Consider the following 115,343-nt stretch of genomic DNA (forward strand, 5'->3'; position numbering starts at 1 on the left):
GGTGTCATGATGGCAAATTATTTAATCCCAGTATATATTTCAGATATACTCAAAGCTAGTGCCTCTGTATACGCAATTGAAGGTATGATGTACGGTGTCGGAGCGGTTCTTGCAGGAATAAGTATTCCAGTCATGATGAAATATGTCAAAATAGAAATTTCAATCGTTATGACGATGGTTATTTATGTAATTTCAATTACCGCAATGATTATTGAGCCTTCCATTATGTTATTATATGGACTAGCGATTTTCCATGCGATTGGAAATGCTGGAACACGAGTGGCGAGAAATGTATTGATGATGGAAGAAATCCCAAACGAAGTAATGGGACGTGTGGACAGCTTATTTCGATTAATTGGCACAGGAATTCGAATTGTATTATTAATGTTGTTTACGGCAGGCGTATCTAAAGCAGGGGTAATGATCCCGTTTTACGTACTGAGCTGTATATTGATCCTATCATTAGGGATTGCTTTTTATTATGTAATTTCAAAACGTAAAACGGAAGCGAATGTGTCTAATAAATCAATTGTTTAAAAAATACTTCTGCCTCCTTTTCTTTTTCTATATAATAAAAAGAAAGGGAGTGTTAACTTATTTATGAACAAATGGATATTGCTTATAATCTTATTACTACCTCCGCTATACATCATTTATATGACGTTTCGAATGAATAAAGTTGCTCGTGAAACATTGAGTAATCACTCTCCATACGTTCTTATATTAGGTGCAAAGTTATTTGGAGATAGACCGTCTTTATCTCTTCAAAATCGTTTGGATATAGCGTTGGAATATTTACATGCTCACCCTGAGGTGAAAGTAATTGTTTCAGGTGGTCAAGGGGAAGATGAAGATATACCGGAAGCTCACAGTATGAGAAACTATTTAATGGTACATGGTATAGATGAGAATCGTATTTTAATTGAAGACCGCTCTACAAATACGTATGAAAATTTAAAGTTTAGTATGGATTTATATGATGTAAAGCATGCGGTAGTTGTAAGTAATACGTATCATTTATATCGAACGAAAATAATTGCAAAGCGTTTAGGGATAAAGATGGAAGCTTTGGCTGCTGAAACACCGAGACGCTCTAAGAAAAAAGCGTATGTGCGTGAATATGCTGCAATTATGAAAACAATATTGTTCGACCGTTAGAGCTCAAATGAGAGCTCTTTTTTTGTATAATAAAGCGTATCATTTGAAATGAATGTTATATTCCATCAAAATAAAGGAAACAACATGAAAGGAGTTGTGTCTGTGATTCAATTTAATCATGTGTCAAAAGCGTATGAAGATGGCACAAAAGCAGTGGATTCACTACATTTAGAAATTAAAAAAGGAGAATTTTTTGTTCTCATTGGTCCGAGTGGTTGCGGGAAAACAACGACAATGAAGATGATTAACCGTTTAATTGAAACGACGGAAGGATCAATTTTAATCGATGGAAAAGATATTCAACAATATAACATAAACGAACTACGTTGGAATATAGGGTACGTGTTGCAGCAGATTGCGCTGTTTCCACATATGACAATTGCTGAAAATATTGCAGTTGTCCCTGAAATGAGAAAATGGACCAAAAAGGAAATAAAAGCACGTGTCGATGACTTGCTACAGATGGTTGGGCTCGATCCAGATGTATATCGTGATCGTATGCCAGATGAATTGTCGGGAGGGCAGAAACAACGTGTTGGTGTCGTACGGGCATTAGCCGCAAACCCGAAAATTGTACTTATGGACGAACCATTTAGTGCGTTAGATCCGTTAAGTAGGGAGCAGCTCCAGAAGGATATCGTACAACTGCAAAAAAAGATTCAAAAAACAATCGTGTTCGTAACGCACGATATGCAAGAGGCTTTATCACTTGGTGATCGTATTTGTGTAATGAAAGAAGGAAAAGTTGTTCAATTAGATACACCAGAAGGAATTATACATAACCCGAAAAATGAGTTTGTAGAGGAGTTCATTGGAAATCGTGGACGACCTTGGTATGAGGGGAAGAGTATAGAAGAGGTATTGCCACTAGACGAGGGTATACGAGTTGAAGGGAATGCTTTATCTTTACATTCGTCATTACAAGAAGCACTAGTCCGCTTACAAACTGAAGAGTCAGTGCCGGTTGAAGAGCATGGTCAATATGTTGGAGCGTTAACAAGTCGTCATATTGTCAATTACATTGTTGAACAAATGAAGGAAAGAGGCTAAACAGTGACTGATTTTATTCAAACGTTCCAAGAACGAAAAGTAGAATTGCTAAGTGCATTAAGTGAGCATTTACAAATATCGCTTATTTCACTATTTTTTGCAGTAATTATTGCAGTGCCGCTCGGCATTATATTAACGAGAAAAGAACGAATGGCTGAATTTATTATAGGGACTTCTGCTGTTATGCAGACAGTGCCCTCACTTGCTTTACTTGGACTATTAATTCCGTTAGTAGGAATTGGAAAACTGCCAGCTATAATCGCATTAGTTGTGTATGCACTATTACCTATTTTACGAAATACATATACAGGAATACGGGAATTAGATGAATCACTTATAGAAGCGGCGAGAGCTATGGGGATGAATAGCTGGAAAAGATTATGGAAGGTAGAGCTTCCGCTCGCATTGCCAATTATTATGGCTGGTATTCGTACAGCGATGGTATTAATTGTTGGAACGGCTACATTAGCTGCTTTAATAGGCGCTGGTGGGCTCGGTAAGCTCATATTATTAGGCATAGATCGAAATGACCATGCGCTTATCATTTTAGGGGCCGTACCAGCTGCGTTACTCGCTTTATTCTTTGATATAGTACTTCGCGTACTTGAGAGCCCGAAACGCTCTTCTAAGCGCGTTATATTGACGATATGTATAGTTGTAGTAATGATAGCTGCTCCATTTCTTTGGAATACCGAAAAGAAAGACATAGTTATTGCTGGTAAACTTGGATCTGAACCAGAAATATTAATTCAAATGTACAAGCAACTTATTGAACAGGATACAGATTTACAAGTGGAATTAAAGCCAGGCCTTGGAAAAACAGCATTTGTATTCGAAGCGTTAAAATCAGGTGAAGTAGATATATACCCAGAATTTTCAGGTACAGCTTTATCTACTTTCGTGAAAGAAGAACCGAAAAGTACAAATCGTGATGAAGTATATGAACAAGCTCGTATTGGAATGGAAAAGAAATATAATATGGTTATGTTAAAGCCAATGGAGTATAACAATACATACGCACTAGCCATGCCGAAAAAAATAGCAGATCAAAATAACATAAATACAATTTCTGATTTAGGAAAAATTGCACAGGAAGCTAAAGTAGGATTTACATTAGAATTTGCTGATCGTGAAGATGGTTATAAAGGAATGCAAAAATTATATAACTATAAGTTTTCAAATGTTAAAACGATGGAACCGAAACTGCGCTATAGTGCAATACAATCGGGAGATGTTAACGTAATCGATGCATATTCAACAGATAGTGAATTGGAGCAATATGGGCTTAAAGTGCTAAAAGATGATAAAGGACTATTCCCGCCTTATCAAGGAGCACCATTATTAAGAAAAGAGACGTTACAGAAATATCCTGAACTCGAAAAAGTATTAAATAAATTATCTGGAAAGATTACAGATGAAGAAATGAGAAAAATGAATTATGAAGTAAATGTGAATGGGAAAAGTAGCGAAGAAGTCGCAAAACAATTTTTACAAAAAGAGAAGTTACTTCGTTAATTTTACAATAAATATACAATTTTATATGTATGAAATGACCGTTCATTACAAAATGAACGGTTTTTTTGTGCATACTTATACATTTTTTCAAAAAAGTATTCCATTTTTCTTCATTTTCTTTTAGAATAAGTAATGTTTTCCTGAAAAAATATAAGAGAAACGTCTATTAGAGAAAAAGGTGACTTTAATAGTTGAACGAACATAACACCTAGAATGACAGATGGGGTGGTACAAATAGAAAAGAAGTTAGGATTTTTTCCGTTAATCGCATTAGTAGTTGGAACGATGGTTGGTGGCGGTGTTTTTAGTTTACCGCATGATTTAGCAGTAGGAGCAAATAGTGGTGCAACGATAATTGGTTGGTGTATTACAGCAATGGGAATGATTCCACTTGCGCTCGTATATCAAACGTTAGCAAGACAAAAACCGGAGCTTGAGGGCGGAATCTATAGTTATGCACGAGCTGGATTCGGTGAATATATTGGTTTTAACAGTGCTTGGGGATACTGGCTAGCAGGGATTTTAGGAAATGTTGCAACAATTATGTTACTGTTTAGTACATTAGGTTACTTCTTCCCAATTTTTAAAGGCGGAAATAATGTTGCGTCAATCGTAGGTGCATCACTTTTATTATGGACATTGCATTTTCTAATTTTATTTGGAATTCGTGAAGCTTCCATTATGAATGTTATCGCAACGATTGGGAAATTAGTTCCGATCTTATTATTTATTGTCGTGATGGTAACAGCGTTTCGCTGGGATACATTTACACATGACTTTTGGGGCGAAGGAACTATCTCAGTTTCCTCTGTACTAGGTCAAGTGAAAAATACAATGCTTGTAACCCTTTGGGTGTTCATTGGGGTTGAAGGAGCAGTTGTATTATCAGGAAGAGCTAAAAATAGTAGAGACGTTGGAAAAGCGACAGTACTTGGACTTATTTTAGTAATGTCTATTTATATTTTAATTTCTGTTCTGTCAATGGGAGCCATGACAAGAAAAGAACTTTCAGTATTAGAGACTCCTTCAATGGGACATGTATTAGAACATGTTGTTGGGCCATGGGGTGCAATGGCAATTAATATTGGATTAGTTGCGTCACTTGTAGGTACATTAATTGGCTGGTTTTTACTTGTTTCTGAAATTTCTCACGTAGCAGGAAAAGACGGCGTGTTTCCGAAAGTCTTTACGAAAACAAATAAGAAACAAACGCCGCATATGGCATTGTGGATTTCAAATATCGTTGCCCAAACTATATTTATAATCGTTCTGTTTTCACAATCGACATATCAAATTATGTATTTTATTGCGTCAACATCTATATTACTGCCGTACTTATTATCAGCGCTATTTCAATTGAAATTAGTCATCACGAAAGAGCTGAAAGTTGCGAGAGTAAAAAATGGATTGTTAGCATTAATTGCTTCCCTATACTCTGTATGGTTAATTTATGCAGCTGGTTTAAAGAATTTATTGCTTGTTTCAATCGTATATGGTATTGGGATTCTCGTGTATATGTTTGCAAGAAAAGAAAAAGGGAATCGTTGTTTTGTAGGCAAAGAGCGATATGTGATGTGGGCAATTGTTATTGCAGCTATTACATCACTTTATATGTTACTGACAGGAACTATAAAAATGTAAAAGTCCTTTTAATTTAAAGGGCTTTTTTCCTTGTCTAGAGAATATTTAATACATAAGATATTCAGGAGGGATGAAAATGGAAGAAAAAGAACAGTTGTCTAGAATTATGGATTTAGCTAGTGATTTAAGGAAAGTATTAGTACAAGAATCTTTTTTTAATCATCATCCTGAACTTCGAGGCGTGATTGAAAATTTAGCGAGTTCTGTAGAGAATTTGGCGAGTTTGCAGCAAAATAAAGATGAAAATGCCGAAGATCGATTACGGTACGTACTTGCTAAAATGAAAATCGCTCATAATGCCATTTTGCAAGAAAAAAAAGCATTTCCTTCTCATTAATATACGTTTTAATTTTGAACCTGACGGATGACGTCAGGTTTTTTATTTCTAGTTTTAGATTGTAGTTCATACAATAAGGATAGTATGAAAAAAAGAAGGTGACTACGTTGAAATTACATAAAGCTCTTCATCCAAGTTTTATAAAGCGAATGTATTATATGAGGTTTATTGGTAAGTTTGCAAAAGCTGAGGGAGAGAAGAATGGAGAAAATTTCTTTGTACAATGTCTTTCTTCAATACCTTTAACTTTACAAGAGTTATTTCCGACTGGAAAATATTTGTTTGAAGGATTATGCAGTAATAAAAAGAATGAAAAAATCTTTACTGATTTAAAGAAGCATAAATTAGAAAAGCAACTGGTTATGTTTCGTCTTTATTATGATCGTGGAAATTTATTTCTGGAATTAATGTGCACAGAAGAGCCTCGGGAAATAGCATCTTCATATAAAGTGATTCCTTCACCAAAGGTCTCAAATTATAAAAAGAGAGCGTCTTTGGAACGGAAGTTAAGCAACGGTTATTTATCATTTCTTATGCCTAAATTACCAAAAGACTTTGAGCCTCCAGAATTATTGTGGCATGAAGGAAGGCTATATGGAAATTTATCGTTAAAATCATCAATAAGTTCAATTTCATATTTTGAGCAAAGAAAAGAATGCAAATATATTGAAATAAACGATTGGATGAAACATGTAGAAATAGCAGTAGATGATCATTTATATTTTGTAAGTGAAAATGTGTATGACCAACTAAATAAACGAATTGCTGAAGAAGGTAAGTTAGTTGAAGTAGAAGATATTAAAATGCAAAAGGATGACTGGGAATGGGATGAGCGTGAATCCTCTTTTTTGCAGTATGTACAAAGTATGGTTCGTAATAAAGGGTTATATTTGGATGATACAGATATATATAATTTTCACATTAGTATTAAAACCAATATGTTAACAATTGTTGGTGGTATACCAGGTGTTGGGAAATCACGCTTTGTGCAAGCTTATGCAGAATCACTTGGTTTACGTTATGGGGAAGAATTAATTTGGATTCCGATTTCACCATCGTATCAAGAACCACATGATATTCTCGGTTACCTTCATCCGAATGGTAATTTTATTGAAAGTGAAACGAAGTTAGTTCGGACATTGTTAAAGGCTAAAGAAAATCCAAATCAATTGTATATAATTGTGTTCGATGAAATGAACATGTCACATATTGAGCATTGGTTTACTCCGTTTCTATCCGTTCTTCAACTTGAAAAGAAAAATCGTATTTTGAGTTTGTATGAGAAAGTACAAGAAATAGAAAATCAAATTCCACCTTCAGTGGAAATTGGTGAGAATATTATTTTCGTAGGCACTGTAAATTTTGATGAAACGACGAAAGAGCTTTCCGATCGATTATTAGATCGAACAAATTTGATTACATTACAAAAAATTCCGTTTTGCGAGATGAGTATAGAACATGAGAAAGTTGTTCAGCAACCTCCGCTGAAAGTAACAACGGGAGAATTTCGACTCAATTGGTTTAGGAATAAAGAGATGATCGAAGTGTATACTGAAGAGGAATTAGAGTTATTGGATAAGTTACATGATGTATTATCATCACACGATATATCAAAAGGAATTTCTTTCCGATGTGCAAGCGCAATCGCTACGTATTTGCAAAATATACCGTTCCAAAATAATCAGTCTTATATGATTAGCAGGGAAGAAGGTTTTGATTTGCAAATAAAGCAGCGTGTATTAACGAAATTAAGGGGGACAGAAATGACAGTGGGCCCTCTACTTTCTGAAGAAGCAAAAAGGGGAGCGACATTGATACCACTTTTACAGTCTCCGCTTGCAAATCGTGTATCTACATTTGAACATTCTTTAGCTTATATAAGACAAAAGCGTAGAGAACTGGAGCTGTATGGCTATGCAAAATGAGGAGCGTTATGAAACAGCAATCGTCGATACGAAAGAAACGCTCCCGTTTGTATTGAAGCTAATTATTGGTACTGAGGGGAAAGGCGATTTTATCCTTTTAAACCGGCTTTGTACGTCTACTACAGCATTAGTTCAATGTATTTATAAAGTACAGGAATTAAAACCACTGAAATTACATTTCCATTATCAAAATCCAATGGATATTACATTCATATGGAATAAAGTATATGAGGGACAAAAGAATATAAAAGAGTCACAATATGAATTAAATGAAAAAAAACAAAGAGTATTAGTGTATGAACATGGAAAAACTGAATTTTTTTATCCGTGGCGCTGTGGCTTATACCATTTTGAAGTGCGTATAGAAGATAAAACTTATTATGGTGCGTTTCAAGTGGTTCCTAAAAACTTTTTTGATGACCAATTTGAAATGATTCAAGATTATGTGAAGTCAATTTTAAACGAGTTAATTTTAGATAGAGGTTATTACAAGAAAACTTTCTCAGCACTTAGCGATATTGAAGATTCTTCTTATTTGGTATTGTTAAGAAAGTTGCCACAAAAAATGAAAAGAATAAAACAAATTTTTAAAAAAGTAGAATCGAATGCGGAATTTGTACACGAATATGAATGGGAAACGAAAGCGCGGAAGACAACGAGAAAAACTGCCATTATGACAGAAAGAAAGCTTTATGCGAAATATTACAACCGTAAATTTAAGGAGCAAAAAAATAGTATTGAAAATGCATTTCTTAAATTTAAAACGATGCAATTCTATTATTATTTACTTGAAGCAGAAATTTTTGTACGTAAAACTATTGAAATACTAGAAGGAGAAAAGAAGAAAAAGTCAGATGAATTTCAAGCTGTTAAAACAATTATGAAAACGATTGAACGAAATGGATCCGTGACGGATAGGGAAAAACAAAAATATAGAAATCTACATTTACTGAAAGAAGCAGATTTACGGAAAAGTTCTGTGAAAATACAAGAATATAAAATATTAGCTCATATCGTATATGAAAGTGTGCAATACTTTCGAAATTTATTGTATTCTCCATTTTGGAGGGAAGTTTCTGAAACAGCTACCATTAATTCGAACACTTTATCTATACCGCATCAACAATTAATCCACCATTTAGAATTGTTACCGCAACATACGGAGCAACCTCCATCTTTATTATTCGTATATAAACCAACGTTTTTAGTGTATGAGTATTACTCTTTTTTTATCGTTATTTCTATATTAGAACAAATCGGATTTGAAGATAAGAATCCTATCCGTGAACAAATACAAGAACATTTTTATTTAGACGGATTACAAGATGGAACGACAGTGATTTTACATCGAGATGATATAAAAGTGCACGTCGCGTTTAATGATTTAATTGAAACACACCCTCTTATTGCACTAAGCAAAGGAAGTAATTTTTATAACGGAGAGGACACAAAGAAGCCGGATATTCGTTTAGATTGTTATGTAAAGGAAGAAGAGAAGTATGTATATAAATCTTCTATTATTATCGAAGTGAAATATAGTCCTATGTACAATATTTTTCAGCCTGTAGGTAATACGAAAGCAACGGAGCAAATGTATAAATACTGGTCTATTAAGTATGTAGAAGAACAGAATGGCAAAAGAATTTTTAAGCGAAGAGCGATTTATGAAGTGATTTGTGTATATCCAGGTAGCCATATGCATAGTAAAAAAATTGAATCTGGATGTGGAGTGTTTTTACAACTATATCCATATAAAACGAAACAAGGAGAAGAGAAGTTGGCTGGGAAGCATGGGATGATTCAAATTTTTGAGAAATGGTTAAAAAGTAATAAAATGTAAAAGAAATCCTTTTTAATGAAGGATTTCTTTAGGTTAAGAAGAATTATATGCAGTACGGAAAGACACATTATACGGTTCGAACTTGATAGTGATTATCATTTTTTTATTAGAGTAATTGAATCTTTTTATGTTTGTAATAGTGTGGGGAATTAAGGGTTTTTACATGTGTATGAATGACTAATAAGTAGGAATTTAATTCATTTTGCAGAATATAATAAGACATAAATATTTTTAGTTGCATACGAAGATTTGTTCTTATATGATAGTAAGTGAAAGCGTTATCAAAAACAGAGCGGCGATGGGAAAGGCGGTTAAATATGTTCCAGCGTGTTCAAACAAAGGAAGAGCATTTTTGGTTCGAGCAACTGTGGGGAGATTTTTGTGAAGAAAGAAACTTAATGTTTGTAGAACGTAATTTAAATCCATCACGATTTTTATTAATAGAAGATGAACATCATATTGGTACAGTAGAATGTATTAAGTTTACAGTACCTGAACAATCAAATTCTGAGTTTTTCTATCCGTTTTCTAAAAATGATTTAGTGAAAGATTTGAAAAATGTGTATGAAATAGGAAAGTTAAGTATTGCGAAAACGTCTCGGGGGAGAGGACATTTCAAAAGGCTGGCAGCTATTTTATTTATGCATGCGTTAGAGACGAAAGCGGAATGGTATATTGCAGCAGTTACAAAAAGAATGTATATGTATTTACTTACACTCGGTTTTCCAATCGAACCGGTAGATAGTCCATTCCAGTTTCATGATACTTTACAAGGTGTACCAGTGCGAATTCATGCTCGAAAAGGGGCTACACATCTGTATTCTTTGAAAGAATTCCGTGATATTATTCAAGGGAATGCTCATGCGCAGGCACTTATTGCAGAATACAGTAAAAATATTATGTTAACAAAATGAAAATATATGAATATGTATAGCATGAAGAAGAGTTACTTATTACGGGCATCTGTTTTCATACAAAAAGTAGACCCTTATTCTCAGAATAAGGGTCTAAAATATTATAGTCCAAATATACTAAAAATCATTTTACGACGCTTCGGTTTCTTTTCTCTTTCATATGTTGGTTTTGCATCAGGAGTAATGTATATTGGTTCTTCTTTTTTTAGGGCGGCTTCTAGTTTTTGAATTCGTTCTAACATTTCCTCTATTTCGCGGCGATGTTGTAAAAGTTGGTATGTAACGACATCATTTGCTTTATCTTGCATTTGTTCTTCCATTCGATCTAGTCTTCTCGTAATTGTGGTAAATTGAGCTGTTAATTGCTCAAAATCATTCGATGATGTGTTTTGAACAATTGTGTTTACTTGAGTTTTTAATTTTTCTACATCATTTGAAGATGGTTTTTGAGTAGTTTGAGAGTTTTGAGGCTGGTCCATTTGAGAGCGATGGTATTCTAACATTAGATCTAAATCACCTTGTGTGAAAATAAAATGACCATATTTATTTTTTTTAATCGTAAGATTTAATTGTTGTGCAATCCGGACAACAGCCTTTGGGCTAACACCTAATTTCTTTGCGATAAATGGTGTTTTATATTCCAAAATAATCCCTCCTATATATATCCTGTTGAATGATTTCTAGTTATGTAGCAAGTTCCCTTCAGGTGTGACAAAAGAAGTGTGGAATCGGCAAAGAAAGTGTTTTTTCACGAAGTTCAGCTGTTTAGCACATACTATTTATATAAATCATTCTTAGTTATCGGAAAATTGGGTTTATTATAGTTTGACGATAATAAGCTAATTAGATTATCATAATTATAAATATCTTTTTTATGTATGCATATAATATATAAAAAGGTGGTTACTAATGTAGAATTTTATTAGAGTATAAGAATGCTTACTTCACTTGAATAAATTTAAGTAGGAGGTGGCTTCCTTGCTTACACTGTAAGTAAGGAAAAGTATTTGGACATATATAGTATAAGTATAGTGATTGTTTTAATTGCCTTAACGGCATTTTTCGTTGCAGCAGAATTTGCAATTGTTAAAGTGAGGAGTTCACGAATTGACTATTTAATTGCAAAAGGAAATAATCGTGCAATATCTGTCAAAACAATCATTACAAACTTAGACGAATATCTATCAGCTTGTCAATTAGGAATAACTGTTACAGCTCTTGGGATTGGGTGGTCTGGTAAACCTGCGCTAAAGCACATGTTTGATGTGTTGTTTGCAAATTGGAACGTCCCTACTCAACTCGCAGACATTTTAGCTATAATTTTAGTATTTTTGTTTATCACATTTTTCCATGTGGTAGTAGGAGAGTTAGCTCCAAAAACATTTGCGATTCAAAAAGCAGAACAAGTGAGTTTCTTTGTTGCTAAGCCACTCATTTTGTTTTATCGTATTGCTTTCCCATTCATTTGGATTTTAAATGGATCAGCTCGGTTAATTACAAAGTTTCTTGGGTTGAAACCACCAAAAGGGCATGATGAAGTGCATTCAGAAGAAGAATTGCGGTTGTTAGTTTCAGAAAGTTATAAAAATGGTGAGATTAATCAATCTGAATATAAGTATGTGAATAAAATATTTGAATTTGATGATCGTATTGCGAAAGAAATAATGGTACCACGAACAGAGATGAATATTTTAAATAAAGAAATGCCTGCTGAAGAGGCTTTACAAAAAATGTCTCATGAAAAATATACGAGGTATCCGGTTGTTGATGGTGATAAGGACCATGTAATAGGCTTTGTGAATTTTAAAGATATATTTACAGATTTTGTGAAGCACCGAGTTGTTAGTGAAAAGACAGTGGAGCAATATATTAGGCCAATTATTTTAGTTATTGAATCTATCCCAATTCATGATCTATTTTTAAAAATGCAAAGAGAAAGAACGCATATCGCTATATTAATTGATGAATATGGTGGTACATCAGGTCTTGTAACCGTTGAAGATATTTTAGAAGAAATTGTAGGGGATATTCAAGATGAGTTCGATACTGATGAACAACCGGAAATCCAACAAGTTAGTGAGACGAAAACGATTTTAGAGGGAAAAGTACTTGTTAGTGAAGTGAACGCATTATTAGGTTTGACTATTGACGACGATGATGTTGATACGATTGGCGGTTGGATCCTAACAAAAAATATTGAGATTTCCGAGGGTGATACCATTGAGATTGAAAATTATAAATTTTGCGTGAAAAAATTAGATGGACACTATATTAAGAGATTAGAAGTAACGAAACCTTCAGAATCGATTGTTATTGTAGGAGATGAAAAAAAGATTTCGCTCCAAGAACAAATTAGTTCGTAAACTCTGCTTTGTAGCAGAGTTTTTTTGAGCAAAATGTTTTTTTGATGTATTAGGGCTATGATACAATTACACAAGTCAGACCTTTCACCAGGTGAAATAAATGAAATGTATTATTGTATACATATATTCGGAAGGAGAACCACTATGAAAAAACATTTATATATAAATGGGGTATGGAAATCAGTAGAGACGTATAAACCATTGTATGCACCATATTCTGAAGAAACATTAGCGGAGATTGCGCAAGGTACAGAAGATGACGTTAAGGAAGCAATAGTTTCGGCCAAAAATACAATGAAAGAAATGAAAAAATTATCCGCATACGACCGTGCAACTATTTTAGAAAAGGTTGCACAAAAAATGGATGAGAGAAGAGAAGAGTTTGCAGAGATTATCGCAAAAGAAGCTGCAAAACCAATTCGTGCTGCACGTGGAGAAGTAGATCGCACTGTTCAAACATATAAGTTTGCAGCTGAAGAAGCGAAGCGAATATATGGTGAGACGTTACCATTAGATGCTGCACCAGGAGCAGGTGGCCGTATAGCGTATACAATTCGACAACCAATCGGGGTTATTGGTGCTATTACACCATTTAATTTTCCACTTAATTTAGTAGCACATAAGGTAGGCCCAGCAATTGCGGCTGGAAATACTATTGTGCTAAAGCCTGCCGACCAAACGCCACTTTCTTCGTATGCATTGGTAGAATTATTTGAAGAAGCTGGTTTACCAAAGGGAGCTTTCAATATAATTTCTGGACCTGGATCTGTTGTAGGTGAGGCATTAGTAAAAGATGAGAACGTTGCTAGTATTACTTTTACAGGAAGTCCGAAAGTAGGTATTGGAATTAAGGAAAAAGCCGGGTTGAAACGAGTGACGTTAGAATTAGGATCGAATGCTGCAGTAATTATTGATGAAGATGTTGAATTGACAGACGAAATAATTGAACGTGTAAAATGGGGCGCGTTTGTGAATAATGGACAAGTTTGTATTTCAGTACAACGTGTTTTTGTGCATGAACGCAAAATGGAAGAGTTTATTACAAAATTAACGAAAGCAATGGAAAACGTTGTAGTAGGAGACCCGCTTCATGAAGAAACAGATGTATCAGCACTTATTTCAAAAAAAGATGTAGAACGTATAAATTCATGGGTGGAAGAGGCAGTTAAGGAAGGAGCTAATGTTGTATACGGTGGTAACAAACGTGATGCAAGGATTTTTGAACCAACTGTATTAGCAAATGTTCCAGATTATGTATCTGTTCAGTGCCAAGAAGTATTTGGTCCACTTATGACTGTAAATACATTTAAAGAATTTGATGAGGCTTTAGAACAAGTAAATAATTCACGTTATGGATTACAAGCAGGTGTATTTACAAACAATCTATGTAAGGCAATGCGTGCAATTGATGAATTAGAAGTCGGTGGTGTCATGATTAATGATATTCCAACGTTCAGAGTAGATCATATGCCTTATGGCGGTGTGAAAGAGAGTGGCACAGGCCGTGAAGGGATTAAATATGCAATAGAAGAAATGACAGAAATGAAATTAGTGTGTATTAAAAAATAAAGTAGATCGAGCTTAAACACCGCAATAAAAAACGAGCAGGAAATGTTTACGATTCCATACTCGTTTTTTATTGTTTGTTTTACGTTTCTCGGAACGATTTCATTTAATCAAGTGTACCTTTTACTTCATTTCTTGTTTGAAAATATCATCTTCGACATAAATATGTTCTTTATCTACAGCAGTGCTATGAGAGAGTACTAAACCGATTGGTGTTTCAGTACCTTTATTTTGAACAATTGTAAAAGGAATATTTTTTTCAGTTGCTAATTTAATGTATTTTGATAAATGTGGGTAAGCAATGCTTCCATTTAGGAATAGTTGTAATGATTGAGAAGAACGTATGTTACCCGTTACTTCTGTATACACATTACTTTGCATTACTTGACCGATTGTTAAAGCGATTTCTACACGCTCACGTAATGTAGTTAAGTACATATTACGTTCTTCTGGTTTGTTTTGCTTTTGGCCATATATGCCTTCTTGGAGATAGTCTTCCACATTTTTATTTACCATATTTTTCACACCTTTCACTTCTTATTGTACGCAAGAATTAAAAAGGATGCAAAAAAAAAGTAGTTTTGAACAGGAAAATAATTTAAAAAATGAGAAGGGGAAAGGGATATAGGAATACAACTTATTTAAATAAGTAAGGAAAAATAAATTTTATCAACAGAAATTAACAAAATGTGACAAAAATCTATTAACGAAATGTATTTTTTGTGTTAATATTCAAAATATAAAGGGTATTCGTCGTATGGAAATGGAGGGAATGGAGGTTTTTCCAATCGATAAGGATATTAAAGAAGTATTTTGTTCGCACTTGAAAAACAACAGGCACCAATTCGTAGAGAACTGGAAAAACAAAATGATAATTTCCGAAAAAGATCCATTTAAACAAGAGGTAGTTCAAAATGGAGCGAATTTATTAGAGTTAATTATCGAACTTATTATGGAAGATAAAGACATTAATTATCTTCAGCCATTATGTGAGAAAATTGCCATTGAGCGTGCAGGGGCAGATGCGAATATTGGAGATTTTGTTTACAATGCAAATGTGGGAAGAAATGAACTTTTTGAAGCAATGTGCGAATTGGATGTAAGTGCTCGTGAACTGAAACCGATTATGGCCAAAATACATACTTGTTTTGACAAATTAATTTATTATACCGTTTTAAAATACTCAGAAATTATATCGAGAAATTTAGAAGAAAAACAGCAATATATAAATGAAACACATAAAGAAAGGCTTACGATTCTAGGGCAAATGTCGGCTAGTTTTGTGCATGAATTTCGTAATCCGCTAACTTCGATTATGGGATTTGTAAAGTTATTGAAGACAGATCACCCTAATCTATCGTATTTAGATATTATTTCACATGAATTAGATCAATTAAATTTTAGGATTTCGCAATTTTTACTTGTATCGAAAAAAGAAATGTGGAATGAATCTGAACGTTTTTTGGTAAATGACTTATTTCAAGATATTATACAATTCTTATATCCAAGTTTAGTTAATGCAAATGTTTTGATTGAAAAGAATTTGCCGTATCCTATTCCACTCGTTGGTTACCGGAGTGAAGTGAAGCAAGTAGTTTTAAATATTTTAATGAATTCGATTGATGCTCTTGAATCGGTGAAAGAAGAGCGAAAAATTATCATTGATGTATTTGAAGAGGATCAGGCTGTTCGCATTGTTATAAAAAATAATGGACCTATGATTCCAGCAGACAATGTAGAGACTATTTTTGAGCCATTTGTAACTACTAAAAAGCTAGGTACTGGTATTGGACTATTTGTATGTAAACAAATTGTAGAAAAACATAAAGGATCCATATTGTGTCGTTCGGATAACGATTGGACAGAATTTCAAATTACGTTTCAAAAGTAAACAGTCTACACCATGCGAATGGTGTAGACTGTTTTAATTTGTAAGTATAACGGTCTCTAATTTTGGATCCTCAGTTGAATAACCAACTATTGAAATTGTGTAAATTGTATTTGGTTCAACGTTGAATTTTGGAATGGTTAATAGTACTTTTTTTGTATCAGCAAGTGAAACTTCAATATCTGCTGTACCAGGGCTAACTTGTAAAAAATCTGTTATTTGCTTAAAGAGTACATTTTCAAATAAATGATCCCCATCTTTTAAATTTACATTTACAACTGGAGTGTCTGGTGAAAAATGTGCAAACCGTATTTTTGCTTGACCAGATGGTAAATGAGTATTATCAAGAAGGGGTTGTAATTGGAGATGATTATCGCTATTGACCGCTGCAAGGGTATAAGTGTGATTCCCCATTATTGGTACTAATGCTGAAAATATTGGAGTTTCGTTTCCGACAGGGACAATATCAATACGGTATTTACCTTGCACTAATGATAAATAAGGACTGAATTGTTTAAAAGAAATATTTTTAATAACCTTTTGTCCGTTTATTATAATATCAACTGCTGGTGTATGGGGAGCTGTGTGGAAGATTCTCATATGTGACGGTAAAGTCGCTTCTTGTGAATCTCTCTTTTCATATGCTTGTACAAGTTTTGTAATTGCATCATAGTATTTCATATAGAGTTCTACATATCTTTTAGGATTGCTATATTGATAGTAACGAGCGAGCTGTTCGTAACGTGCAGCTTCTTGGCCGTATTTTTCAATTTCGGATTGAGTCATGAACATTCCTCCTTTATCATCATTACAAATATATGCGAAGCTAGAAAGAGGTTATGCAAAAAACTTGCCTTTCTAGAAGGAAAAGTTTAAATGGGGATTTTTTTATTTATAGGCAAACACACATACAAATCGATAATTGTCCTACATAAATTATAAAGGAAAGGTAGTTTGACTTTGATGGAAGGAGTGGAACCATTGGGATGGGGATATTCCCATAGTTATTGGGAATGAAGTTATGGAGGATTTGGTGCTATAGGCTGTGGGACGAATTATGGATTTGTATTATGAGTATTTCTATTAATTTTAGTGATGCGTTGGATAAGGTAATACCGATAAAAGAGCGTCGTGCCGAACTGATTAATGTGGTTAATCGGTTCTTTTTTTATTGTTCTAAACAGGTGGTACTATTTGTTAAGAAATAGTTATGATAAATGAGGCGAAGTAAAATGTCGAATTTTGTTTGAAAATATGCAATATAAAGTAGGATAATAGGAAGGAGAATAACGGGAGTTTCGTCGAAGTTTACACAATGTCAGCAATTGAGGAAAGTTGATATTATATTAAAAAAATATTCAATTTGCTGTTATCTTAAATCAGGAAGGGGTATTTAAGCGTACAGGTAAGGTTGGTCTTCATTTTTAGTTCTGAATTTTCTGTTTTTAAAATAATATTTAGCAGTCATTTGTATATTTTATAATAGTTTTTTGATAAATTCACTGCTTTTGCAGAGGATTCTTTTTTATGAAAGAAACGTCAATTTTCTTCATATACATATACAAATTGGAGAAATGGGGGAGCGCTATGCGCGATTACTTAATTAAACCACTTGTTGGTCAGCCGTATCCGATGATTTCACATGGAAAAGGTGTGTATTTGTATGATCAAAACGGAAATAAATATTTTGATGGTTCGTCTGGAGCGATTACGGCAGGTATTGGACATGGCGTAGCAGAGATAGCAGAAGTTATAAAAAAACAGGCAGAGGAGATCGCTTTCGTTTATAGATCACAGTTTACGAGTGAACCAGCTGAAAAATTAGCGAAGAAGTTAAGTGATTTATGTGTAGGAGATTTGAACTGGAGCTTTTTTGTGAATAGTGGTACGGAAGCAAATGAAACAGCTATGAAAATCGCAATTCAGCATTTTCAGGAGCGTGGCATTCAAGGGAAACATAAAATTTTGTCACGGTGGATGAGCTATCACGGGATTACAATGGGAGCTTTATCTATGTCTGGGCATCCACTGCGCAGACAACGTTTCGTTTCTATTTTGGAAGATTATCCGACTATTCCAGCTCCATACTGTTTTAGATGTCCTGTACAAAAGGTATATCCAACATGTCAACTTTCTTGTGCGACTGAACTAGAAAGAGCGATTGATCGAATTGGTGCAGAACATATTGCAGCTTTTATTGCTGAACCGATTATCGGAGCTGCTGGAGGAGCGGTTGTCCCACCGAAAGAATACTATAAAGTAATTAAAGATATTTGTAGTCATTACGATATATTATTTATTGCGGATGAAGTAATGACTGGACTTGGTCGTACTGGTGCATGGTTTGCGATGGAGCACTGGGGTGTAGAACCGGATATTATGACCCTTGGTAAGGGGCTAGGAGCAGGTTATACACCAATGGCAGCAACAGTTGTAAGTGACCGTGTTATGGAGCCAATTTTACGTGGATCACGTTCTGTAATGAGCGGGCATACGCTTAGTGCAAATCCATTGTCTGCAGCAACGGCTTTAGCTGTTATTGAATATATGGAGAAACATAATTTACCTGAAAAAACAGCAGAAAAGGGAGAGTATTTATTAAAAGGTTTGCAGAAAGTTCAGCAACAATCGACAATCATTGCCGATGTGCGTGGAAAAGGATTGCTAATTGGAATAGAATTGCAACCGTTTACAAAAGCGTCGGAGCTTATTTCAGTTGCTGCTAAAAATGGACTGCTCTTATACCAAGCTGTTTCAGGGCAAGCAGGAAAAGAGGATAGTGCACTGCTTGTTGCACCACCAATGACAACTACATATTCCGAGTTAGATGAATTACTTTCAATTTTTGTAAAGAGCGTGGAAGAGATGATGCAAAAAGGAGGGCATAGTATCGCATGACAACTATTACAAATACATTCGGTAAATTAAAAGAAATAGAGGAAGTAATTTCTTTGTTCCATGATGATATGACATTAATGTTTGGGGGATTTGGAGGAATCGGATCCCCTCCATCTTTAATTCAAGCTGTTTTAGATAAAGGCATTACAAATTTAAATTTAATAGGAAATGATACTGGATTTCCTGATGTAGGAATCGGTCGTCTTGTTACGAATGAAAGGGTTAAATCTTTAGTTACTTCTCATATTGGGTCAAATCCAAATGCGGGAAGACAATTAAATGAAGGAAGATTGCAAATTGAATTCTCTCCGCAAGGAACACTCGCAGAGCGTATTCGCGCTGGTGGTGTAGGGCTTGGTGGTATTTTAGTTGACGTTGGTGTTGATACGATTGTAGAAGAAGGAAAGCGTACAGTTGAAATGAATGGAAAGACATATTTAGTTGAAACAGCTTTAACGGCTGAAGTCGCAATTGTATATGCGAAAAAAGCGGATCCGTTTGGCAATCTTGTATTTGATAAAAGTGCTCGTAATATGAATCCACACGTAGCTATGGCTGGTGACATAACGATTGTAGAAGCAGAAGAAATTGTTCCACTTGGAAGTTTAGATCCAGAAGAAATTGTCGTCCCAGGTGTATTTGTAAATTATATTGTGCCATCGGAAGGAGTGAATTGGAAATGGGTATGGGCGTAGAAGTAAGAGATAAGATTGCAAGACGTGCAGCGAAAGAAATTCAGAATGGTATGCTTGTAAATTTAGGTATTGGAATTCCATCGCTTGTACCGAATCATTTGCCAGAAGATATGAATGTTATGTTTCATGCGGAAAACGGTATTGTTGGTATGGGACCAACGCCAAGTAAAGGGAATGAAGATGAGAATTTATGTAACGCAGCTGGTTTACCAACATCTCTTATTACAGGAGCAAGTTATTTTGATAGTTGCATGGCGTTTGGCATGATTCGAAAAGGATTACTTGATGTTACGATACTTGGTTCGTTACAAGTAAGTGAAAATGGTGATTTAGCGAACTGGATTGTACCAGGAAAACGCGTTCCAGGTATTGGAGGAGCGATGGATTTAGCGCAAAAAGCGAAGCGGGTCGTTGTTGTGATGAATCATGTTGATAAATACGGAAATGCAAAGATTGTTTCGGAATGTACATTGCCATTAACTTCGAAAAAATGTGTAGATTTAATTATTACAGACATGGCTGTCATGGAAGTGACCCAAAGAGGACTTGTCTTACAAGAATTAATGAGTCCATATACTGTAGAAGATGTAAAACGACATACGACAGCTGATTTTCATATAAGCTCAAATTTACTAGTAATTGAGTGAGGGGAGTTGTAATATATGGAGCAATTAAAAAAACAAGTTTGTGATTATATTGAGGGTCATGAAGAAGAGAGTGTAAAATTTTTAACACGATTAATTCAAGAAAAGAGCGTATCTGGTGATGAAAGTGGTGCGCAGGCAATTGTTATTGAAAAGTTGCGTGAGTTAGGTCTAGATCTTGATATTTGGGAGCCTGCTTTTAATGAAATGAAAGATCACCCTTATTTCGTATCACCTCGTACAAGTTTTACAGATAGCCCGAATATTGTAGCGACTTTAAAAGGAAGTGGCGAAGGGAAATCTATGATTTTAAACGGGCATATTGATGTCGTGCCAGAAGGGGATGTAAATCAGTGGGACCATCATCCATATAGTGGAGAGAAAATAGGAAACCGCATATATGGACGTGGAACAACAGATATGAAAGGCGGCAATGTCTCACTTATGCTTGCGATGGAAGCGATTATTGAATCTGGTATTGAACTAAAAGGTGATATACATTTTCAAAGTGTAATAGAAGAAGAGAGCGGTGGGGCAGGAACATTAGCCACTATTTTACGAGGATATAAGGCAGATGGTGTTATTATTCCTGAGCCGACGAATATGAAGTTTTTTCCGAAACAACAAGGATCAATGTGGTTTCGTCTACATATAAAAGGAAAAGCAGCACACGGTGGTACACGTTATGAAGGAGTAAGTGCAATTGAAAAAAGTATGTTTGTTGTAGAGCATTTGAGAAAATTAGAAGAGAAGAGAAATGGTCGAATTACAGATCCGTTATTTAAGGGGATTCCGATTCCAATTCCAATTAACGTTGGGAAAATTGAAGGGGGAAGCTGGCCAAGTTCTGTTCCCGATTCATTAATTTTAGAAGGAAGATGTGGTATTGCGCCGAATGAGACTATAGAGGCAGCAAAAGAAGAGTTTGAGGGCTGGATTGGTGAATTAAAAGATGTGGATAGTTGGTTTGTAAAAAATCCTGTAGAAGTAGAATGGTTTGGGGCTAGATGGGTTCCTGGTGAACTAGAAGAAAATCATCCACTTATTACAACGCTTCAACATAACTTTGTTGAAATCGAAGGGAACGAGCCGATTATAGAAGCTTCGCCATGGGGAACAGATGGAGGTTTGTTCACACAAATAGCTAACGTACCCACGATAGTATTTGGTCCAGGAGAGACGAAAGTAGCACACTATCCAAACGAATATATAGAAGTTGATAAAATGATTGCTGCCGCAAAAATAATTGCATGTACATTACTAGATTGGTGTGAGGTGAAAAAATGAAATACTATGAATCTTTTAGTGAACAGACAAAGCATTATACAGTAGAAGGGGTTTTAGATTATTTTAATAAACGTATTAGAGTTGATCACTATACAGGAAATGTTGAAAGCATCATACAAACAATCGATGAATTAGCACAGAAACATTCTTTCACTAAATGTATTATTAAAGGAAAGGGAGAGCATGTTTCAACATGGCTCTCTTTCGGTTTCTTACTGGAAGCAACGATACCTCATTATTTTCAAGGGCACGATGCGCACTTCTTCGTGAAATATCATAATGATGAAAGACGAAATAGTATTCATTGGACTGAGGAAGATACTATTTTAAGTGGTGTAAAAGAAAAAGAAGTGAAAGAAAAAATAGTCCCAGAGGAATTTGTGTTAAGAAAAGCGACAGAAGAGGATGCGGAAGAATTAGCAATTGTCTTTGGAAAAGTATTTGAAGTTTATCCGACACCTTTAAATGATGGGAATTATGTAAAGCAGACGATGAAGGAAGACGATACAATTTACTATGTTTATGAATTCGAGGGGAAAATTATTAGTACAGCATCTGCTGAAATGAACGTGAAAGAAGGTAATGCAGAATTAACGAATTGTGCTACATTACCTGAATATCGAAAACATGGTTTCATGAAAAGTCTGTTAATTAAATTGGAGGAAGAGCTCCAAGAAAAATCTATTTTTTGTTCTTATACAATTGCTCGCTCGCTATCTTTCGGTATGAATGCAGCCTTTCATCAATTAGGCTATACATATACGGGAAGGCTTGCGAATAATTGCTACATTTTTGATAAGTTGGAAGATATGAATATATGGGTGAAAGATTTATCCAGCTATTCGAAAGCAGTAAGACTCCCGCCTCAAAATTCGGCTGTAAAGCAAAGAAGTTAGGTGGGAGTCGGGTTAATAATAAAGCCCCACTGATTAAAGTTTCACTTAACCATAAATAAGCAATAAAAATATATATACATTTCATCAAAATAATAGAACGGAATCGTCATGCTTATAATCGCGCAGAGGGTGCCGGAAATTCGGCGTTGAATTTGCTGGATTTTCGGCAAAAGGGGGGATGACATTGCTAGCAGTTTCGACACAGGAAGTCATTGAAGCGATTTTGGGCAGTATAGATGAGGCCATACATGCAGTAGATGAAAATGGGACTACAATATTTTATAATACAGTTGCTGCAAAACATGATGGATCTAAAATTGAAAATGTGCTAGGAAAGCATTTATTAGAAGCATTCCCGTCATTATCCAGAGAAACAAGTACGTTGATGAAAGTATTAGATACAAAAAAACCAATCGTACACCAAGTTCAACATTACCAAAATTTAAATGGGGAAGACGTTTGTACGGTCAATACAACGTTACCTATTTTAATAGATGGAAATATTGCTGGTGCTGTAGAAATTGCGAAAGATTATTCTACTATTCAAAAGCTTACTGATACGATTGTAGATCTACAATCGAAAATAAAACGATCGACTAGCAAAAAAACGGTGAAAAAGCATGTTGCATTCGAGACAATTGTAACTGATGATTCCCGCTTTAAACAGACGAAAGAGTTAGCACAAAAAGTAGCGCCAACTGATGCGAATGTTTTAATATATGGTGAAACTGGAACGGGGAAAGAGCTATTTGTGCAAGCGATTCATGAAGCTTCTAAACGAAAAAATAAGCCGTTTATTGCACAAAACTGTGCAGCTTTGCCAGAGTCGCTATTAGAAAGTTTGCTGTTTGGCACGACAAAAGGTAGTTATACAGGGGCAATCGAACGAGCAGGATTATTTGAACTTGTAGATGGAGGGACATTATTTTTAGATGAACTGAATTCAATGCCGCTCGATTTACAAGCAAAAATGCTACGTGTATTAGAAGATGGAGTTATTCGTCGCATTGGTGATAATAAGACGAGAAAAGTAGATGTTCGCGTTATTACTGCAATGAATCAGCCTCCAGAAGTATGTTTAAGAGAAAATAAAATTCGCACTGATTTATACTATCGATTAAATGTGTTTTCATTATATATCCCGCCGCTTCGCGAAAGAACTGAGGATGTACTGTTATTAGCGTCTTACTTTTTGAAAGAATATAATAAAAGTTATAAAAAAGGTGTACTTCAAATTGATAAGGAAGCGAAAGAAAGATTACAAGCTTATCAATGGCCTGGAAATGTTCGTGAGTTAAAGCATACGATTGAACATGCTGTCATTATTACAGAAGGGAATTCGTTAACAGCAAATTGCTTGCCACGAACATTTCGGAAAGAGAAACTTCCGAAGAAGAAAAGTATATTACCGCTTAGGGAAGCTCTTCATCAAATGGAAAAGGAATTAATAGATCAAGCGTTAATTGAAACGGAAGGGAATATTTTGCAAGCAGCAAAAATGTTAGGTATTCCGCGTCAAACGCTTCAATATAAACTGAGCAAGTATGACAAAACCGCCGAATAACCGGCGGTTTTTGTGTGTTTGCACCAATAAAAGAGCGTTTACATATATAACAAGTAATGAATATGATAGTAAATATCGTTTTAGTACAGCACTTAAAAATATTTATTCTCTTATATAATAGGGTATTTCTCGCATTTACTTATCAAGAATATGAAGTTGGCATAATTATTGCTTATATAAAGGATGAGCGTATAAAAAGGGGGAATAGCAATGTTACATGATGTATACAAACCAAATCGTCACTGGAAGGATATTGAATTATGGAAAGATGTTACAGAAGAACAATGGAATGATTGGGTTTGGCAATTAACGAATACGATCAAAACTTTAGATGATTTAAAGAAAGTAATTAACTTAACACCTGACGAAGAAGAAGGCGTTAAAATTTCAACGAAAACGATCCCGTTAAACATTACACCGTACTATGCTTGGCTAATGAATCCTGATGACCCACGCTGTCCGATTCGGATGCAATCAGTACCGATTTCGGAAGAGTTATATAAAACAAAATATGATTTAGAAGATCCTCTTCATGAAGATGAAGATTCACCAGTTCCAGGATTAACTCATCGTTATCCAGACCGTGTACTATTTTTAGTAACGAATCAATGTTCTATGTATTGTCGTTACTGTACACGTCGTCGTTTTAGTGGACAAATTGGAATGGGCGTACCGAAAAAGCAATTAGATGATGCGATTGCTTATATTAGTGAAACACCACAAGTACGTGACGTTTTAATTTCTGGCGGTGATGGACTTCTAATTAATGATAAAATTTTAGAATATGTATTAAAGAATTTACGAGCAATCCCGCATGTTGAGATTATTCGTATCGGAACGAGAGCACCAGTTGTATTCCCACAGCGTATTACAGAAAACCTGTGTAACATAATTAAAAAATACCATCCAGTATGGTTAAATACTCATTTTAACACTTCTATTGAGATTACAGAAGAATCGAAACTAGCATGTGAAATGCTTGCAAATGCAGGTGTTCCAATTGGAAACCAAGCTGTAATTTTAGCTGGAATTAATGACAGCGTTCCAATTATGAAAAAACTTATGCATGATTTAGTGAAAATTCGTGTTCGTCCATATTACATTTATCAATGTGATTTATCAGAAGGTATCGGTCATTTCCGTGCACCAGTTTCGAAAGGTCTTGAAATTATTGAAGGCTTACGTGGACATACGTCTGGTTATGCAGTACCAACTTTCGTTGTCGATGCACCGGGTGGAGGCGGAAAAATTGCGCTTCAGCCAAACTATTTAATTTCACAAAGTGCGGATAAAGTTGTTCTTCGTAACTTTGAAGGGGTTATTACAACGTATCCAGAACCAGAAAACTATATCCCAGGAAGAGCAGAAGGCTACTTTAAAGAAATTTATCCGACTTATGAAGAGAAACGTTCTGATATCGGCGTTGCAGGATTGATGAGTGATAAGAAATTTAATCTTGTTCCAGATGATTTACAACGTATGAATCGCCGCAAAGATTATGAAGTCAATGAAACGCATGCTTCTTTAAAAGATAAACGTGATAAGCGTGATCAATTAAAAGATAAAAAATATCAAGCACAAATAGCAAAGTTAGATGATGACAAAAAAAATGAGGGTGACGTAGTATGAATTGTATGTGGTGTGACAGTACAGAAGCGAAAGAAAGCTTGAATACTGTATATTGGGAATTACCAGATGGTACGAAAGCCATTGAAATCCAAGAGACACCATGTATTACTTGTTCCTCATGTGGAATGGACTATCAAGCAGACCATACTGTAAAAGAAATTGAAGATCAGTTGTTTTTAATTTATACGAAAGATTTGCCAAAACAACTAACATACGAAGAGTTGATGGGAAGACCACGTTTATTAAAAAGGAATTATTTCGACTTTTAACCAGCTTTTATGCTGGTTTTTTTCTTTTTTGCCTTGTATAATGTACCCAAGTTAGAAAGGTAGGGAATATTTTTGAAAAAGACATTTTACCATTATATGATGAAGCACCGTGCAGCTTTATTTAAAAATGAAATATCAGATTTAGCAGAGGCGATGTATGATGATTTAAGTTTTCCGAAGCAATCTGAAGACTATGATGTAATTAGTTCATACTTAGAGTTAAGTGGAATGCTAGAAAGTATGTCTATATTTGATGATGCATGGGATTTATATATACAAGAGAGATAACGATATGAAGTTTTAGGAAAATGAAAGCATAATGAATACATTACTTTGAAAGAAGTGAAATATTCATTATGCTTTTTTATTTACAATACGTCTTGTTGTTAGAACATAAATGAAAAGTGAAAGCTAGTTTAAATACTAGCTTTTTTAAGTTATATACAAATTCTACTTTTTTATTGAAAAAATTTATGAATATAAGCTTCTGTGATAAGCGTTTTTATGTAGGTTGCATATACTGTTATCAAAATCACGACGTTTAAAAAAGGAGAGATATTGATGGCAAGGAAAAAACAACCTAAATATAACGTAGGGGACATAGTCGTGATTACGCTATATGGAACCGTTGGGAAAGTTACAAATATGAAAGTTTTAGATGGAGTTTACGTATACGAAGTAAATAATCACGATGGATTTTATGTAGAACAAACTTTGCAGCATGTTACAGAGCAAGAAATGAAAAAGGGCGACACAGAGTGGATTGAATTAAATTATAACTTTACGTTTGGTGATCTCGTGCAAGTAACTGGATATGATAAAGATGTTTTTCGTATTGTTGGTTTTCGTACAGAAGTATGGAGATATAAAAATGATGCATGGGAAGATACTATATATGAATTGTCACGAATTACTGATGGTGAATGGTTAGAAGCTGATGAATCGGATTTAACATTACTTGCCAATGCACAAACGGCAAATGCAATTTTGAAGAAAATGAAACAAGATAAAGCGGGTATGAATAAATTAGATTTAGGAAAATTGAAGTCAATTAACAATTCGAAAAAAGTAAGTGTAAAGACGAATCGCCAAGAAATTATTGATGGGTTATTAGATATTTATAATGATTATCATTTATTATTCGATACATTTAAAGATGAAGAATATAAAATTGTTATGGATGTTGTTCAAAATTATTTAGTTAAATTGACAGAGAAAAAATAGTTAACTAGAAAGAGAGAATAAATTGAACAACAACATATGCAGTATAAGGTATGCCTACAATTATTAAAAAAATAAAAAGCCATTTAATAAGAGAGTCTGCCCATTGATCTTCATGCATGAACTCTTCTTTTGTTTGCCCTACTTCTTGATCTACTTCATATTGGTATTCCATTATTATTTCCCCCTTTGGATAGCTTGTACTAACATCGTATGCCCTTTACCTACATGATATGACTTATAAAAAAGAAAAACTATTTTTCTAATCTCATATACATAATTTTGAGATTTTTTCATAAAACAGAAATAAAGGAGTGATGCTCATGAAGGAAATTGAAGTCGTAATTGACACGGAAGAGATTGCGGAGTTTTTTTATGAGCGACTAATTGAAAGAGGGTACGTTCCAAAAAGAGAAGAAATTGAGGACCTGGCAGATATTACATTTGAGTATTTATTAGAGAAATGCATGATTGATGAAGTTTTTGATGAAGAGGAAGATTGAAAGTAACGGCGGGCTTAACTCGTCGTTTTTTACTCTTTACAAACTTGTCACAAATATAGACAAGAATTGTTGGTATAATTAAAAGAAAATTTTATACAAGAGGTGAAGGGATGTTCAAAAAAATTATTGATTCTTTATTAGGAAAGAAAAAACATCGTTCGTATTCAAGTAGTGATTATCGTCAAAGAGGGCGCTCTTATTCAAGTAGCGACTATAAACGACGTTCATCTGGTTATGGGCATCAGCATTATAAAAGAAAACGTAAAAGCCGTAGCTTCTTTTCAAGTAGCTGATGAAATGGCGTCGTATACTAGCTTTATTTGATAGACCACTGCGAAAAAATACAATCGTTGCAGAGCGTTATAAGATTGAATCAGTAATTGGAATGGGCAGTTATGGGGTTACATATGTCGTTAATGATTTACAAATAAATAAATATAAAGTCTTAAAACAATTAAGGCAAAGTAAACAAAGATATGAGTCTGGTAGAAAATCATTTGAGCAAGAGAAAGTGATTTTACAAACATTAAATCATGCGTCAATTCCTAATCTACATGATCATTTCATATGGGAGAAAAAGAACTTTTTTGTGATGGAGTATATGCCGGGGGAAAATTTCGAAGATCATATTTTCTTAGATGGGCAAGTATATGATGAACGTGAAGTTTTTGAAATTTTATATGAAGTACTAGGAATTGTTTCGTATTTTCATAGTAAAGGTATCATTCACCGAGATTTACGTATTCCAAACATATTAATGAAAGAAAATCAGATTAGTATTATTGATTTTGGATTGGCTAAATTGAAAGGTGAGGGTGATGAGCGAGCTATAACTTATGAAGGTGAACAAGCTTTGATGCGAGAAGTTCACTTTCGTAGCGACTTTTATGCGCTCGGTCATTTCGTATTATTTTTATTGTATGCTAGTTATCAATCGACTGAAAAAAAGGAAAAACCTTGGTATGAAGAGTTAGTGCTGGAAGAATATAATCGCGACATGCTGATGCGAATGTTACAAATGAAAGCGCCATACTATGAAAATGTACAAGATTTGAAAAAAGATGTAGCTTACGCTTTAGAAAGGATGGAGACCCCATGTTTCAAAAGTTTTTAGCAAGCGTTGGAATTGGAAGTGCAAAAGTAGATACTGTTCTTGAAAGAGATGAGTATACAGTTGGAGAAGAGATAGTAGGGAAGGTTCATATAACTGGAGGTTCAGTTAGCCAAGAAATTGAAAGCATTTACTTAACGTTGTCGACGTCATATGTAAGAGAAGTGGATGATAAAAAAGTAACTGCATCGTATGATTTAGAGCGAGTTCGTTTAACAGATCCATTTTCTGTAGAGCCAAATGAAAAAGTGGAAATTCCATTTTCGTTTTTAATGCCAATTGAAGCACCACTAACACTTGGAATGAAAACGGTTTGGGTTCATACAGGTCTTGATATTAAACGTAGTATTGATCCAAGTGACCGTGATTATATTCAAGTATTGCCGAATGCGCTATTGAACAGTGTATTAAATAGTGTAAATCAATTAGGTTTTAAAGCGCGTCATATAGAATGCGAAGAATTACCGTATCGATTACGTAAGCAAGTTCCATTCGCACAAGAATTTGAGTTTATTCCAGTTTCCGGAGAGTATTATGGGAAATTAGATGAATTAGAATTATTAATTTTGCCAAGTGCCCACGATCGATTAGAAATTATTATGGAAGTAGATAGAAAATCACGTGGATTGGCTGGTTTATTCGCAGAAGCACTTGATCTTGATGAGAAGGTTATTCGCTTTACAGTAACAAACGAAGATATTCCAACGATGCAGCAAAAAATTAACAATAATATTTTTTAATAAACTATGCATAAAAAAGAAATGGAGAGGAAAACTAAAACAACCGCTCCATTTTTTTGCATAGTGAGGTTATGTATGTGAAACGATACCGACATTTATACTTGTTAAGTTGTACACTACTCATTTGTTTTGTCGCACTATCACTTTCGTATCATACCGCTTGTATTGAAAAATTTGATAATGTAGTCGCACACTTTATTCAAAGTTTCCGAAACGAGTATTTGACAACCTATTTTACTTGGGTGTCCTTTATCGGTTCAAAAAGAATATATTTCCCGTTACTCATTATACTTGTAATGTATTTTCTTCTTAGAAAAAAAATATTAAGTGCATTACTTCTAACAATTAATTATTACGGATCACGTTATTTGAACAGTATGCTCAAACTATGGTATGAACGAGCACGACCTGATGTGACACAGCTTGTTACAGCAACTGGATATAGCTTTCCGAGCGGTCATACGATGAATGCTACTGCTTTTTTAGGATTTATTGCATACGTCACAATTACAGAAGATCGTATTTCATTGCATAAAAAGTTGCTGATTATTTTTATAGCAAGCTTCGTTGTATTATCTATTTCAGTTAGCCGAATTTATCTTGGCGTGCACTATCCATCTGACATATTAGCCGGATGGGCAGCGGGCGGTAGCTGGCTCGTTTTATGTATTATATTTCATAAGGCGTTCATTAAAAAAGAACCTATGTCATAATAGGTTCTTTTTGCATGGGCTCCACATGAATATGAGCATGGTAAATTCCGAATTTTTTTCGAAGCATATCTTCAATATTGTCAGTAATACAATGGCTTTCGCTAACATCCATTCGAGCATCTACTTCAATTGTAATATCCACATACGTTTGGTTCCCATACATACGAGCACGAATATCTACAATATGTTCTACACCTGAAATATGCCCTATAGCATCAGCGTATTCATCCATTTTTTCAGGATCAATTCCATCCGTTAGCATATGAGAAGCTTCTACGAAAATTTCCCACGCGGTCTTACAAATAATAAGACCGACAAGTAAAGCTGCAATAGGGTCCAAAATAGGCATTTGGAACTGTGCTCCGACTATACCTACTACTGTACCAATACTTACAAGAGCATCTGATAAATTATCTTTTGCAGCAGCCTCTAATGATTTACTTTTTGTTCGCATTGCAATCTTTTTCGTATACTTGTATACACCGTACATAACGACAGCAGAAAATAAAGCTACCCATGCAGCAAGTACATTAGGTGCTGCTTGTTTCGGATTGAAAAACGATTGAATTGCACTAATAACAACTTCTAATCCGACCGTTGCCATAATAAAGGAAGCAACAAGTGATGCGATTTGTTCTGCACGCGAATGCCCATATGGATGATCTGGGTCACGAGGCTTACGAGAAATTTTCAGGCCAATTAATATTGCTAAAGAAGCACCAATATCCGTTAAGTTATTCAAACCGTCAGCACGTAATGCGCTAGAGAGGGTAATATAACTGATGATGATTTTCATAGAGGATAAAAATATGTAGGCTATAATGCTGACAATAGCACCTTTATCAGCTTCTTTATGAGAAAGAGAATCCATTTTAATCACTCGCCTTTCTACAAGGAATTTCTTTCTATACATAGAGTATCAAACGAAACTCGTGTGGGTCTATACAAACATTGTTGACGTTTTATAGCTTTTTAAGAAGGGGATAACAAAGTTTCGTTAAGGAAAAAAATGTTGAAAAGTACAAAGCGGAAAATTGTTTAAACCATTAACGATGATTATGGTATAGGAGAAGGTGGCGTGAATAATGATTCGCATAATTCCATTCATATATATATTTCACAAAATAACTCTTCGTAATTCCTCGTGGGAGTAATATATAAGAAATGATAAAAAATTAGTGGATAAGAAGAGGAGAATAATATAAAAATGTTCATTTTCTATAAAGAGAAAAATACAAATAGCATTTTAAAAACGAAAAAACCTCTGAAAATATTTTCAGAGGTTTTTCATTTCTTAGTATGCTTCTAAAAACTCAGTAACTTGCTCTTCAGTTTTTGCGTTAGCACTATGTAAGTGGCCAAGCTTCTCGCCATTTTGATAAACAAGCAGGCTTGGAATACCCATTACTTGATACTCTTCCGCGATACTTGGGAATTCATCTTTATTAATAGAATACCATTCAAACTTATTGAATTCTTCCATTACATCTCCGATAAAGTTGTCCATACGCACGCAATCCGGGCACCATGTTGTAAAGAACTTAACAACTACTGGCTCCTCGCTTGCGATGATGTCTTTGAATTCTTGTTCAGATTTGATTTCTTTCATGTTTTTGACTCCTCTCAATGTCACACGGATAAGCTAGTATTTTTTATGCAAAATCCGTAACTGCAAAATCTTCGACTGCTTTTTCTTGTAGGTCTGGTATACATATGAGTAGGTGTCTAATGTGATCCCTACTCTTTTATGTCCTAATCGTTTACTTACGATTTTCGGATTTACGCCTTATATCCTGCAAACGAATATTAGGAACCTCACTTTTCTTTATAAGCTTTTTCAGGAGCTGTGTCAAACTTCTGAAATTGCACGGGTTACCATTATAGGTTGGGCAAACTAAATCATAATTATTATTTCCATCGCCATACCGTTCTTTTTCTTCATTGATTTTTTGAAGATGTCCTTGAAGAGCCAGCAGAGTAATTTCAGGTAAAACAATTAATCTCTTTCCTGAAGATGTTTTAGGCTCATGAAACTCTTTGGTAATATGCGAGAGGGAATGATTAACAGATAAGGTACGTCTGTCAAAATCAATATCCTTCCATACAAGAACGTTGGGGAGCTTGGTTACAAAGGTTTGCAGAATGGGAAAAGGGGAGCAGCGTGAGCAATGTTGTTCGAGGCTACCCAAAAGGAAAGTACGCAGTATAAGTAAAAAAGGACAAGCAGTCGTACCTGCTGTCCTTTATAGGAGAAAAATTATTCTGGATTAAAACTACGAATAACCAGAAAACGCGCTTTTAACCAGTGTTGTCAAAGATGTAATAATCTATGCAATAAAAAAGCTTAGTCGGAATTCAAAATACCAAAATGGCTTGCATTGGTAAACAGGCCCAAGAGTAGTATATGTATAATGAAAAATCTCATACAAAAAGCAGACAACAATTTTGGTTGTCTGCCAGCGAGTCGAATGAGCTAGTCAATTGTGATAAATTGCTTTCCCATTACAAGAAGAGTGAAGCTGCTAGTTCAAACAGCTTGTAGGTAGTCTTTTAGATATTTAAAAAAATATACAGAGAAAGCAGATAAGTGACGAATCTACCTGCTTCTGTTGTAACAAAAGAAAGAAGTATTAGCCGTAAATATGACGGCTTGAAAATAGTATGTATTGATTTGGAAAAATTATTCAAGGGGGAAGAGAAGAATGGCATCGATAGTGAATAGTGTATGTGAAATAATTCGGTTAATGAGTGAAACGAAAGTAGAACGCATCCAAATCACATACGAAATTGGCGATATCATAGAGCAGAAATGCAGACGTTGTTATTACAATCGTTCAGATAATGCTTGTTTTAGTATTAGTGTTTGTAAAAACTGCCCGACTGGTCAAGAATTACGTCAGTTGGGTAGATATTTTGATACACAACCGAAAGAGCACGGTGGAAAACGAAAAGACAAACCCATCGGACTTACTCCGGAGCGTGTGCGCGAATTGAATCAACAAGGCATTCCAGATAAAGATATTAGCATTATGTATGATCGTAGTCCTTCTTATGTCGGGAAAATGAAAAAGGAATGGAAGCAAGCTGGTATATGGAGAGGACCAACAATAATGCGGGAAATCAACCGGTGTCGCCAGTAGGTCCAGTAATACCAGTAGGTCCGGTGTTCCCTGTCAATCCCGTATTCCCAGTTGGCCCGATTGATCCGGTCGGTCCAGTAGCACCTGTTGAACCAGTGGGACCTGTAGGGAATTGAAAGGGTTGCATAGGTGAAAGTGTCGGCCCAATCGAACACGGATTTAATGCAGTAGAAGATAAAAACTCGTCCAATATAATTCACCTCTAAAAGTTCGTATTACTAATAGTAAATGCAATGATAGAGCAAAGTGTAATGGACAAGCGGTTGTATTTAGGAAATTTAATAAAAACGCTATTTTAATAGCAAGAAGGGAGGGGTGGCTTTGACTAAAATACTTGAATTATTCGGAGGAATCGGAGCGCCAAGAAAGGCACTTGTTAATTTAGGGATAGATCATAAAGCAATTGATTATGTAGAATGGCAAACGTGAAATATGACTTTGTATGGATTCCACGTTATGGCGGTAATAAGCCAGCATATCCTTGTGATATTTGGCAGTACACGGAAACAGGAAATGTACCCGGTATCGGTAAATGTGATTTGAATTATCTTGTGGGTAGCAAGTCATTAGCTTGGTTTACGAACCAATCACAAACTACTGAAAAGGTAAAAGAACAACCGCAACAAGATAATGAGAAAGTTGAAGGAATCGCAACTTCAAAATACGCAGATGGTTATGGCGTGAATTTATATGAGAATCCTGCTGATTCGCAATACACAGGAAATATCACGAAAAAAATCCCGTATCTTATTTTTAAAGGATATTGGGGTGGCGGTGATAAGGATATGATTTGTTTAGGTAGCGAGAAGCAGTGGGCGAAATTAGAGCATTTTGATGTGCAATGGTTCTGCGCCTACTCTAAATATCCTCCAGGATACGGAATTGCAGTTCATAGCGAACCTGAGTGTACGAATCATATTGATAACATCGATGGTAGGGTTCCTTATCGTGTTTGGGGTAAACACTTAGATGCTATTGATATAGGTGGTAATCGATGGATTAAAGCGGAGCATGTAACGATTAAGTAATGTAAAAAGAGCCGTCCTGTTGGGCGGCTTTTTTCTTATTTATTCTCCAAATGTTTCTTTATTCATATTTAATTCACCGTTTTTTATCATTTCTTCTCCATAGATATTTTCCATTAGCTTTTGATGATCTTCTTGCTTCTTACGTTCTCCATCTTCTGGAGTCTCCTTAGTTTTCTCTATGGCGTTTTGTTCCGCCTGTTTTCTATAGTACTCATTTATTTCATCATATTTCATCGGTAAACCTTTTTCAAAAAGTGTACGGTGCACTTTTTATAATTTTATCGAATCATACTTTGCGGTCTATGACAACAACTCTGTCACTACCCCCATACACTGGAATCTAAAACATTTGTAAAAAATAGCATAGTTGTTACAAAACCTATATCGTTACCAATAAAAAACCTTGAAAGGCAAGCCAATCAAGGTCTCTAAATTTTTTTAAATGTCTAATAAAGTATTCACACCTACATTATTTTCTAATAATTCGGTTAGCGATGGTGCAATTTTCACTGCCTCCTCAATATCCAAATCTGCGAATCTGTTATAGTATATTCCAAAACCATCTTTACCCTGTAGATAGATTAATGCACCGCCTCCTTCATCATCACCAATTGCGAGTGAATTCGGGAGATATTTCTGCACTTCATAAGCTTCATTCATTTCAATGCACCCCGAAGCTCCCCAAATTCGAATATAAATTTGGTCGTTAACATTAATTTCAATGTCTGAAGCTAGCTGAATTATTTCTATATATTCTGTAGGTACATCTATTGTTGAAAAATCCTGAAGCGCTTTAATTTCTTCTTCTTTCGAAGGAGATTTTTTGGCATCAATTCTATACACACTACTGATATTATCTAATCTGTTCATTAATAATCAATCCTTTCATATTTAACTCCTAGTTTATCTAGCATCTTGTATTGTTGTTCAAGAACTTGGCTAGTAGTATCACGTGAAAAACCAGCTTTAGTTAAATCACCCACCATGAATTGCATTTCTTCTTGTAAAGTAGTACTCCATTTCCCTACCCCTGAAGCCACCCGTTCATTTCGTCTCGCAGTTTGAGCATTAGTAATGATTGTATGTGGTAGTCCTTTTCCAGTCTCGACAGTTATTGTTGGAGCAAGTTTCGAATCATACCCATACTGACTGAAATTATTTTTTGCCCATTCTTGTTGTAATCCATGATGAGATTGTAATCGCCCACCATTTGGCCCATCTCCTTTTGGCTTAGGTAAGGAATCTTTATGTGTTTTATTAAAATGAACATAATTAATTTCACCCGTACCCTTAGCTCCGCTGTTTGTCCCAGCAGTGACTTTTTTAGCTGTATTTGCAGCCTCAGTAGCCTTAGCAGTCATTTTAACTCCTTTTCCTACTTTAGCTATCTTTCCAAAGGGTGTAAGGCCGGCTACAGCCATGACACCTGCCCCAGCACGATCCCACCCCGAAAGTTTTCCGCCAGTAGATGGATCAATACCATCCCAAACACGACGAACATCATATTCACCACTTATTTCACCCGCTATATCCCTAGCAAGTTTTTTACCATCAAATCCTTGTTCCTCCGAAGAAGGTTTACCACACATTGCACCTTCTTCCATTGTAACATCTTGATTATCTGTATTGCGGAATTTTTCGGCAATTCGTCTCAAATCTTCTTCTACTTGTATAATTGAATTGATAGATGTAAAAGCTTTTGGTTTCGCATCATTGAACATGTGAATGAAGTGAAGATATGCAGCGGCTTTATTTAACATTAACACAGGGGGTGACCGAAACTACAAAAGAAGGGAGGGAAAGGATTAAACGCGAGATTCGTGAAGTTATCACGATGTCAGAAAAGTTTAAAAAGGATGATGACATCTTTCTTGGTACAAGCCCAAAAGCAAGAGGACATGAAAATTCAACTGCTGCTTATATTTCCTACAGTGTTCAAGAAATGCCAGGTGAGGAAGAGCTAGTTGAAGACCTACAAGAGATGATTCAATATTACGAGCAATATATTAGTCGGGTTAATTTAAACAGCCCCGAAACACAGGACTCAAATCCTCAGGGGAAAGATGCACAAAGTGATAAAATAACTGAAAAGGATTTGTTAGGAAGAGATGTTCTAGTCAAGGAATTAAGCAATTTTTATACGGAATATACTGACAATAACCATTCGTCATTTTATCTGGGGATATTCGCTAGATGGGGGATGGGGAAAAGCTCCATTGTTCAAATGCTTTCTAATGCTATAAAGGAAAGAAAGTCGGATAAAAATGAATATTTGGTTTGTAAAGTAGATTGTTCTGTATTCGATAAGAAAGATCAACTATGGGTTAGCATACTTAATCAATTGATAGATGAAATTTCTAAAGGCAAAGATAAAGACAAAGAAGATAGGTTCAACTATAAATGGAAGTTTATTTCTTTTAAAACTAGGTTTTTTGCTCGTAATTTTTGGGAATGGTTAAAAGGTAAAAATAGATGGATAAGTATTTTAGGGATTGGTAGTATCTTTGGTTTTATTATTTACAAATTTATGCCTTTATTAATGGGAGAAAGTCAGAATCTAAGAGAGATTACTTTTCTCATCACGATAGTTACCGCTTGTTATACTTTAGTGAAAAGCATATCATCAATATTTAAAGAAAATGTGTTTTTAACGGATAATAGAAGTATAGATAATACATATTCGAGAAGTGTTAATGAATATAAACTTTTGTTAAATTTGCTAAATGGTGTTCCGAAAAAAAAGGATATTAAGATATTATTAATATTAGATGAATTAGATCGAATTCATAAAGATTTATTACCAGATATAATTGAATGCATTCAATTATTCAAATCCTTAAATGAAGAAAGATTACTAGAAAAACAAAAAAATAATAATAACGAGACGAATAATAAATCCACCATCTCGTGTGTATTTTCATTTAACCATGACGTGCTGTTTCCTATTATAGGACGAAATATATCTTTAGAAGATAAGCAATTATTTATTCAAAGTTATAAGAATTATAACGGATTTGTTGAAGGAAAAGATAAAGATGTTTATGTAAATTATTATAAATTAGGAAAAAAATACATGGATAAGTATCTAGATTTGTCTCTTTATCTTGAAGATAGTATTGATTATAGAAATTTGGTGGATCATTTATTTGATGGAAATGATATAGAAGGTGATAATGAGGGTACAAATAAGGAATCGGCACGATTATTTGAAGGGCATGATGAATTAGAGAGTGAAGAACTAATGCAACGATTCGGGGATCAAGAAGGGTTGGAAGACATAGCAACAAAAGAACAGTCCGAATATCCAGTAGAGTTAGAGGTACCCGAAGAGAGGGATGTTCCGTCATTTACATTGACAGAACGTCAGGTCATTAAAGATACAATATGTAAGTACGCTTCAGATGTAGAGCCCCGGAAAATTATAAGATTGAAGAATGCTTTACTATTATTAAAAAAATTAAACAAAGAAAAGGAAGATGTAATGGATATAGAAAAAAAGAAAGAATTACAAAAATTTATTATCGACTTCCTTGAAATTGATATTAGTGATAAAAATAAAAATGCTGAGATAGCAGCAACTGTCGAAGAGTCGTCAGATAATAAATATTTAAAATACACGAATTATTTTATACATAATAAAGATTAGGAAAGATAATTCTCTAGATAATGTTTTTAGAAGAGTTTGGCTACTTAGCTAAGCTCTTTTTTATAATAAAAATTAATTGGAGCTACTATGTTTGTGAAGGTGTATGTAATGGAGGAGATATAAAAAAGTGCTAACAAGTTTGCAAACCAAATTGCAAACTAAACGAATACTTCTTAGTAATGGTAAGAGGGAAATGGTCGCTGATATGTCCTCTAAACCCTTATATATTAACAATTATTAACGTTGCATAATCATACATAAAACGTACTACTTCACCCGCACGCAATCCGGGCACCATGTAGTAAAGAACTTAACAACTACTGGCTCCTCGCTTGCGATGATGTCTTTGAATTCTTGTTCAGATTTGATTTCTTTCATGTTTTGTTTCTCCTTTTTCACTTATAATATTTGGGGTTATTTAGGCGATGTTTTTGCCTAGAAACGAAAACTTCTAACAAAAAATTCGTTTGCAAATTTATCCACCGCAGTTTCCTGAAGTCCTGGTACAACATATGAATAGGTCTTCAGTGTGATACCTACTCTTTTATGTCCTAATCGTTCGCTTACAATATTTGGATGTATACTTTGTTTTAACATAATTGTTACACGAGTATGTCTCAGATCATGGAACCGAATATCAGGAACCTCACTTTTCTTTATAAGCTTTTTCCAGAGCTGTGTCAAACTTCTGAAATCACATGGGTTACCGTTATACGTTGGGCACACTAAATCGTAGTCATTATAACCTTCACCATATCTCTCTTTTTCCTCTGAGATTTTTTGAAGATGTTCCTGAAGTGCCATTAATGTAATGTCAGGTAAAACAAGCAATCTCTTTCCAGAAGATGTTTTTGGTTCATGGAATTCCTTTGTAATAAGAGAGAGGGATCGATTAACAGATAACGTTCGTCTCTCAAAATCAATATCTTTCCATTGTAGACCTAAGATTTCACCTTTACGCATTCCACATGTAATAGCAAGAAGATACGCGATATAATAACGGTTTTCTTTTGCATGTTCTAAAAAACGAAGATCTTCTTCATCGGTTAAAAAACCAGGGTGTTAACGCTGATTTAGTGGAGAGAGCTCATTATATCACTCTTTCGGAGGAGGTGAGTTAGGATGCGGAAATGGTTAAAGAAACTATTTTCGAAAAAACGCCCACCCTGCATTGTTCGTGAGGAACAATGCAGGGTGGGCTAAACTGATAGGATCTGTGAAAATTGTGCCCAAATTATGCATGGAAAAGGTATTGAAAGAGATGAATAGTACTCTTTACATCTTATTCCATATATAACAAAGCTGGTTAGCTTCTGATTCAAGCGCTATTAAATGATCATTATTAATAGAGTTATTCGTATACATTCTGTTCTTTTGGATGTTAAGAACCGTATAATTCACATCGTTATGTTCATTTGAAAATGTCGATTCGTTTAATAATGTCAGCGTTGAGTTGATGTTGTATTTATCAATTCGCTCTTTTTTTCCTTTGAAAAACAGTTTGATAAGATGCGGCTCATCATTAATGAGCAAACCGAGTTCAGGTGATGAGCGGACGATTAAATCATCTGATATCCAATGTGATTTACCTGGATCGAACCAAGAGACGTCTTTGTTTTTAATAAATTTTTTGTACTGTTTTATGACATCAATGTAGTTTTGCTTTTTCTTCTGATCAACCGTTTGCACTAATGTTTCGAAACATTCAAAAGGTAGTTCGTTTTGATGAAATTTAATAACAGTGTCTCGTAATTGTTTCCAGTAATCAAAAGCTGGTTGGTATTCCGGTTGAGATTTTAGATTTTTTACAAAGTTCGTTTTAGCTGCACTACTTTTCAGTGTGAAGTCTAAAAATTGTGTAAGTCCTACTTTAATTTCTGCCATATTACACCCCCTTTTCAAACATTACTAATTCGATAATGGAAAGGAAAATCCTGCATTTTTTAAGGAGGTGAGCTAGATGCTAGAAAACACGATATCCATGCACAATGGCTACGGCAAAGCTGATCCGCAAGAACAAGAGGGAATTATTACAACTTTTATCGATATCGAAAAGTTACAAGATGTCATAAGTCGAGCGGTAGTGATTTTGCAGGAGTATCCAGAAGATGCTGAACTTGATGATTTAAATGGGAGCATTAATGAAGCGTTGGAATTGTTACAAAAGTATTTGGGGAAATAAAAAAGGACGAGCAGTCGTACCTGCTGTCCTTTATAGGAGGAAAATTATTCTGGACTAGAACTACGAATAACCAGAAAACGCGCTTTTAACCAGTGTTGTCAAAGATGTAATAATCTATGCAACATAAAAGCTTAGTCGGAATTCAAAACACCAAAATGGCTTGCGTTGGTAAACAGGCTCAAAAGTAGTATATGCAAAATGAAAAATTCCATACAAAAAGCAGACAACAATTTTGGTTGTCTGCCTGTGAGTTGAATGAGTTAGCTAATTGTGATAAATTGCTTTCCCATTACAAGAAGAGTGAAGCTGCTAGTTCAAACAGCTTGTAGGTAGTATTTTCGATATCTAAAAAAATATACAGAGAAAGCAGATAGGTGAAGAACCTGCCTGCTTACTACTGTAACAAAAGAAAGAAGTACTAGCCGTGGATACGACGGCTTGAAAATAGTATGTATTTTTATTTAAAAAATATTCAAGAGGTGAAGAAACATGGAGTGTTTGATAAATGGTGTCTATGAAATAGATAATGATTTTTTTGGTCCAATAAACTTTGCTAATGTTGTAGCTGTTTCATCCATAATTCAATTGAGTGCAGGGGATTTAGTCGAGATTTTTGCACAAAGTAGCGTAGCTGGAGTTATTAGTAATGTAGAAGATAGTACGCATTTTGAAGCTGCAAGATTCCCGTCTCCAAAAGTATAAGTGGTATGAAACCTTGTAAGTAATTTAATATCAGGACATTCCAAAATTTATACTCATCCTGTACAAGAACGGATAATTTATTTGTAGTGCATGAAGTATTTTAACGGTGTACAAGCTGTTTTGAAAGTGCTGGATAAATGAACTATGTACTGTTAAATAGTGTCTGATGATTGTAAACGAAACAGTCGAAGAAGAGTAGCGGTGTATGCAAAAAGAAATGCATGATGTTTAGGTAAAGAAAGCTTACTAGTTAGGGGATCTTACCGATTTAGTTTATGAAAAAAGGCCCTGTTGTCTCCAACAGGGCCTTTCCTAAAATGGCAAAGAGTAACTCTTACCTTACTCCTTGTCCATAGAATACACAAAAATTATACGTTTGTACAGGTAAATAATTTACAATAATAATATTTTAATATAATGCTTACAGGTAATTCTAAAGGATGAAAAAGTATTTGTTATAGAGTAAGTGTTGATTTTAAAGTGTTTTAAAGAGAATGTTTACAACTCAACGATAATAAAGGAATATTGAAATAATAAAATATGGAAATATTGCATATCTCACTTAACAATATAATCTATTCAATAATAATAAAATCGTACAGAGGAGTTTTTTCTGAAAATCCGAGTTGATGAAACTAGATAATTTGTATTACTGATTTAACCAGAATATTACATGAGTGCTTTGTTTTTAAAAGTTATACTTTCTCTTCGCTCTGCCTTATGGTGGAGCATTTTTATTTTTGTAATCGCAATAACCTGTCCAAACTTTTCAAGTCTAGCATACATATTATGCAGTAGTAGATTAGAAAGGAGCACTATATATGTCTTGTTATTACTACTGTAAGAATTGTGAGAGTTACCAAAAGAAAAATCATGATTGCTGTAAAAAAAGAAGTGATTATTATAATAAGTGCGGTAAAAGATGTGATGACTGTTCTTGCGATCATAAGGAGAATAACCTTGTAAGAGCATCTGCTTTTAGAGCTGTAAATACAGTTAATCAAAACCTTCCAGCTAATACTTTTGTTAAAGTATTATTTCAAAATGAACAATTCGATTTAGCGAACGAATATAACCCAGCAACATCAGATTTTACTCCGAAGACTAGAGGAGTTTATTCCGTAATTGGGACGATTGGTTTCTTTCCGAACGATACAAATTTAAATTATAGAGCGCGTGTAGAAGTTCGAGTGAATGGAAATGCGGCAATTGCTATAGATAACGACTTTTTTTGTCCGATAAATTTCGGTAATGTCGTAAGTGTTTCAACAATACTTCAATTACATGCAGGTGATATTGTCGAGATTTTTGCACAAAGTAGTATAGATGGGGTTATTAGTAGTACAGAAGACGGTTCTCATTTTGAGGCTGCAAGATTCCCATCTCCAATTGTATAAATATTAAAAAGGAAAAAAATTTATTAACTCTGCTTTTCGGTGGAGTTTTTTAATTTCATAATAGCAATAGCTCGTCCAAACTTTTTAAATTTATTTTGCATAGTATACAACAATAGATTTAGAAAGGGGATATAAATATGTCTTATTATTATTGTAAGCATTGCAATGGCTATAAAAAGACAAAGCATACTTGTTGTAAGAAGAGTACAGATTATTACGATAAGTGTTGTGATAATGAGAAAGATAAACTTGTAAGGGCATCTGCTTTTAGAGCGGTTAGTACAGTAAATCAAAATGTCACTGCAAATACTTTTGTTAAAGTATTATTCCAAAATGAACAGTTTGATTTAGCGAATGAATATAATCCAGTAACATCAGATTTTATTCCGAAGACTAGAGGGGTTTATTCTATTATTGGTACAATCAGCTTTGCACCTAATGATAGTAATACGAATTATAGAGCGCGTGTAGAAATTCGGGTAAATGATAATCCAGCTATAGCGATAGATAATGACTTTTTTGGTCCACCCAATTTTGCAAATGTCGTAGCTGTTTCAACAATACTTCAATTACATGCAGGAGATGTAGTTGAAATTTTTGCTGAGAGTGATGTAGATGGACTGATTATACAAAATGATCCAGGATTTATTAGTACGCATTTTGAAGCTGCAAGATTCCCATCTCCAATAAAATAAAAGACATGTTTGTGATTTATGGATTATTTTTTTGAAAAAGGCTCTACCTTATGGTAGGGCCTTTTAGTTAAAGGTGTTAAATTTGTAATATATTAAAATAAGTTCATAAACACTTGATAAGCAACACCTAGAGTTAATATGATAGCTAACAGTTTTGCTACCCATCTCGGTGCATTTAAATTTAGTAAAAGGGAATGACATATACTAAATGTAATGCCGAGTGTTAAAAGAATTGCGATAAGATATAAAATTAATAGGAATAAAGGTTGCTCTATGGAGCCGAAGTCAATTTTGGATGGATTCATGTAATATGTACCTCGGTTTTTATTAATATATTAATGAAATAATGAAGAATATAAGGAATTGGAAGAGTAATGTAATAAATACTATAAAAGTAAATTTGAAGTTATGGATGGAGTAGATAAAATAATCTTTGAAAGACTATTCAGAGCCAACATTTGTTTAAGTTTAATATACAAGAACGAATGTTCTTGGTATACTGGAAAATAAAAAAGGTGCGTTTACATGACAAATTTTAGTAATATAATTGAAAAACTAGATGAAATGATTTACAAACCTAATAATCTATTAATTACTAAACGAAAAGAAGAAAAGCAAAATTCAGAATATGCAGGAGGGGTATTCCAGCTAAATAATAGAAGCATCCGATTTAGGGTATCAAAAATTACGCCTAATAAGATTGGACAATTTGTATCTTTTTGGGAGAAGAATGCCTCTATGAGCAATCAGGCATTTTCTTATGATTCAGCTCCTAACCTTTTAGTTATCACTTGTATAGCGGATAATAACCTAGGACAATTTATTTTTCCAAAAGAGATTCTTCTAAAAGAAAAAATATTAAAAACTCAAAATCAAAAAGGGAAAATGGCTATGAGGGTTTATCCTATTTGGGATAAACCTATTAGTAATCAAGCTAAGAAGAGTCAATTGTGGCAACTTCATTATTTTGTCGATTTAAGTGATACTGAAAATGTAGCTACAGATAAATTATTAAACTTATATTCATAGCACATAATAAAAAAATTGAAATATTCAATGTTCGTTCAAATGATATTTGGAAATATTAACAGGGTAAGCCGTTAAGTAAAGAATAAAAAAGGAGCATACAAATAAAGTATGCTCAAAAAAAGATAGGTTTTATGAGTGGAGAATCTCCATACGATAATATATGCGCATTTCATTAATATGTGTAAAATATCAATAAAATATCAACAGAATATCAATTAATGAGTTATTTTAGTTTTTTAATGAAGTCATGTTTTGTGAAATGAAAAAGAGCCGTTTCTTTTGAAAGATGCGGCTCTTTTTATTATTTTGTTATCGTACTGTTCGAAATGATAAATCATAAAATTATACGATTAACAATTTGATAATGATCGGACTTCAGTTATATATTTCTTGAAGTCTGGATATTGAGATACAGTTTGGCAGGTAGGGGTGAGTAGTTGATTAATTAAAGATACATTTGTAATTACTTCGTTACAAGGACCATAGAATGTAACTTTTAGCTTTGAATTCGGGGGAACTTTGAATACGATAGGGATTTTTTTCATTAAATAAACTCCTTACATAACAGAGGTTATATGTTTATTTCCTTTTAATTAGGAAGACATATTAATATAATATGTAATTTTTATTGTAGTTGATTATTACATATACCGTATGAGTTGATGTAATTTCTATTACGTATCAAAATAGTGTTGTGAAAAAATATATATCATGTTTATAAAAAGCTTAAAAACAGACTAATATGAGGGAATAAGCGTTAATTAACTTGTCTTTTTACAGGGAGATTGAAAAATCTTGGAGGTCATTCATGAGTATAAGCAAAAATTGCTTATATGTAGTATGTACATTATTTATAGTTTTATCCCAATATTTAGTATGAAATAAACGCAAGTTTATCGTTTACAAATGAAAAAAAAGAAGGACTTATTTATTATGGATAAAAAGAAATTATTTAGTTTTAAAAAATGATGAAAATATATTTATTTGTCTTATAGAAGCTTGCTATTAGGTGTATGGGTCTAGCAATAAAACAAGCTTTGAATAAGATAATAAAAAGGAGTTGATTAGTAATGGGTTATATTGTAGATATTTCGAAATGGAATGGAAATATTAATTGGGATATTGCAGCGTCTCAGCTAGATTTAGTTATTGCTAGAGTTCAAGATGGTTCGAATACGATCGATTTTATGTATCAAGGTTATGTGAAAGAAATGAAGAAACGTAGTATCCCATTTGGGAATTATGCATTTTGCCGTTTTATATCTATTTCAGATGCAAAAAAAGAAGCGCAAGATTTTTGGAATCGTGGCGATAAAAACGCTAAATTTTGGGTGGCAGATGTAGAAGTTCAAACAATGGTAGATATGCAAGGTGGGACTCAAGCATTTATTGATGAATTACGCCGATTAGGTGCAAAAAAAATTGGTTTATATGTAGGACATCACACGTATGTATCATTTGGAGCTCGCAATATTGATGCTGATTTTATTTGGATTCCTCGTTATGGAGGGAATAAACCAGCATATCCTTGTGATATTTGGCAATATACTGATTCAGGAAATGTTCCTGGTATTGGAAAATGTGATTTGAATCAATTGATTGGGAATAAAAATCTTTCTTGGTTTATAGGTTCAAATCAAACAAATCAATCTAGTATTGGAGACAGTAAGCGACCAAATGGAATTGGTATTGCAGTTTCAAAATATGATGATGGATACGGAATTAATTTATATGAAAATCCTGCGAATCCGCAATTTATAGGAAGACTTACGAAAAAAATCCCATATTTAATCTATAAAGGTTATTGGGGAGGTGGCGAAAAAGATATGATTTGTTTAGGTGGTGAACAACAGTGGGCTAAGTTAGAACATTTTAATGTACAATGGTTTTATGCATATTCAAAGTATACACCTGGATATGAAATTAGAACGTACGATGGGAGGGTTCCTTATCGTATTTGGAATCGTCAAGATGGATATATAGATATAGGTGGGAACAAATGGATCAAAGAAGAACATGTGCAGATTAAATGATGTTAAAAGTCGGATTTATGCCGGCTTTTTTATTTAATAAAGCTTGTCTCTGGCATGAAGAGAAATACTTGCAGAAAACACATTGATTTCACAATAGCGCTGTATAGTTCCTAATATACATTTATCAAAGTGAGGTATTTGAATTGAAAAAGAAAAAGCTATTTATGGGAACTATTATTGCATGTGTGGCGCTAACATTGTCTGCGTGTGGTTCCTCAGAAAATGTTGCAACATCAAAAGTAGGAAACGTGACAGAGAAAGAGTTAAGTAAAGAATTAAGGCAAACATATGGAAAAAGTACTTTATCTCAAATGATGTTAAATAAGGCATTGCTAGATAAATATAAAGTTTCAGATGAAGAAGCTAAAAAACAAGTAGAAGCAGCGAAGGAACAAATGGGTGACAAGTTTAAAGTGGCTTTAGAGCAAGTAGGATTAAAGAATGAAGATGAATTAAAAGAGAGAATGAAGCCAGAAATTGCACTTGAGAAAGCGATTAGAGCGACTGTCACAGATAAAGATGTGAAAGATAACCATAAACCTGAAATGAAGGTAAGTCACATTTTAGTGAAAGATGAAAAAACTGCGAAAGAAGTAAAAGAGAAAATAAATAATGGTGAAGATTTTACTGCTTTAGCGAAACAGTATTCGGAAGATACTGGTTCAAAGGAACAGGGCGGAGAAATCGCTGGTTTTGCTCCTGGTCAAACTGTGAAAGAGTTTGAGGAAGCTGCATATAAATTAGATGCAGGACAAGTAAGTGAGCCAATAAAAACATCTTATGGTTATCATATAATAAAAGTGACGGATAAAAAAGAATTGAAACCATTTGATGAAGTAAAAGATACGATTCGAAAAGATTTAGAACAACAAAGACTGCAAGATGCGACAGGTAAATGGAAACAACAAGTAATCAATGATCTATTGAAAGAAGCAGATATTAAAGTAACAGATAAAGAATTTAAAGATACATTTAAATTCTTAGATGAGAAATAAGGTTTAGAAGAAAAACAGAGATTTAGCATAATGCTATATTTCTGTTTTTTTGTTTTCAATAGAAAAGGGAACTCATATAGAGTTCCCTTTTCGCGTTAGTGTGTGAGTTATAAATAGATAGTAAGACAATACAATATTACATTTAAATATTAAGAATTACAATAGGAAAATTTGGATGTAGATAAAAGGAATAAGCAATTAAATTCGCAAAATGTTGAAATGATAATGTTTTAGTTAATTAATTTTGTTAAATATAAACTAAATATATTTTCGTGGAGAGTGAATTGAGGACATAATTTAAAGAATGGTACATATCATATTTATTGGAGTATAAATTAACTTTATAGGAAGTGACATGTTGAACATTTAGTACAAAAGTATGTTCTTAATGATGATAAGAATTATTTATCCCGCTATTTATGGGAGTCTTACTGCTCGTAAAAGCCTTCACCTTATTAAAATAGGATGAATATTTTTATTTTTACTAGATTATTAAATTAATTTGGGGGAGAATATATGAAATTTATTTTTAAGAGAGAAGGCGGAGGGGAAATTTTTGAATCATCTAATGAAAATATAAGCGTTCTATTAGCTGTATTAAAAGAAACAAAAGGGATAAAGATTGGGATGGTTGAGTATGAAGTATTAGAATATAAACTGGAATATTATCGGAATCCAAAAAAAACAGAAACAGAGAGAGAATTACATATTATAATGCAACCCAAGCATATTCAATAAAGAAAGTGAAAATTAATGAGTGTGAATCTTACTGCCTGCAAATAGCAGGATAAATGGTAGTAATTGTCGATATGTATGAAACTTATGAGGAATGAATTGTTTTACATCATAAGTTTCTAAAGCTTTGTGAGTTCGTTCATAATAAAAGTGTATGCTTTTGTTGAAGGATGGTTAATGAGATATAGCTGAAATTTGTATTCCAGAAAGAACGTTAGTTAGGATAGAAAAGTAAAATTAGAAATATAATTAGTTCAATAAAAGCGGCTTCACATTAGGTGGAGTCGCTTTTATTGTTGCTACACGTATTCTATGATGCGATAGGAAGTGCAAAGAAATTTGATTAATAAAAGGGAGTAATAAATGAGTATGAATAAACTTCATATATTAAAGTGGCATTTTGTTTGAAAAATTTACATGTTGCACTTCCGTAAGAACGTTCGTTCGCGTATAATTAGAACGAATGTTCTTTCGGGGTGGAGATTTCTACAAATTCATAAATAGTTTTGAATTGGAAAGCTACGCTACATATAAATAAGAGATGGGTAAAGAATGAAGCGATAAGGCTTCTAACCGCAAGGACTGCGGAGATAGCCTAATAAATTAGAGTTCGATAGAACTCTTTACTTAGGAATCCCCCACTTCTAAACGAAGTGAAAGTGGGGTAGTTCAAGAATGGATAGATATAGAAAATTGAGGAGTAAAGAAAATGAATTATGTAAAGATACAGGGAAAAGGAAGAGAGTGGGTTCCGTTTACAGTAATGTCGGAACAATTATTAAGTATGAAAAAAATTATTGGAGAGAAATTAAAAGTCCAAAGACCGCTAATAACAAATGAAGCGAAAGACAGCATTTCAGACAAATTATTAACTTCATTATTGTCTGAAGAAGAGATGTTAGTGACATATTTTGAAGAAGGATACATACTTACGAGTTATATGACAGTGGTTCATATAAATCCAATTCAACAAATTGTAAAATGTACAGATGCATTTTATAAAACATATATATTTTCTGCAATGGACATAATTGATGTAACCTAAAAGAAGCTGAATTTTGAAGTTTAGCTTCTTTAATTTATCTAGCTATTTACGGACAGGCAGATTCACACCTCAAAATTAGGCTGTGAGTCAGGCTACCTGTTAAAACCTAATTTTTTGAAGAGGTGAAGAACTAAATGAAAAAGCAGCTAGCTGCAAGCTAGCTGCTTAGTCCCAGGGAAAGGGAGAAAAAGATTGGCACTCAAAAAATCAATGATAGCTGTGTATCAGCCTGAGTATAGTATAGACAAATTTTAAAATGTTATACAAAAATGATTACAGATCTGGTTAGGCCGTACCAACTTGGTTTTGATCTGCTAGATCAGAATCAAATGTATTAGTCGCGCTAACCCCACTAAAAGTGTTCACTACGAAACCAACGTTAGATGCGCCAGAGCCGTTATAAGCTTTCGTATTCTCTTTTGGAGAAACATTGTAGAAATCACCTAAGTTGAAAGATCCGTTACTATTTTGTACAACTAAATTCCCAACAACTGAGGGCATAATTTTCACCTGCTTTATAAGTAATTGTTTGCATTACTATATGAAGGTATAGTCTAATTGGTTCATTTGACAAATATTCCGGAATAGAAAAATGTTTGAAGCTTTGTTTAATCAATCGAGCAAAAAGTATGTTAAAATTAATGAAGAGCTGAATTTTAAAAAGAATAAATTCGAATAATTAATATATATGGAATTAAAGGAGGCGAAATGTAATGGATAATGTTATAAAAACAGTGGATTTAACAGATGCAGAATCAAGTAAACTTATTGCTTATATTTATAGTAATGATGTCACATTGATCGAAAAAGCATTTTGTCCTAATGAAATAAAATTAAAGTTTAATGAAATAGCAATTTTATCGGCAATTAAAACCGCATATATTACGAAAGTATCTATAAGGAAAGAACTTGAAGCAATTTTTCACGATACAGGCGTTTTATTAGTAAAGCAAAATGTTGAAAGGAATAGTATTCAATCTATAACAATGCATTTTGAGCAATTTAAAAAGTTGCAAAATGAGATTGAGAATTTAAATAAAAGTATGTTATAAGACTAGGTGGAAATTTATTGATAGAGGTGGGCTCTGTTAAGTTGAAAAAGTGGATTGAAAAGTATTTGGATAAATCGAACCGTAAACATAAATATACTTTCATTAAGGTGTAACCTATATTTATCGATGTGAGAAATGTAGGGAATAGAAGATACAATTTAAAAATAATAACGATACAAACAAAAAGAGTAACTATGATGGTTACTCTTTTTGTTTGTAATATGTAATATCAAAAATACTTCTAAAGTATGAAATGAATTGATACTTAAGTGAGAAGTTGAATAACAATAAAAAGAGTAATATTAATGGAAAGGAGGAGATGAAGTTGGAGCGAAACGACATTGGGAAACTTGTAATTATTACTGGAGTAACGCAAGGGTTAGGACGTGCAATGGTTGATAGGTTTCATGAATTGGGGTGGAACATAGCAGGGTGTGGACGCTCAAAAAATAAAATTGAAGAACTTAATAAATATTACGGTGCTTCACATGATTTTCAAATAATTGATGTTTCAAATCATCACCAAGTTAGTAAATGGGCAAGTCGTATTCTTAATAAGTATAGGGCTCCCGATATGTTAATAAATAATGCATCGATTATTAATCAAAATGCACCTCTATGGAAAGTTACCGCACAAGAATTTGAAAGTGTAATGAGTGTAAATGTGAACGGGGTAGTAAATGTCATTAGGGCGTTCGTCCCGGCGATGATAGCTAGGAAAGAAGGAATTATTATTAACATGAGCTCTAGTTGGGGAAGAGAAGGCGAGGCTGAACTTGCGCCATATTGTGCCTCGAAGTTTGCTGTTGAAGGTATCACGCAGTCAATGGCAATGGAACTGCCAAATGGTATGGCAGTAGTTGCTTTAGATCCAGGTGGCAGTATTAGCACTCCAATGCTTCACTTATGTGCACCTCAATATGTAAAAGAATCTCCTACACCTGAAATGTGGTCACATAAAGCAATTCATTATATATTAAATATATCAATAGATAAAAACGGTGAGTCATTGACATGTCCGGCATACATTCATTGAGAAACTCCTTGTCAAAAAGAGCGCCTGAAAGGTGCTCTTTTGTATTATTAGTACATTATGTGATGCACAAAATTACATATGAAAAATAGAATAATGAATTAAAGGTGATATTTGTTTGTTTTGAATGTACTAGAAAATTTAAATATAGGTGATGGGAAATGAACCTACGCGATTTAGAATTGACAGGTGCCTGGTTTCAAGTAGGAGGAAATCTTATAGCAGCAATTGGAACAACTAGAGGGTTTGCAGGGGAAGAAAAGATTGAGTCGGATCTCGTTATTGTAGGGAGTTCATTACAAGCTCTCGGATATATATTACAAATTATAGCAACTAATGATGCGAAAGATGAAGATAAATGTGAGAAGCAAGAGGTAACTATAGATAATAAAAATAAAGCGCTAGCGAAAACGGGGATTGAGTTATTAGCTTTAGGTAATATTTCAAATGTAATAGGAACGTATTTTAATCTCAATGAACAAATGAAAGAAAATGATTTTCTTATAATTACTGGAAATAGTTTGCAATCAATTGGCGCTTTTTTAGGAGTAGAAGTAGCATTGAATGAGATAAATGGAATACAGTGGATTATCGTATTAGGGAATTCAATGCAAAGTTTAGGTGCGGGATTACAAGCATATGAAGGTATTAAAAATATACCAAAAGAAGAAAAGGGAAAAGAAGACAGTAATATAGATAAAGAAGATCAACGTATAATAGGGCTAATAGGTATTTGGATACAGGCAATAGGTACTGTAATTTCAGCAATTGGATTAACCGAAATAGTAGAGGAACAACGATTGGAATCTAAGAAAAGGTGATGAAATACTCATTTCAATGAAGTTTGGAGTATTTCAATTTTAGAAGTAGGACAAGATGGATGTGTTAATTGTTTTTGTAGGCTTTTTCATATAGGCGTAGAATATACATATAAACGAACAGGTGAAAATAACTTGTTAACGTTAGTGAGAGGCTTCTCATTTAGTTATACTATTATATGTGATTTTTGTAATGATGAGTTCTTATATACGCTTTTAGAAATAACATGATTCCATAGGTTTGATAGTGTAGGAGATGGATGGGGAAGAAGCGAAAAATAAACATTAAGGAGTTTTTCAGACATGATGTACTTATTAGCAATTTTACTTCCGCCGGTAGCTGTTTTATTTTGCGGAAAGCCGTTTCAAGCGATTATTAATTTCATTTTAACCTTAATTTTTTGGGTTCCAGGAGCGATACACGCAGTTCTTGTCGTACATGATAAAAAAGCCGACAGGCGACTTAAAAAACAAGTTCAAGCGTATGATGAAATTAATAAAAGAAATAGAAGGTAAATTGCGATTGACATACAAAAAAGAAAGGGGATTTGATTCGCCTTTCTTTTTTGTATGCCAATCAAGTTTAAATTTTAGTATAGCGGTAAGAATTTTTAATATAAGTATTATGATAATAACTTTTAGAGTGTGCGTTTAATAAACCGGTGTAAATGCTTTCTGGCACATTAAAGAAATCATACATACCATTCTTTAGTTGAATACGTAAAATCATAGAAAAAGGATTATAGCCAACAGCAACTAATTTTTTTGAAATAACGGGAGATAGCTTCATCATTACGCAACTCCTTATTTTTCATTTTAGATGGTTTCTTGTAGAGAAGGGGATTGTCGTGTTGAAATCCTAATAATTAAAGGAGTATTATACTTATATGCAATATATTAAATGTTTGTTGTACGTAATTATAAGGAAGTTCACACGAAGTACATATCGTTGTGCTATTTTTATTTCACCTTTGATTTATAAATAAGAAAATATTGACCATTTGAAAAAAAGGTATATTATTTATACGAGGTATTAAAAATTCACTTCTTACATTCTATGCTTTAAGGGGCAGTATTATTAGAAAAAATAGAAGTGAAAATAGTTTGTATAAGAAGTATTCTAAAATGTATAATCTGTGAATTGGGAAAATATTGAATGCTCCAGGTCAATATACTTTCTTGATTAAATGTATTTGGGAAAGTGACCTCAATATTTTCAAGTAAATCAACGGGAGAATTGAAAGGCAGGAGAAAGTAACATGTCAGAAAATTATCGTTCTCGAGAGGAGCGACGACAAGTTCAAAAGAAAAAACAGCCAGCTTCTAAAAAAACAAAACCAAAAGGTAAAACATCGTTTTTTCGTAAATTTTTAATCAGTTGTTTACTACTTGGTATTGTAGGTTTAGTGGCAGGGGTTGCTACCTTTTTCGTAATGATTAAGGATGCACCAAAACTTGAGAAAGCAAAACTTGTTAATCCGTTATCCTCAAAAATTTATGATAAAGACGGGAATTTGGTATATGAATATGGGAAAGAAAAGCGGACGAATGTTACGTATGATCAAATCCCAAAATTAGTAGAAAATGCATTTTTAGCAACAGAAGATTCGCGTTTTTATGAGCATAGCGGAGTAGATTTTAAAGGTACTGCTCGTGCAGTTTTAGTTAGTCTTAAGGGAGATTATGGCTCTCAAGGTGGTAGTACGATAACGCAGCAAGTTATTAAAAACTACTTCTTATCGATGGAAAAAACGTCAAAACGTAAAGTTCAGGAAATATATTTAGCGTATAAGCTAGAACAACAATATTCAAAACATGAAATATTAGAGATGTATTTAAATAAAATTAATTTAGGAAACCGTTCATATGGAATCGCAACAGCAGCACAAAACTACTACGGTAAAGAATTGAAAGATTTAACATTACCAGAAGTTGCGATGCTAGCTGGCTTACCAAAAGCACCGAATAACTATGACCCAACGAAAAAAGAAAATGTTCAAAGGGCAACAGAAAGAAGAAATACTGTACTAAACTTAATGAATAGACATGGTTATATTACAAAGGCAGAAATGGAAGAAGCATCGAAAGTACCAGTGGATAAAAATATTAAGAGTGCAGCTGAACTACAAGCGATGCCATATACTGCATTTATGGATGCAGTAGTTAAAGAAGTAGAAAAGGAAATACCAGATGTTAATATTGGATCTGATGGTTTAGAAATTTATACAACATTGGATCCAAAAGCACAGAAATTAGCTGATAATATTTTGAATACAAATATTATTAATTATCCAAATGATAAATTCCAAGGTGCTTTCACATTTATGGATACGAAAACTGGAGAAGTTCGCGCTATAGGTAGTGGGCGCGGTGAAAATAAAGCAGTATTTAAAGGGCATAATATGGCGATTGAATTAGATCGTGCAGCTGGTTCAACGATGAAACCAATTTTTGATTACGCTCCTGCAATTGAATATTTAAAATGGGCTACTTATCATCAAATTGATGACTCTCCATTTAAGTATTCAACTGGCCAAGAAGTTAGAAATGCAGATAGAAGTCATTTAGGGCCAATCTCAATGCGTGAAGCACTAACAAAGTCACGTAATATCCCAGCTATTAAAACAGCTAAAGAGGTAGGTATTAGTAAATCGAAAGAGTTCTCTGAGAAATTAGGTATTACATTTAATGTAGCACCGACAGAATCAACAGCGATCGGTACAAATGAAGCGTCACCAACTGAAATTGCAGGTGCTTATGCGGCATTTGGGAATGACGGTAAGTATACGAAGCCGCATTTTGTTAAGAAAGTAGTTTATCCAGACGGCAAGTCACAAAGTTTTGGACAAAAACCAAAATCAGTTATGGCGGATTCTACAGCATATATGATTACTGATATGCTTCGTTCTGTAGTTACATCAGGTACTGGTACATCGGCAAATGTGGCCTCTTTAGATGTAGCTGGTAAAACAGGTACAACTAACTATTCTTCAAAACAACTAGCACAATATGGAATTCCAGAAAGTGCAACTCGTGATAGTTGGTTTGCAGGATATACACCGCAATATACGATGGCAGTATGGACTGGATATACGAAAGATGGTAAAGACGAGTATATTAGTAGTAAAAATACGAAAATTGCACAGTTGATCTTTAAAGAAATGATGAGCGAGATGGCTACAGATAAATCACGCTTTAAAATGCCAAGTAGTGTTATTCAAGAAGGTAGTGAATTGCGTATAAAAGGTGAAAAACGTGATTCATCTCCAAATACTAGCGTACCGGATACAACGGAACAACCAAAACAAGATCAACAGCAAAAAACTGAAGAAGAGAAAAATCAAGAGGAATTAAAGAAACAGGAAGAACTTAAGAAACAAGAAGAGCAAAAGAAACAAGATGAACTTAAGAAGCAAGAAGAGCAAAAGAAGCAAGAAGAGCAAAAGAAGCAAGAAGAGCAAAAGAAACAAGATGAACAGAATAAGCAAAATGAACAAAACAATGGAAATGGTCAAGGAACTCCAAATCCACCAACTAATGGAGGTGACCAAGGAACTCCAAATCCACCAACCACTGGAGGTGGCCAAGGAACTCCAAATCCACCAACCACTGGAGGTGGTCAAGGAACTCCAAATCCGCCAACCACTGGAGGTGGCCAAGGAACTCCAAATCCACCAACCACTGGAGGTGGTCAAGGAACTCCAAATCCACCAACCACTGGAGGTGGCCAAGAAACTCCAACCCCACCAACTACTGGCGGGAACACAGGAGAGGCTCCTTCCAATAATGGACAATAAATAATGCATTTTAAAAGCACCGAAGGTACCGGAAAAAACGGTTTCTTTGGTGCTTTTTGTATTATAAAGAGTAATATTATTTTTAAATATTAAAAGTACCATAGAAATTTTGAAAGTAAATTGATGGGAAATGATAAAAAATTTGAGTTGGCGGTATTGGATAACTAGGGCCATAAAAAGTAGTACTACTCGGGTGTGTACCATGATGCCAAAATGAAGGGGTGACTTGGTCAGTCGATTGATATTGTTGCCAAGCGGCAGGAAGTTCGATACCAACATCAGAACTAGCTGTATGAACGACAGGAACATGTATTGAGGGAGCTGATGGGACAACGGCGGTTATTCTTGGTGATACCCACATGAAAACGATCACTCCTAAGTTTAATAATAAAATAGTATATTCTTCTAAAACATATAAAGGTACATATATAGGTTTTTTGCTTAAAACATAGGCATAAAGTCGTAAGACCAACTTAAATTGATGGTAGACCATTTATTATGAAAAGATACGTCTATTAGCGGAGGGCAAGGGAACATGAAAAATATACAATTGATGTGTTGATTGTATATTTTACGTGTTTATGGAGGGATTTTAATGGAACGATTATGGACGAAATCATTTATACAAATGACTATCGCGATGTTATTTTTATTTACGGGGTTTTATTTACTTGTTCCAACGCTCCCGCTCTTTATTAAAGAGATTGGTGGAAATGAATCGCAAGTTGGACTGATGATGGGAATGTTTACAATAGCGGCAGTTGTAATACGACCGATTATTGGAGGTATGTTAGATCAATATGGTAGAAGATCTTTTATTATTTTCGGACTCATATTTTTTGGGATAACGATGTATTCGTATAATTTAGCATCGACTATTGCCCTTTTAGCTGTTTTACGCGTTATTCACGGAGTGACGTGGGCTGTTTCTACAACAGCAGTTGGAACAGCGATAACTGATATTATTCCAGATTCACGTCGTGGTGAAGGGATGGGCTGGTATGGCATGGCGATGACAATCGCGATGGCAATTGGCCCGATGATTGGATTATGGGTTGTACAAAATTATTCATTTCATGGTCTATTCTTGTTAGCAACTCTTTTATCCTTTATGGCAGTCGTATTATCGTTAATAACGAAAATGCCATTCACGCCACAAAAAGAAAAAGGGAAAATTCAGCTGTTTGAAAAATCCGTTTTATCAATAACGGTTGTTGTTTTCTTTTTATCATTTGCATATGGAGGAATAACAACATTTTTACCGTTATTCGCGTCATCAATTGATGTGAATCCTGGGACATTCTTTCTTGTATATGCAATTGCTTTAACAATTGTACGACCTATTTCAGGAAAACTATTAGATAAGTATGGAGAAGTTTTTATCATACTTCCGGCACTATGTATTACTATTTTAGCGATAGTTGTACTAACGATTTCAAATGGTTTGATAGGTGTAATGATTGCAGCGGCATTATATGGTGTTGGATTCGGTTCAGCACAGCCCGCTTTACAAGCAGCGATGCTGACAATTGTTGATCCTAGTAAAAGAGGAGTTGCTAACGCTTCATTCTTTACCGCTTTTGATTTAGGGATTGGATTAGGTGCGATTTTACTTGGAGTTGTTTCACAAATGTTTGGTTACCGTATTTTATTCGCAGGTAGTGCAATTTCAGGATTAATAGCTTTAATTATATTTGTCATTTTTGTAAAACAACGATTAGGCAAAAAAGATTTTGCGTATAAAGCATGATGAATCTATTTGATGTATTGTAAGGTACGGAGGAAATAGCTCAATTCAGCCCGGATATTCTTTAGGGATTGTTTCTGAGAAATTAGTTCGGGAAATAGTGTTAGTTGAGAAAGATGGTAGTTTATTTTTATAGATTTTGATGATCTTTCGTACTTTCAAAACTATGAATTAGTTGTAAGCTATCGTAAAGAAACGGAAGAAATTTAATTTAATTATGTAAAATAATAATTTTATTAAAAATAAATAAATTTTATATAAGAATTATATTTATGGGAGTATGAAATAAATATTATAAAAAACCGAGCTGTGCATGAGTGCAGCTCGGTTTTTTATGTTTGTTGAAGAAAAAGGGATTAAAGGTATATTTAGTGGGATTATATGGATAATTGTTATATTTCGTTTTAAAAAATTGTAAAAGGATGTCTGTCCTTTCTTTATAAAAGGTGAAAGTTATTTTTGAAAAATTGTATTATTACATCGGTAAAAGTATAGGAAACTTATCATTATAAAATAAATTGAAATCTTCCAAAAACTCTGATACATTGAAATAGAAATGTAGTTTCATATTATTGTAAAGGCTTACAGTTATGTGCACGAAGATCTATTAGGATTGGAGGAAATAATGATGAAAGCTGAAGAAAAATTTTCCCCGGGATTAGATGGTGTAGTAGCAGCGGAAACGAAAATTTCGTTTCTTGACACAGTAAAAGGTGAAATTGTAATTCAAGGGTATGATTTAATCGAACTCTCAAAAACAAAAGAGTATTTAGACATTGTGCACCTTTTATTAGAAGAACGTTTACCGAATGAGGATGAGAAAGCAACAATTGAAAAGAAATTAAAAGAAGAATATGCAGTGCCAGAAGGTGTATTCAATGTTCTAAAGGCATTGCCTAAGGAAACGCATCCTATGGATGGGCTACGTACAGGTGTGTCTGCATTAGCTGGTTACGATAGTGATATCGAAAACCGCTCGTTAGAAGTGAATAAAAGTCGAGGATACAAGCTTTTAAGTAAAGTGCCAAATATTGTAGCGAATAGCTACCATATTTTAAATAATGAGGAACCAATTGAGCCTCTTCAAGAATTGTCATATAGTGCGAATTTCTTCTATATGTTAACTGGAAAGAAACCAACTGAACTTGAAGAGAAAATCTTTGATCGTTCCCTTGTTTTATATAGTGAACATGAAATGCCAAACTCTACATTTACAGCACGCGTTATTGCATCAACGCAATCCGACTTATACGGCGCTTTAACAGGAGCAGTTGCATCCTTAAAAGGAAGTCTTCATGGCGGTGCGAATGAAGCGGTTATGTACATGCTTTTAGAAGCTGGTAATGTTGAGAAATTTGAAGAGTTATTACAGAAGAAACTATATAACAAAGAAAAAATTATGGGCTTTGGACACCGTGTTTATATGAAAAAGATGGATCCAAGAGCACTTATGATGAAGGAAGCATTAAAGCAGTTATGTGATGTGAAAGGCGATTATACACTATATGAAATGTGTGAAGCTGGAGAAAAAATTATGGAGAAGGAAAAAGGAATTTATCCGAATCTTGATTATTATGCTGCTCCAGTATATTGGATGCTTGGTATTCCAATTCAACTTTACACACCAATCTTCTTTAGTTCTAGAACAGTAGGGCTATGTGCACACGTAATTGAGCAACATGCGAACAATCGTTTGTTCCGTCCACGTGTAAATTATATTGGCGAGCGACATGCATTTAGTAAATAAAAACAACTGGGGAGTTGTTAGCGCCGCCCGCCAGATGGGTGTTTGACCGACACCCATCATTAATAATAACGAATTTTCGACAGAAAGGGAAGAATAGCATGATTAAAACAAATGAAATTAAACAAAAAGATGCATTATTAGAAGAAATTACGGACTATGTATTAAATAAAGAGGTTACAAGTGCAGAGGCATTCAGTACGGCTCGCTACGTATTACTTGATACACTTGGATGTGGAATTTTAGCACTACAATACCCAGAGTGTACAAAATTATTAGGACCAGTTGTACCAGGAACAATCGTGCCAAATGGTACACGTGTACCAGGAACATCTTATGTGCTAGATCCAGTAAAAGGCGCATTTAATATCGGATGTATGATCCGTTGGTTAGACTATAACGATACTTGGCTTGCAGCAGAGTGGGGACATCCATCTGATAACTTAGGCGGAATTTTAGCAGTTGCAGATTATATTAGCCGCGTTCGTATTTCAGAAGGAAAAGAACCATTAAAAGTACGTGAAGTACTAGAAATGATGATTAAAGCACATGAAATTCAAGGTGTACTTGCTTTAGAAAACAGTTTAAACCGTGTTGGTCTTGATCACGTATTATACGTAAAAGTAGCGACGACTGCAGTAGTTGCAAAAATGCTTGGCGGAACGCGTGAGGAAATCTTTAATGCATTATCACATGCTTGGATTGATAATTCTAGTCTTCGTACATATCGTCATGCTCCAAATACAGGTTCACGTAAATCATGGGCAGCAGGTGATGCGACGAGCCGCGGTGTTCATCTTGCAATGACTGCATTAAAAGGTGAAATGGGTTACCCAACGGCATTATCTGCACCAGGATGGGGATTCCAAGATGTGTTATTTAACAAGCAAGAATTAAAATTAGCAAGACCGCTAGAATCTTATGTAATGGAAAATGTATTATTCAAAGTGTCATTCCCAGCAGAATTCCATGCACAAACAGCTGCAGAATGTGCAGTGAAATTACATCCGGAACTTAAAGAAAGATTAGATGAAATTGATCGTATTACAATTACAACTCATGAGTCAGCAATTCGTATTATCGATAAAGAAGGTCCATTAAATAACCCAGCTGATCGCGATCATTGCTTACAATACATTACGGCAATAGGTTTATTAAAAGGAGATATCGTTGCGGATGATTATGAGGATGTAGTAGCGAATGATCCACGTGTAGATGAATTACGTAATAAGATGGTTGTTGTTGAAAACAAACAGTACAGTTTAGATTACCTTGACCCGAACAAGCGCTCAATCGCCAACGCTGTTCAAGTTCATTTTAAAGATGGTACTGTAACAGAAAATGTGGAATGTGAATACCCACTTGGCCACCGTTTCCGTAGAGACGAAGCAATTCCAAAGGTTGTTCGGAAATTCACTGCAAATATGGCAGGTCATTATTCTAGTAAGCAACAAGAAAAAATCCATGAAGCTTGTCTAAATGAAGAAAAACTAGAAAATATGAATGTAAACGAATTTGTAGATCTATTCTTAATTTAATAATAGGGGGAATTTAGAATGGCTTGGGTTGTGAATAAACAGTCAACACAAGAGGAGCTTGCGAATCGCTTCCGAGCTTTAGTAGAAGCAAATGAAATTTTGCAAATTCCAGGTGCTCATGATGCAATGGCGGCTCTTGTTGCGAAAAATACAGGTTTTTCAGCTCTATATTTATCAGGAGCTGCTTACACTGCAAGTAAAGGACTACCAGATTTAGGAATCGTGACGTCTACTGAAGTAGCAGAGAGAGCAAGGGATCTAGTTAGAGCTACAGATTTACCAGTTCTTGTTGATATTGATACAGGATTTGGTGGAGTACTAAACGTAGCGAGGACAGCTGTAGAAATGGTGGAAGCGAAAGTTGCGGCTGTTCAGATTGAAGATCAACAATTACCAAAGAAATGTGGACATTTAAATGGTAAGAAACTTGTTACTACAGAAGAATTAGTTCAAAAAATTAAAGCGATTAAAGAAGTTGCGCCAAGTTTATATATTGTAGCACGCACAGATGCTCGCGGCGTGGAAGGATTAGATGCAGCGATTGAAAGAGCGAATGCATATGTAAAAGCAGGGGCAGATGCAATATTCCCAGAAGCGCTTCAATCGGAAGAAGAATTCCGTTTATTTACTAGCAAAGTGAATGCACCTTTACTAGCAAATATGACTGAGTTCGGAAAAACACCATATTATAGTGCAGAGGAATTTGCGAATATGGGCTTCCAAATGGTAATTTATCCTGTAACTTCACTTCGTGTTGCTGCAAAAGCATATGAGAATGTGTTTACGCTAATTAAGGAAACAGGTTCTCAAAAAGATGCACTTTCTAATATGCAAACGAGAAGTGAATTATATGAAACAATTTCATATCATGACTTTGAAGAGTTAGATACTGGAATTGCAAAAACAGTATTATCTGAAGATCAATAGGTAGAAGGATTTAGGCGATGAAAATACATCTTTGGCAAAACGAACTGCTTGATGTGAAAAATCATCGCCTTCTGTTTTCAATAATAAGATATTCCACTCATCGTAGACGAGCATATGCAAAGATCAACGAAGGCCGAAATGATAGGGGGATTCAGATGGAGAAAACGAAGTTACCATGGGATGAATTTTTTTCACTCAATAAAGATGTGAATAATACTTTCTTTACACCAGAAGATTTTTCAGGGGATGAAGATTTAATTGCAAAAACGACAGAACAATTCGTTAAACAAGAAATTGTTCCACAAATTGAGAACATTGAACAACATAACTATAAAGTTTCTCGTCAATTATTTGAGAAAGCTGGGGAACTTGGATTATTAGGCATTGAGGTACCAGAAGATTATGGCGGATTCGAGTTAGGAAAGGCTGTCTCAGGTCTTGTAGCAGAAAAAATGGGTTACGCTGGTGCATTTAGCGTTTCTTTTAATATACACGCCGGTGTAGGTACATTGCCTTACATATATTATGGAACGAAAGAACAGAAAGAAAAATATTTACCGAAAATCGCATCGGGAGAATGGATTGGGGCTTATGCTTTAACTGAGCCAAATGCTGGTTCTGATGCATTAAGTGCAAAAACGAGTGCAGTATTGAATGAAGATGGTACTGCTTGGGAGTTGAATGGTGAGAAGCAGTGGATTACAAATGCTCATATGGCAGATGTATACGTTGTTTTTGCGAAGACAAATAAAGGAATGACAGCGTTTATTGTCGAAAGAACATGTGAAGGTGTATCAATAGGATTAGAAGAAAAGAAGATGGGGATTAAAGGTTCTTCAACAGCGACGCTTATTTTAGAAGATGTTGTCATCCCCGCTGAAAATATTTTAGGGGAAGTTGGGAAAGGGCATCACGTAGCTCTTAATATTCTTAACTTCGCTAGACTAAAACTTGCTTTTGGAAATATTGGAACAGCAAAACAAGCAATCGGTTTATCAGTTCAATATGGAAAAGAGCGAAAACAGTTCCAAACGGAATTAGTAGATTTTACGATGATTCAAGAGAAAATTGCCAATATGATTATTTCTACATATGGAGCAGAAAGTGCAGCTTACCGTACAGCGGGTGTAATTGATGAAGCAATTCATGAGAGTGATGAAGATCTTATGAAAAAAATGTCCCAATTTGCAATTGAATGTGCACTGAATAAAGTAAACGCTTCTGAAACACTTGCTTATATCGTAGATGAAGCTGTACAAATTCATGGTGGTTACGGTTATATGCAAGAATACGAAGTAGAACGATTATATCGTGATGCTAGGATTAGTCGTATTTTTGAAGGAACGAATGAAATTAATAGATTAACAGTTGCAAAAATGTTAATGAAGCAAATCGAGCAAATAGAAGATGCTGAAGTAGAAATTGATGTGGCAAATGTAGAAAGAAACCATCGTTACATTTTATTAGCGAAAAAATTGTTGAAACAATCTTTGAAAACGCTCTCTAAAACTCCAGGTTTAAAAATTGAGCAAGAGCAAGAATATTCACGCGTATTATCAAATATGTTGACGGACGTGTATGTCATGGAATCAGCATTTTTACGTACGAGGAAAGCAGTTAGTAAAAATGGTGAGGAAAAAGAGCGTACGAAGCAAATGATAACAGGTGTTATTTGTGAAGAAGGATATCGTAAAGTAGAAGAAGCTGCGATTTCCATTCTTTCAGCAGCTGTCACAGAAGAACAAAATAGACAAGAAATACTAGCTGAAATCCGTCAATTATTAGTGCCTTTATACTCAAACTTATTTACGAAAAAGAGAGACATTGCGAAAGTTATTATAAATCGCGGGAAATATATTGTGTAAATAGGAGGAAAGCGATATGAAAAAGATTGGTTTTATCGGTTTAGGTAACATGGGTCTTCCAATGTCTAAAAATTTAGTTAAATCTAGCTACACAGTATATGGAGTGGACTTGAATAAAGAGGCGGAAGCTTCCTTTGAAAAAGAAGGAGGAATTATCGGCCTATCAATCTCAAAACTAGCAGAGACATGCGATGTGATTTTTACAAGCTTACCATCACCTCGTGCTGTTGAAGCGGTATATTTTGGGGAAGAAGGATTATTTGAAAATAGCCACTCGAATGTAGCTTTAATTGATACAAGTACAGTATCTCCACAATTAAACAAACAATTAGAGGAATCGGCGAAGGAAAAGAAAGTAGACTTTTTAGCAGCACCTGTTAGCGGTGGGGTAATTGGTGCAGAAAACCGTACATTAACGTTTATGGTTGGTGGATCGAAAGAAGTGTATGAGAAAACTGAATCTGTCATGGAAGTACTTGGAGCGAATGTTTTCCATGTTAGTGAGCGGATTGATAGTGGTACAACTGTTAAATTAATTAACAATCTATTAATTGGTTTTTATACAGCTGGTGTGAGTGAAGCTTTAACATTAGCGAAAAAGAACAATATGGATTTAGATAAAATGTTTGATATTTTAAATGTAAGTTACGGTCAAAGTAGAATTTATGAGCGTAATTATAAAAGTTTCATTGCATCAGAAAATTATGAGCCTGGCTTTACTGTAAATTTATTAAAGAAAGATTTAGGATTTGCGGTAGATTTAGCTAAAGAAAGTGAACTTCACTTACCAGTAAGTGAGATGCTATTAAACGTATATGAAGAAGCGAGTGAGGCAGGATATGGTGAAAACGATATGGCTGCTTTATATAAGAAAGTTAGCGAACAATTAATTTCTAATCAAAAATAGTGCACTTATAAAAACCATGATAAAAAAGGAGAGAATATAATGATTACAACTGAAATTAAACGAGTGAAAAATCATATTAATGGCGAATGGGTAGAATCTACTGGTACGGAAGTAGAAGCGGTTCCGAATCCGGCAACTGGAAAAATCATCGCTTACGTTCCACTTTCTCCAAAAGAAGATGTTGAAAAAGCTGTTGAAGCGGCAAAAGCGGCATACAAAACATGGTCTAAAGTGCCAGTTCCAAATCGTTCAAGACAACTATACAAATATCTACAACTGTTACAAGAAAATAAAGATGAGCTTGCAAAAATCATTACGCTAGAAAACGGTAAAACGCTAACGGATGCAACTGGTGAAGTACAGCGTGGTATTGAAGCGGTAGAACTTGCAACATCAGCACCAAATTTAATGATGGGACAAGCCCTTCCGAATATTGCTAGTGGAATTGATGGATCGATTTGGCGCTACCCAATCGGAGTTGTTGCTGGTATTACACCGTTTAACTTCCCAATGATGATTCCATTATGGATGTTCCCACTTGCAATTGCTTGCGGTAATACATTCGTATTAAAAACATCTGAAAGAACGCCACTTTTAGCTGAGCGACTTGTAGAGTTATTCTATGAAGCTGGTTTTCCAAAAGGGGTATTAAATTTAGTACAAGGCGGAAAAGATGTTGTAAATAGTATTTTAGAAAATAAAGATATTCAAGCAGTTTCGTTTGTTGGCTCTGAGCCAGTGGCACGCTACGTATATGAAACTGGTACAAAAAATGGTAAACGTGTACAAGCGTTAGCAGGTGCGAAAAATCATGCGATTGTAATGCCAGATTGCAATCTTGAAAAAACAGTACAAGGTGTAATTGGGTCTGCGTTCGCAAGTAGTGGAGAGCGCTGCATGGCATGTTCAGTAGTAGCAGTAGTTGATGAAATTGCTGATGAATTCATTGATGTATTAGTAGCGGAAACGAAGAAGTTAAAAGTAGGTGACGGTTTCAACGAAGATAATTATGTTGGACCATTAATCCGTGAATCTCATAAAGAACGTGTTTTAGGCTATATTAATAGTGGTGTAGCAGATGGAGCAACTTTACTAGTAGATGGCCGTAAAATCAATGAAGAAGTTGGAGAAGGTTACTTTGTTGGTGCAACAATCTTTGATGGTGTAAATCAAGAAATGAAAATTTGGCAAGATGAAATTTTCGCTCCGGTATTAAGTATTGTAAGAGTAAAAGATTTAGAAGAAGGTATTAAGCTGACAAATCAATCGAAATTTGCGAATGGTGCTGTTATTTATACATCAAATGGAAAACATGCACAAACATTCCGAGACAATATTGATGCTGGTATGATTGGTGTAAACGTTAATGTTCCAGCACCAATGGCATTCTTCGCATTTGCAGGAAACAAAGCTTCATTCTTTGGAGATCTTGGTACAAATGGTACGGATGGCGTTCAATTTTATACACGTAAAAAAGTTGTAACTGAGCGCTGGTTTTAATAAAGTGAAATGATAATGAGTGGGGTGCATTCCCACTCATTATAAAAATAATACAAACGAAAATACACTACTCATAATGGAGTAGTGTATTTTCGTTTGTATTGTGTTAACTATTTCTTTCAAAGGCTAATTTAATACCAAACCCAATTAAGACGATTCCTGTAATCCCTTGAATATAACGCTGTGTCTTCGGTTTTTTCATAAAAGCACTAATTTTATCAATTAAAAATATATAAAAAGCAAACCAAATGACGGTTAAAATGAGATAAGTAAGTCCCATAACGAGAAGTTGTATAAATGTATTATGATTTGGATTTAAAAACTGTGGTAAAAAAGTTAAAAAGAAGACTGCAATCTTAGGGTTTAGTAAATTTGTAAGAAACCCTTGGCGAAAGCAAGAAGTATGTTTATTGTCATTATTTATTGGAACGTCATTTGTATTGAAGTCTTCTGTGTTTCTTACTGCTAAAAGGGCTTTAATACCAATATAGACTAAATATACAGCACCAACATATTTAAAAATAGAAAATAAAAGAGCAGACTTTACAATAAGTGCTGAAAGACCAATTACAGCAGCTAAAGTGTGAATTAAAAGCGCAACACAAGTACCAAAAACAGTTTTTACGCCGCCGATTTTGCCGGCAATCAATGTGTTTTTCGTAGCCATTGCTGTATCAGGACCGGGTAGAATAATAAGACATATAGACATAATAATAAACAGAAAAAAATTTTCCATAATGTTATCCGCCTTCCTTTTTTGTTTTTAGAAAATTCGATTAACGTTAGTTTAACATACATTTTAGTTAAATAAAATTAAATTATATTTAAAATTATTTAACTAAAAAGAAGAGGCAATATAGAGTAGCTGAGAGTGTGCTACAATATATGGCCTCTTTGTTTAAGCGTTAAGTAAGTTAAAGAATCGATTTACATCTTCTTCTGAAACATCACTTAATTGTTTATATTTATAATTTGGATTTTGGTCTTTATCAACTACAACGGAGCGTACTCCTTCAAAGAAATCTTCATGTCGCATGAAGTTTTTAGCGAGTATAAGATCTGTCGCGAAACATTCTTCAACTGACTTTTCTTGGCCATCAATAAACTGTTTTAATGTTACCTTTAATGAAACAGGGGATTTGGATAATAGCTTTTCTTTCGTTGTTTGGGCAAATGGACTTTGATCTTTCTCTAACGATTGAATGATTCCCTCAATTGTATCGAATGCAAAATGCGAATTAATTTCTTCTACTGAAGAAGAAAGATTGCCATCTAAGTTTGGAGCAGTTGCAAATGTACGAATAACTTCTTTTAAATGAGTATGTACATCTTCTTTTTTCCAATTTACATTTTCAAGTGCGGTAAGGAAATTTGGTAATGAATCTGATGTCATAAAGTAATCAGCAGCGTTAATATATAATACATCAGGAGCTTTTAAAATAGATGCCGTTAAAGCAACATATCGACCAGTATATCCAGGCGCTTTATTTAAGAAATAAGCAGCACCGACATCCGGGAAGAAACCGATGTTCATTTCAGGCATTGCCCACTTCGTACGCTCTGTTACAATTCGATACGTCGCTCCATTTGTCAGACCGACACCACCGCCCATTACAATTCCATCTAAACAAGCGATAATTGGTTTTTTGTATTGATAAATAAATGTATCAATTTCATATTCTTCTTCAAAAAACTGCTCTGCATGTTGTAATGCAACTTCGTTAGAACGTGCTTCGTATAGCGTTTTAATATCACCACCTGCACAAAAACCTTTCGTCCCAGCTCCTTTTAAAACGATGAGTTCAATACGCTCATCTTGCTCCCATTCTTTAAGTTTTTGCCCAATTGGTTGTAACATGTCATAGGATAAAGAATTAAGTGCTTTTGGACGGTTTAAAGTAATAGATGCAACGCCGTTTTCGCTAACAGAAAATAAAACGTGTTCAGTCATTATAAATCCTCCCTTACTTATCTTTCTATTCTTATTTCTTGATACATGCTGAAATGTCCTCTATAATTTTTGTCTAAATTAGGTGCTTAGTGTTAGTATTTATCGCATATTTTGACGAGTTATATTTGCAGGATTTCAGAGAATGAAGAGGAATATTACAACATTACTGTAAGTGCTATCATTTGAAAATGTCGTGTTGAAGGCGCTATTATATGTATAACTTATATTGAGTTAGTATACGTGGCGTAAATTAAAGAGTGGATGTAGAAAAAGTTAAAAGGCTGAATTATCTAACTTTTAAAGAGCGCGGGGTTTGTATATAATTAGAAATAGAGAAAGGAGAGATCGGAATGCCAGGACCTTTACTATTGTCGGTTATTATTTTGTCATCTCTTATGGTAGGAATTACACAGTATTTTCATCATACAGATACGACAGAAGAAGTGAAGGCTAAGGTACGTCTCGTGTTTCCGATTTTTATAATATCTATTTCCATATGCTTTTTATTAAATAAAGATGGGTATGTTGTGGCCGTATTTGCGTTTTTTGTAGCGATTGTCCTAATAACTGTATTGTACTACGTTATGAAAGAGTACTTACAAAAATAAGGATGCCTGAAAGGGCATTTTTATTTTTGTAGATTAATAATTTCACATACCGTATTTCATATAAAAAAACATAAAATATTTATAATTAAAAAAGTATGTACATCGCGGTGTATTTACTTGTCAATCTTGCATGACCACTATACTATTAAAATGTAGAGATTAGAAAAAAGGGGTTGTATCTAGCATGAAATTTGAGATGCATACAAAAATTATTTCAAATGAAAAAGAAGTAAGATTACATATAGAAGATAATTTATTTCAATTAATTTTAGATGGTTATCATCTATTTACTATTCAAGAAATATTGCCTTTATATAAATCAAACGAAGAAAGAATCGGTAGTGCAATTGTCCAAAAGTTAGAATGGGAGAACGGAAAAACTACACTAAACTATCAGCTTGTTTCACTACAATCAGTAAACTAAAAGGAGAAGGGTAATATGAAGTTTTTTCATACAGCGGATTGGCATTTAGGTAAGCTTGTTCATGGTGTATATATGACTGAAGATCAAAAAATTGTGTTAGATCAGTTTGTACAAGCTGTTGAAGAGGAAAAACCGGATGCTGTAATTATTGCAGGAGATTTATATGACCGAGCAATTCCACCTACAGAAGCAGTAGACTTATTAAATGATGTATTACAAAAGATAGTTATTGATTTACAAACACCAATAATCGCAGTTGCAGGAAACCACGATAGTCCGGACCGCATACATTTTGGTAGTAATTTAATGAAAAAACAAGGATTACATATTGTTGGACAATTCCAGTTTCCATACAATCCTGTTGTTTTAAATGATGAATACGGAGAGGTTCATTTCCATCTCGTTCCGTATGCAGATCCAAGTATTGTTAGACATATATTGAAAAATGAAGATGTTCGTTCTCATGATGATGCGATGCGTATTTTTATGAACGAACTCTCTGAAACGATGGATAAAGAAGCGAGACACATATTTGTAGGACATGCATTTGTAACTTCTTCAGGAGAGGCAGAGGAAAATACGAGTGATGCGGAACGACCACTTTCAATTGGTGGTGCTGAATATGTAAATAGCCATTATTTTGATAAATTTCATTACACGGCGCTTGGCCATTTACATCAAGCGCATTTTGTACGTAATGAGACAATTCGTTATTCAGGTTCACCACTTGCATATTCTATTTCTGAAGAAAAGCATAAAAAAGGATATTATATTGTGGAACTGGATGAAAAAGGTGAAACAACAATTGAAAAACGTTTACTTACACCACGTCGTAAAATGCGTACAGTAGAAGCGAAAATAGACGATTTATTGCTTCATCCAGTGAGTGAAGATTATGTATTTGTGAAATTATTAGATGAAAATCCTGTCTTGCAGCCAATGGAAAAAATACGTTCTGTATACCCAAATGCAATGCATGTTGAAAGATCTATTCAAAGACGAGAGTTCACAGATGAAAATGAAGTAACTGTTTCAAGACATAAAACGGATGATTTATCTCTTTTAAAAGCATTTTATAAAGAAATGAAAGGGCTAGATCTATCAGAAGAGAAAGAACGTCTATTTTTAGATGTTTTGCAAACAGTGCAAGAACGGGAAGGTGAGCGAGGATGAGACCGATTCAGCTTATAATGACCGCGTTTGGTCCATATAAACAGAAAGAAGTAATCGATTTTAAAGATCTTGGTGAGCATCGTATTTTCGCTATTTCTGGAAATACAGGAGCTGGAAAGACAACGATTTTTGATGCGATTTGTTATGTATTATATGGAGAGGCTAGTGGAGAAGAGCGCAGTGATACAAACATGCTTCGTAGCCAATTTGCTGATGATGATGTTTATACAAGTGTGGAATTAACTTTTCAATTAAAAGGAAAAAGTTATGAAATTAAACGACAACTGGGCCATAAAAAACAAGGAAATAAAACAATTACAGGACATGCAGTCGAATTATATGAAGTAATTGATGAGGAGAAAGTTCCATGTGTCGATCGTTTTCATGTAACGGATGTAAATAAAAAAGTTGAAGATTTAATTGGATTAAGTAAACATCAATTTAGCCAAATTGTCATGTTACCGCAAGGAGAGTTCCGAAAATTATTAACATCTGAAACGGAAAATAAAGAAGAAATACTACGCCGCATTTTTAAAACAGATCGTTATAAATTAATGCGTGAGATATTAGATCAAAAGCGTAAACAATGGAAAGACGTCTTACAAGAAAAACAAAAAGAACGTGAGCTATATTTCCGTAATGTATTTAAATTACCAATACGTGATGGGGCATTATTAGAGACATTAGTGGAGCAAGAGCATGTAAATACACATCAAGTAGTAGAGGCATTAGAACAAGAAACTATTTGGTATAATGCAGAGGTTGAGCAATTACACTTAGAACAAAATGACAAAACGAAACAATTAAAAGAAGCAGAGGCACGTTTTCATGCAGCAAAAGCTGTAAATGAGAAATTCAAAGATTTAGAACAAAAGAATGAGAAGTACAGTATTTTACAAGAAAACCGTGCCGTAATCGAAATGAAAGAAAAATCTTTTAAACATGCGGAACAGGCGAAGCGATTATTACCATTTGAGCAATGGTATGAGGAAGCGATGCAATATGAACAGCAGTCTGAAAGTTTGTTAAAACAGATAATCGCAAAAAAAGAGCATATAATGAACAGTTTTGCACTTGCTCAGGAGAAATATGAAGCATTAAAGAATAAGGCATCCGAGCGAGAAAATGCTAAAAAACAAGTTCAAAGACTAGAAGAGTTACAGCCAATTATTGCATCATTAGCTGAGAAAAAGTTAAATTTGCAAAATGCTGAAATTCACATAGGAAAATTAAAAGAAGGTATGCAAAAGTTAGATGAACAACTAGAAGCGCATAAAAATGAAAAACAAAGAATGTCTGGCGAATTACAGCAATTAGAAGCAGCGCTTGAACAATATGTAGCTAAAGTAGAAGAACTAACGAATATGCGAGAAGATGCAAAAGTATTAAAGCAGGCATATGATGTATGGCAAGAAAAACAAAAATACGAGCTAGAAAAAGAAAGTGCGTTTCATAAGATGCAACAGGCAGTTAGTACATATGAAAATATGGAACGCCGCTGGTTAAGTGAACAAGCTGGTATATTAGCTCTTCATTTACATGATGGTGAATCTTGTCCAGTATGTGGTAGTATGGACCACCCGAAAAAAGCTACAGAGCAAAGTAATGCAATTGATGAAAAAGAGTTAAATGAGCTAAGAGAAAAGAAAACTATTGCGGAAAAATTACATGTTCAATTAGAAGAAAAGTGGAATTTCTATCGAGTTCAATATGAACAAGTGATAGAAGAAGTGCTAAAGCGAGGCTATCGCTCAGAAGAATTAGTAGAAACATATAGTGCGCTCGTTCAAAAAGGAAAGCAATTAGCAGCAGAAGTTAATGCGTTAAAAGCAAGTGAAGAAACGCGTAAGCAAATTGCTGTGAATATAAAAAGCGTAGAAGAAAAAGTAGAAGAACTCCAGAAACAAAAGCGTGAAGTAGAAACTGTGCAGCACCGTACTGAAATGGAGTGTATGCAGCTTCGTACGTCATATGAACATGATAAGCAAAATATTCCGGAAAGCTTGCAAACGGTACAAGCTTGGAAAGTACAGTTTGACCAAGCTCTGCAAGAACTTAGGTTAATGGAAGATGAATGGGAGAAAGTACAAGAGGCGTATCAACATTGGCAAAATGAAAATATACGTATTCAAGCAGAACATGATAATGCTTCTAATCAATTTAATAGTGCAAAAGAGAAGAAAGAAGAGACTTTCACACGCTTTATGAAAGAGCTAGAACAAAGCGGATTTACAGATCAATTAACATATAAAGAATCCAAATTAAATGATGCTGAGATGGATAAGTTACAACAAGAAATCCAAAGTTATTACTCATCTCTAGAAGTACTTACAAAACAAATTGAAGAATTAAAAGCAGACTTAAAAGATAAAGAGTATATGGACATTTCTTCATTAGATGAGCAAGTGAAAGAATTGGAAATTAGCCTTGATATTATTAAAGAAAAACGACAACGTGCTCAAAACGCCGTATCATATATTACGGATTTACATGAAAATATTAAACGAATTGATGAACAAATTCATGAGGAAGAAAAAGCATTCCAAGAACTTGTTGATTTATATGAAGTAATGAAAGGGGATAACGATAGTCGTATATCCTTTGAACGTTACATCTTAATTGAGTATTTAGAACAAATTGTTCAAATTGCGAACGAACGACTACGTAAATTATCAAATGGACAATTTTATTTAAAACGAAGCGAACGAGTTGAAAAGAGGAATCGACAAAGTGGATTAGGATTAGATGTATATGATGCATATACAGGTCAAACCCGAGATGTAAAAACATTATCTGGCGGTGAGAAATTTAACGCATCACTTTGCTTAGCACTTGGAATGGCAGATGTAATTCAAGCGTATGAGGGTGGTATTTCCATCGAAACGATGTTTATCGATGAAGGATTCGGCTCATTAGATGAAGAGTCATTAACGAAAGCAGTTGACGCCCTAATCGACTTGCAAAAATCAGGTCGCTTTATCGGTGTAATTTCACACGTTCAAGAACTGAAAAATGCAATGCCAGCTGTATTAGAAGTAACGAAGCAGAAGGATGGGTGTAGTCAGACGAGGTTTGTGGTGAAATAAGCTTGTCAAATTGAAAGTATCTATCCTTACTTTGAACATTGTACCAAATTGTTATAACGTTTTTTCAATTAAGTTCAAATGAATTTAATAATGTTTTTATATAAAGCCGTCTCTATAGTAGAGGCGGCATCTTTATTATTTAAAGGAATGAATGATGCAATTATGAATCATTTGAAGAAGGTGGCGTATTTGCCAAACGGTTATAACTTTTAAAAGCTGAAATTGCAGATATAACACCACCTGTTAAAAATAAAGCTGAACCACCAACTAAAATAATACGACTGACATATGTTTCACGAGCTTCTTCAACTTGTTCTTGTGACGGTGTTGGCATATAAAGTCCCCCTCAATAAGAATGTGTTTTGCAATAGTATATACAAATGCCTAAAATATGTTAAAATCACTGGATAGTATTATGAGGAAGTATATAGTTAGATGTGAATTGTTTGAAAAATCTTCATTATAAATTTATGCTAACTTCACATAGAGCACAAATTGAAATTGTATTATGTATATGTACCAAATAGATGAAATTGTATAGTATTGCTGTTTTTAAATAATCGAAATCCTATTATTTCTATATAAGGGTCTTAATTGTATATTAGAGATAATATTTTATTTAGAAGCAGATTTTAATAAAAAGGAATTCAAATAAAAGGGGAATGTCTTATGACAACATATACGAGCGAGATAAAAAAAAGTTTAGTAACTGAAGAAGATGTGGATATTTTAAAAATAATGGCACATCCAATACGATTACAAATTGTAAATGAATTAAGTGCACGCAAAACTTGTAATGTAACACAATTAACAGAAATATTAAATATTCCTCAATCGACTGTTTCGCAGCATTTATCAAAAATGAAAGGTAAAGTGCTAAGAGCTGAGAGACGAGGGTTAGAAATTTATTATTATATTAATAATTTAAAAGCAAGCAAGATTGTTAGTGTTTTAGGATATGTAAATTAATGAATTGTTATTATACAAAATAGCCTCCGCTGTTAAGCGGGGGCTATTTTGTATTGTTTTATTTATTTGCATTTAAAATTTTATAGTTTTTATGATTTACAATTGTTCGGTCAAATTCAAAAGTACCACCGCTTACATCTGTAACTTCAACTAAGACCGATTCAGTGTATAGTTTTAGTACAGATGCTGTGATCTTTAAGTTATTTCGTTGAAATAGTATAGTATCGCCTACGTTTGCTTTCATAGTACCTCCTTATAAAAGTCAGAAATGTTTGTTTATTATATATATTAAACCACGTATAGATATATTAGTGAATGTTTAGTTTTATTTATCAATAAAATATTTGTTGTTTAATAAAAATTAAAGTGCAACATTATGTAAATGAATTATATATTTTCTGTTTTTATGTAGAAAATTGTAAAAAACGTTGTAATTTTGTATGTTCCGTTAGAAAAACAAGATATACGGAAGTGGAAGTGGTGGGATTTTTGATTACAAGCATTGTAACGAGAAGCCAGATTACAAGACTATTAAATGATTTGTATTAAGAAATATAGACGCAACATGTTATAAAGCTGGGGAGTTAAAAAGAATATGGTGTTTTTTTGTTTATATAGGATAATCAAAATTTTGAAGTCCAGCCATGGTGTAACAGGGCGCATAACTTTGTATAAAAGAGGATATGAAAACACACATAAGTCGTATTGATGTAAAACATTATAAAAACTACTACGTATTTAACAAGTAGTTTTTTGTATTTCACCCTTCGTTTTCTGTAACTGATTCCATATTTTTGACGCTCCATCTTGTAAGTGCTTACATAAGCGAAAACATCCTATACAATGAAGTTGTTAAGTCGAATGAGGTGGCGAAAATAAAAATAAAAAAAGCATATTTAGCGAATAGCATTGAAATAGAAAGAGGAGGAGAGATGGTATGAAAAAATCATCGGTTAATCCATGGCTTGTTGTCCTTGGAACAGTCATAGTACAAATGGGGCTTGGTACGATATATACATGGAGTTTATTCAATCAGCCCTTAGTGAGTAAATACGGTTGGAGTCTTAACGCTGTTGCTATAACTTTCTCAATTACTAGCCTGTCTTTAGCGTTTTCAACTTTGTTTGCGAGTAAATTGCAAGAAAAATGGGGACTTCGTAAACTTATTATGATAGCTGGACTAGCATTAGGAATTGGATTAATACTTAGTTCACAAGCTTCCTCATTAATATTGCTTTATGTACTAGCAGGGGTTGTTGTAGGTTATGCAGATGGTACAGCATATATCACTTCATTATCCAATTTAATAAAGTGGTTTCCAAAGCGTAAAGGTTTAATTGCTGGTATTTCTGTCTCTGCATATGGTTCAGGTAGCTTAATTTTTAAATATATTAACGCACAGTTAATTGAATCAGTTGGTGTATCACAAGCGTTTATATACTGGGGTTTAATTGTTACAGCTATGATTGTCCTTGGCGCTTGTTTAATCCATCAAGCTGCAGATCAAGGAGCAGTTCATGAAACAAAAACTCAGGAATATACAACGAAAGAAATGTTAGGCACAAAACAAGTATACTTATTATTTATTATGTTATTTACATCATGTATGAGTGGCTTATACTTAATTGGTATGGTAAAAGACATTGGTGTTCAACTTGTAGGGCTTAGCGCAGCGACAGCAGCTAATGCGGTGGCTATGGTTGCAATCTTCAATACATTAGGTCGTATTATTTTAGGGCCGTTATCAGATAAAATCGGCCGTTTAAAAATCGTTACTGGTACATTTGTTGTTATGGCAGCTTCAGTCTTGGTTTTAAGTTTCGTAGATTTAAATTATGGTATCTACTTCGTATGTGTAGCAAGTGTAGCGTTTTGCTTTGGTGGAAATATCACTATTTTCCCAGCTATCGTTGGTGATTTCTACGGTATGAAAAACCATAGTAAGAACTACGGAATTGTGTATCAAGGATTTGGATTTGGAGCGCTCGCTGGTTCCTTTATCGGTGCAGTTCTAGGTGGATTCAAACCAACTTTCATGGTGATCGGCGTATTATGTGTCGTATCATTTATTATCGCACTTTTAATCCAAGTGCCTAAGCAGAAAAAAGAAAAAGAAGAAGAGTATCGCAGTGTAGCGTAAGTATATAAATCTTCTTTAACACTATGTTTACTAAAAAGCACCCTATTTAATAGGGTGCTTTTTTATGAATTACAACATGTGGAATTTTCTAGAGGCAAAAAAATGAGTAAAGTATCCGTTTGGATTATATTGGAATATCATAAATTGATATATTATATTCGAAATACTTATTAAATCTTAAATTATAAACACGACATGCATCGGTAATTGCAAGATATACTTTCTTGATATTTTCAGAAAAATGTTGAGAAAATATATACTTGAGTTTTTGGTAAGGCTTTGTAAATGAAGGTATCTACAGTTTATCTTCTTCAATTTTAAAAAGAGGAGTACGAATTAAATTTTTTAATGTAAGTACTTATTAATGCTTTTAGATGTAATTGTATTGAGAAGTACTAAAATATTTTATCTGAAAAATAAAAATAGGTTGACAAGTTTATTGAGAAAGATTATCATTTCGATGTAAGAATATTAAATGAAAAACATTATCAATGAATAATATTTTGATGAAAAGTACACTTGACCAATTAGTTTAGTAAGTGTATTATTTTTTACATTGATAGTGATAATCGTTATCATTATCGCTGTTTGTTTAATTAGATTAATTTTCAAATGAAAGGATAGAGGAAATGAACTTAGGGGAATTTGATGGAAAAACGGTTTTAGTAACAGGTGCAGCTCAAGGTATAGGCAGTGTTGTTGCCAAAATGTTTTTAGAAAGAGGAGCTACAGTTATTGCGGTTGATCAAAATGAAGAGGGGTTAAACGTACTCTTAAATGAAAATGAATTAAATGAAACACGTATGAAAATATTTCATTTAGATGTGAGTGATAGTACCGCTGTTGAAGATATGGTAAACGGTATTGAAAATGATATAGCACCAATAGATATATTAATAAATGTTGCAGGGGTATTACGTATGGGACCAATTCACTCTTTAAGTGATGAAGATTGGAATAAAACCTTCTCTGTAAATTCTACAGGAGTTTTCTATATGTCTCGAGCAGTAAGTAAACATATGATGCAAAGAAAGTCAGGGGCAATTGTTACAGTTGGTTCAAATGCGGCAAATACTCCGAGAATGGAAATGGCTGCGTACGCTGCATCAAAAGCCGCAACGACAATGTTTATGAAGTGTTTAGGGTTAGAGCTTGCAGCATACAATATTCGCTGCAACTTAGTTTCTCCTGGTTCTACTGAAACTGAAATGCAAAGATTACTATGGGCTGATGAGAATGGAGCTGAAAATATAATTGCTGGTTCTCAAAATACATATAGACTCGGTATTCCGTTACAAAAAATTGCACAACCTTCAGAAATTGCTGAAGCAGTATTGTTTTTAGCTTCTGATAAAGCGAGTCATATTACAATGCACAATTTATGTGTCGATGGCGGAGCTACATTAGGAGTTTAATAAAAAATTCAGGAGGTTATTATACTATGAATGAACTTACAGCCGTAAAGGAACTGTCAGAAAAACTTTTAGAAGATTATAAGACAGAATCTTCATTCTTTTTTGCTTCACCAACTCGAACAATATTAGCAGAAGGAGAGTTTACTACAGTAAAACATCGTGAAATTGAAAGCTTTCCAGAACTTGTACAAGCGGTATTAAGTAATGCAAAACAAGCCGGAAATCCGAATCCTATCGTTGTTGGTGCTTTGCCCTTTGATCGTAGAAAAGAAGTTCAACTTATCGTACCAGAACATAGTAGAATTACTGAGCGTTTACAGTTAGAGACGACAAATGAGATAAAACGAAATGAGAAACTGACATTTGAAATGACACCGGTTCCAGCTCCTGAAGTTTATATGGATGGTGTGAAGCAAGGAATAGCAAAAATTCAGGACGGAGATTTAAGAAAAATCGTTCTATCTAGATCATTGGATGTTAAGTCTTCCGAGAAAATTGATCAACAAAAACTACTTCGTGAATTAGCGGAACATAATAAGCACGGCTACACATTTGCTGTTAATTTGCCGAAAGATGAAAACGAGTACAGTAAGACGTTAATTGGAGCAAGTCCTGAATTACTTGTTTCACGTCATGGTATGCAAGTAATTTCTAATCCGTTGGCTGGCTCAAGACCACGAAGTGAGGATCCAGTAGAAGATAAAAGAAGGGCAGAAGAATTACTTTCTTCTCCAAAAGATTTACATGAACATGCGGTAGTAGTTGAAGCGGTTGCCGCTGCGCTTCGCCCTTACTGTCATATATTACATGTTCCAGAAAAACCCTCAGTTATTCATAGTGAAGCAATGTGGCATTTGTCTACGGAAGTGAAAGGTGAACTAAAGGACCCAGATACGTCTTCTTTAGAATTAGCAATTGCTCTTCATCCTACGCCAGCAGTTTGCGGAACTCCAATGGAAGAAGCGAGAGAGGCTATTCAAAAAATTGAGCCATTTGACCGTGAATTCTTTACAGGAATGTTAGGGTGGAGCGATTTAGATGGAGATGGCGAATGGATTGTTACAATTCGTTGTGCTGAAGTGCAAGAGAATACACTTCGCTTATATGCAGGTGCTGGAGTTGTTGCTGAATCAAAGCCAGAAGATGAGTTAGCAGAAACATCTGCTAAGTTCCAAACAATGTTGAAGGCTTTAGGGTTAAGAGATAATGCGCTGAATGAAAAATAGGGGGAAGAAAGAATGTTAATAGGTTATACGGAATGGCCAAAAGAATTTGCCAATCGCTATCGAGAAGAAGGGTGTTGGCTTGGAGAAACATTTGGTTCGATGTTAAAAGAACGCGCTGAAAAATATGGGGATCAAATTGCGGTTGTAAGTAGTAATACGCATATAACGTATAGTGAACTTGATAAAAAGGTAGATCGCTTAGCTTCAGGTTTACTGAATTTAGGAATAAAGAAAGAGGACCGAGTTGTAATCCAGTTGCCTAATATTATAGAGTTTTTCGAAATATGCTTTGCGCTATTTCGCATTGGAGCACTTCCTGTTTTTGCACTACCTTCTCATCGCAGTAGTGAAATTAGTTATTTTTGCGAGTTCGGTGAGGCGAGTGCTTACATTATTTCAGATAAGGCTCTCGGCTTTGATTACCGAAAACTAGCAAGAGAAGTGAAAGAGAAAGTTCCCGCTTTACAACATGTAATCGTAGTGGGGGAAGAAGAAGAATTCGTGAACATAACTGATCTTTATATGGATCCGATTCCGTTACCAGAAGTTCAGCCAAGTGATGTTGCGTTTCTCCAATTATCAGGAGGGACGACAGGACTTTCTAAATTAATTCCTAGAACACATGATGACTATATTTATAGTTTACGTGTTAGCGCTGACATTTGTAATTTAAATGCAGAAAGTGTCTATATGGCAGTTCTTCCAGTAGCACACAATTACCCGATGAGTTCTCCAGGGACATTTGGAACTTTTTATGCGGGTGGAAAAGTAGTATTGGCAACTGGAGGTAGTCCAGATGAGGCATTTGCTCTTATAGAAAAAGAAAAAGTTACGATTACAGCGCTCGTTCCACCATTAGCAATGATTTGGCTTGATGCAGCATCTTCCCGTAACAACGATTTATCGAGCCTGCAAGTTATTCAAGTAGGAGGTGCGAAATTTAGTGCCGAAGTTGCGAAGCGTATTCGCCCTACATTTGGATGTACGTTACAGCAAGTGTTCGGTATGGCAGAAGGGTTAGTAAATTACACAAGATTAAATGATCCTGAAGAAATCATTATTCATACGCAAGGTAGACCGATGTCTACATTCGATGAAGTAAGGGTTGTTGATGAAAATGATAACGATGTAAAACCCGGTGAAGTAGGAAGTTTATTAACAAGAGGGCCATATACAATTCGTGGTTATTATAAAGCGGAAGAGCATAATGCACGATCATTTACAAAGGATGGATTTTATCGTACAGGAGATCTTGTGAAAGTAAATGAACAAGGTTACATCATTGTAGAAGGAAGAGATAAAGATCAAATTAATCGTGGCGGTGAGAAGGTTGCTGCGGAAGAGGTTGAAAATCATCTATTAGCACATGATGCAGTACATGATGTAGCAATTGTATCTATGCCTGACGATTATTTAGGAGAACGCACTTGCGCTTTTGTTATCGCTCGTGGACAAGTCCTAACTGCAAACGAATTAAAAATGTTCTTAAGAGAACGTGGTATAGCAGCTTATAAGATTCCAGATCGAATTGAATTTATTGAATCATTCCCACAAACAGGTGTTGGAAAAGTAAGCAAAAAAGAATTACGTAAAGTCATTGCTGAAAAACTTATTACAGTAAAACAATAATAAAAATCGGAAGGAAGTGATTAGATGGCTATCCCATCTATTTCAGTATATAAAATGCCAATTGAATCAGAACTACCAAAAAATAAAGTGAATTGGACGCCAGATCCGAAACGTGCGGTTCTTCTAATCCATGACATGCAAGAATATTTTCTTGATGCATATAGCGATAAAGAATCGCCAAAAGTAGAACTAATTTCAAATATTAAGGTGATAAGAGAAAGATGCAAGGAACTTGGTATACCAGTTGTTTATACAGCACAACCTGGTGGACAAACGTTAGAACAACGAGGGTTATTACAAGACTTTTGGGGTGACGGTATTCCTGCTGGACCAGATAAAAAGAAAATTGTCGATGAGCTTACTCCAGATGAGGATGATATATTCCTAACCAAATGGAGATATAGTGCATTTAAAAAGACGAATCTATTAGAAATTTTAAATGAGCAGGGAAGAGATCAACTTATTATTTGCGGTATTTATGCGCATATTGGCTGCCTTTTAACAGCTTGTGAAGCATTTATGGATGGTATAGAGCCATTTTTTGTAGCAGATGCAGTTGCTGATTTTTCGCTAGAGCATCATAAACAAGCATTGCAGTATGCATCAAATAGATGTGCAGTAACGACATCAACAAACTTACTATTAAAAGATTTACAAAGTGTAAAAAGCGATGAGAGTGAAGGAATCACTTTACAGAAAGTACATGAACTAGTTGCACAACTACTCCGTGAGCCAGTAGAGAGTATTGAAGTTGATGAAGACTTATTAAATAGAGGACTTGATTCGGTCAGAATTATGAGTTTAGTAGAGAAGTGGCGCCGCGAAGGGAAAGAAATCACTTTTGCAGATTTAGCAGAACGTCCAACTGTTGATGATTGGTACCGTTTACTATCTTCACAAGCAGCACAAGTGCTGTAACAAATAGACTACATAATAAAGGGGTAGTAAAGAATGCCTAATAGTCAAAAGATTCGTCATTCGTTATCATCTGCGCAGTCTGGTATGTGGTTTGCGCAACAATTAGATCCGCTTAATCCGATTTATAATACTGGGGAATATATAGAAATAAACGGAAATATTAATCAAGAAATTTTCGAGTTAGCTGTATGTAAAGTTATAACAGAAGCAGAAGCACTTCATGTTCGTTTCGAAGAGGATGAAATTGGCCCATGGCAAGTTATTGAGGAATCGTCAACGTTTCATATGCATTTTATTGACGTTCGTAAAGAAGAAAATCCTGAAGAAGCTGCTAAAGTATGGATGAAAAATGATTTATCTGTACCGATAGATTTAAAAGAAGATAAATTATTTACTGAAGCACTTATTCAAGTTGAAAATAATCGTTTCTTTTGGTATCAGCGCATCCATCACATTGTGATGGATGGCTATGGATTTTCACTTCTTAGCCAAAAGGTAGCGAATGAGTATACATCACTTATAGAAGAAACAAATAAGAATGAAAAGCCATTTGGTTCTCTTGCAAAAATTGTACAAGAAGATAATGAGTATCGTGAATCTAAACAAATTCAGGAAGATCGTACTTTTTGGCTAGAAAAGTTTGCAGATGAACCGGAAGTTATAAGTTTAGCAGAACGAGCGCCGAGAACATCAAATGGATTTTTACGAGAAACTGCTTATCTATCAAATGCTAGTACGAAAACTTTACTAGAAGATATTAATATTTCGTTAACGAGTTGGCCCGAATTTGTTGTAGCTGTAACAAGTATTTATATGCATAAATTAACAGGTGCAAATGATATTGTTTTAGGTTTACCGATGATGGGGCGTCTTGGTTCTGTATCTATTCATACACCTAGCATGGTAATGAATTTAGTTCCACTTCGTCTAAAGTTAACTCCAAATATAACTTTTGCAGAATTAATACAGCAAGTTTCTAAAGAAATTCGAGACGTACGTCGTCATCATAAATATCGTCATGAGGAATTAAGAAGAGACTTAAAGTTACTAGGTGAAAATCAAAGGTTGTTTGGGCCGTTAGTGAATGTTATGCCTTTTGATTACGGGCTTATCTTTGCTGGAAATCGTGGTATTACACATAATTTATCAGCAGGACCTGTCGATGACTTATCGATTAATGTATATAAGCGCTTCGATGAAAATGAGTTAATGATTCATTTTGATGCGAATCCGGAAGTATATAACGGCGCGGAACTAGCATTGCATAAAGAAAGATTTATGAATCTATTAGAATTAGTGATAAATAATTATCATAAAGACGAGCCGATTGGAAAAATAAACATTACTCTTCCTGAAGAAAATCATAAAGTTTTATTGGAATGGAATGAAACGAAGAAAGCTGAAGAGCTAATTAATCTACCTATATTATTTGAAAAACAAGTACAAAAAAATCCAAATAAAATAGCAGTTACTTGTAACGGGATAAAACTTACGTATAAAGAGCTAAATGAACGAGCGAATGAACTAGCACACTATTTATTAGAAGAAGGAATACGACCAAATCAGTTTGTTGCCTTAGCATTTCCAAGATCAATAGAAATGGTAGTTAGTATGCTAGCAGTTCTAAAGGCTGGTGCAGCGTATTTACCGATAGATCCAGAATACCCAGCCGAGCGAATTCATTATATAGTAAATGATGCAAATCCAGTTTGTATCATAACACATTCATCTGTTTCATCTACTTTAGTTATAGAAAATGATATTAAAAAAATCATATTAGATAGCGAAGAAACGAAAATAGCGTTAAAAACATATTCTCATATGAATCTACCATTTAAAAATGATGAATCACTTTTAAACCAAGCTTATACAATTTACACTTCAGGATCAACCGGAAATCCAAAGGGTGTAATTGTTACTATGAAAGGTTTAAGTAACTTCTTATTAGCTATGAAAGATATGTTTTCATTAAATGAAAACGATCATTTATTAGCAGTTACAACGTTTGCGTTTGATATTTCTGCTCTAGAAATTTATTTACCTCTTATTAGTGGTGCAAGTTTAACAATTGCACAAAAAGAAGTAATCCAAGAGCCTTCTGCGTTAACGACATTGTTACAAGAAGAAAGAGCGACAATTATGCAAGCTACACCGACGCTCTGGCAGGCGTTAATAACTGAATATCCAGAGAGGTTACAAAGGCTAAACGTACTCGTTGGCGGTGAAGCTCTTCCGGCACATTTAGCAAATAAATTAAAAGAATTAGGTTGCTCTATAACTAACTTATATGGACCAACTGAAACGACTATTTGGTCTACTTTCATGAACATTGATGACAGTGAAAATGGTATCCCTCCTATTGGAAGACCAATTTGGAATACAGAAGTGTACGTTTTGGATGCAGGGTTACAGCCTGTTCCACCTGGAGTTATCGGTGAATTATATATTGCAGGAGAAGGACTTGCGAACGGATATTTAGGAAAACCAGCGTTAACGGCTGAACGGTTTGTTGCAAACCCTTATGGAAAAGATGGAGCACGTATGTACCGCACAGGTGATCTTGTGAAATGGCGTAAGGATGGTGTGTTAGAGTACATTAGTCGCGCAGATCATCAAATTAAAATTCGCGGTTTCCGAATTGAATTAGCTGAAATTGAAACGGTATTACAACGACATGAAAATATACAACAAGCAGTGGTAATGGTACGAGAAGATCGTCCAAATGATAAACGAATCATTGCGTATATCTTTGCCGAAGAGAAGGAACCAATTAATCTTTCGGAAATTCGTTCTTATGTTTCAGAAAGTTTAGCGAATTATATGGTGCCATCGGCATTTGTTGTGCTAGAAGAATTACCATTAACACCAAATAGTAAGGTTGATAGAAAGAAATTACCTGCTCCTGATTTTAATGGAATGAACAATGAGAGAGTTGCTAGAAATCCGAAAGAAGAAATATTATGTGATTTATTTGCTGAAGTACTTGGTGTTTCGCGAATTAGTATAGATGATAATTTCTTTGAAATGGGTGGCCATTCGCTTCTTGCATCTCGTTTAATGGCAAGAATTCGTGAAACGTTAAGTGTAGAATTAGGAATCGGAAAGCTATTTGAATCACCAACTGTTGCTGAATTAGCGAACCAGTTGGATCGTGCAAAAAGCGCAAGGCCAGCTATTAAGAAAGTAAGTAGGCCAAATGAAGTTCCACTTTCATTTGCACAGCGCAGGTTATGGTTCTTAAATTGTTTAGAAGGTCCAAGTCCTACTTATAATATTCCGTTAGTCATTCGTATGTCTGGAAAATTGAATGAGGAAGCACTGCAAGGTGCCTTTTATGATGTAGTTGAGAAACATGAAACACTTAGAACGATTTTCCCGAATTCACTTGGCAGTTCATATCAAAGAATTCTAGAAATGGATAAATTGAATTTAAAAATGATTATAACAAATACATGTAAGGATGAATTAGAAAGTACACTGTCTGAAGCTGTAAGATATAGCTTTAATCTTGATATCGAACCAGCAATTCGTTTGCAACTTTTTAAAGTGAGTGAAAACGAACATGTTTTACTAATTCTTTTGCATCATATTGTAGGAGATGGATGGTCATTACAAGCGTTAACGAGAGACTTTACAGCGGCTTATAAAGCACGATGTCAAGGTGATAGTGTTCAACTAGAAACCCTTCCAGTTCAATACGCAGATTATTCACTATGGCAACAACAGCTATTAGGTGATGAAACAAAACCAGACAGTATTATTTCAACACAATTAGATTTTTGGAAAGAAGAGTTAAAAGGTTTACCAGATCAAATGGAGTTACCTACAGATTACCAGCGCCCAATTGAAACTAGTTATCGCGGGGAAACAATTCATTTTCATTTAGATGAAGGTATGCATAGTAGGTTAGTGGAGCTCGCTCGTAAAAATGGAGTTAGTTTGTTTATGGTGTTGCAAGCAGGACTAAGTGCCTTATTTACAAGATTAGGTGCTGGAACTGATATACCATTAGGTAGTCCGATTGCTGGAAGAAACGACGATGTACTCACGGATATAGTTGGTTTATTTGTAAATACATTAGTGTTACGCACAAATACATCAGGAGATCCAAGTTTTAAAGAATTATTAAATAGAGTGAAACAGGTAAACCTTGCAGCTTATGAAAATCAAGATGTTCCATTTGAACGACTTGTTGAAGTGTTAAACCCAGTACGAACTCGAAATAGTCATCCGCTGTTTCAAGTTATGTTAGCTTTCCAAAATACGCCAGAAGCAACGTTTAATGTACCGGATTTAGAAGCGAGCCTTGAAATTCAAAGTGTTGGTTCTGCAAAATTTGATTTAACATTTGAAATTAGCGAGAGTAACAGAGTTGATGGTACTCCAAACGGCTTACACGGATTGTTAGAGTTTAGTACCGATTTATATAAACGTGAAACGGTTCAAAAACTAATAGAACGATTCATTCTATTATTAGATGATGCAGAGAAACATCCGGATCAATCAATTGGTAGATTAGAAATATTAACTTTAGCAGAGCGAAATACAGTTTTAGAAAAGTGGAATGGTGGTTTTCAAATTGTACCTGAAATGACATTGCCACAATTATTTGAAAAGCAGGCTCATGTAAATCAAAATTCTATTGCTGTCGTCTTTGAAGATGAAAAGCTAACTTATGAAGAGTTAAATAGAAAAGCGAATAAAATAGCTCGTTTGTTAATAGCGAAAGGAATCGGTCCTGATCAACTTGTTGCTTTAGCGATGCCGAGATCTTTAAATATGGTTGTAAGCTTACTTGCTGTTCTTAAAGCTGGTGCGGGATACCTTCCGTTAGATCCAGATTATCCGTCAGATCGTATCTCATTTATGCTAGACGATGCGAAACCATCATGTGTTTTAACAAATTCAGATGTGGAAATTGAATGTGATGAGGCACTAAAGATTTTAGTTGATGATGTGAACGTAATAGAAGAAATTGAGAAATATAGTGAAGACAATATAGATGAAATGGAGCGCATGAAGCCGTTATCTCCTTCACATATTGCTTATGTTATTTATACGTCAGGATCAACAGGTAGACCGAAAGGCGTTATGATACCTCATCAAAATGTAGTAAGACTTTTAGGAGCAACTGATCATTGGTTCCAATTTGACGCAGACGATGTGTGGACGATGTTCCATTCATACGCTTTTGATTTCTCGGTTTGGGAAATTTGGGGGCCTTTATTATATGGAGGGCGTTTAGTTGTAGTACCACATACTGTAAGTCGCTCGCCGAAAGAATTTTTACAGCTTCTTGTTAAGGAAAAGGTTACTGTTTTAAACCAAACTCCATCAGCGTTCTATCAATTGATGCAAGCAGATCGTGAAAATGAAGAGGTTGGTCAAAAATTATCTTTACGATATGTTGTTTTTGGCGGAGAAGCACTTGAACTAAGTCGATTAGAAGATTGGTATAGTCGTCATCCTTATAACGCACCGAGGCTTATTAATATGTACGGAATAACGGAGACGACGGTACATGTTAGTTATATTGAATTAGATGAAAGTATCGTATCTTTACGAGCAAATAGTTTAATCGGGTGCAGTATACCGGATCTTAAAGTATACGTATTAGATAACTATTTACAACCGATGCCACCTGGAGTAGTTGGAGAAATATATGTTGCAGGTGCAGGGCTCGCTCGTGGATATTTAGGAAGAGCAGGATTAACTGCTGAACGTTTTATCGCAGATCCATTTGGTAAGCCAGGTACAAGAATGTATCGTACAGGAGACCTAGCGCGCTGGCGTCAAGATGGGACGTTAGATTATATAGGACGTGCAGATCATCAAATTAAAATTCGTGGATTCCGAATTGAATTAGGGGAAATAGAAGCGGTAATAATGAAACATCCTAAAGTTGAACAAGTAGCTGTTATTGTACGGGAAGATCAACCAGGGGATAAACGATTAGTTTCTTATATCGTCGCATCAAATAATGAAACGGTCGATACGAATGAAATGCGTCAGTATGTTGGAGGTAGTTTGCCAGATTATATGGTTCCATACGCTTTTGTAGTAGTAAATGAGTTACCTTTAACCCCAAACGGTAAATTAGATAGAAAGGCATTGCCAGCTCCAGAATTTATTGCATCATCTTCTAGCCGCGGACCGAGAACACCGCAAGAAGAAATGTTATGTGACTTGTTTACAGAAGTTTTAAGTGTGTCTCAAATTGGAATTGATGATGGATTCTTTGATCTTGGTGGTCATTCACTTCTTGCAGTGCAGCTGATGAGTCGCATTAAAGAGGCACTTGGAGTTGAACTAAATATCGGAACTTTATTTGCAGCACCTACTGTTGCAGGGCTTGCTGAAAGACTTGAAATGGGGAATGGTCAAAGTGCACTTGATGTGTTGCTTCCATTACGAGCAAGCGGAGATCAATTACCACTATTTTGTGTACATCCAGCAGGTGGATTAAGTTGGTGCTATGCAGGACTTATGAAATCTTTAGGAACAGATTATCCAATCTATGGTGTACAAGCACGTGGTATCGCTGAAAATGAAGAACTTCCAAAAAGCTTAGAGGAGATGGCGGCGGATTATTTAAAACACGTTCGTGAAATACAGCCTCACGGACCATATCGTTTACTCGGATGGTCGCTTGGAGGAAATGTTGTTCATGCTATGGCGGCGCAACTTCAAAATGAAGGGGAAGAAGTAGAATTACTCGTTATGCTTGATTCGTATCCTGGTCACTTCTTACCGAATACGGAAGCACCTACTGAAGAAGAAGCGTTAATCGCATTACTTGCTTTAGGTGGATATGATCCAGATAACATGGATGGTAAACCACTTACTATGGAAAGTGCGGTTGCAATACTTCGCAAAGATGGAAGTGCATTAGCAAGTCTTGAGGAAGAGACTATTTTAAACTTGAAAGAAACATATGTAAATTCAGTAGGGTTGTTAGGGAAATATGTGCCAAAAGTTTATAACGGGGATATTTTATTCTTTAGATCTACTGTTATACCAGACTGGTTTGATCCTATTTCTCCAAATACGTGGCTAAATTATTTAGACGGGGAAATCGTGCAGCATGACATTGATTGTAGACATAAAGATTTATGTCAGCCAGGTCCACTTACAGAAATTGGACAAGTGCTAGCGAAATATTTGCAGAATAAGAAAGGGGTAAGTAAAGTATGACGAATCCATTTGAAAATGATAATTACACATATAAAGTATTAATGAATGAGGAGGGCCAGTATTCTCTCTGGCCTGCCTTTCTCGATGTACCAATTGGATGGAATGTCGTACATGAAGAAGCTAGCAGACAAGTTTGCTTAGAATACGTTGAAGTTAACTGGAATGATTTAGAGCCGAAAAAAAATCAAATTAGCGAAAAAATATTAGTAGGAAAACAATAATGAAAGTAAAAATAAATCCAAAAGTAGTTGTAAGCATCGTTTATATAACAGCGATGTTTATGGCTGCGATGGATGCAACGATTGTGAATGTAGCACTGCAAACGATAAGCAAAGAACTGCAAGTGCCCCCATCTGCAATGGGGACTGTAAATGTTGGGTATTTAGTTAGCTTAGCTATTTTCCTTCCGATTTCTGGTTGGTTAGGAGATCGCTTTGGTACGAAAAAAGTATTTTTAACTGCCCTTTTCGTTTTTACAATTGCATCTGCACTATGTGGAATTGCTAATGATATTACTTCATTAAACATTTTTCGTATCATTCAAGGTGCTGGTGGCGGACTTTTAACACCAGTCGGGATGGCGATGTTATTCCGAACATTTTCACCAGAGGAAAGACCAAAAATTTCTCGATTTATTGTACTTCCAATTGCTGTAGCACCAGCGATCGGACCAATTATTGGTGGTTTATTTGTAGATCAAATGTCTTGGCGCTGGGCATTTTATATTAATCTGCCGTTTGGCATCATTGCGTTGCTATTTGGACTTCTATTTTTAGCAGAGCATATTGAAAAATCGGCTGGTCGTTTTGATTCTCTCGGTTTTGTTCTTTCAGCACCAGGTTTTGCGATGCTCATCTATGCACTCAGTCAAGGCCCGTCAAAAGGTTGGGTTTCTCCAGAAATAATTAGTATTGGGATAGCTGGGATTGTATTAATTACATTGTTTATTATTGTAGAACTTAAAGTAAAGCAACCGATGTTAGATTTACACTTATTAAAAGAACCGGTCTTTAGAAAAATGAGTCTTATTTCGTTGTTTTCATCAGCTGGTTTACTAGGAATGTTATTTATTTTTCCGCTTATGTATCAAAATGTAATAGGAGTTTCCGCGCTGGAATCGGGTCTTACTACATTCCCAGAGGCGATTGGATTAATGATTTCTTCGCAGATTGTACCATGGTCATATAAGAAATTAGGAGCTCGAAAGGTAATCTCTATTGGATTAGTAAGTACGGCGGTTATCTTTATTTTATTAAGTTTTGTAAATCATGATACGAATCCATGGCAAATTCGGGCACTATTGTTTGGCATTGGTATTTTCTTAGGTCAATCTGTCGGTGCGGTTCAATTTTCTGCTTTTAACAATATTGCACCACCTTCTATGGGGAGAGCAACTACTATATTCAATGTGCAAAACCGATTAGGATCTGCAATAGGAGTTGCTGTTTTAGCTAGTATACTATCTGGTTTTGGAAGTAATAACGTACAGAATAATGTACAGTCAGATTTTTTACCATATCAAGCAGCATTAATTGGATCAGCAATATTTTTACTCATAGCATTACTATTTTCTTTACGTATTTCTGATAAAGAGGTAATGTCAAAGAAGAATAAAAAGCCGTTATCTGTATTACAAAAAGAGAAAGAAGTTGTAAATGAATGAGTTGCAGCATGCTAATACTCTTTTGAAATAAAGTAATATTGGCATTTAAAAGGAGAGAGTTTACATGATAGAGAGTAAAGTTGTAGATTCTGTACCAACTCTTAATGAGAATAGTTGTCAAATATGGTGGGCAAGAATTTCAGATTTACAATCATGGCATTACAATTTACTAAATGATGTAGAGCGAGAGAAAGCAAATTCATATCATCATTCGGCAGACCGTGCGCGTTTTATAATAGGGTGTGTAATTAGTAGATTAGTACTTGGAAAGGTACTTTCTATGTCACCAGTTCAAGTGCCAATTGATCGAATGTGCCCAGTATGTAAATTACAACATGGCAGACCACAGTTACCAGAAGGTATGCCGCAAATATCAGTCTCACATTCGGGTGAGTGGGTTGTTGTTGCATTTACTAAATCTGCACCTGTGGGTGTTGATGTTGAGCAAATGAATCCAAATGTAGATGTTATGAAAATGGCAGAGGGCGTATTAACAGACATTGAAATAGCACAAGTTATGAAGTTACCTGATGAGCAGCGACTAGAAGGGTTTTTAACATATTGGACTCGAAAAGAAGCAGTGCTGAAAGCGACAGGTGAAGGACTATTGATCCCACCAGTAGAAATTACAGTATCAGCTCCAAATGACCCTCCAAAATTGTTGATTTTTAAAGATAGACAAGAGTTAGCAGAAAATACAATGATGGAAGATGTAAGACCTAGTTTAGATTATATGGCTTCCATTGCAATATTTAGTAAAGAAGTAACTGAAATTATGCAGTTAGACGCGGGATTGCTATTAAATCATCGTTAATTTTTAATAAAATTTCTTATAGAAGAGGTGTTCCTCATGTTAGTAGCGGAAAATAGAAAAACTGAATTAACTTATAATGTACAGGCAATTAAAGATATGTTGTTTTCTAGAAATACGTCATCTATTCTAGCTTTAGAAAAACTTGTAAAAGATACAGTTCAATTTGATGTACTTGAACAGGAAGCGCTCGATAGACAATACATTCCGAAAGAAGCAAAGAATTTCTTTGATAAAAACGGAACATTTCTTTATCGCGTATCTAATGTTAGTTATAAAGGTAAGGTGTTATCTGAAAATCTAATTTTTGCAGACACTTCGTTTTTATCGGATACAATAAAGAGTGAATTAGAGAGTGGAAATATTCCTGTTGAAAACCTTATAGAAAAGATGGAAGTAAGAAGAAATGTATTATATGAAGGATATCAGCCATCTGGAAATATTATCGAATTGTTTGATGGATGTTCTGTTGCGGCGAATGTTTATCCAACTAGAAAATATCAAATTGTAAGTAACTGCAAATGTGTATTTTATATTTGTGAAGTGTATCATGCAGAGAATATAAAGGAACTGCTTAAATAAGAACTAAACAATAAACAAGAAACCAGCCTATAAAATGGCTGGTTTCTTGTTTATTTAACAGCTTCTTTTAATTCTTTTCCTGCTTTAAATGCTGGAACTTTACCAGCAGCAATCTGAATTTCTTCTCCAGTTTGCGGATTACGCCCTGTACGAGCAGATCTTTCACGCACTTCAAAAGTTCCAAAGCCGATTAGTTGCACTTTATCGCCAGATTGTAATGCATTAGCAATTGTGTCAAATACGGATTGTACAGCTGCAGAAGCATCTTTTTGAGAAATATCAGCTGATTGTGCTACATTTTTAACTAATTCTGTTTTGTTCATGTTTTCACCTCATAAAAAATTTTTTAGAATGAATGTTTTAGTATAATGGTTAGTAAAGATAAAGCTAACTTTGTGATTAGAAAGAATGCTGTATATTTATGTTAATTTCGTTGAAAGAAACTGAATCCCTGCTAATATTTAGGGATTAATTAAGAATTGATGCATACAACAAGCTGTAATATGAGGATGAGGGGGAATATACGGATGATTTTTCGTGAAAAGAATGAGAAAGAAAGTATATTAATTCGTCAACATGATCATGGTTTTTTAGCTGGTGAAATTGCAAGACATATAATAGAAGATTTTTTTGAAGATAAAATATACTTAAAAGAGACAATTGATGCTATATATGAGCATGATAGAGGATGGATAGAGCTTGATAAAGTACCAATTTTGAATGATACTAAAAATATTCCATATACATTTATGGATTGTCCAAGTTCATTACGCTTTGTTTTTTATACGATTGGTTTGAATGCAGTTGAAGAGTCAAATCCATACGGGGCGCTACTTTGTAGTAAGCACTTTTTATCATTTTCATTAAAGGAGGAAGATGAAGAGATGATGTCTTTTTATAAAAATGAATTGGAACGACAAAAAAGAATTTTGAAAACGTTAACAAAAGAACAATATGCGATGTTTGATAAACATTATAGATTATTAAAGTTTTGTGATGAACTTTCTTTATATGTATGTATGAATAAACCTGGTGTAAAAAAGAAAGATGAAATTGATTTATTTAAAGAGGGTTTTGAAGGAACAGAAATGTTTAATAGTAAGGGGGAGAAGCCTATTCAAGCTGAATGGGTGGATGAAGAAACAATTCAAATTACATCGTTTCCATTTAAAACGGAATTTTATACATATGTAAAATATAAAACTATAAATAAACATGAAGTTAAAGAAAAAGGGATTGTAAAAGCTGATAGAGAAGCGGAAATGAAGAAGCAAAACATTCGTTTCATACAATAAGGAGGAGATTTAGATTGAAAGATTACATGTTAAAACAGTTTGATTACCATGCTTGGGCTAATACACGATTATTCAACCGACTAAAAGAGTTACCAAACTATGAGACAATTTTTAATGAACAGATACAGAGTGTATTCCCATCAATTAAGGATACTTTTGTACATATTTATATTACAGATCAAGTGTGGTTACACATATTGCATGGTAAAAGTATGAGTGAAGTAATACAAGACCGAGAAAAATTACGAAAACAAATCGAAACTAAATCGTTACATGAATTAGAAAAAATGTTTGAAAACATGGCAAATCAATATAAAGAATTTTTAAGTAGAATACAAGACGTAAATACTGTATTTGTTATTGAGAACCCATATGCAGGTGCATTAGACACTTCCATTTTAGAGTTAGTGCAACACGTCGTAAATCATGGGACATATCATAGAGGGAATATAACAGCAATGATCCGTCAACTTGGTTATTCATCTACAATGATGGATTTTGTACTTTATTTACATATGGTTCAGGAGGGAAAGGAATTGAAATAGAGAAAAAAGGAATGGCTTATTATAAATGAGCCATTCCTTTTTTTAGTGATTAACTTGCCTGTTTTTTATGACTTTCTTTCAATTTCTCTGCTTGTAAAAAGCGATTCGTTTCAGCGACAACAATACCACTTAATCCGATTAGACCAATTAAGTTTGGAATCGCCATAAGTCCATTTGCAATATCGGCAAATGTCCATACGACACCTAGCTTTAAATTAGCACCTATTGCAATCATAACGATAAAGATTGCTTTATAATATCGTACAGCACCTTGTCCGAATAAATAAGCTACACACTTCTCTCCGTAATACGACCAACCTAAAATAGTAGAGTAGGCGAATAATATAATGGCGATACCGAGAATCATACTACCAGCAGTACCGAATACGGATTGGAATGCTAATGTTGTAGCTTCAACACCAGTTTTACCTGATTTCCATGCGCCTGTAGTAATTAATACTAGCCCCGTAATTGTACATACAATAAATGTATCTAGAAAAGTACCAGTCATAGAAACTAAAGCTTGTTTTGCAGGTGAATCTGTTTTGGCAGCAGCCGCAGCAATAGGAGCACTCCCTAAACCAGCCTCGTTAGCAAATACACCACGTGCCATTCCTATTTGAATTGCAGATGCAACTGTTGCTCCGATAAAACCACCAGCGGCTGCAGTACCTTGAAATGCACCAGAAAAAATAAGTGAAAATGCTTCTGGAATTTGATCAAAGTGATAGAAAATAATAATAAGGCCAGCGATTATATAAAAGAATGCTTTAATAGGAACGATATATCCAGTAACTCTACCAATCTTTTTTACACCGCCCAAAATAACGATAGCGATTAAGAATGACATGAGTATACCAGTTAATGCAGGAGGAAAAGAAAAATTGATTCGCATTGCCTCTGCAACTGAATTAGATTGAACCATATTACCGATACCGAAAGAAGCAGCTGTGCCGAATATAGCGAATAAAACAGCCAGCCATTTTTTCCCTAAACCACGTTCTAAATAATACATTGGTCCACCGGAGTATTCACCATTTTCATTACTAACACGGTATTTCACCGCAAGGATTGCTTCGGCATACTTTGTTGCCATTCCAAATAAAGCAGTAATCCACATCCAAAAGATTGCGCCGGGTCCACCGATTGTCACAGCAGTTGCGACACCTGCTATATTTCCCATACCAATCGTTGCAGCCATAGCTGTCATCAGTGCTTGGAAGTGACTAATATCTCCAGAAGATGATGTATCCTCTGATTTTTTAAAAGCTAGCTTGTGAGCGTATATTAGTTTACTAAACTGTAAACCTTTTAAGCGCACTGTGAGAATGATACCAGTTCCAACGAGTAGCAACAAAGTTGGTAACCCCCACACATACTGATTAATTTGTTCTAATACTTTACTTACTGTCTCCATCTGTATTCTCCTTTTTTAGAAAAAATAAAAACCACTTCAAGGAAATGAAATGGTCTCTGGAGAAACAAGGGATAGAAAAATAAACCGATACAAATCGGCATTTTCTTTCGCTTGTCTCTGTCCTTTTACCTGAGAGATTATCCGCTAGATTAGCGGATTTGCTCCTTCGGTGCTCGTTTTCCTCCGCGCTATATTAAGCGAGAGGGAGTCTCTCCAGAGATTCGTCCCCATGCAGTTCTACTTGTAAACAAGACCTGAGAGTTTCAAAGTTGGTTCAGCAACTTTTTGCCCCGTCGGTAGATCAATAGACCTTCTCCTGAATGGTTCATCCGAATTATAAAATTAAAAACTTAAACGCATTGATTCTGTATAGAATCAATAAAAACATTATAGATATACAATTAATGAAATGCAATCATTTTTTATTTTGAAATAGTAAATAAACTTATTTTTTTGGTATTCCTAATTTATCTTCTATTTTATGATCTCAGGAGAGATTACTTATTATATATTCGAAAAATGAATGGTGATAAAAGAGATAGGACGTAACAATGTAGGATTATTTATGTCTTACTTTCAAATTTTCAATTCTGAATTATTTGAATTATAATTGTTGTATGTGTGGAATAAACCAATATTTTATAGGGAAATGAGTTGATAAATTGCCAAGAATAAAAAAAATAGGGCGTTTTTGTCCTGTGGATGATGAAGGATTTATTATAAACGATGCACATTTTAATAAAATTCAGCCTTTGTTTTTGGAGGTAATACAAGAAATAAAGGATACTTGTTGTCAATTTTTGCGGGATGATTTGCACAGTGTTTATATAAGGGGTTCTATTCCAAGAGGGATTGGGATAGAAGGGGTTGCAGATGTAGATATGATTATATTAGTTCGAAAGAATCCTCAAGTAATTGACTTAAGCTGGAGAAAGGAGCTAGAAGTCCAAATTACACAGCAGTTTAATTGTATATCAGGAGTGGAGTTAAGTTTTTATAGTGAAAAAGAAGTAATAAACTCAGAGGATTTTTCTTTTATAGGATTTATGATTCAGACACATAGTGTATGTATATTAGGTGAAGACGTAAAATTATATTTACCTAAATATAAAGTAAGTCAGGAGATAGTGTATGAACATCTCATTCATTTGCGGAAACAAATTGAACAAACACACGAAGAGTTAATTCATAATAAGGACGTAGATGATATAGAGGATTGTTGTCGTTGGATCATGAAGATTGTAGTCAGGGCAGGTCTAGCATTAACAATTGATAGAGAAGGGCTGTATTCCAGGGACTTATATCCAGCATATGAGTTATTTAGTAAGCATTTTCCCGAACAAGAAAAAAATATGAGGAAAGCACTACAATATGTAATTGAACCGATAAAAGATATAGAAGAAATCTTATCATTTTTAGATACGTTTGGTGATTGGTTGATAGAAAAAGCAGAGGATTCTTTGAAAAATATACAAATTTAATAAACTATAATTTCATTATGTAAACAGATTGTATTGAAGAATAGAAGAGAGGAGAGATATTGGGATTTTTACATTGTGGATGTATTCTCGCAAGGCAAGTATTCAGGTAATCAACTTGCGTTATTTATGGAAAATTAGGGATTTTATAGTTAGGGAATCAATGATCTTAATGTCCGTGATTTTGCAGATTATTATGGAATCACAGAGGATATGGCAACAGGAAGCTCAAATGGATGTTTAGCGGCGTATCTTATAAAATATCGTTATCTTGGAACGGAAAAGATAAATATGCATGTTGAACAAGGGGATGAGATAAATCGCCATTCTCTAATACACATACAAGCAGAGGTGATTGAGAGTAAAATTAATGTTTGCGTTGGTGGAAAAATAGAAAGTATTGCAAGTGGGAAATGAACCGTATCATAAGGGGGATTAGAAATGCTATTAAAAACAATATTTTGCAAGGTGGAAGAAGAGAAAAGGGAATTGTTTTCTGATGCGCAAGAAAAATGGCGTGATTTACAGTATTTAGACGGATTCTATGGACAATTTGGTGGGTGGAATGAAGGGGAAGCGTGTGTATATACTTTATGGGAAGATAGAAATGCATATCAATCATTCATGAATGATGCTCATGATACAATTTTTTTAAATAGTAATCAAGAAGGCACATATATTTCCTGTAATATTGAAATGTTTCAAACGTTGTATGATATAACAGAAACTCCTTTGAAAGACGTAACTGCACAAGGGTCATTTGTACGAGTTGCAATTTGCGATGTGAAAGAAGGAAAAGAAAAGTATTTTTTACATACGCAAGAAACAATTTGGAATAAAGGAATGGAAAATGCAAAAGGAATGTTAGGTGGAGTTGTTGGGAAGTCTTTAAAGACTGAAAATCGTTACATAGTATTAACGTATTGGCAAGATGAAATAGCACACGAACTCTATATGAAAGAAATTTTCCCAGAGTTATATCAGTCAGCAAATGTAAATGAGTATGTTGAAAATATAAATGGGAAGAGAGTTATTCGGAAGGAAGAATGGTCTGTTGCCGCTTCTAAATAAAGTTAGAACTTATTAAAGTAGCTAGTTTCGAAAAATTCAATACAGAACATTAGTCCTTGTGCAATTACTTTGTACAAGAATAAGAGGGGAGATATTTAAATGAGTAGAGTTTTAAGATTTGAATTGCAAGTCCCAAACCCTGAAGAAGCTATTCAATTTTATACAAGTAGTTTTGGATGGAAGTTTGAAAAAATGCCTGGGCCACATGACTATTGGTTCATAATTACAGGTGAGAGTGATAGACCTGGTATCGATGGTGGATTAATGAAATCACCTGATGGTGCTACTAGGACAACTAATTCGATTGAAGTACCTTCAGTTGATGAGTACATAAATAAAGTTATTGAAAATGGTGGACAAGTAGTTGTACCTAAAACTGCTATTCCTAATATGGGTTACTTTGCTTATTGTATAGATAATCAAGGGCTTCTTTTTGGAGTATGTGAAGAAAATAGTGAAGCGTAAAAAATTAGGGGAGTTCGAGATTATTTTGTTTGTTGGACGATGTTTTCTATCAAAGATTATAATTATTGAACACTTTTGTATAAAAACTAGTATTCGTTTAGTTGAAGAAGGATCCATTTTGATTATTTTCAAAAGGGTTATTTTTTATTTTTCACATATTGTGAGTTATTTAGGCATGATTAATCAAACTTATATCGGTATATTATCTATGAAAAAAGTAAATAAATGATGTTATATTCAAGGGTTAATCTATTGACTGCTAAACAGTTTGAGGTGAAAAGGAAAAGAGGACCAATTATTTTCGTGTAAACATGTAATTAAGTGAAGACGTCATATACCCTTTCATGTTAATATATTTAAGTTATAATAGGAGGCTTACCCTTTTGTATTGTACGGTAGAAGCAGTGTGAGCTTGAAATTTTTTATGAAAAGGATGTGCCTAACTTGCGTATCAATAAATTTATTAGTGAAGCTGGAAAAGCGTCTCGACGTGGAGCAGATAAGTTAATTAACGAGAGAAAAGTAATTATTAACGGTAAGGTTGCAAAAATTGGTGACCAAGTAAATCCAGGTGATGACGTACGAGTAAATGGAGAGCAACTTCGTATTGCTCGAGACCATGTGTATATCGCTTTAAATAAACCAGTAGGTATTACATGTACAAGTGAAAAAGCCGTAAAAGGTAACATTATCGATTTAGTGAATCATCCTTTACGAATTAATCACATTGGACGTCTCGACAAAGACTCAGACGGTTTAATTTTGTTAACGAATGATGGCGATATTGTTAATGAGATTTTACGTGCTGAAAACAAACATGAGAAAGAATATATCGTTTCAGTAGATAAGCCGATTACACCGGAGTTTTTAGAGAAAATGGCAGCAGGTGTTAAAATTTTAGATACAAAAACACTTCCTTGTGAAGTAACACAGTTATCAAAATATGAGTTCCAAATTATTTTAACACAGGGGCTAAATCGTCAAATTCGCCGTATGTGTGAAGCTTTGGGTTATCAAGTATACACGTTAAAACGTACGAGAATTATGAATATTGAGTTGAATAATTTACCAGTCGGACAGTGGAGAGATTTATCGAAAAAAGAGAAAAAACGCCTATTTTCAGACTTAAATTACGAACCACAAGATTGGTAAAAAAGAGAAGGGAGACCAAAAAATGTTTTTGGTTTCTTTTTTTTGAATAAAAAATATATTTTTAACACTTGTAAAAATAAAATGAATAGGATATATTAAATAACAATAAATGTAATTGTTACAAAAGCAAAGAAAAGGACACGAGTTATTTTAAACGGTTATACAGAGAAGGAAGGAAAGCTGAGAACTTCCTAACGCAGTAAAATAACTTACCACCTTAGAGCTGCACTGGGGAAATCAAGTATCTAGTGCCGTGTAAGCGACGTTACCCGCAAAAGAAGCCATTATGTTTTTTGTGATGGGAATCTGGGTGGAACCACGAATATAAGCATATTCGTCCCTATTTACTAGGGATGAATATGCTTTTTTATATTTTATTTCATAATAAGCGAAGAAAAGGACACGAGTTATTTTAAGCGGTTATACAGAGAAGGAAGAAAAGCTGAGAACTTCCTAACGCAGTAAAATAACTTACCACCTTAGAGCTGCACTGGGGAAATCAAGTATCTAGTGCCGTGTAAACGACGTTACCGTAAAAGAAGCCATTGTATATTTGCGATGGGAATCTGGGTGGAACCACGGGTAAAAGCACACTCGTCCCTATTTTAGGGATGAGTGTGCTTTTTATTATGAAATGGAGAGATGAAAAATGAAAGAACAGATGATCGAAATTAAATTTCCAGATGGTAGCGTTAAAGAATTTGTGAAAGGCATTACTTTAGAAGAAATTGCTGGGGCAATTAGTAGTAGCTTGAAAAAGAAAGCAGTCGCAGGAAAAGTTAATGATCAGTCTTTTGATTTACGACGAAACATTGAAGAAAGTGCGAAAGTTGAAATCATTACTATGGATTCAGATGAAGGGGTAAAAATTGCAAGACACTCTGCGGCACATATATTAGCGCAAGCTGTAAAAAGAATTTATGGTGATGTAAACCTTGGTGTAGGGCCAGTCATTGAAAATGGATTCTATTATGACATGGATCTTCAAAGTAGTGTAAACGTAGAAGATTTACCGAAAATAGAAAAAGAAATGAAAAATATTATAGATGAAAATGTAAAGATAGAGCGAGTTGAGGTTTCTCGAGAAGAAGCAAAAGAATTGTTTCAAGAAATGAATGATAGTTTGAAATTAGAGCTTTTAGAAGCAATTCCTAATGGGGAAAGTGTAACACTGTATAAACAAGGTGAATTTGTAGATTTATGTAGAGGACCACATTTGCCATCTACTGGTTATTTGAAAGCATTTCAATTAACTCATGTTTCTGGTGCATATTGGCGAGGCGATAGTAACAATCAAGTGCTTCAGCGTATATATGGTGTTGCTTTCTCTTCTCAACAAAAATTAGAAGAGTATTTACATTTTGTTGAGGAGGCTGCAAAGAGAAATCATCGGAAATTAGGTAGTGAACTTGAATTGTTTATGTTTTCGGAAGAGGCTCCGGGAATGCCCTTTTACTTGCCAAAAGGACAGATCATTCGCAATGAATTAGAAGCATTTTTAAGAGAAATTCAAAATGAGTACAATTATCAAGAAGTGCGTACTCCATTTATGATGAATCAAGAATTATGGGAGAAGTCAGGACACTGGGGACATTACAAAGACAATATGTATTTCTCAGAAGTAGATCATAAAAGTTTTGCGTTAAAACCGATGAATTGCCCAGGCCATATGCTTATGTTTAAAAATAAATTACATTCTTATCGTGAATTACCGATTCGTATGTGTGAGTTCGGTCAAGTGCATCGACATGAATTTAGTGGCGCTTTAAACGGATTATTAAGAGTTCGTACTTTCTGCCAAGATGATGCTCATTTATTTGTAACACCAGAACAAATTGAAGATGAAATCAAATCAGTGTTGGCGCAAATTGACTATGTGTATAAAACTTTTGGTTTCGAGTATGAAGTAGAGCTTTCTACTCGTCCAGAAGATTCAATGGGTGATGATAAATTATGGGAGCAAGCAGAATTGGCATTAGAAAATGTATTACAGTCATTAAATTATAAATATAGATTAAATGAAGGTGACGGTGCATTTTACGGTCCGAAAATTGATTTCCATATTAAAGATGCTTTAAATAGAAGTCATCAGTGTGGAACAGTCCAACTTGATTTCCAAATGCCAGAAAAATTTGATTTAAATTATATAGATGAAAATAATGAAAAAAGAAGACCGGTTGTAATCCACCGCGCTGTATTAGGATCTTTAGATCGCTTTTTAGCGATATTAATTGAACACTTTGGAGGCGCGTTCCCAGCGTGGGTGGCACCGGTTCAAGTGAAAGTAATTCCAGTTTCAAATGCAGTGCATGAACAATATGCAAATAGGATTGCAGATAAATTAGCACAAGCCGGAATTCGTGTCGAACGAGATATACGAGATGAAAAGTTAGGATATAAAATTAGAGAAGCGCAAATGCAAAAAGTTCCGTATGTTCTTGTTATTGGGGATAAGGAAATGGAAAGCGAAGCTGTAAATGTACGGAAATATGGTGAAGAGAAGTCAGAAGTTCTTGAACTAGATGCGTTTGTGGAAAGTATGAAAGAGGAAATTAAAAATAGGAAATAGAGATTGATAATAAAACACACCATTAATATGTAATACTGAATTTAAAGTAATTAAAGATATATTAAATAACAATAACAAACGCAGAGAAGGGATAGCTTAATTGCTATCCCTTCATTTTAATTTCACTATTTAATCCCATTGGTTGAAGAAAGTTGTTGTCTGTATTTATTGAGTGAATTCGTCGCTTTTGTACTCCAAAATATCACCTGGTTGACAATCTAAAGTCTTACATATCGCTTCCAATGTTGAAAAACGAACCGCTTTTGCTTTCCCATTTTTCAGAATGGAAAGATTCGCCATCGTAATCCCAACCCTCTCCGAAAGCTCCGTTACGCTCATTTTTCGTTTTGCTAACATCACATCAATATTAATAATAATTGCCATATTTTCCACCTCAGACCGTTAAATCATTTTCTGATTTTATATTAATAGCTTCTTGTAAAAGCCTTTGGAGAACAGCAGCAAAAACGGCGATCACCATAGAGGCGAAAATGATGGTCAATCCGATTGGTATGAAACTTGGAGGATCAATTTTTTTCGCCATGAGATAGTAGAGTGGCATACCTAGCAAGTACAAGGTACTGATCGTGATGGCACAGTATTTTATATTCTTTAAAGCCTTTACCGATAATTCCGAGAACGCTTGGTTCTTATCAATATAGCTTAAAAGTTTAAAAGCTTGATACAGAGCAAAGTAAAAAGGTATCGCTGCCGCGTACATATCGATTAAAACGAGAGATTTCATATAAGCAATATCTGGATACAATTCTCCAGCAAAATTCCCAATCTTAGGCACCAAAAATATGCACAATGCAAGAACTGGGAATCCTATAAAAATAATAGCTAGCTTTAAAAAGAGTGTCGTAACTTGTTTCATAAAAAGCACCTCACTTATGTAATAACAATATGATTTTATCATTTTATTTATCGTTTAGCAATAAAAATGTATTGTTTTTTATCAAGTTATTATTGTTATTGGAATATCTTTTAAATTTTGATAACAATAAAAAGCATTTCTCATTCCAAAGAAATGCTCTTATGAAGTGGTTTGTTTTTTTAACCTTACAAAAATGTAAGGTAAATGTAAGGGAAATCGAATGAAAGGATTTTAGAAAAGTGAGAATATTAAGCAGAGAAATCGTTTGTATTTCTTATGTACCTCAATCTGCATTTGGAAAATTTAAAAATTCTTAAGAATTTTTATGAGAAAAATATAAGAAATATATGGGAAATTTATACTATACAAAAGGGATGGAGTGAAAGAGATGTCAACAAATGTAGTTACTGTAGAAAGTGTAGAAAAAACGTATGGAAAAAGAAATGAGAATCAGTCAAAAGCATTAAGGGGTGTTTCATTAAGTATTAAAGAAGGAGAGTTTGTAGGGATTATGGGTCCATCTGGATCTGGTAAAACGACATTACTAAATGTGATCAGTACACTTGATCAAGCGACAGGTGGTAGTGTAACAATAGCTGGCACAAATATTACTTCTATGAAAGGGAATGCATTATCAGATTTTCGTTCTCAAAAATTAGGATTTATTTTTCAAGATTTTAATCTACTAGAAAATTTATCAATTTATGAAAATATCGCTTTACCACTTTCCTTGCAAGGCGTACCGTCAAGTGAGATTACTGGAAAAGTAAATGAAGTAGCAAAGAAATTAGGGATTACTGAAATTTTAACTAAATATCCGACTGCTGTTTCTGGTGGACAAAAACAAAGAACAGCGGCAGCACGAGCTTTAGTACATAATCCGGCAATCGTATTAGCAGATGAACCGACAGGAGCACTTGATAGTAAAAATGCAAAAAGTTTATTAGAAGCGATGCAAGATTTACATGAAAATCACAATGTAAGTATTTTGATGGTAACACACGATGCATTTAGTGCGAGCTATTGTGAACGTATTTTATTTATACAGGATGGACTTCTTTATAAAGAGTTAAAACGTCAAGGAACACGAGAGAATTTCTATCAAGATATTTTAGGTGTGCTTGCCCAAATGGGCTCAGCAACTGAGTCGAAGTAAGGGGGGCGAGACTATGTTATTCAAATTATCACGTCATAGTATGAAAAAAATGTTAAAGGATTATATGGTTTTACTTATTGGTCTAGTCATTAGTATTAGTATTTTTTACATGTTCCAAACGATGGCGATGAATAGTGAATTTACAAAAGATAATAGTCTCATTAGTAGTATTAGGCTCGTCTTTTGGGTTGGTGCAATATTGCTTTCTTTCATTACAGTTTTTTACATCATATATGCCAATTCTTTTTTACTTACATTAAGAAGAAAAGAACTCGGTATGTACATGATGCTTGGAGCGAAAAAGAAAAAAGTAGCGCAATTATTATTTATTGAGACTTTTGGTATGGGGATTGTCAGTATTATTATCGGTATTTTAGTAGGAATAGTACTTGCTAGTGTAGCAGGGAATTTTTTAATGAATGGAATGGAGATTTCAGCAAAAGGTAATTACGCATCTGTGTACACACCAGCTATATTAGTTACATCTATTTTCTTCTTAATATTATTTTTCATTACTGGTTTAATGAATAGTTTCCGATTATTACGTAAAACAGAATTAGAGTTAATACGTGAAGATGAAACGCAAGATGAGGTGAAGAAAAGTAAGACTCGCACTGTTATTATGACAGTACTAGGTGTATTGCTAGTAAGTACAGGATATTATTTTATGGTGAATATAAAAATGTTTGCTGAACTAGGATTTATAATAGCGACAATTGTTACGACAGTAGGAACGTATTTCATTTTTAGCTCGTTGCTCCCACTTTTTGTAATGAAAATTAAGGGAAATAAAAAACGAAATGAAACGGGATTAAATAGTTTTACTTATGCACAGTTACGTTTTCGAGTAACTAGTTTATCGAGGGTACTAGGCACTGTAGCGATGTTAATTGCATTAGGTGCAGGTGCAATGACAGCAGGTATGGCGTTTCAAAAGAATGTAGGCATTATGACAGACTTCTCACGTGTATATGATGTCGTAATTCATGATCCAAATGAACAAGATAAAGCGGCATTAAAAGAAATGGAAATTGTTGAAGAAAGCAAGTATAAGTATAAAGTAGATGGAGAAGCGGTTTATTATTTACGTAACGACTTAACTGAAAAACCACCACTTATTTCAGATCATTTTGATACAAAGACTTTAAAAGAACCTGCTCGTAAACGTGTGGCTACACCTTTAACTGAACCTGTCTATTCTGCTTTGGAAGCTCCTGAAGTAGCGAATAAGCTTCCTCGTATGCCAAAAGATTGGGAAGATGCGGTTGTAAGAGAGATACAAATTACACATAATCAATTTAACGGAAAACCGGTAAGAATTGCAGATGAAGAGCGTTATAAAGGAATTCAAGGAACAGAACATACTGTAACATTAGCAAAAGTAGATGATATGAAAAAATATAAACCATTGTTGCTCGATATAGATAAGAGACAAAAAGAATTAATTGAAAAAACAACAGGCGCAAAAGTAGAACTATATACGAAAATGACAATTTATCAGTTCATGAACAGTTTCATGAGCGGAACAATGTTTATGGGGTTTTTCCTTGGAATTGCGTTTTTAGCAATGATGGCGAGTTCTCTTATGTTCAAAATATTAACAGGTGCTTCTCGTGATGTACGCCGTTATGAAATGCTACGAAAAATCGGTGTGAGACGTAGTATGTTAACAAAAAGTATATATAAAGAAATCTCATATTTATTTATATTCCCAGCAATTATTGGAATTTCCCACGTGTTAGTAGGGCTTAACTTATTCAGCTTTATATTAGTTGACCCGTTTGTAAAAGTGTGGATGCCAATAGGAATCTTCATAGTAATTTATTTCATTTATTATTGGATTACTGTCCAACTTTATAAAGGTATGGTAATGCCGAAAGAGGAAGTAGCGAAATAAAACAGTTTAATGGAAAAGTCCTTGTATGAAAACAAGGGCTTTTTTAATAGTATGTTCTTTATAAAGAAGGAAAAGATTGGATAATGGTCGAAAAATATAATATGACTTCCGAGAAATGACGGAAATCGATATGTTTTGTCGAGAGAAAGGGTATCTCCTTACAAGGTATAGGTACTATACATGAATTTCATTTCTGAATATTCATTTAAATAGAAGGGGTAATAGTTATGTTCATTCGAATTGGTAAGTGGTGTGGGGTTACATGTTTACAATTATTTGCGGCGCTTATTTGTATTCTATTTTTAGGGGCACTACCGCGTTTATTTAAGGGATTACAAATTGATTTAATCGGTTTTTGGAACACAGTTGTGTTTCTTGGAGAGAAGTTACTTCAACCAGGTGAAATTACGTATGGATTTCGGAATTCAAGAAAGTTATTTCCACAAATATGGATTCATTATGTAGAGACAATGTTTGTATTTATTTCGGCATTTATACTATCTTTACTCATTGCGTATCTTATCGTTGTGTGGGTATTACAGCGCTCTCAATCAAAGCAACGTATGTGGAATGGGATTTTCGTCGCACTTGAAAGTATTCCGGACATTTTATTAATTTTATTATCTCAACTTCTAGTAGTAATAATCTTTCAAAAGACAGGTTTTATGCCAGTGAAATTTGCAGGACTTGGAGAGGAAAGGGCTCGCCTGTTACCAATAATATGTCTTACTTTACCTACAACATTATTATTTATTAAGTTACTACTATTACGTTTCAGAGAAGAATTAGAGAAAGATTATAGTATATTTGCTAAGAGTAAAGGGCTAAGTTTAAGACATATTTTGACGCACCATATTTCAAGAAATGTCCTGTTAACAACAGTCTATTATGCAAAAACGAATATTTTATTTATGTTATCAAACTTATATATTATTGAATGGCTGTTTAATACGTACGGTATGTTCGTTTTCGTGAAAGAAAATTCAAAATTAGAAATATTCACAGTGAGTTTAGTTTTATTATACGTACCGCTTTTTATACTATTTCGTTTATTACATACGCTTTTACAAAATGTTATAAAGGAGCGTGTGTAACATGTGGCAAGTTGTAAAAAGAGATGTGAGATTTTGGCTAGGTGTTACTTTTTTGAGTGTACTAATGATTGTTAGTATTGGAAATACGCTGTTTTTCGATGGGAATATTCGTGAACTAACGATGATGTATAACGAAAAAGGAGAATTAGAGGCTGCTCCGTTTTCACCGTCGAGTAAATTTTGGTTTGGAACTGATGAGAAAGGCCGTGACCTGTTCCAGTTAATAATAGAAGGAGCGAAATGGACAGTTGGTGCAAGTGTCGTTATCGCAGTTTTACGTGTAGTAATTGGAGGAGCTATTGGTTTATTACTTGGTATGTACAGTAAACGCTCATTTCCAGTAATCTCATCTTTTTTTGATCCGTTTAGTATTGTACCAATGATTATGATTTCCTATTTTATGTTAAATGCAGTTTTAATGTTCGAAAGTGGAGAGGCTGCTGCTCCGTTTCATTTACGGGTTGCGTTTCAAATTATAGTTCTTGCGTGCCTTGCTGTACCGACTGTTATGTTGTACGTGGCGCAAGAAGTAAAACGTATTAAGAATGAAGAATTTATGTTGGCGGCCACTGTGCTAGGCGGAAGTAAGTGGCAGAGGTTGAGACGCCATGTATGGCCGCATATGTTACCATCATTTCTTTTATTAGTAGCCCAGCAATTTGTAAGTACTTTATTACTCCTCTTGCATCTTGGTTTGTTGCGATTATTTTTTGGCGGAACAATAATTTTTGGCGGTATAGATGCAGATAGTGTAACAAAAGAGTGGACAGGGTTAATTGGTCAAAACTTCCGTCACTTAACTACTCATACATGGATTGTACTTATACCAATCGCTTTCTATAGTATGACAATTTTGTCAGGAAATCTTATTAGTAATAGTATGCAAGATGCGATTAAATTAGGAAATGTTAGAAGAGCGAAACAGAAGAAGGAAGAGGTGAAAGTAGAGAAACAAATACAGCCTACCGTGAATGATTTTTCATTTCATAGAGAGGTACAAAAATAAAGAAAGATAGCTGAAGACAAATTGTTTTCAGCTATCTTTTTTGTTTAAAGTGGTGGTAAATCAATCTTACCTTCTTCAAATAATTCCTTTATCATATGTTTCGTATAACCAGCTGCTTGACCAAATGTGATTTTTGCTGGCATTGGTGCTTCATTTACATCTACTACTACATCAATAATACATGGTTTATTTTGTTTTACTGCGTTTTCAAAAGCGGGGAGTAGTTCATCTAAATTTTCAACTCGATATCCAATACCACCGCAAGCCTCTGCGTATTTTGCAAAATCAGGATTCGTTAAGTCTGTACCAAATTCAATATTTCCCATAACTTCTTGTTCAAATTTAATCATAGCAATTTTATTATTGTTTAATACAACGACAACGATTGGCAGTTTATATTTAACAGCTGTTACGAAGTCATTCATTGTCATTCCGAATCCGCCGTCACCACAAACTGCAAACACTTGTTTATCTGGGAAAGCAATTTGTCCAGCAAGTGCACCAGGTAAACCACAGCCAAGTGTTGCAAGCCAACTAGAAATGATAAATTTCTGGTTTGTCATACGGAAGTGCCTTGCAGTCCATACTGTTACATTTCCGACATCGACTGAAAGAATTGCGTCATCTTCTGCTACTTTCTGCAGTGCATGCATAACTCGTTGTGGTTTAATTGGAGTAGAAGAATCTTCTTCTTGAGTGTGTAATTTTTCTTCCCACTTTTTCATCATTTCTTGATGATGCTCTAAGAAGGAATGATCCTCGTGTTTTTCTACATTTTCAATTAACCATTTTAATGTTTTATCAGCATCACCAGCTAAGCCGATATCTGTCGTATAACGTTTCCCAATTTGTGCAGGGTCTGTATCAATATGAAGTGTTTTTGCTTTTTCGGGTAAGAAACCAGTGAACGGATAAGAAGTACCAACCATAATTAAAGTATCTGCATGCTTCATTGCTTCATAAGAAGGTTTCGTCCCGATTAATCCTAATCCACCGATACAAAGAGGGTGTTCATCAGGAACAATCCCTTTAGCTGGTAATGTAAGTACGATTGGAGCACCGATATGTTCTGCAAATGCAAGTAAAGACTCTCTCGCATGTTTAGCTCCTTTTCCGGCTAAAATAACAGGTTTTTTCGCTTCATTAAGTGCGAGTTTCGCTACAGCTAAATCTTCTTCTTGCGGAAATATTTCTGGTAATGTAAAGGAAGAGTTTGTAATGCGCGCACCATTTTTCACTTCAAATTTTGGAACATCATCTGGAATTGTAAGAACAGAGACACCTTTTTTTGTATATGCCATTCGAATCGCTTGATTCACTACAGCAGGTAACTGTTCAGCTGACATTATTCGTTGGTTATAAACCGCAACGTCATCAAACATTCTTTCTAAGTTTACTTCTTGGAAAAAATCCGTTCCGAGTAAATCGCTTTCTACTTGTCCTGAAATTGCTAGTACAGGAGCTTGATCGAGTTTTGCATCGTATAAACCATTTAATAAATGAATCGCTCCAGGTCCTGCAATAGCCATACAAACACCAAGTTTTCCTGTTAATTTCGCATATGCTGCCGCTGCTAATGCGCCAGCTTCTTCATGGCGAACTTGAATAAATTTAATTTTATCTTGTTTTTTCCTTAAAGCTTCAATTATAGAATTGATGGAATCTCCAGGCATACCATATATGTGTTCTACACCCCAGTCAATTAAAAGATCCACTAATGCTTCACCGGCTGTTTTTCCAAACATAATCGTTCCTCCTTATAATAGGTAGATACTATTATGTTTTGGAGAAAAAGGGAAAATATACAAATGATATAACTTATTTGTTTTAATGATGTCCAGTGAAAAGAGTGAAGGCTGTTATTAGTAAAAATCCACTAATAGACCACGATAGAAACGGAAGGAGAGATAGCTGTTTTTTTGCTTTCCAAAGCATTTCGTGAATTGTGACATAGCCAAGAGAACCAATTGCGCTTCCCATAATAAGTCCTTGTAAATGGAGCGCTTTCCCGTCCATCATAATGCCAAAAACAGTACCGGTACCTAGGATAAGAGAAAGTAATAAAGTTGTTAATAAAAATGAAATATATTTATGTTTTGTAAAAAGAAATGGAATAATTAAAGCTAACCCTTCTGGAATATGGTGAATGACAATCGCAAGTAAGAAAGGGATGGCAGAGTCATTATGATTTATAAAAGCTGTACCTAACGCAAACCCACTCGGCATATTATGAATGAATATAGCAAAAGAAAGAAAAAGGAAGGTTTGCCATGCTTGTTGATCTTTCTTATGTATAATCGGATGATGACAATAGTTATCTAATAAGCTCATAACTAAAATACCGATAGCTATACCGAGCATAGGCCCAATTATTTCATAGCTTGAAAATGTTTCAGGAATAATTTCAAGTGATAAAAGCCCAAGCAAAATCCCACCACATAATGCGTATAAGCGATGCATCTTTTCTTCAATTAGTTGGCGTGTTGCTACTCCAACAGCACCTCCTAATAGTAATCCACCGAACGAAAAAAACGTAACGATTATAGGAATCCATAAACGTTCCATATCATCACACTCCAATTCTATCCCCTTGTTTTCAGCTTACTAATGGGGGAGGGAGATTAGTCCAAATTATTATGACTAATTATAGAGAAAAAACTGTAAATTCATTATAATTTATATATTAAAATGAAATGGGGAATGTAAGTGCAAAAAAAATGGAACTTATCTGAATATAAAAATCCAAAACGATATGATATAGAAAATAAAAGTTTTTCAGATTTTCCGTTTTTACTATCATGGGCGCAAAAACTAAATATACAAAATGAATGGATTTTAGATATTGCATGTGGAACAGGGAGAGTCACTATTCCTTTTATCGAAAAAGGGTATCAAATGATTGGTATAGATATACATGAAGGAATGCTTGCTGAAGCGAAGAGTAAATCTGCGAGTTTAAAGAATATAAAGTGGTTACAGCAAGACTGCTTGCAATTGAGCGTCGAAGAAGCAATTCCGTTAGCATTTATGGTAGGACATGGATTCCAACATTTTCTTACTAATACACATCAAAATCAATTATTAGCATCGATTCATAATGTAATAACTGATAATGGTATATTCATATTTGATACACGTTTTCCGTCAAAGGAAGAATTAATACAACCATCTACAGAAGAATATTGGACAACTATTACAGATGAAAAGGGAAGAAGATGTGATTTATATACTGAGATGAGTTATGATTCAATTCAACAAATACAGCACTACATAACAACAAGAAGGTTTTATGAGGCGGATACGCTAGTAGAGGAACTGAAAACAACAATAGATCTTCGGTATACGTATCCGCAAGAATTAGAAAGATTACTTGTAGCGAATGGGTTTGAATTGTTACAGATATACAATGATTGGGAGGGGAATGAGTTGCAGGAGGATTGTTATTCTATGGTGGTAGTTTGCCAGAAGAAAAGATAGGGATGCTGATTGTTATATAGTAAGTTATTAGAAAAGATGATCAAACTGTATTTCACATTAACAATAGACTATGTGTCTTTGTTTTAATTGTAAGGAAGAATAAGAGGAGCTGCAGTGGGGTGTTACGGTGGGGACTGTGAAAATACAATTATAAAGAAAATGAAGGATAAGGTCATAATCAAATGTTGTTTACTGAGCCATTAGAGTTTTATATAATATACAAATAAATAAAACTGGATGGTTGCCAGTTTAGAGAGACATAAAAAAATGTCCTGGTATTTAGATAATGTTTATGAGTTAAATAAAGAAAAACGAATGTAATAAAAATTTACTATACTAACTTTATGGAGAGTAATGTTATGAAAGCAGAAAAAATACTTAAAACACTAGATAGGTACGCGGAGGAGTTTGATTTTCCAGTACTTGATAACTATAATTTTGACTTAGCACAATCCAGAATATCTGTTTTTCGAGAGGAAGACAAGTGGCTCATAGTATTTGAGGTTGTGGGCGTTGATGCAAACCTTGAGATATCGAATAACTTCTATGTGTATAGTAATAGCATGAGACAGCAGGGATTCTTTTCATGTTTCGATGAAATCTTAACGCTTGTAAATGAAGAATATTGGTACGATGATGAAGATCATTTCCTTGTAGATCCTTTTCATATGGAGTTACTTTTGAAAGGAGAATGTATCACTTTAACACCAACTGTAGAAGAGTATAAGCGTTTAGGAATTGAAACTGATTCATTTCATCCTACCAAACTTATTCGTTTTTTAACTTCTAAATATAAGGAGAAATTCTGGGTAAATCCCTCGGACATATTAGATGAAACCAATGCAGAATTTAAACCAAATCTATTTTATCAAACAGAAGAATGGGAACATCCTGATATAAGTGATGATCAAAAACCGAGTGAGAGCATATTCTTTCAAAGTTTAGCTAAAGCGATTGAATTAAATAATGTGAATTTGATAACTGTAGGGAAAGTAAATAATGATTGGACCAATTGGACATGGAGTGATTTTGAAAAACAAGAAGAGAATGACATTTAAATAAGAAACTGTTTTTCCCCACCTATGATACATTGAAGCATTTGTAACATTATTTTATCGGCAAAGCCATGTATGAACTTCGCTTTCACATCTAAATCATTTGAGTTGAACAATCGTATTAGTTATTACTAATATGTGTGTCGAAATATTTTTAAAAAAGATAGATAAATGTTTCTTCGCTTTATTTTTAATGTGAGAAGGAATGTAAATAATGAACAAAAAAATAATATAGTTAGTGGAAGCGAAGGAAATGTTATAGTGTTTGATGCACACATTAAGAGGTTTTATGTAACAGGAAAGAGAAGCTTTTTGTTTGAATTTCAGGGTATACAAAATGTAAACGTTGACTGGGATTTATTTCTCATGCTAACATATAGATAATTTAATCAAGGCGGTGGAAATGTATTGGACTCAGATGTTGACTCGGATAGGTGGCTAAATGACCTCGATTTTCTCAGAGTACCCCTCATCATTTTGAGAATGTAGATTTTATACAATCTCATGTCAATGTGTATGAAGTAGGTCTGGAAAGAGAAAATATATCAGGAGGTGAATCCTTTAGTTTCAAGGAAGCTAAGGGAATTAGTTGGACATATTTAATTTAATCATGGTAGTGGTTTTAATCGCATGTACTGCATTTTTCGTAGCAATTGAGTTTGCTATTGTAAAAGTAAGAGGATCAAAGATTGATCAATTTGTATTAGAAGGAAAGAAGGGTGCGCTGGCAGCGAAGAAAGTGACATCAAACTTGGATGAGTATTTGTCAGCTTGTCAATTAGGGATTACAGTTACAGCAATGGGACTCGGGGCACTAGGTGAACCAACGATTGAGAGACTTTTACATCCTTTATTTGATAAGTGGAACATCAATCCTTCCATTGCAGGTGTATTATCTTTAGGAATTGCTTTTACTATTATGACGTACTTACATGTTGTAGTTGGTGAATTAGCACCAAAAACATTCGCGATTCAAAAGGCTGAGAAGGTTACTTTATTACTTTCGGCTCCGCTTATCTGGTTCTACAAAATCATGTATCCGTTTATTCGCTTGTTAAATGGCTCTGCAAGGATGATAACAGGAATGTTCGGCTTAAAACCTGCATCAGAGCATGATGTAGCACATACAGAAGAAGAATTACGATTGATTCTTTCTGAAAGTTATGAACGTGGAGAAATTAATCAAGCTGAATACAAATATGTAAATAATATTTTTGAATTTGATAATCGTATTGCGAAAGAAATCATGGTCCCTCGTACAGAAATTATAGGGCTACATGTAGATAATTCTTTAGCAGACCATATGAAAATAATCCGTGATGAAAAGTATACACGTTACCCAGTATTTGGGGAAGATAAAGATGAAATCATTGGCATGGTGAATGTGAAAGACTTCTTTATTCGTTATATGAATAAGGAAATAAAAGAATTCAATTCTATTCAATCGTATACGCGTCCAGTAATTGAAGTAATTGAGACCATACCAATACATAATCTTTTACTACAAATGCAAAAGAAACGTATTCCGTTGGCTGTGTTATATGATGAATACGGCGGTACGGCTGGTATTGTAACCATTGAGGATATACTGGAAGAGATTGTAGGAGAAATACGTGATGAATACGATGAAGATGAGCGTCCGCCCATCCAGCAAATGAATGAAGGTCATGTTGTCGTAGAAGGTAAAGTATTAATTAGCGAATTAAATGATTTACTAGGATTACATATGAATGATAGTGATGTTGACACGATTGGTGGTTGGATTCTGATGCAGAATTATGATATCCAGGAAGGGCAAACAGTGAATAGCGAAGGATATGCATTTAAAATTCTTTCTAAAGACCCTCACCAAATCAAACGTGTTGAAATACAAAAAGAAATGTTGGAAGCAGCAACTGTATAGTTGCTGCTTTTATCCTTTTTGGCAAGAAGACTCCATCTGATTTGTGTTACGGGTGAAACCCAACAATTCAGGTGGAGATGAATTGCCGTCAGAAGGTAGGCTGAACTCTTTTGTTTCGTTCATAACAATTTTTTGAGGGCGAATATTTGTTTCTTTTTGTCTTACGATATAATCTGCCCTTAGATAAGGAGGGGATATATCGTAAGACAACGAAATTGGATAATAATAATCATTCGGTTACTTGCGCTAAAAGGAATTACGATGAAGACCATGTTCACATTTTGTTCCAAATATTGATTTGTTAAAAGTAACTAATGATTTTAATAAACCCTCTGAGAAAGGTGGTGAAAACAATGGCTAGAAAGAAAGCAGTGAAAGTATTACGTAAACAAAAGAAAAGAGAAAACATACAACGATTCACGCAGAAACAGAATATCGGACGAGCTTGCCTTACTGCGAAAGAATTTCGCTTACTGCAATGCATGTCACATAGTTCAAAAGCGTTGCGAAATGTTGGATTATACACAATTAAACAAAGTTACTTGAATAATAACAAGATGGCTACTGTAAAAGAAGTGGACACTGCCATGCAAGCCGATATGAATTACTGGGGCATTCAATCAAACTCTGTTCAAGCGATTCGTAGATCCTTATTTACAGAAGTAAAAAGCTTTTTTAAAGGATTGGAACAGTGGAAGAAAAAACCTGAAACCTTCGCAGGTCGTCCTAAGTTTCCGAATTATTCTGGTTCAACTGACAAACGAATTATTGAAATCTATCAAGTTCCAAAAGTGGATGATAACGGGTATTGGATGATTCCAATGAATGTTGCATTCAGGAAAAAATTCGGTTCCATTAAAATACGTATGCCTAAAAATGTAAGAAATAAAAAAATCTCCTACATTGAGATTGTACCGAAGCAAAAAGGTCGGTTCTTTGAGGTGCATTACACATATGAAATGCACGTTTCTCAAATGAAGAAACCATCCACGACTACTAGTAACGCTTTGAGTTGCGATTTAGGTGTAGATAGATTATTAAGTTGCGTAACAAATACAGGTGATGCATTTTTAATTGATGGAAAAAAACTAAAATCTATTAACCAGTACTTCAACAAAATGATACGTAATCTCCAACTGGAAAATGTGGGAAATGGACTTTCTAAACGAGTTGTA

The 115,343-nt window shown here is 34.5% G+C and carries 106 protein-coding genes, 10 pseudogenes, 1 riboswitch and 2 other annotated features (2 of these 119 only partly in view); of the genes and pseudogenes, 86 read left to right on the forward strand and 30 right to left on the reverse strand.

The window, feature by feature from the left end; translation table 11 throughout:
• The 9 genes from QCI77_RS11285 to QCI77_RS11325 form a co-directional block, all read left to right on the forward strand.
• Positions 1-537, forward strand: partial view of an MFS transporter gene (locus QCI77_RS11285; protein WP_353824927.1) — the 3' portion only. The gene continues 693 nt to the left of window position 1, outside the view; 537 of the gene's 1,230 nt are visible here — the last part of the coding sequence; its start codon lies off the left edge, out of view; the stop codon is at positions 535-537.
• 63 nt (positions 538-600) lie between these two features.
• Positions 601-1,158, forward strand: coding sequence for a YdcF family protein (locus QCI77_RS11290; protein ID WP_002127228.1), 558 nt, complete (start codon positions 601-603; stop codon positions 1,156-1,158).
• Between the two features lie 102 nt (positions 1,159-1,260).
• Complete coding sequence (locus QCI77_RS11295; RefSeq protein WP_033709046.1) at positions 1,261-2,208, forward strand: ABC transporter ATP-binding protein; 948 nt, start codon at positions 1,261-1,263, stop codon at positions 2,206-2,208.
• Between the two features lie 3 nt (positions 2,209-2,211).
• A complete protein-coding gene (locus QCI77_RS11300) occupies positions 2,212-3,723 on the forward strand; it encodes an ABC transporter permease/substrate-binding protein (protein ID WP_113768891.1) in 1,512 nt (503 codons plus the stop codon).
• Positions 3,724-3,936: 213 nt separating this feature from the next.
• Positions 3,937-5,364 (forward strand): basic amino acid/polyamine antiporter, encoded by a 1,428-nt coding sequence (locus QCI77_RS11305; protein ID WP_113768892.1) that lies wholly within the window; start codon positions 3,937-3,939, stop codon positions 5,362-5,364.
• A gap of 76 nt (positions 5,365-5,440) precedes the next feature.
• Positions 5,441-5,701 (forward strand): hypothetical protein, encoded by a 261-nt coding sequence (locus tag QCI77_RS11310; RefSeq protein ID WP_002085825.1) that lies wholly within the window; start codon positions 5,441-5,443, stop codon positions 5,699-5,701.
• 107 nt (positions 5,702-5,808) lie between these two features.
• The gene (locus QCI77_RS11315; RefSeq protein ID WP_113768893.1) at positions 5,809-7,626 is read left to right on the forward strand and encodes an AAA family ATPase; all 1,818 of its coding nucleotides are present in this window, start codon (positions 5,809-5,811) and stop codon (positions 7,624-7,626) included.
• Positions 7,616-9,466, forward strand: coding sequence for a hypothetical protein (locus QCI77_RS11320; RefSeq protein WP_353825765.1), 1,851 nt, complete (start codon positions 7,616-7,618; stop codon positions 9,464-9,466). Before QCI77_RS11315 ends, QCI77_RS11320 begins: the two co-directional genes overlap by 11 nt.
• A gap of 317 nt (positions 9,467-9,783) precedes the next feature.
• The gene (locus QCI77_RS11325; RefSeq protein WP_113768894.1) at positions 9,784-10,380 is read left to right on the forward strand and encodes a hypothetical protein; all 597 of its coding nucleotides are present in this window, start codon (positions 9,784-9,786) and stop codon (positions 10,378-10,380) included.
• A 101-nt stretch (positions 10,381-10,481) separates the two neighbouring features.
• On the opposite strand, the gene racA is transcribed toward QCI77_RS11325, so the two are convergent.
• Entirely contained in the window at positions 10,482-11,024 is a 543-nt protein-coding gene (racA, locus tag QCI77_RS11330; RefSeq protein ID WP_002012665.1) for a chromosome-anchoring protein RacA, read from the reverse strand.
• A 363-nt stretch (positions 11,025-11,387) separates the two neighbouring features.
• Between racA and QCI77_RS11335 the strand changes: the two genes are divergently transcribed.
• Together QCI77_RS11335 and QCI77_RS11340 are read left to right on the forward strand one after the other, a co-directional pair.
• Complete coding sequence (locus tag QCI77_RS11335; RefSeq protein ID WP_002127238.1) at positions 11,388-12,743, forward strand: hemolysin family protein; 1,356 nt, start codon at positions 11,388-11,390, stop codon at positions 12,741-12,743.
• A 144-nt stretch (positions 12,744-12,887) separates the two neighbouring features.
• Positions 12,888-14,312, forward strand: a complete 1,425-nt coding sequence (locus QCI77_RS11340) for an aldehyde dehydrogenase family protein (protein WP_353824929.1) — start codon at positions 12,888-12,890, stop codon at positions 14,310-14,312.
• Between the two features lie 120 nt (positions 14,313-14,432).
• Here QCI77_RS11340 and QCI77_RS11345 read toward each other — a convergent pair whose 3' ends face one another.
• Positions 14,433-14,825: a YueI family protein gene (locus QCI77_RS11345; protein ID WP_002085811.1), complete on the reverse strand. Its 393-nt coding sequence runs from the start codon at positions 14,823-14,825 to the stop codon at positions 14,433-14,435.
• Between the two features lie 241 nt (positions 14,826-15,066).
• Between QCI77_RS11345 and QCI77_RS11350 the strand changes: the two genes are divergently transcribed.
• A complete protein-coding gene (locus QCI77_RS11350) occupies positions 15,067-16,200 on the forward strand; it encodes a BA2291 family sporulation histidine kinase (RefSeq protein ID WP_002031784.1) in 1,134 nt (377 codons plus the stop codon).
• A 33-nt stretch (positions 16,201-16,233) separates the two neighbouring features.
• On the opposite strand, the gene QCI77_RS11355 is transcribed toward QCI77_RS11350, so the two are convergent.
• Positions 16,234-16,983 carry a DUF4397 domain-containing protein gene (locus QCI77_RS11355; RefSeq protein ID WP_002065232.1) on the reverse strand — a complete coding sequence of 250 codons (750 nt, stop codon included), beginning with the start codon at positions 16,981-16,983 and terminating at the stop codon, positions 16,234-16,236.
• An 801-nt stretch (positions 16,984-17,784) separates the two neighbouring features.
• On the opposite strand from QCI77_RS11355, the gene QCI77_RS11360 reads away from it, so the two are divergent.
• The 10 genes from QCI77_RS11360 to QCI77_RS11405 all read left to right on the forward strand — a co-directional run bounded on the left by QCI77_RS11360 (position 17,785) and on the right by QCI77_RS11405 (position 27,303).
• A complete protein-coding gene (locus QCI77_RS11360) occupies positions 17,785-19,095 on the forward strand; it encodes an aspartate aminotransferase family protein (RefSeq protein WP_033708325.1) in 1,311 nt (436 codons plus the stop codon).
• A complete protein-coding gene (gene atoD / locus QCI77_RS11365; protein ID WP_002085805.1) occupies positions 19,092-19,790 on the forward strand; it encodes an acetate CoA-transferase subunit alpha in 699 nt (232 codons plus the stop codon). The genes QCI77_RS11360 and atoD overlap by 4 nt, the downstream gene beginning before the upstream one ends.
• Positions 19,775-20,437 carry a CoA transferase subunit B gene (locus tag QCI77_RS11370; RefSeq protein ID WP_002127246.1) on the forward strand — a complete coding sequence of 221 codons (663 nt, stop codon included), beginning with the start codon at positions 19,775-19,777 and terminating at the stop codon, positions 20,435-20,437. Before atoD ends, QCI77_RS11370 begins: the two co-directional genes overlap by 16 nt.
• 15 nt (positions 20,438-20,452) lie before the next feature.
• Positions 20,453-21,721, forward strand: a complete 1,269-nt coding sequence (locus QCI77_RS11375; RefSeq protein ID WP_353824931.1) for a peptidase — start codon at positions 20,453-20,455, stop codon at positions 21,719-21,721.
• Entirely contained in the window at positions 21,718-22,617 is a 900-nt protein-coding gene (gene ablB, locus QCI77_RS11380) for a putative beta-lysine N-acetyltransferase (protein WP_353824932.1), read from the forward strand. Before QCI77_RS11375 ends, ablB begins: the two co-directional genes overlap by 4 nt.
• Positions 22,618-22,795: 178 nt before the next feature.
• The gene (gene rocR, locus QCI77_RS11385; protein WP_353824933.1) at positions 22,796-24,181 is read left to right on the forward strand and encodes an arginine utilization transcriptional regulator RocR; all 1,386 of its coding nucleotides are present in this window, start codon (positions 22,796-22,798) and stop codon (positions 24,179-24,181) included.
• A gap of 210 nt (positions 24,182-24,391) precedes the next feature.
• Positions 24,392-25,810 (forward strand): lysine 2,3-aminomutase, encoded by a 1,419-nt coding sequence (gene kamA / locus QCI77_RS11390; protein ID WP_002012651.1) that lies wholly within the window; start codon positions 24,392-24,394, stop codon positions 25,808-25,810.
• Entirely contained in the window at positions 25,807-26,079 is a 273-nt protein-coding gene (locus QCI77_RS11395) for a YokU family protein (protein ID WP_002085797.1), read from the forward strand. The genes kamA and QCI77_RS11395 overlap by 4 nt, the downstream gene beginning before the upstream one ends.
• 72 nt (positions 26,080-26,151) lie before the next feature.
• A complete protein-coding gene (locus QCI77_RS11400) occupies positions 26,152-26,367 on the forward strand; it encodes a YozE family protein (protein WP_002085796.1) in 216 nt (71 codons plus the stop codon).
• Between the two features lie 273 nt (positions 26,368-26,640).
• Complete coding sequence (locus QCI77_RS11405; RefSeq protein WP_002012647.1) at positions 26,641-27,303, forward strand: hypothetical protein; 663 nt, start codon at positions 26,641-26,643, stop codon at positions 27,301-27,303.
• A 4-nt stretch (positions 27,304-27,307) separates the two neighbouring features.
• On the opposite strand, the gene QCI77_RS11410 is transcribed toward QCI77_RS11405, so the two are convergent.
• On the reverse strand, positions 27,308-27,475 hold the full coding sequence (locus tag QCI77_RS11410) for a DUF3930 family protein (protein WP_000456534.1): 168 nt from the start codon (positions 27,473-27,475) through the stop codon (positions 27,308-27,310).
• Between the two features lie 148 nt (positions 27,476-27,623).
• On the opposite strand from QCI77_RS11410, the gene QCI77_RS11415 reads away from it, so the two are divergent.
• The 5 genes from QCI77_RS11415 to QCI77_RS11435 all read left to right on the forward strand — a co-directional run bounded on the left by QCI77_RS11415 (position 27,624) and on the right by QCI77_RS11435 (position 30,367).
• Positions 27,624-27,803, forward strand: coding sequence for a YozD family protein (locus tag QCI77_RS11415; protein ID WP_002012644.1), 180 nt, complete (start codon positions 27,624-27,626; stop codon positions 27,801-27,803).
• 110 nt (positions 27,804-27,913) lie between these two features.
• Entirely contained in the window at positions 27,914-28,096 is a 183-nt protein-coding gene (locus QCI77_RS11420) for a hypothetical protein (RefSeq protein ID WP_002085792.1), read from the forward strand.
• Complete coding sequence (locus tag QCI77_RS11425; RefSeq protein ID WP_113768896.1) at positions 28,096-28,917, forward strand: serine/threonine protein kinase; 822 nt, start codon at positions 28,096-28,098, stop codon at positions 28,915-28,917. Before QCI77_RS11420 ends, QCI77_RS11425 begins: the two co-directional genes overlap by 1 nt.
• Entirely contained in the window at positions 28,899-29,654 is a 756-nt protein-coding gene (locus QCI77_RS11430; protein WP_002202111.1) for a sporulation protein, read from the forward strand. The genes QCI77_RS11425 and QCI77_RS11430 overlap by 19 nt, the downstream gene beginning before the upstream one ends.
• A gap of 77 nt (positions 29,655-29,731) precedes the next feature.
• Positions 29,732-30,367: a phosphatase PAP2 family protein gene (locus tag QCI77_RS11435; RefSeq protein ID WP_002127255.1), complete on the forward strand. Its 636-nt coding sequence runs from the start codon at positions 29,732-29,734 to the stop codon at positions 30,365-30,367.
• Here QCI77_RS11435 and QCI77_RS11440 read toward each other — a convergent pair.
• From QCI77_RS11440 to QCI77_RS11450, 3 genes and pseudogenes are all read right to left on the reverse strand, one after another.
• Positions 30,357-31,238, reverse strand: coding sequence for a cation diffusion facilitator family transporter (locus QCI77_RS11440; RefSeq protein ID WP_002085782.1), 882 nt, complete (start codon positions 31,236-31,238; stop codon positions 30,357-30,359). The genes QCI77_RS11435 and QCI77_RS11440 overlap by 11 nt on opposite strands.
• Before the next feature lie 423 nt (positions 31,239-31,661).
• Complete coding sequence (locus QCI77_RS11445; RefSeq protein ID WP_000658777.1) at positions 31,662-31,976, reverse strand: thioredoxin family protein; 315 nt, start codon at positions 31,974-31,976, stop codon at positions 31,662-31,664.
• A gap of 43 nt (positions 31,977-32,019) precedes the next feature.
• Positions 32,020-32,343 (reverse strand): annotated as a pseudogene (locus QCI77_RS11450) (site-specific integrase).
• A 611-nt stretch (positions 32,344-32,954) separates the two neighbouring features.
• Here QCI77_RS11450 and QCI77_RS11455 point away from each other — a divergent pair.
• Both QCI77_RS11455 and QCI77_RS11460 read left to right on the forward strand, forming a co-directional pair.
• Positions 32,955-33,089, forward strand: a complete 135-nt coding sequence (locus tag QCI77_RS11455; RefSeq protein ID WP_353824934.1) for a hypothetical protein — start codon at positions 32,955-32,957, stop codon at positions 33,087-33,089.
• Between the two features lie 22 nt (positions 33,090-33,111).
• The gene (locus QCI77_RS11460) at positions 33,112-33,507 is read left to right on the forward strand and encodes a hypothetical protein (RefSeq protein WP_002031822.1); all 396 of its coding nucleotides are present in this window, start codon (positions 33,112-33,114) and stop codon (positions 33,505-33,507) included.
• Here the strand turns inward: QCI77_RS11460 and QCI77_RS11465 are convergent.
• Positions 33,491-33,697 (reverse strand): annotated as a pseudogene (locus QCI77_RS11465) (exosporium leader peptide-containing protein); the annotation flags it as partial. The gene QCI77_RS11460 and the pseudogene QCI77_RS11465 sit on opposite strands and share 17 nt — an antisense overlap.
• 131 nt (positions 33,698-33,828) lie before the next feature.
• On the opposite strand from QCI77_RS11465, the pseudogene QCI77_RS11470 reads away from it, so the two are divergent.
• Both QCI77_RS11470 and QCI77_RS11475 read left to right on the forward strand, forming a co-directional pair.
• Positions 33,829-33,924 (forward strand): annotated as a pseudogene (locus QCI77_RS11470) (DNA (cytosine-5-)-methyltransferase); the annotation flags it as partial.
• A 5-nt stretch (positions 33,925-33,929) separates the two neighbouring features.
• A pseudogene (locus QCI77_RS11475) lies at positions 33,930-34,535 on the forward strand (N-acetylmuramoyl-L-alanine amidase); the annotation flags it as partial.
• A gap of 39 nt (positions 34,536-34,574) precedes the next feature.
• Here QCI77_RS11475 and QCI77_RS11480 read toward each other — a convergent pair.
• The 3 genes and pseudogenes from QCI77_RS11480 to QCI77_RS11490 form a co-directional block, all read right to left on the reverse strand.
• The gene (locus tag QCI77_RS11480; protein ID WP_012260894.1) at positions 34,575-34,769 is read right to left on the reverse strand and encodes a hypothetical protein; all 195 of its coding nucleotides are present in this window, start codon (positions 34,767-34,769) and stop codon (positions 34,575-34,577) included.
• 204 nt (positions 34,770-34,973) lie between these two features.
• A complete protein-coding gene (locus QCI77_RS11485) occupies positions 34,974-35,405 on the reverse strand; it encodes an SMI1/KNR4 family protein (protein WP_033709048.1) in 432 nt (143 codons plus the stop codon).
• Positions 35,405-36,265, reverse strand: a pseudogene (locus QCI77_RS11490) (pre-toxin TG domain-containing protein); the annotation flags it as partial. The gene QCI77_RS11485 and the pseudogene QCI77_RS11490, both read right to left, overlap by 1 nt.
• Here QCI77_RS11490 and QCI77_RS11495 point away from each other — a divergent pair.
• Together QCI77_RS11495 and QCI77_RS11500 are read left to right on the forward strand one after the other, a co-directional pair.
• Positions 36,265-36,546 (forward strand): annotated as a pseudogene (locus tag QCI77_RS11495) (MrcB family domain-containing protein); the annotation flags it as partial. The pseudogenes QCI77_RS11490 and QCI77_RS11495 overlap by 1 nt on opposite strands.
• A gap of 84 nt (positions 36,547-36,630) precedes the next feature.
• A complete protein-coding gene (locus QCI77_RS11500; protein ID WP_353825766.1) occupies positions 36,631-38,181 on the forward strand; it encodes a P-loop NTPase fold protein in 1,551 nt (516 codons plus the stop codon).
• A gap of 273 nt (positions 38,182-38,454) precedes the next feature.
• Here QCI77_RS11500 and QCI77_RS11505 read toward each other — a convergent pair.
• The 3 genes and pseudogenes from QCI77_RS11505 to QCI77_RS11515 all read right to left on the reverse strand — a co-directional run.
• A pseudogene (locus tag QCI77_RS11505) lies at positions 38,455-38,559 on the reverse strand (thioredoxin domain-containing protein); the annotation flags it as partial.
• 57 nt (positions 38,560-38,616) lie between these two features.
• Positions 38,617-39,174 carry a site-specific integrase gene (locus tag QCI77_RS11510; RefSeq protein ID WP_353825767.1) on the reverse strand — a complete coding sequence of 186 codons (558 nt, stop codon included), beginning with the start codon at positions 39,172-39,174 and terminating at the stop codon, positions 38,617-38,619.
• A gap of 282 nt (positions 39,175-39,456) precedes the next feature.
• The gene (locus QCI77_RS11515) at positions 39,457-40,065 is read right to left on the reverse strand and encodes a hypothetical protein (RefSeq protein ID WP_002012636.1); all 609 of its coding nucleotides are present in this window, start codon (positions 40,063-40,065) and stop codon (positions 39,457-39,459) included.
• Between the two features lie 76 nt (positions 40,066-40,141).
• On the opposite strand from QCI77_RS11515, the gene QCI77_RS11520 reads away from it, so the two are divergent.
• The 4 genes and pseudogenes from QCI77_RS11520 (at position 40,142) to QCI77_RS11535 (ending at position 43,157) form a co-directional block, all read left to right on the forward strand.
• A complete protein-coding gene (locus QCI77_RS11520) occupies positions 40,142-40,363 on the forward strand; it encodes a hypothetical protein (protein WP_002189525.1) in 222 nt (73 codons plus the stop codon).
• Between the two features lie 516 nt (positions 40,364-40,879).
• Positions 40,880-41,065, forward strand: a pseudogene (locus QCI77_RS11525) (hypothetical protein); the annotation flags it as partial.
• Positions 41,066-41,886: 821 nt separating this feature from the next.
• Positions 41,887-42,462 carry a C1q-like domain-containing protein gene (locus tag QCI77_RS11530; RefSeq protein ID WP_353824935.1) on the forward strand — a complete coding sequence of 192 codons (576 nt, stop codon included), beginning with the start codon at positions 41,887-41,889 and terminating at the stop codon, positions 42,460-42,462.
• A 137-nt stretch (positions 42,463-42,599) separates the two neighbouring features.
• On the forward strand, positions 42,600-43,157 hold the full coding sequence (locus QCI77_RS11535; protein WP_002031830.1) for a C1q-like domain-containing protein: 558 nt from the start codon (positions 42,600-42,602) through the stop codon (positions 43,155-43,157).
• A gap of 92 nt (positions 43,158-43,249) precedes the next feature.
• Here QCI77_RS11535 and QCI77_RS11540 read toward each other — a convergent pair whose 3' ends face one another.
• Positions 43,250-43,462, reverse strand: a complete 213-nt coding sequence (locus QCI77_RS11540; protein WP_002031831.1) for a hypothetical protein — start codon at positions 43,460-43,462, stop codon at positions 43,250-43,252.
• A 220-nt stretch (positions 43,463-43,682) separates the two neighbouring features.
• Between QCI77_RS11540 and QCI77_RS11545 the strand changes: the two genes are divergently transcribed.
• Complete coding sequence (locus QCI77_RS11545; protein ID WP_002141670.1) at positions 43,683-44,186, forward strand: MepB family protein; 504 nt, start codon at positions 43,683-43,685, stop codon at positions 44,184-44,186.
• Between the two features lie 350 nt (positions 44,187-44,536).
• Here the strand turns inward: QCI77_RS11545 and QCI77_RS11550 are convergent, their stop codons facing one another.
• The gene (locus QCI77_RS11550) at positions 44,537-44,731 is read right to left on the reverse strand and encodes a hypothetical protein (RefSeq protein ID WP_002085768.1); all 195 of its coding nucleotides are present in this window, start codon (positions 44,729-44,731) and stop codon (positions 44,537-44,539) included.
• Positions 44,732-45,256: 525 nt separating this feature from the next.
• On the opposite strand from QCI77_RS11550, the gene QCI77_RS11555 reads away from it, so the two are divergent.
• The 4 genes from QCI77_RS11555 to QCI77_RS11570 all read left to right on the forward strand — a co-directional run bounded on the left by QCI77_RS11555 (position 45,257) and on the right by QCI77_RS11570 (position 48,994).
• Complete coding sequence (locus tag QCI77_RS11555; protein ID WP_353824936.1) at positions 45,257-46,219, forward strand: glycoside hydrolase family 25 protein; 963 nt, start codon at positions 45,257-45,259, stop codon at positions 46,217-46,219.
• A 143-nt stretch (positions 46,220-46,362) separates the two neighbouring features.
• Positions 46,363-47,214 (forward strand): peptidylprolyl isomerase PrsA, encoded by an 852-nt coding sequence (locus QCI77_RS11560; protein ID WP_002031835.1) that lies wholly within the window; start codon positions 46,363-46,365, stop codon positions 47,212-47,214.
• A 516-nt stretch (positions 47,215-47,730) separates the two neighbouring features.
• Complete coding sequence (locus tag QCI77_RS11565) at positions 47,731-47,952, forward strand: hypothetical protein (protein WP_353824937.1); 222 nt, start codon at positions 47,731-47,733, stop codon at positions 47,950-47,952.
• 706 nt (positions 47,953-48,658) lie between these two features.
• Positions 48,659-48,994: a YolD-like family protein gene (locus tag QCI77_RS11570; RefSeq protein ID WP_113768903.1), complete on the forward strand. Its 336-nt coding sequence runs from the start codon at positions 48,659-48,661 to the stop codon at positions 48,992-48,994.
• Positions 48,995-49,279: 285 nt separating this feature from the next.
• On the opposite strand, the gene gerPF is transcribed toward QCI77_RS11570, so the two are convergent.
• Positions 49,280-49,495, reverse strand: a complete 216-nt coding sequence (gene gerPF / locus QCI77_RS11575; RefSeq protein ID WP_001141569.1) for a spore germination protein GerPF — start codon at positions 49,493-49,495, stop codon at positions 49,280-49,282.
• Between the two features lie 212 nt (positions 49,496-49,707).
• Between gerPF and QCI77_RS11580 the strand changes: the two genes are divergently transcribed.
• The 4 genes from QCI77_RS11580 to QCI77_RS11595 all read left to right on the forward strand — a co-directional run bounded on the left by QCI77_RS11580 (position 49,708) and on the right by QCI77_RS11595 (position 52,413).
• Positions 49,708-50,046, forward strand: coding sequence for a hypothetical protein (locus tag QCI77_RS11580; protein WP_002031841.1), 339 nt, complete (start codon positions 49,708-49,710; stop codon positions 50,044-50,046).
• Between the two features lie 325 nt (positions 50,047-50,371).
• On the forward strand, positions 50,372-51,082 hold the full coding sequence (locus QCI77_RS11585; RefSeq protein ID WP_113768904.1) for an SDR family oxidoreductase: 711 nt from the start codon (positions 50,372-50,374) through the stop codon (positions 51,080-51,082).
• Positions 51,083-51,240: 158 nt separating this feature from the next.
• Positions 51,241-51,900 (forward strand): DUF6944 family repetitive protein, encoded by a 660-nt coding sequence (locus tag QCI77_RS11590; protein ID WP_002035373.1) that lies wholly within the window; start codon positions 51,241-51,243, stop codon positions 51,898-51,900.
• 300 nt (positions 51,901-52,200) lie between these two features.
• The gene (locus QCI77_RS11595; protein WP_002085763.1) at positions 52,201-52,413 is read left to right on the forward strand and encodes a YqaE/Pmp3 family membrane protein; all 213 of its coding nucleotides are present in this window, start codon (positions 52,201-52,203) and stop codon (positions 52,411-52,413) included.
• Positions 52,414-52,480: 67 nt separating this feature from the next.
• Here the strand turns inward: QCI77_RS11595 and QCI77_RS11600 are convergent, their stop codons facing one another.
• Entirely contained in the window at positions 52,481-52,690 is a 210-nt protein-coding gene (locus tag QCI77_RS11600; RefSeq protein ID WP_002085762.1) for a KTSC domain-containing protein, read from the reverse strand.
• 466 nt (positions 52,691-53,156) lie between these two features.
• On the opposite strand from QCI77_RS11600, the gene QCI77_RS11605 reads away from it, so the two are divergent.
• On the forward strand, positions 53,157-55,694 hold the full coding sequence (locus QCI77_RS11605) for a PBP1A family penicillin-binding protein (protein WP_353824938.1): 2,538 nt from the start codon (positions 53,157-53,159) through the stop codon (positions 55,692-55,694).
• Positions 55,695-55,776: 82 nt separating this feature from the next.
• Here QCI77_RS11605 and QCI77_RS11610 read toward each other — a convergent pair whose 3' ends face one another.
• Entirely contained in the window at positions 55,777-56,055 is a 279-nt protein-coding gene (locus QCI77_RS11610; RefSeq protein ID WP_002085760.1) for a hypothetical protein, read from the reverse strand.
• 234 nt (positions 56,056-56,289) lie between these two features.
• On the opposite strand from QCI77_RS11610, the gene QCI77_RS11615 reads away from it, so the two are divergent.
• The 8 genes and pseudogenes from QCI77_RS11615 to QCI77_RS11650 all read left to right on the forward strand — a co-directional run bounded on the left by QCI77_RS11615 (position 56,290) and on the right by QCI77_RS11650 (position 65,922).
• Complete coding sequence (locus QCI77_RS11615; protein ID WP_002127274.1) at positions 56,290-57,444, forward strand: MFS transporter; 1,155 nt, start codon at positions 56,290-56,292, stop codon at positions 57,442-57,444.
• Positions 57,425-57,651: pseudogene (locus QCI77_RS11620) on the forward strand (HesB/YadR/YfhF family protein). The gene QCI77_RS11615 and the pseudogene QCI77_RS11620 overlap by 20 nt, the downstream one beginning before the upstream one ends.
• A 415-nt stretch (positions 57,652-58,066) precedes the next feature.
• A complete protein-coding gene (gene mmgD, locus QCI77_RS11625; RefSeq protein ID WP_002127276.1) occupies positions 58,067-59,188 on the forward strand; it encodes a citrate synthase in 1,122 nt (373 codons plus the stop codon).
• Between the two features lie 98 nt (positions 59,189-59,286).
• Positions 59,287-60,723 carry a 2-methylcitrate dehydratase gene (gene prpD / locus QCI77_RS11630; RefSeq protein ID WP_002085755.1) on the forward strand — a complete coding sequence of 479 codons (1,437 nt, stop codon included), beginning with the start codon at positions 59,287-59,289 and terminating at the stop codon, positions 60,721-60,723.
• A gap of 18 nt (positions 60,724-60,741) precedes the next feature.
• A complete protein-coding gene (gene prpB / locus QCI77_RS11635) occupies positions 60,742-61,650 on the forward strand; it encodes a methylisocitrate lyase (protein WP_002031847.1) in 909 nt (302 codons plus the stop codon).
• A 155-nt stretch (positions 61,651-61,805) separates the two neighbouring features.
• Entirely contained in the window at positions 61,806-63,515 is a 1,710-nt protein-coding gene (locus QCI77_RS11640; protein WP_201052060.1) for an acyl-CoA dehydrogenase family protein, read from the forward strand.
• Positions 63,516-63,531: 16 nt separating this feature from the next.
• Positions 63,532-64,422, forward strand: coding sequence for an NAD(P)-dependent oxidoreductase (locus tag QCI77_RS11645; protein WP_353824939.1), 891 nt, complete (start codon positions 63,532-63,534; stop codon positions 64,420-64,422).
• Between the two features lie 39 nt (positions 64,423-64,461).
• Positions 64,462-65,922 carry a CoA-acylating methylmalonate-semialdehyde dehydrogenase gene (locus QCI77_RS11650; RefSeq protein ID WP_016126890.1) on the forward strand — a complete coding sequence of 487 codons (1,461 nt, stop codon included), beginning with the start codon at positions 64,462-64,464 and terminating at the stop codon, positions 65,920-65,922.
• Positions 65,923-66,028: 106 nt separating this feature from the next.
• Here the strand turns inward: QCI77_RS11650 and QCI77_RS11655 are convergent, their stop codons facing one another.
• The gene (locus QCI77_RS11655) at positions 66,029-66,661 is read right to left on the reverse strand and encodes a LysE family translocator (protein WP_088032889.1); all 633 of its coding nucleotides are present in this window, start codon (positions 66,659-66,661) and stop codon (positions 66,029-66,031) included.
• Positions 66,662-66,820: 159 nt separating this feature from the next.
• Positions 66,821-67,873, reverse strand: coding sequence for an enoyl-CoA hydratase/isomerase family protein (locus QCI77_RS11660; RefSeq protein ID WP_002065275.1), 1,053 nt, complete (start codon positions 67,871-67,873; stop codon positions 66,821-66,823).
• A 350-nt stretch (positions 67,874-68,223) separates the two neighbouring features.
• Here QCI77_RS11660 and QCI77_RS11665 point away from each other — a divergent pair, with 350 nt between their 5' ends.
• The 4 genes from QCI77_RS11665 to QCI77_RS11680 all read left to right on the forward strand — a co-directional run bounded on the left by QCI77_RS11665 (position 68,224) and on the right by QCI77_RS11680 (position 73,164).
• Entirely contained in the window at positions 68,224-68,481 is a 258-nt protein-coding gene (locus tag QCI77_RS11665; RefSeq protein WP_002012747.1) for a hypothetical protein, read from the forward strand.
• A gap of 184 nt (positions 68,482-68,665) precedes the next feature.
• On the forward strand, positions 68,666-68,905 hold the full coding sequence (locus QCI77_RS11670; protein ID WP_002085739.1) for a DUF2584 family protein: 240 nt from the start codon (positions 68,666-68,668) through the stop codon (positions 68,903-68,905).
• 15 nt (positions 68,906-68,920) lie between these two features.
• Positions 68,921-70,078, forward strand: a complete 1,158-nt coding sequence (locus QCI77_RS11675; RefSeq protein ID WP_002012752.1) for an exonuclease SbcCD subunit D — start codon at positions 68,921-68,923, stop codon at positions 70,076-70,078.
• Complete coding sequence (locus QCI77_RS11680; RefSeq protein WP_353824940.1) at positions 70,075-73,164, forward strand: AAA family ATPase; 3,090 nt, start codon at positions 70,075-70,077, stop codon at positions 73,162-73,164. The genes QCI77_RS11675 and QCI77_RS11680 overlap by 4 nt, the downstream gene beginning before the upstream one ends.
• Before the next feature lie 160 nt (positions 73,165-73,324).
• Here the strand turns inward: QCI77_RS11680 and QCI77_RS11685 are convergent, their stop codons facing one another.
• Complete coding sequence (locus QCI77_RS11685; protein WP_002157923.1) at positions 73,325-73,498, reverse strand: hypothetical protein; 174 nt, start codon at positions 73,496-73,498, stop codon at positions 73,325-73,327.
• 335 nt (positions 73,499-73,833) lie between these two features.
• Between QCI77_RS11685 and QCI77_RS11690 the strand changes: the two genes are divergently transcribed.
• Complete coding sequence (locus QCI77_RS11690; RefSeq protein WP_002012759.1) at positions 73,834-74,133, forward strand: ArsR/SmtB family transcription factor; 300 nt, start codon at positions 73,834-73,836, stop codon at positions 74,131-74,133.
• Positions 74,134-74,191: 58 nt separating this feature from the next.
• Here the strand turns inward: QCI77_RS11690 and QCI77_RS11695 are convergent, their stop codons facing one another.
• Complete coding sequence (locus QCI77_RS11695) at positions 74,192-74,377, reverse strand: YkvS family protein (RefSeq protein WP_002012762.1); 186 nt, start codon at positions 74,375-74,377, stop codon at positions 74,192-74,194.
• 693 nt (positions 74,378-75,070) lie between these two features.
• Between QCI77_RS11695 and QCI77_RS11700 the strand changes: the two genes are divergently transcribed.
• The 10 genes from QCI77_RS11700 to QCI77_RS11745 all read left to right on the forward strand — a co-directional run bounded on the left by QCI77_RS11700 (position 75,071) and on the right by QCI77_RS11745 (position 91,711).
• Positions 75,071-76,273, forward strand: a complete 1,203-nt coding sequence (locus tag QCI77_RS11700) for an L-lactate MFS transporter (protein ID WP_002085734.1) — start codon at positions 75,071-75,073, stop codon at positions 76,271-76,273.
• A 629-nt stretch (positions 76,274-76,902) separates the two neighbouring features.
• The gene (gene dhbA / locus QCI77_RS11705) at positions 76,903-77,688 is read left to right on the forward strand and encodes a 2,3-dihydro-2,3-dihydroxybenzoate dehydrogenase (RefSeq protein WP_002141680.1); all 786 of its coding nucleotides are present in this window, start codon (positions 76,903-76,905) and stop codon (positions 77,686-77,688) included.
• Between the two features lie 26 nt (positions 77,689-77,714).
• A complete protein-coding gene (dhbC, locus tag QCI77_RS11710; RefSeq protein ID WP_088032895.1) occupies positions 77,715-78,914 on the forward strand; it encodes an isochorismate synthase DhbC in 1,200 nt (399 codons plus the stop codon).
• A gap of 12 nt (positions 78,915-78,926) precedes the next feature.
• On the forward strand, positions 78,927-80,543 hold the full coding sequence (locus QCI77_RS11715) for a (2,3-dihydroxybenzoyl)adenylate synthase (RefSeq protein WP_353824941.1): 1,617 nt from the start codon (positions 78,927-78,929) through the stop codon (positions 80,541-80,543).
• Between the two features lie 24 nt (positions 80,544-80,567).
• Positions 80,568-81,461 (forward strand): isochorismatase family protein, encoded by an 894-nt coding sequence (locus QCI77_RS11720; protein WP_002012770.1) that lies wholly within the window; start codon positions 80,568-80,570, stop codon positions 81,459-81,461.
• 33 nt (positions 81,462-81,494) lie between these two features.
• Positions 81,495-88,655 (forward strand): amino acid adenylation domain-containing protein, encoded by a 7,161-nt coding sequence (locus QCI77_RS11725; protein ID WP_353824942.1) that lies wholly within the window; start codon positions 81,495-81,497, stop codon positions 88,653-88,655.
• Entirely contained in the window at positions 88,652-88,876 is a 225-nt protein-coding gene (locus QCI77_RS11730) for an MbtH family protein (RefSeq protein ID WP_000184075.1), read from the forward strand. The genes QCI77_RS11725 and QCI77_RS11730 overlap by 4 nt, the downstream gene beginning before the upstream one ends.
• A complete protein-coding gene (locus QCI77_RS11735) occupies positions 88,876-90,318 on the forward strand; it encodes an MDR family MFS transporter (RefSeq protein ID WP_113768915.1) in 1,443 nt (480 codons plus the stop codon). Before QCI77_RS11730 ends, QCI77_RS11735 begins: the two co-directional genes overlap by 1 nt.
• A gap of 64 nt (positions 90,319-90,382) precedes the next feature.
• Positions 90,383-91,132: a 4'-phosphopantetheinyl transferase Sfp gene (gene sfp / locus QCI77_RS11740; RefSeq protein ID WP_002141687.1), complete on the forward strand. Its 750-nt coding sequence runs from the start codon at positions 90,383-90,385 to the stop codon at positions 91,130-91,132.
• A gap of 36 nt (positions 91,133-91,168) precedes the next feature.
• The gene (locus tag QCI77_RS11745; protein ID WP_113768916.1) at positions 91,169-91,711 is read left to right on the forward strand and encodes a cold-shock protein; all 543 of its coding nucleotides are present in this window, start codon (positions 91,169-91,171) and stop codon (positions 91,709-91,711) included.
• Positions 91,712-91,761: 50 nt separating this feature from the next.
• Here the strand turns inward: QCI77_RS11745 and QCI77_RS11750 are convergent, their stop codons facing one another.
• Positions 91,762-92,034: an HU family DNA-binding protein gene (locus tag QCI77_RS11750; RefSeq protein WP_002012780.1), complete on the reverse strand. Its 273-nt coding sequence runs from the start codon at positions 92,032-92,034 to the stop codon at positions 91,762-91,764.
• Between the two features lie 204 nt (positions 92,035-92,238).
• On the opposite strand from QCI77_RS11750, the gene QCI77_RS11755 reads away from it, so the two are divergent.
• A complete protein-coding gene (locus QCI77_RS11755) occupies positions 92,239-93,006 on the forward strand; it encodes a DUF3891 family protein (RefSeq protein WP_113768917.1) in 768 nt (255 codons plus the stop codon).
• Positions 93,007-93,020: 14 nt separating this feature from the next.
• Positions 93,021-93,551 carry a DinB family protein gene (locus QCI77_RS11760; protein ID WP_002085719.1) on the forward strand — a complete coding sequence of 177 codons (531 nt, stop codon included), beginning with the start codon at positions 93,021-93,023 and terminating at the stop codon, positions 93,549-93,551.
• Between the two features lie 49 nt (positions 93,552-93,600).
• Here the strand turns inward: QCI77_RS11760 and QCI77_RS11765 are convergent, their stop codons facing one another.
• A complete protein-coding gene (locus QCI77_RS11765; protein WP_002012784.1) occupies positions 93,601-94,968 on the reverse strand; it encodes an alanine/glycine:cation symporter family protein in 1,368 nt (455 codons plus the stop codon).
• Positions 94,969-95,075: 107 nt separating this feature from the next.
• Positions 95,076-95,195, reverse strand: a riboswitch (glycine riboswitch).
• Between the two features lie 435 nt (positions 95,196-95,630).
• Here QCI77_RS11765 and QCI77_RS11770 point away from each other — a divergent pair.
• The 6 genes from QCI77_RS11770 (at position 95,631) to thrS (ending at position 101,703) form a co-directional block, all read left to right on the forward strand.
• The gene (locus tag QCI77_RS11770; RefSeq protein ID WP_113768918.1) at positions 95,631-96,449 is read left to right on the forward strand and encodes a nucleotidyltransferase; all 819 of its coding nucleotides are present in this window, start codon (positions 95,631-95,633) and stop codon (positions 96,447-96,449) included.
• 156 nt (positions 96,450-96,605) lie between these two features.
• Positions 96,606-96,863 (forward strand): PhzF family phenazine biosynthesis protein, encoded by a 258-nt coding sequence (locus QCI77_RS11775; protein ID WP_113768919.1) that lies wholly within the window; start codon positions 96,606-96,608, stop codon positions 96,861-96,863.
• A 24-nt stretch (positions 96,864-96,887) separates the two neighbouring features.
• Positions 96,888-97,517 (forward strand): YdbC family protein, encoded by a 630-nt coding sequence (locus QCI77_RS11780; protein WP_002127296.1) that lies wholly within the window; start codon positions 96,888-96,890, stop codon positions 97,515-97,517.
• A gap of 99 nt (positions 97,518-97,616) precedes the next feature.
• Positions 97,617-97,982, forward strand: a complete 366-nt coding sequence (locus QCI77_RS11785) for a VOC family protein (RefSeq protein ID WP_113768920.1) — start codon at positions 97,617-97,619, stop codon at positions 97,980-97,982.
• Between the two features lie 444 nt (positions 97,983-98,426).
• A complete protein-coding gene (locus tag QCI77_RS11795) occupies positions 98,427-99,134 on the forward strand; it encodes a pseudouridine synthase (RefSeq protein WP_002085707.1) in 708 nt (235 codons plus the stop codon).
• Between the two features lie 120 nt (positions 99,135-99,254).
• Positions 99,255-99,479, forward strand: a binding site (T-box leader).
• A 37-nt stretch (positions 99,480-99,516) separates the two neighbouring features.
• Positions 99,517-99,739 (forward strand) — a binding site (T-box leader).
• A 44-nt stretch (positions 99,740-99,783) separates the two neighbouring features.
• Positions 99,784-101,703 (forward strand): threonine--tRNA ligase, encoded by a 1,920-nt coding sequence (gene thrS / locus QCI77_RS11800; protein WP_113768922.1) that lies wholly within the window; start codon positions 99,784-99,786, stop codon positions 101,701-101,703.
• 165 nt (positions 101,704-101,868) lie between these two features.
• Here the strand turns inward: thrS and QCI77_RS11805 are convergent, their stop codons facing one another.
• Complete coding sequence (locus tag QCI77_RS11805; protein ID WP_002141696.1) at positions 101,869-102,087, reverse strand: helix-turn-helix domain-containing protein; 219 nt, start codon at positions 102,085-102,087, stop codon at positions 101,869-101,871.
• 10 nt (positions 102,088-102,097) lie between these two features.
• Positions 102,098-102,580: a DUF2975 domain-containing protein gene (locus tag QCI77_RS11810; protein ID WP_002127302.1), complete on the reverse strand. Its 483-nt coding sequence runs from the start codon at positions 102,578-102,580 to the stop codon at positions 102,098-102,100.
• Positions 102,581-102,968: 388 nt separating this feature from the next.
• Between QCI77_RS11810 and QCI77_RS11815 the strand changes: the two genes are divergently transcribed.
• From QCI77_RS11815 to QCI77_RS11830, 4 genes are all read left to right on the forward strand, one after another.
• Positions 102,969-103,736 carry an ABC transporter ATP-binding protein gene (locus QCI77_RS11815; RefSeq protein WP_002085698.1) on the forward strand — a complete coding sequence of 256 codons (768 nt, stop codon included), beginning with the start codon at positions 102,969-102,971 and terminating at the stop codon, positions 103,734-103,736.
• Positions 103,737-103,749: 13 nt separating this feature from the next.
• Positions 103,750-105,633, forward strand: coding sequence for an ABC transporter permease (locus QCI77_RS11820; RefSeq protein WP_002127304.1), 1,884 nt, complete (start codon positions 103,750-103,752; stop codon positions 105,631-105,633).
• A gap of 227 nt (positions 105,634-105,860) precedes the next feature.
• Positions 105,861-106,727, forward strand: a complete 867-nt coding sequence (locus tag QCI77_RS11825) for an ABC transporter permease subunit (RefSeq protein ID WP_002031892.1) — start codon at positions 105,861-105,863, stop codon at positions 106,725-106,727.
• 1 nt (position 106,728) lies between these two features.
• Positions 106,729-107,733 carry an ABC transporter permease gene (locus QCI77_RS11830; protein WP_061688774.1) on the forward strand — a complete coding sequence of 335 codons (1,005 nt, stop codon included), beginning with the start codon at positions 106,729-106,731 and terminating at the stop codon, positions 107,731-107,733.
• A gap of 44 nt (positions 107,734-107,777) precedes the next feature.
• Here the strand turns inward: QCI77_RS11830 and QCI77_RS11835 are convergent, their stop codons facing one another.
• Positions 107,778-109,478: a pyruvate oxidase gene (locus QCI77_RS11835; RefSeq protein WP_113709492.1), complete on the reverse strand. Its 1,701-nt coding sequence runs from the start codon at positions 109,476-109,478 to the stop codon at positions 107,778-107,780.
• A gap of 82 nt (positions 109,479-109,560) precedes the next feature.
• Entirely contained in the window at positions 109,561-110,298 is a 738-nt protein-coding gene (locus QCI77_RS11840; RefSeq protein WP_088292253.1) for a ZIP family metal transporter, read from the reverse strand.
• 141 nt (positions 110,299-110,439) lie between these two features.
• Between QCI77_RS11840 and QCI77_RS11845 the strand changes: the two genes are divergently transcribed.
• Both QCI77_RS11845 and QCI77_RS11850 read left to right on the forward strand, forming a co-directional pair.
• Positions 110,440-111,210 (forward strand): class I SAM-dependent methyltransferase, encoded by a 771-nt coding sequence (locus tag QCI77_RS11845; RefSeq protein ID WP_353824943.1) that lies wholly within the window; start codon positions 110,440-110,442, stop codon positions 111,208-111,210.
• Positions 111,211-111,554: 344 nt separating this feature from the next.
• Positions 111,555-112,268 (forward strand): DUF7003 family protein, encoded by a 714-nt coding sequence (locus QCI77_RS11850; protein WP_353824944.1) that lies wholly within the window; start codon positions 111,555-111,557, stop codon positions 112,266-112,268.
• An 11-nt stretch (positions 112,269-112,279) separates the two neighbouring features.
• Here QCI77_RS11850 and QCI77_RS11855 read toward each other — a convergent pair.
• Positions 112,280-112,381, reverse strand: a pseudogene (locus tag QCI77_RS11855) (ArsR/SmtB family transcription factor); the annotation flags it as partial.
• A 473-nt stretch (positions 112,382-112,854) separates the two neighbouring features.
• Between QCI77_RS11855 and QCI77_RS11860 the strand changes: the two are divergent.
• On the forward strand, positions 112,855-114,168 hold the full coding sequence (locus QCI77_RS11860; RefSeq protein WP_033709060.1) for a hemolysin family protein: 1,314 nt from the start codon (positions 112,855-112,857) through the stop codon (positions 114,166-114,168).
• 353 nt (positions 114,169-114,521) lie between these two features.
• A protein-coding gene (locus tag QCI77_RS11865; RefSeq protein WP_353824945.1) for an RNA-guided endonuclease TnpB family protein crosses the window boundary here: on the forward strand, positions 114,522-115,343 show its 5' portion. It continues 534 nt past the right edge of the window; the window shows 822 of its 1,356 coding nt (coding positions 1-822); its start codon is at positions 114,522-114,524; its stop codon lies off the right edge, out of view.

Source organism: Bacillus cereus group sp. MG9 (assembly GCF_040459995.1).
GTDB lineage: Bacteria > Bacillota > Bacilli > Bacillales > Bacillaceae_G > Bacillus_A > Bacillus_A mycoides.

Coding starts and splice junctions, on each gene's coding strand:
- QCI77_RS11290 (WP_002127228.1), top strand. CDS start 601: ATGAACAAATGGATATTGCTTATAATCTTATTACTACCTCCGCTATAC.
- QCI77_RS11305 (WP_113768892.1), top strand. CDS start 3,937: ATGACAGATGGGGTGGTACAAATAGAAAAGAAGTTAGGATTTTTTCCG.
- QCI77_RS11310 (WP_002085825.1), top strand. CDS start 5,441: ATGGAAGAAAAAGAACAGTTGTCTAGAATTATGGATTTAGCTAGTGAT.
- QCI77_RS11320 (WP_353825765.1), top strand. CDS start 7,616: ATGCAAAATGAGGAGCGTTATGAAACAGCAATCGTCGATACGAAAGAA.
- QCI77_RS11325 (WP_113768894.1), top strand. CDS start 9,784: ATGTTCCAGCGTGTTCAAACAAAGGAAGAGCATTTTTGGTTCGAGCAA.
- QCI77_RS11340 (WP_353824929.1), top strand. CDS start 12,888: ATGAAAAAACATTTATATATAAATGGGGTATGGAAATCAGTAGAGACG.
- QCI77_RS11345 (WP_002085811.1), bottom strand. CDS start 14,825: ATGGTAAATAAAAATGTGGAAGACTATCTCCAAGAAGGCATATATGGC.
- QCI77_RS11350 (WP_002031784.1), top strand. CDS start 15,067: ATGGAAATGGAGGGAATGGAGGTTTTTCCAATCGATAAGGATATTAAA.
- QCI77_RS11355 (WP_002065232.1), bottom strand. CDS start 16,983: ATGACTCAATCCGAAATTGAAAAATACGGCCAAGAAGCTGCACGTTAC.
- QCI77_RS11360 (WP_033708325.1), top strand. CDS start 17,785: ATGCGCGATTACTTAATTAAACCACTTGTTGGTCAGCCGTATCCGATG.
- atoD (WP_002085805.1), top strand. CDS start 19,092: ATGACAACTATTACAAATACATTCGGTAAATTAAAAGAAATAGAGGAA.
- QCI77_RS11370 (WP_002127246.1), top strand. CDS start 19,775: ATGGGTATGGGCGTAGAAGTAAGAGATAAGATTGCAAGACGTGCAGCG.
- QCI77_RS11375 (WP_353824931.1), top strand. CDS start 20,453: ATGGAGCAATTAAAAAAACAAGTTTGTGATTATATTGAGGGTCATGAA.
- ablB (WP_353824932.1), top strand. CDS start 21,718: ATGAAATACTATGAATCTTTTAGTGAACAGACAAAGCATTATACAGTA.
- rocR (WP_353824933.1), top strand. CDS start 22,796: ATGACATTGCTAGCAGTTTCGACACAGGAAGTCATTGAAGCGATTTTG.
- kamA (WP_002012651.1), top strand. CDS start 24,392: ATGTTACATGATGTATACAAACCAAATCGTCACTGGAAGGATATTGAA.
- QCI77_RS11395 (WP_002085797.1), top strand. CDS start 25,807: ATGAATTGTATGTGGTGTGACAGTACAGAAGCGAAAGAAAGCTTGAAT.
- QCI77_RS11405 (WP_002012647.1), top strand. CDS start 26,641: ATGGCAAGGAAAAAACAACCTAAATATAACGTAGGGGACATAGTCGTG.
- QCI77_RS11410 (WP_000456534.1), bottom strand. CDS start 27,475: ATGGAATACCAATATGAAGTAGATCAAGAAGTAGGGCAAACAAAAGAA.
- QCI77_RS11415 (WP_002012644.1), top strand. CDS start 27,624: ATGAAGGAAATTGAAGTCGTAATTGACACGGAAGAGATTGCGGAGTTT.
- QCI77_RS11420 (WP_002085792.1), top strand. CDS start 27,914: ATGTTCAAAAAAATTATTGATTCTTTATTAGGAAAGAAAAAACATCGT.
- QCI77_RS11425 (WP_113768896.1), top strand. CDS start 28,096: ATGAAATGGCGTCGTATACTAGCTTTATTTGATAGACCACTGCGAAAA.
- QCI77_RS11430 (WP_002202111.1), top strand. CDS start 28,899: ATGTTTCAAAAGTTTTTAGCAAGCGTTGGAATTGGAAGTGCAAAAGTA.
- QCI77_RS11440 (WP_002085782.1), bottom strand. CDS start 31,238: ATGGATTCTCTTTCTCATAAAGAAGCTGATAAAGGTGCTATTGTCAGC.
- QCI77_RS11445 (WP_000658777.1), bottom strand. CDS start 31,976: ATGAAAGAAATCAAATCTGAACAAGAATTCAAAGACATCATCGCAAGC.
- QCI77_RS11460 (WP_002031822.1), top strand. CDS start 33,112: ATGAGTGAAACGAAAGTAGAACGCATCCAAATCACATACGAAATTGGC.
- QCI77_RS11480 (WP_012260894.1), bottom strand. CDS start 34,769: ATGAAATATGATGAAATAAATGAGTACTATAGAAAACAGGCGGAACAA.
- QCI77_RS11485 (WP_033709048.1), bottom strand. CDS start 35,405: ATGAACAGATTAGATAATATCAGTAGTGTGTATAGAATTGATGCCAAA.
- QCI77_RS11515 (WP_002012636.1), bottom strand. CDS start 40,065: ATGGCAGAAATTAAAGTAGGACTTACACAATTTTTAGACTTCACACTG.
- QCI77_RS11520 (WP_002189525.1), top strand. CDS start 40,142: ATGCTAGAAAACACGATATCCATGCACAATGGCTACGGCAAAGCTGAT.
- QCI77_RS11530 (WP_353824935.1), top strand. CDS start 41,887: ATGTCTTGTTATTACTACTGTAAGAATTGTGAGAGTTACCAAAAGAAA.
- QCI77_RS11535 (WP_002031830.1), top strand. CDS start 42,600: ATGTCTTATTATTATTGTAAGCATTGCAATGGCTATAAAAAGACAAAG.
- QCI77_RS11540 (WP_002031831.1), bottom strand. CDS start 43,462: ATGAATCCATCCAAAATTGACTTCGGCTCCATAGAGCAACCTTTATTC.
- QCI77_RS11545 (WP_002141670.1), top strand. CDS start 43,683: ATGACAAATTTTAGTAATATAATTGAAAAACTAGATGAAATGATTTAC.
- QCI77_RS11550 (WP_002085768.1), bottom strand. CDS start 44,731: ATGAAAAAAATCCCTATCGTATTCAAAGTTCCCCCGAATTCAAAGCTA.
- QCI77_RS11555 (WP_353824936.1), top strand. CDS start 45,257: ATGGGTTATATTGTAGATATTTCGAAATGGAATGGAAATATTAATTGG.
- QCI77_RS11565 (WP_353824937.1), top strand. CDS start 47,731: ATGAAATTTATTTTTAAGAGAGAAGGCGGAGGGGAAATTTTTGAATCA.
- QCI77_RS11570 (WP_113768903.1), top strand. CDS start 48,659: ATGAATTATGTAAAGATACAGGGAAAAGGAAGAGAGTGGGTTCCGTTT.
- gerPF (WP_001141569.1), bottom strand. CDS start 49,495: ATGCCCTCAGTTGTTGGGAATTTAGTTGTACAAAATAGTAACGGATCT.
- QCI77_RS11580 (WP_002031841.1), top strand. CDS start 49,708: ATGGATAATGTTATAAAAACAGTGGATTTAACAGATGCAGAATCAAGT.
- QCI77_RS11590 (WP_002035373.1), top strand. CDS start 51,241: ATGAACCTACGCGATTTAGAATTGACAGGTGCCTGGTTTCAAGTAGGA.
- QCI77_RS11595 (WP_002085763.1), top strand. CDS start 52,201: ATGATGTACTTATTAGCAATTTTACTTCCGCCGGTAGCTGTTTTATTT.
- QCI77_RS11600 (WP_002085762.1), bottom strand. CDS start 52,690: ATGATGAAGCTATCTCCCGTTATTTCAAAAAAATTAGTTGCTGTTGGC.
- QCI77_RS11605 (WP_353824938.1), top strand. CDS start 53,157: ATGTCAGAAAATTATCGTTCTCGAGAGGAGCGACGACAAGTTCAAAAG.
- QCI77_RS11610 (WP_002085760.1), bottom strand. CDS start 56,055: ATGTGGGTATCACCAAGAATAACCGCCGTTGTCCCATCAGCTCCCTCA.
- QCI77_RS11615 (WP_002127274.1), top strand. CDS start 56,290: ATGGAACGATTATGGACGAAATCATTTATACAAATGACTATCGCGATG.
- mmgD (WP_002127276.1), top strand. CDS start 58,067: ATGATGAAAGCTGAAGAAAAATTTTCCCCGGGATTAGATGGTGTAGTA.
- prpD (WP_002085755.1), top strand. CDS start 59,287: ATGATTAAAACAAATGAAATTAAACAAAAAGATGCATTATTAGAAGAA.
- prpB (WP_002031847.1), top strand. CDS start 60,742: ATGGCTTGGGTTGTGAATAAACAGTCAACACAAGAGGAGCTTGCGAAT.
- QCI77_RS11640 (WP_201052060.1), top strand. CDS start 61,806: ATGGAGAAAACGAAGTTACCATGGGATGAATTTTTTTCACTCAATAAA.
- QCI77_RS11645 (WP_353824939.1), top strand. CDS start 63,532: ATGAAAAAGATTGGTTTTATCGGTTTAGGTAACATGGGTCTTCCAATG.
- QCI77_RS11650 (WP_016126890.1), top strand. CDS start 64,462: ATGATTACAACTGAAATTAAACGAGTGAAAAATCATATTAATGGCGAA.
- QCI77_RS11660 (WP_002065275.1), bottom strand. CDS start 67,873: ATGACTGAACACGTTTTATTTTCTGTTAGCGAAAACGGCGTTGCATCT.
- QCI77_RS11665 (WP_002012747.1), top strand. CDS start 68,224: ATGCCAGGACCTTTACTATTGTCGGTTATTATTTTGTCATCTCTTATG.
- QCI77_RS11670 (WP_002085739.1), top strand. CDS start 68,666: ATGAAATTTGAGATGCATACAAAAATTATTTCAAATGAAAAAGAAGTA.
- QCI77_RS11675 (WP_002012752.1), top strand. CDS start 68,921: ATGAAGTTTTTTCATACAGCGGATTGGCATTTAGGTAAGCTTGTTCAT.
- QCI77_RS11680 (WP_353824940.1), top strand. CDS start 70,075: ATGAGACCGATTCAGCTTATAATGACCGCGTTTGGTCCATATAAACAG.
- QCI77_RS11685 (WP_002157923.1), bottom strand. CDS start 73,498: ATGCCAACACCGTCACAAGAACAAGTTGAAGAAGCTCGTGAAACATAT.
- QCI77_RS11690 (WP_002012759.1), top strand. CDS start 73,834: ATGACAACATATACGAGCGAGATAAAAAAAAGTTTAGTAACTGAAGAA.
- QCI77_RS11695 (WP_002012762.1), bottom strand. CDS start 74,377: ATGAAAGCAAACGTAGGCGATACTATACTATTTCAACGAAATAACTTA.
- QCI77_RS11700 (WP_002085734.1), top strand. CDS start 75,071: ATGAAAAAATCATCGGTTAATCCATGGCTTGTTGTCCTTGGAACAGTC.
- dhbA (WP_002141680.1), top strand. CDS start 76,903: ATGAACTTAGGGGAATTTGATGGAAAAACGGTTTTAGTAACAGGTGCA.
- dhbC (WP_088032895.1), top strand. CDS start 77,715: ATGAATGAACTTACAGCCGTAAAGGAACTGTCAGAAAAACTTTTAGAA.
- QCI77_RS11715 (WP_353824941.1), top strand. CDS start 78,927: ATGTTAATAGGTTATACGGAATGGCCAAAAGAATTTGCCAATCGCTAT.
- QCI77_RS11720 (WP_002012770.1), top strand. CDS start 80,568: ATGGCTATCCCATCTATTTCAGTATATAAAATGCCAATTGAATCAGAA.
- QCI77_RS11725 (WP_353824942.1), top strand. CDS start 81,495: ATGCCTAATAGTCAAAAGATTCGTCATTCGTTATCATCTGCGCAGTCT.
- QCI77_RS11730 (WP_000184075.1), top strand. CDS start 88,652: ATGACGAATCCATTTGAAAATGATAATTACACATATAAAGTATTAATG.
- QCI77_RS11735 (WP_113768915.1), top strand. CDS start 88,876: ATGAAAGTAAAAATAAATCCAAAAGTAGTTGTAAGCATCGTTTATATA.
- sfp (WP_002141687.1), top strand. CDS start 90,383: ATGATAGAGAGTAAAGTTGTAGATTCTGTACCAACTCTTAATGAGAAT.
- QCI77_RS11745 (WP_113768916.1), top strand. CDS start 91,169: ATGTTAGTAGCGGAAAATAGAAAAACTGAATTAACTTATAATGTACAG.
- QCI77_RS11750 (WP_002012780.1), bottom strand. CDS start 92,034: ATGAACAAAACAGAATTAGTTAAAAATGTAGCACAATCAGCTGATATT.
- QCI77_RS11755 (WP_113768917.1), top strand. CDS start 92,239: ATGATTTTTCGTGAAAAGAATGAGAAAGAAAGTATATTAATTCGTCAA.
- QCI77_RS11765 (WP_002012784.1), bottom strand. CDS start 94,968: ATGGAGACAGTAAGTAAAGTATTAGAACAAATTAATCAGTATGTGTGG.
- QCI77_RS11780 (WP_002127296.1), top strand. CDS start 96,888: ATGCTATTAAAAACAATATTTTGCAAGGTGGAAGAAGAGAAAAGGGAA.
- QCI77_RS11785 (WP_113768920.1), top strand. CDS start 97,617: ATGAGTAGAGTTTTAAGATTTGAATTGCAAGTCCCAAACCCTGAAGAA.
- thrS (WP_113768922.1), top strand. CDS start 99,784: ATGAAAGAACAGATGATCGAAATTAAATTTCCAGATGGTAGCGTTAAA.
- QCI77_RS11805 (WP_002141696.1), bottom strand. CDS start 102,087: ATGGCAATTATTATTAATATTGATGTGATGTTAGCAAAACGAAAAATG.
- QCI77_RS11810 (WP_002127302.1), bottom strand. CDS start 102,580: ATGAAACAAGTTACGACACTCTTTTTAAAGCTAGCTATTATTTTTATA.
- QCI77_RS11815 (WP_002085698.1), top strand. CDS start 102,969: ATGTCAACAAATGTAGTTACTGTAGAAAGTGTAGAAAAAACGTATGGA.
- QCI77_RS11820 (WP_002127304.1), top strand. CDS start 103,750: ATGTTATTCAAATTATCACGTCATAGTATGAAAAAAATGTTAAAGGAT.
- QCI77_RS11825 (WP_002031892.1), top strand. CDS start 105,861: ATGTTCATTCGAATTGGTAAGTGGTGTGGGGTTACATGTTTACAATTA.
- QCI77_RS11830 (WP_061688774.1), top strand. CDS start 106,729: ATGTGGCAAGTTGTAAAAAGAGATGTGAGATTTTGGCTAGGTGTTACT.
- QCI77_RS11835 (WP_113709492.1), bottom strand. CDS start 109,478: ATGTTTGGAAAAACAGCCGGTGAAGCATTAGTGGATCTTTTAATTGAC.
- QCI77_RS11840 (WP_088292253.1), bottom strand. CDS start 110,298: ATGGAACGTTTATGGATTCCTATAATCGTTACGTTTTTTTCGTTCGGT.
- QCI77_RS11850 (WP_353824944.1), top strand. CDS start 111,555: ATGGAGAGTAATGTTATGAAAGCAGAAAAAATACTTAAAACACTAGAT.